94 protein-coding genes and 3 pseudogenes (2 of these 97 cut by a window edge) are annotated in these 115,343 nt (G+C 43.0%); 8 read left to right on the top strand and 89 right to left on the bottom strand.

The genetic code is table 11. The features are described 5' to 3' along the window. From BQ9893_RS01480 to BQ9893_RS01455, 6 genes are all read right to left on the bottom strand, one after another. Positions 1 to 1,762 carry the 5' portion of a V-type ATP synthase subunit I gene (locus tag BQ9893_RS01480; RefSeq protein ID WP_075964416.1) on the bottom strand. 59 nt of this gene lie to the left of the window's left edge, so the window shows 1,762 of its 1,821 coding nt (coding positions 1-1,762); it begins with the start codon at positions 1,760 to 1,762; its stop codon lies beyond the left edge, outside the window. Then, complete coding sequence (locus BQ9893_RS01475) at positions 1,759 to 2,382, bottom strand: V-type ATP synthase subunit D (RefSeq protein WP_075964415.1); 624 nt, start codon at positions 2,380 to 2,382, stop codon at positions 1,759 to 1,761. The genes BQ9893_RS01480 and BQ9893_RS01475 overlap by 4 nt, the downstream gene beginning before the upstream one ends. 13 nt (positions 2,383 to 2,395) lie before the next feature. Next, the gene (locus tag BQ9893_RS01470; protein WP_075964414.1) at positions 2,396 to 3,712 is read right to left on the bottom strand and encodes a V-type ATP synthase subunit B; all 1,317 of its coding nucleotides are present in this window, start codon (positions 3,710 to 3,712) and stop codon (positions 2,396 to 2,398) included. Positions 3,713 to 3,780: 68 nt separating this feature from the next. Further along, on the bottom strand, positions 3,781 to 5,544 hold the full coding sequence (locus BQ9893_RS01465) for a V-type ATP synthase subunit A (RefSeq protein WP_075964413.1): 1,764 nt from the start codon (positions 5,542 to 5,544) through the stop codon (positions 3,781 to 3,783). A gap of 86 nt (positions 5,545 to 5,630) precedes the next feature. Beyond that, positions 5,631 to 6,500 carry a DUF2764 domain-containing protein gene (locus BQ9893_RS01460; RefSeq protein ID WP_075964412.1) on the bottom strand — a complete coding sequence of 290 codons (870 nt, stop codon included), beginning with the start codon at positions 6,498 to 6,500 and terminating at the stop codon, positions 5,631 to 5,633. Position 6,501: 1 nt separating this feature from the next. Then, positions 6,502 to 7,092 (bottom strand): host-nuclease inhibitor Gam family protein, encoded by a 591-nt coding sequence (locus BQ9893_RS01455; protein ID WP_075964411.1) that lies wholly within the window; start codon positions 7,090 to 7,092, stop codon positions 6,502 to 6,504. Positions 7,093 to 7,416: 324 nt separating this feature from the next. Between BQ9893_RS01455 and BQ9893_RS01450 the strand changes: the two genes are divergently transcribed. Further along, a complete protein-coding gene (locus tag BQ9893_RS01450; protein ID WP_075964410.1) occupies positions 7,417 to 8,979 on the top strand; it encodes a cobyric acid synthase in 1,563 nt (520 codons plus the stop codon). A gap of 3 nt (positions 8,980 to 8,982) precedes the next feature. Here BQ9893_RS01450 and BQ9893_RS01445 read toward each other — a convergent pair whose 3' ends face one another. The 14 genes from BQ9893_RS01445 to BQ9893_RS01380 all read right to left on the bottom strand — a co-directional run bounded on the left by BQ9893_RS01445 (position 8,983) and on the right by BQ9893_RS01380 (position 32,058). Next, the gene (locus BQ9893_RS01445) at positions 8,983 to 9,495 is read right to left on the bottom strand and encodes a UpxY family transcription antiterminator (RefSeq protein WP_075964409.1); all 513 of its coding nucleotides are present in this window, start codon (positions 9,493 to 9,495) and stop codon (positions 8,983 to 8,985) included. A gap of 36 nt (positions 9,496 to 9,531) precedes the next feature. Beyond that, positions 9,532 to 11,772: a GH92 family glycosyl hydrolase gene (locus BQ9893_RS01440; RefSeq protein ID WP_394333229.1), complete on the bottom strand. Its 2,241-nt coding sequence runs from the start codon at positions 11,770 to 11,772 to the stop codon at positions 9,532 to 9,534. 63 nt (positions 11,773 to 11,835) lie between these two features. Continuing rightward, positions 11,836 to 14,145, bottom strand: coding sequence for a GH92 family glycosyl hydrolase (locus tag BQ9893_RS01435; RefSeq protein WP_075964407.1), 2,310 nt, complete (start codon positions 14,143 to 14,145; stop codon positions 11,836 to 11,838). Positions 14,146 to 14,250: 105 nt separating this feature from the next. Further along, on the bottom strand, positions 14,251 to 16,524 hold the full coding sequence (locus tag BQ9893_RS01430; RefSeq protein WP_075964406.1) for a GH92 family glycosyl hydrolase: 2,274 nt from the start codon (positions 16,522 to 16,524) through the stop codon (positions 14,251 to 14,253). Positions 16,525 to 16,660: 136 nt separating this feature from the next. Continuing rightward, positions 16,661 to 18,229: a RagB/SusD family nutrient uptake outer membrane protein gene (locus tag BQ9893_RS01425; protein WP_075964405.1), complete on the bottom strand. Its 1,569-nt coding sequence runs from the start codon at positions 18,227 to 18,229 to the stop codon at positions 16,661 to 16,663. Between the two features lie 23 nt (positions 18,230 to 18,252). Next, positions 18,253 to 21,600: a TonB-dependent receptor gene (locus tag BQ9893_RS01420; protein WP_075964404.1), complete on the bottom strand. Its 3,348-nt coding sequence runs from the start codon at positions 21,598 to 21,600 to the stop codon at positions 18,253 to 18,255. Positions 21,601 to 21,777: 177 nt separating this feature from the next. Beyond that, positions 21,778 to 22,755 (bottom strand): FecR family protein, encoded by a 978-nt coding sequence (locus tag BQ9893_RS01415; protein WP_075964403.1) that lies wholly within the window; start codon positions 22,753 to 22,755, stop codon positions 21,778 to 21,780. A 69-nt stretch (positions 22,756 to 22,824) separates the two neighbouring features. Further along, positions 22,825 to 23,382: an RNA polymerase sigma-70 factor gene (locus BQ9893_RS01410; protein ID WP_081415344.1), complete on the bottom strand. Its 558-nt coding sequence runs from the start codon at positions 23,380 to 23,382 to the stop codon at positions 22,825 to 22,827. Positions 23,383 to 24,042: 660 nt separating this feature from the next. Next, positions 24,043 to 25,224 carry a TolC family protein gene (locus BQ9893_RS01405; protein ID WP_075965350.1) on the bottom strand — a complete coding sequence of 394 codons (1,182 nt, stop codon included), beginning with the start codon at positions 25,222 to 25,224 and terminating at the stop codon, positions 24,043 to 24,045. Positions 25,225 to 25,251: 27 nt separating this feature from the next. Beyond that, positions 25,252 to 28,365, bottom strand: a complete 3,114-nt coding sequence (locus BQ9893_RS01400; RefSeq protein ID WP_075964402.1) for an efflux RND transporter permease subunit — start codon at positions 28,363 to 28,365, stop codon at positions 25,252 to 25,254. Between the two features lie 51 nt (positions 28,366 to 28,416). Further along, on the bottom strand, positions 28,417 to 29,640 hold the full coding sequence (locus BQ9893_RS01395) for an efflux RND transporter periplasmic adaptor subunit (protein ID WP_075964401.1): 1,224 nt from the start codon (positions 29,638 to 29,640) through the stop codon (positions 28,417 to 28,419). Positions 29,641 to 29,746: 106 nt separating this feature from the next. After that, complete coding sequence (locus BQ9893_RS01390; protein WP_075964400.1) at positions 29,747 to 30,157, bottom strand: DUF6769 family protein; 411 nt, start codon at positions 30,155 to 30,157, stop codon at positions 29,747 to 29,749. A gap of 316 nt (positions 30,158 to 30,473) precedes the next feature. Further along, on the bottom strand, positions 30,474 to 31,244 hold the full coding sequence (locus BQ9893_RS01385) for a sulfide-dependent adenosine diphosphate thiazole synthase (protein WP_075964399.1): 771 nt from the start codon (positions 31,242 to 31,244) through the stop codon (positions 30,474 to 30,476). A 172-nt stretch (positions 31,245 to 31,416) separates the two neighbouring features. Continuing rightward, positions 31,417 to 32,058, bottom strand: coding sequence for a cytidylate kinase-like family protein (locus BQ9893_RS01380; protein WP_075964398.1), 642 nt, complete (start codon positions 32,056 to 32,058; stop codon positions 31,417 to 31,419). 91 nt (positions 32,059 to 32,149) lie between these two features. Here BQ9893_RS01380 and BQ9893_RS01375 point away from each other — a divergent pair, with 91 nt between their 5' ends. Continuing rightward, positions 32,150 to 32,623 (top strand): GAF domain-containing protein, encoded by a 474-nt coding sequence (locus BQ9893_RS01375; RefSeq protein ID WP_075964397.1) that lies wholly within the window; start codon positions 32,150 to 32,152, stop codon positions 32,621 to 32,623. Between the two features lie 20 nt (positions 32,624 to 32,643). Here the strand turns inward: BQ9893_RS01375 and BQ9893_RS01370 are convergent, their stop codons facing one another. After that, entirely contained in the window at positions 32,644 to 38,184 is a 5,541-nt protein-coding gene (locus tag BQ9893_RS01370; protein ID WP_075964396.1) for an alpha-2-macroglobulin family protein, read from the bottom strand. A gap of 167 nt (positions 38,185 to 38,351) precedes the next feature. Between BQ9893_RS01370 and BQ9893_RS01365 the strand changes: the two genes are divergently transcribed. Beyond that, positions 38,352 to 39,713: an MATE family efflux transporter gene (locus tag BQ9893_RS01365; RefSeq protein ID WP_075964395.1), complete on the top strand. Its 1,362-nt coding sequence runs from the start codon at positions 38,352 to 38,354 to the stop codon at positions 39,711 to 39,713. 5 nt (positions 39,714 to 39,718) lie between these two features. Here the strand turns inward: BQ9893_RS01365 and BQ9893_RS01360 are convergent, their stop codons facing one another. The 39 genes from BQ9893_RS01360 to BQ9893_RS21870 all read right to left on the bottom strand — a co-directional run bounded on the left by BQ9893_RS01360 (position 39,719) and on the right by BQ9893_RS21870 (position 77,988). Next, a complete protein-coding gene (locus BQ9893_RS01360) occupies positions 39,719 to 40,606 on the bottom strand; it encodes an aldo/keto reductase (RefSeq protein ID WP_075964394.1) in 888 nt (295 codons plus the stop codon). Between the two features lie 2 nt (positions 40,607 to 40,608). Beyond that, positions 40,609 to 41,958, bottom strand: coding sequence for a Na+/H+ antiporter NhaA (gene nhaA, locus BQ9893_RS01355; RefSeq protein ID WP_075964393.1), 1,350 nt, complete (start codon positions 41,956 to 41,958; stop codon positions 40,609 to 40,611). Positions 41,959 to 42,135: 177 nt separating this feature from the next. Continuing rightward, positions 42,136 to 42,744 carry an IMPACT family protein gene (locus tag BQ9893_RS01350; RefSeq protein ID WP_075964392.1) on the bottom strand — a complete coding sequence of 203 codons (609 nt, stop codon included), beginning with the start codon at positions 42,742 to 42,744 and terminating at the stop codon, positions 42,136 to 42,138. 3 nt (positions 42,745 to 42,747) lie between these two features. Further along, positions 42,748 to 42,966, bottom strand: coding sequence for a hypothetical protein (locus tag BQ9893_RS01345; protein WP_008148475.1), 219 nt, complete (start codon positions 42,964 to 42,966; stop codon positions 42,748 to 42,750). Positions 42,967 to 42,969: 3 nt separating this feature from the next. Further along, positions 42,970 to 45,816: an excinuclease ABC subunit UvrA gene (gene uvrA / locus BQ9893_RS01340; RefSeq protein ID WP_075964391.1), complete on the bottom strand. Its 2,847-nt coding sequence runs from the start codon at positions 45,814 to 45,816 to the stop codon at positions 42,970 to 42,972. 11 nt (positions 45,817 to 45,827) lie between these two features. Then, positions 45,828 to 46,805, bottom strand: a complete 978-nt coding sequence (locus BQ9893_RS01335; RefSeq protein ID WP_075964390.1) for a lytic transglycosylase domain-containing protein — start codon at positions 46,803 to 46,805, stop codon at positions 45,828 to 45,830. Continuing rightward, on the bottom strand, positions 46,783 to 48,138 hold the full coding sequence (locus tag BQ9893_RS01330) for a T9SS type B sorting domain-containing protein (protein ID WP_075964389.1): 1,356 nt from the start codon (positions 48,136 to 48,138) through the stop codon (positions 46,783 to 46,785). The genes BQ9893_RS01335 and BQ9893_RS01330 overlap by 23 nt, the downstream gene beginning before the upstream one ends. 68 nt (positions 48,139 to 48,206) lie before the next feature. After that, positions 48,207 to 49,043: a D-Ala-D-Ala carboxypeptidase family metallohydrolase gene (locus BQ9893_RS01325; RefSeq protein ID WP_075964388.1), complete on the bottom strand. Its 837-nt coding sequence runs from the start codon at positions 49,041 to 49,043 to the stop codon at positions 48,207 to 48,209. Positions 49,044 to 49,059: 16 nt separating this feature from the next. After that, a complete protein-coding gene (locus BQ9893_RS01320) occupies positions 49,060 to 49,257 on the bottom strand; it encodes a hypothetical protein (protein ID WP_075964387.1) in 198 nt (65 codons plus the stop codon). A 40-nt stretch (positions 49,258 to 49,297) separates the two neighbouring features. Beyond that, positions 49,298 to 49,744: an HU family DNA-binding protein gene (locus BQ9893_RS01315; protein ID WP_075964386.1), complete on the bottom strand. Its 447-nt coding sequence runs from the start codon at positions 49,742 to 49,744 to the stop codon at positions 49,298 to 49,300. A 159-nt stretch (positions 49,745 to 49,903) separates the two neighbouring features. Next, entirely contained in the window at positions 49,904 to 50,368 is a 465-nt protein-coding gene (locus BQ9893_RS01310; protein ID WP_075964385.1) for a hypothetical protein, read from the bottom strand. Positions 50,369 to 50,417: 49 nt separating this feature from the next. Next, the gene (locus BQ9893_RS01305) at positions 50,418 to 51,362 is read right to left on the bottom strand and encodes a beta-barrel domain-containing protein (protein WP_075964384.1); all 945 of its coding nucleotides are present in this window, start codon (positions 51,360 to 51,362) and stop codon (positions 50,418 to 50,420) included. Between the two features lie 17 nt (positions 51,363 to 51,379). Continuing rightward, positions 51,380 to 53,575 (bottom strand): peptidase domain-containing ABC transporter, encoded by a 2,196-nt coding sequence (locus tag BQ9893_RS01300; protein ID WP_075964383.1) that lies wholly within the window; start codon positions 53,573 to 53,575, stop codon positions 51,380 to 51,382. 104 nt (positions 53,576 to 53,679) lie between these two features. After that, complete coding sequence (locus tag BQ9893_RS01295; protein WP_075964382.1) at positions 53,680 to 54,915, bottom strand: 6-bladed beta-propeller; 1,236 nt, start codon at positions 54,913 to 54,915, stop codon at positions 53,680 to 53,682. A gap of 200 nt (positions 54,916 to 55,115) precedes the next feature. Next, positions 55,116 to 55,358 (bottom strand): glycosyltransferase family 2 protein, encoded by a 243-nt coding sequence (locus BQ9893_RS01290; RefSeq protein ID WP_075964381.1) that lies wholly within the window; start codon positions 55,356 to 55,358, stop codon positions 55,116 to 55,118. Positions 55,359 to 56,025: 667 nt separating this feature from the next. Further along, a complete protein-coding gene (locus BQ9893_RS01280) occupies positions 56,026 to 57,282 on the bottom strand; it encodes a 6-bladed beta-propeller (protein WP_167369827.1) in 1,257 nt (418 codons plus the stop codon). Positions 57,283 to 57,328: 46 nt separating this feature from the next. Beyond that, positions 57,329 to 58,483: a 6-bladed beta-propeller gene (locus BQ9893_RS01275; RefSeq protein WP_075964378.1), complete on the bottom strand. Its 1,155-nt coding sequence runs from the start codon at positions 58,481 to 58,483 to the stop codon at positions 57,329 to 57,331. Between the two features lie 157 nt (positions 58,484 to 58,640). Next, positions 58,641 to 59,753 (bottom strand): 6-bladed beta-propeller, encoded by a 1,113-nt coding sequence (locus BQ9893_RS01270; protein ID WP_075964377.1) that lies wholly within the window; start codon positions 59,751 to 59,753, stop codon positions 58,641 to 58,643. A gap of 22 nt (positions 59,754 to 59,775) precedes the next feature. Continuing rightward, positions 59,776 to 59,916 (bottom strand): hypothetical protein, encoded by a 141-nt coding sequence (locus BQ9893_RS21560; RefSeq protein WP_167369826.1) that lies wholly within the window; start codon positions 59,914 to 59,916, stop codon positions 59,776 to 59,778. A 16-nt stretch (positions 59,917 to 59,932) separates the two neighbouring features. Beyond that, entirely contained in the window at positions 59,933 to 60,997 is a 1,065-nt protein-coding gene (locus BQ9893_RS01265; RefSeq protein WP_075964376.1) for a 6-bladed beta-propeller, read from the bottom strand. A 259-nt stretch (positions 60,998 to 61,256) separates the two neighbouring features. Further along, entirely contained in the window at positions 61,257 to 61,634 is a 378-nt protein-coding gene (locus tag BQ9893_RS01260) for a LytR/AlgR family response regulator transcription factor (protein ID WP_075964375.1), read from the bottom strand. Between the two features lie 122 nt (positions 61,635 to 61,756). Next, positions 61,757 to 61,900, bottom strand: coding sequence for a hypothetical protein (locus BQ9893_RS21555; protein WP_167369825.1), 144 nt, complete (start codon positions 61,898 to 61,900; stop codon positions 61,757 to 61,759). A 33-nt stretch (positions 61,901 to 61,933) separates the two neighbouring features. Next, positions 61,934 to 63,241: a 6-bladed beta-propeller gene (locus BQ9893_RS01255; RefSeq protein ID WP_167369824.1), complete on the bottom strand. Its 1,308-nt coding sequence runs from the start codon at positions 63,239 to 63,241 to the stop codon at positions 61,934 to 61,936. Positions 63,242 to 63,322: 81 nt separating this feature from the next. Further along, positions 63,323 to 63,547, bottom strand: a complete 225-nt coding sequence (locus BQ9893_RS01250) for a TIGR04149 family rSAM-modified RiPP (protein ID WP_075964373.1) — start codon at positions 63,545 to 63,547, stop codon at positions 63,323 to 63,325. Between the two features lie 189 nt (positions 63,548 to 63,736). After that, on the bottom strand, positions 63,737 to 65,020 hold the full coding sequence (locus BQ9893_RS01245) for a 6-bladed beta-propeller (protein WP_081415343.1): 1,284 nt from the start codon (positions 65,018 to 65,020) through the stop codon (positions 63,737 to 63,739). A gap of 92 nt (positions 65,021 to 65,112) precedes the next feature. Continuing rightward, positions 65,113 to 65,328 carry a TIGR04149 family rSAM-modified RiPP gene (locus BQ9893_RS01240; protein WP_075964371.1) on the bottom strand — a complete coding sequence of 72 codons (216 nt, stop codon included), beginning with the start codon at positions 65,326 to 65,328 and terminating at the stop codon, positions 65,113 to 65,115. Positions 65,329 to 65,428: 100 nt separating this feature from the next. Continuing rightward, positions 65,429 to 66,649 (bottom strand): glycosyltransferase, encoded by a 1,221-nt coding sequence (locus BQ9893_RS01235; protein WP_167369823.1) that lies wholly within the window; start codon positions 66,647 to 66,649, stop codon positions 65,429 to 65,431. Between the two features lie 14 nt (positions 66,650 to 66,663). Beyond that, a complete protein-coding gene (locus BQ9893_RS01230) occupies positions 66,664 to 67,266 on the bottom strand; it encodes a lanthionine synthetase LanC family protein (RefSeq protein WP_167369822.1) in 603 nt (200 codons plus the stop codon). Positions 67,267 to 67,325: 59 nt separating this feature from the next. Then, entirely contained in the window at positions 67,326 to 67,706 is a 381-nt protein-coding gene (locus BQ9893_RS01225; protein ID WP_081415387.1) for a galactosyltransferase-related protein, read from the bottom strand. A 26-nt stretch (positions 67,707 to 67,732) separates the two neighbouring features. Beyond that, on the bottom strand, positions 67,733 to 68,971 hold the full coding sequence (locus BQ9893_RS01220; RefSeq protein WP_075965349.1) for a TIGR04150 pseudo-rSAM protein: 1,239 nt from the start codon (positions 68,969 to 68,971) through the stop codon (positions 67,733 to 67,735). 13 nt (positions 68,972 to 68,984) lie between these two features. After that, positions 68,985 to 70,352 carry a radical SAM peptide maturase gene (locus BQ9893_RS01215; protein ID WP_075964367.1) on the bottom strand — a complete coding sequence of 456 codons (1,368 nt, stop codon included), beginning with the start codon at positions 70,350 to 70,352 and terminating at the stop codon, positions 68,985 to 68,987. Between the two features lie 5 nt (positions 70,353 to 70,357). Continuing rightward, positions 70,358 to 71,623 carry a 6-bladed beta-propeller gene (locus BQ9893_RS01210; protein WP_075964366.1) on the bottom strand — a complete coding sequence of 422 codons (1,266 nt, stop codon included), beginning with the start codon at positions 71,621 to 71,623 and terminating at the stop codon, positions 70,358 to 70,360. 37 nt (positions 71,624 to 71,660) lie between these two features. Beyond that, on the bottom strand, positions 71,661 to 71,876 hold the full coding sequence (locus BQ9893_RS01205; RefSeq protein ID WP_075964365.1) for a TIGR04149 family rSAM-modified RiPP: 216 nt from the start codon (positions 71,874 to 71,876) through the stop codon (positions 71,661 to 71,663). Positions 71,877 to 72,068: 192 nt separating this feature from the next. Continuing rightward, positions 72,069 to 73,367: a 6-bladed beta-propeller gene (locus BQ9893_RS01200; RefSeq protein ID WP_075964364.1), complete on the bottom strand. Its 1,299-nt coding sequence runs from the start codon at positions 73,365 to 73,367 to the stop codon at positions 72,069 to 72,071. A gap of 88 nt (positions 73,368 to 73,455) precedes the next feature. After that, entirely contained in the window at positions 73,456 to 73,689 is a 234-nt protein-coding gene (locus tag BQ9893_RS01195) for a TIGR04149 family rSAM-modified RiPP (RefSeq protein WP_075964363.1), read from the bottom strand. A gap of 189 nt (positions 73,690 to 73,878) precedes the next feature. Further along, positions 73,879 to 75,195 carry a 6-bladed beta-propeller gene (locus BQ9893_RS01190; RefSeq protein ID WP_139322551.1) on the bottom strand — a complete coding sequence of 439 codons (1,317 nt, stop codon included), beginning with the start codon at positions 75,193 to 75,195 and terminating at the stop codon, positions 73,879 to 73,881. 284 nt (positions 75,196 to 75,479) lie between these two features. Next, the gene (locus tag BQ9893_RS01185; protein ID WP_139322550.1) at positions 75,480 to 75,686 is read right to left on the bottom strand and encodes a hypothetical protein; all 207 of its coding nucleotides are present in this window, start codon (positions 75,684 to 75,686) and stop codon (positions 75,480 to 75,482) included. A gap of 91 nt (positions 75,687 to 75,777) precedes the next feature. Then, on the bottom strand, positions 75,778 to 77,082 hold the full coding sequence (locus BQ9893_RS01180) for a 6-bladed beta-propeller (RefSeq protein WP_075964360.1): 1,305 nt from the start codon (positions 77,080 to 77,082) through the stop codon (positions 75,778 to 75,780). Between the two features lie 360 nt (positions 77,083 to 77,442). Then, positions 77,443 to 77,988, bottom strand: a complete 546-nt coding sequence (locus tag BQ9893_RS21870; RefSeq protein ID WP_208610790.1) for a hypothetical protein — start codon at positions 77,986 to 77,988, stop codon at positions 77,443 to 77,445. A gap of 137 nt (positions 77,989 to 78,125) precedes the next feature. Between BQ9893_RS21870 and tnpB the strand changes: the two genes are divergently transcribed. Both tnpB and BQ9893_RS21955 read left to right on the top strand, forming a co-directional pair. Further along, positions 78,126 to 78,401 carry an IS66 family insertion sequence element accessory protein TnpB gene (gene tnpB, locus BQ9893_RS21960; protein WP_075964358.1) on the top strand — a complete coding sequence of 92 codons (276 nt, stop codon included), beginning with the start codon at positions 78,126 to 78,128 and terminating at the stop codon, positions 78,399 to 78,401. Positions 78,402 to 78,667: 266 nt separating this feature from the next. Beyond that, positions 78,668 to 79,021: pseudogene (locus BQ9893_RS21955) on the top strand (IS66 family transposase); the annotation flags it as partial. Positions 79,022 to 79,074: 53 nt separating this feature from the next. Here the strand turns inward: BQ9893_RS21955 and BQ9893_RS01150 are convergent. Together BQ9893_RS01150 and BQ9893_RS01145 are read right to left on the bottom strand one after the other, a co-directional pair. Then, positions 79,075 to 80,220: a Fic family protein gene (locus BQ9893_RS01150; protein WP_075964356.1), complete on the bottom strand. Its 1,146-nt coding sequence runs from the start codon at positions 80,218 to 80,220 to the stop codon at positions 79,075 to 79,077. A gap of 110 nt (positions 80,221 to 80,330) precedes the next feature. Then, the gene (locus BQ9893_RS01145) at positions 80,331 to 80,588 is read right to left on the bottom strand and encodes a hypothetical protein (protein WP_208610789.1); all 258 of its coding nucleotides are present in this window, start codon (positions 80,586 to 80,588) and stop codon (positions 80,331 to 80,333) included. A gap of 523 nt (positions 80,589 to 81,111) precedes the next feature. On the opposite strand from BQ9893_RS01145, the gene BQ9893_RS01140 reads away from it, so the two are divergent. Next, positions 81,112 to 82,497 (top strand): IS110 family RNA-guided transposase, encoded by a 1,386-nt coding sequence (locus BQ9893_RS01140; RefSeq protein WP_075964355.1) that lies wholly within the window; start codon positions 81,112 to 81,114, stop codon positions 82,495 to 82,497. A gap of 143 nt (positions 82,498 to 82,640) precedes the next feature. On the opposite strand, the gene BQ9893_RS21045 is transcribed toward BQ9893_RS01140, so the two are convergent. The 17 genes and pseudogenes from BQ9893_RS21045 to BQ9893_RS01065 all read right to left on the bottom strand — a co-directional run. After that, positions 82,641 to 83,120 carry a hypothetical protein gene (locus BQ9893_RS21045; RefSeq protein WP_081415340.1) on the bottom strand — a complete coding sequence of 160 codons (480 nt, stop codon included), beginning with the start codon at positions 83,118 to 83,120 and terminating at the stop codon, positions 82,641 to 82,643. Continuing rightward, on the bottom strand, positions 83,120 to 83,836 hold the full coding sequence (locus BQ9893_RS21040) for a 6-bladed beta-propeller (protein ID WP_167369821.1): 717 nt from the start codon (positions 83,834 to 83,836) through the stop codon (positions 83,120 to 83,122). The genes BQ9893_RS21045 and BQ9893_RS21040 overlap by 1 nt, the downstream gene beginning before the upstream one ends. 19 nt (positions 83,837 to 83,855) lie before the next feature. After that, positions 83,856 to 83,996, bottom strand: a pseudogene (locus BQ9893_RS22595) (TIGR04150 pseudo-rSAM protein); the annotation flags it as partial. A gap of 503 nt (positions 83,997 to 84,499) precedes the next feature. Further along, positions 84,500 to 85,813: a glycosyltransferase family 2 protein gene (locus tag BQ9893_RS01130; protein ID WP_075964354.1), complete on the bottom strand. Its 1,314-nt coding sequence runs from the start codon at positions 85,811 to 85,813 to the stop codon at positions 84,500 to 84,502. Next, positions 85,800 to 87,056, bottom strand: coding sequence for a glycosyltransferase family 2 protein (locus BQ9893_RS01125; protein WP_075964353.1), 1,257 nt, complete (start codon positions 87,054 to 87,056; stop codon positions 85,800 to 85,802). Before BQ9893_RS01125 ends, BQ9893_RS01130 begins: the two co-directional genes overlap by 14 nt. Positions 87,057 to 87,063: 7 nt before the next feature. Then, a complete protein-coding gene (locus BQ9893_RS01120) occupies positions 87,064 to 88,290 on the bottom strand; it encodes a TIGR04157 family glycosyltransferase (RefSeq protein WP_075964352.1) in 1,227 nt (408 codons plus the stop codon). Between the two features lie 16 nt (positions 88,291 to 88,306). Then, entirely contained in the window at positions 88,307 to 89,164 is an 858-nt protein-coding gene (locus BQ9893_RS01115) for a glycoside hydrolase family protein (RefSeq protein ID WP_075964351.1), read from the bottom strand. Further along, a complete protein-coding gene (locus tag BQ9893_RS01110) occupies positions 89,165 to 90,346 on the bottom strand; it encodes a 6-bladed beta-propeller (protein WP_081415338.1) in 1,182 nt (393 codons plus the stop codon). 7 nt (positions 90,347 to 90,353) lie between these two features. Next, positions 90,354 to 91,496, bottom strand: a complete 1,143-nt coding sequence (locus tag BQ9893_RS01105; protein WP_075964349.1) for a TIGR04150 pseudo-rSAM protein — start codon at positions 91,494 to 91,496, stop codon at positions 90,354 to 90,356. Positions 91,497 to 91,507: 11 nt separating this feature from the next. Next, positions 91,508 to 92,947 (bottom strand): radical SAM peptide maturase, encoded by a 1,440-nt coding sequence (locus BQ9893_RS01100; protein WP_075964348.1) that lies wholly within the window; start codon positions 92,945 to 92,947, stop codon positions 91,508 to 91,510. 76 nt (positions 92,948 to 93,023) lie between these two features. Then, positions 93,024 to 93,188: a TIGR04149 family rSAM-modified RiPP gene (locus BQ9893_RS01095; RefSeq protein ID WP_081415337.1), complete on the bottom strand. Its 165-nt coding sequence runs from the start codon at positions 93,186 to 93,188 to the stop codon at positions 93,024 to 93,026. 66 nt (positions 93,189 to 93,254) lie between these two features. Beyond that, complete coding sequence (locus BQ9893_RS01090; RefSeq protein ID WP_075964347.1) at positions 93,255 to 93,956, bottom strand: helix-turn-helix transcriptional regulator; 702 nt, start codon at positions 93,954 to 93,956, stop codon at positions 93,255 to 93,257. Positions 93,957 to 93,958: 2 nt separating this feature from the next. Further along, the gene (locus BQ9893_RS01085) at positions 93,959 to 95,194 is read right to left on the bottom strand and encodes a TIGR04157 family glycosyltransferase (RefSeq protein WP_075964346.1); all 1,236 of its coding nucleotides are present in this window, start codon (positions 95,192 to 95,194) and stop codon (positions 93,959 to 93,961) included. Next, a complete protein-coding gene (locus tag BQ9893_RS01080; RefSeq protein ID WP_075964345.1) occupies positions 95,191 to 95,808 on the bottom strand; it encodes a lanthionine synthetase LanC family protein in 618 nt (205 codons plus the stop codon). The genes BQ9893_RS01085 and BQ9893_RS01080 overlap by 4 nt, the downstream gene beginning before the upstream one ends. A 196-nt stretch (positions 95,809 to 96,004) precedes the next feature. Next, positions 96,005 to 96,148 carry a hypothetical protein gene (locus BQ9893_RS21550; RefSeq protein WP_167369820.1) on the bottom strand — a complete coding sequence of 48 codons (144 nt, stop codon included), beginning with the start codon at positions 96,146 to 96,148 and terminating at the stop codon, positions 96,005 to 96,007. 187 nt (positions 96,149 to 96,335) lie between these two features. After that, positions 96,336 to 97,271: a hypothetical protein gene (locus BQ9893_RS01070; RefSeq protein ID WP_139322549.1), complete on the bottom strand. Its 936-nt coding sequence runs from the start codon at positions 97,269 to 97,271 to the stop codon at positions 96,336 to 96,338. Positions 97,272 to 97,481: 210 nt separating this feature from the next. Further along, positions 97,482 to 98,480, bottom strand: a pseudogene (locus tag BQ9893_RS01065) (ATP-binding protein); the annotation flags it as partial. Positions 98,481 to 99,155: 675 nt separating this feature from the next. Here BQ9893_RS01065 and BQ9893_RS01060 point away from each other — a divergent pair. Both BQ9893_RS01060 and BQ9893_RS01055 read left to right on the top strand, forming a co-directional pair. After that, positions 99,156 to 100,961, top strand: coding sequence for a PBP1 and LysM peptidoglycan-binding domain-containing protein (locus tag BQ9893_RS01060; protein ID WP_075964341.1), 1,806 nt, complete (start codon positions 99,156 to 99,158; stop codon positions 100,959 to 100,961). After that, positions 100,958 to 101,620, top strand: coding sequence for a porin family protein (locus tag BQ9893_RS01055; RefSeq protein WP_075964340.1), 663 nt, complete (start codon positions 100,958 to 100,960; stop codon positions 101,618 to 101,620). The genes BQ9893_RS01060 and BQ9893_RS01055 overlap by 4 nt, the downstream gene beginning before the upstream one ends. A gap of 1 nt (position 101,621) precedes the next feature. Here the strand turns inward: BQ9893_RS01055 and BQ9893_RS01050 are convergent, their stop codons facing one another. The 10 genes from BQ9893_RS01050 to BQ9893_RS01005 all read right to left on the bottom strand — a co-directional run. Next, positions 101,622 to 105,443, bottom strand: coding sequence for a hybrid sensor histidine kinase/response regulator transcription factor (locus tag BQ9893_RS01050; protein WP_449406342.1), 3,822 nt, complete (start codon positions 105,441 to 105,443; stop codon positions 101,622 to 101,624). A gap of 407 nt (positions 105,444 to 105,850) precedes the next feature. Further along, positions 105,851 to 106,312, bottom strand: coding sequence for a DUF4293 domain-containing protein (locus BQ9893_RS01045; RefSeq protein WP_075964338.1), 462 nt, complete (start codon positions 106,310 to 106,312; stop codon positions 105,851 to 105,853). Between the two features lie 93 nt (positions 106,313 to 106,405). Continuing rightward, positions 106,406 to 106,738, bottom strand: a complete 333-nt coding sequence (locus BQ9893_RS01040; protein WP_075964337.1) for a DNA-directed RNA polymerase subunit omega — start codon at positions 106,736 to 106,738, stop codon at positions 106,406 to 106,408. Between the two features lie 26 nt (positions 106,739 to 106,764). Continuing rightward, on the bottom strand, positions 106,765 to 107,574 hold the full coding sequence (locus BQ9893_RS01035) for an outer membrane protein assembly factor BamD (protein WP_075964336.1): 810 nt from the start codon (positions 107,572 to 107,574) through the stop codon (positions 106,765 to 106,767). Between the two features lie 66 nt (positions 107,575 to 107,640). Further along, positions 107,641 to 108,066 carry a hypothetical protein gene (locus BQ9893_RS01030; protein WP_005639303.1) on the bottom strand — a complete coding sequence of 142 codons (426 nt, stop codon included), beginning with the start codon at positions 108,064 to 108,066 and terminating at the stop codon, positions 107,641 to 107,643. Positions 108,067 to 108,111: 45 nt separating this feature from the next. Then, positions 108,112 to 109,413: a phenylacetate--CoA ligase family protein gene (locus BQ9893_RS01025; RefSeq protein ID WP_075964335.1), complete on the bottom strand. Its 1,302-nt coding sequence runs from the start codon at positions 109,411 to 109,413 to the stop codon at positions 108,112 to 108,114. 149 nt (positions 109,414 to 109,562) lie between these two features. Beyond that, on the bottom strand, positions 109,563 to 111,779 hold the full coding sequence (locus BQ9893_RS01020; protein ID WP_075964334.1) for a GH92 family glycosyl hydrolase: 2,217 nt from the start codon (positions 111,777 to 111,779) through the stop codon (positions 109,563 to 109,565). Positions 111,780 to 111,932: 153 nt separating this feature from the next. Next, positions 111,933 to 113,558 carry a fimbrillin family protein gene (locus tag BQ9893_RS01015; RefSeq protein WP_244155027.1) on the bottom strand — a complete coding sequence of 542 codons (1,626 nt, stop codon included), beginning with the start codon at positions 113,556 to 113,558 and terminating at the stop codon, positions 111,933 to 111,935. 21 nt (positions 113,559 to 113,579) lie between these two features. After that, positions 113,580 to 115,247 (bottom strand): fimbrillin family protein, encoded by a 1,668-nt coding sequence (locus BQ9893_RS01010; protein ID WP_075964332.1) that lies wholly within the window; start codon positions 115,245 to 115,247, stop codon positions 113,580 to 113,582. A 72-nt stretch (positions 115,248 to 115,319) separates the two neighbouring features. Further along, positions 115,320 to 115,343: the 3' end of a fimbrillin family protein gene (locus tag BQ9893_RS01005; RefSeq protein WP_075964331.1), read on the bottom strand. 1,014 nt of this gene lie beyond the right edge of the window; only the last 24 of its 1,038 coding nucleotides appear in the window; its start codon lies beyond the right edge, outside the window; the stop codon is at positions 115,320 to 115,322.

Genomic DNA, 115,343 nt, shown 5'->3' with positions numbered 1-115,343 from the left:
AATATTCCACGAAAATAAGACGCAACGGGTGAACCAGCGAACTGATCGTACAGAGACCAATGTTGATCGAGTGGCCAACCAGCAGGATCAGCAACATGCAAACCGCACGCAGGACAACATTCATTCCTTCCGTCATGTCGACGGCCAGCGAGTTGAACACGCCCCCCAGAATCGCCCCGGTCAGCCCGATTGCGAACAGACGGATGTAAGAAAGCGTATCTCCCAACAGACCCGAAGCCATATTATAAGTATTCCAAAGTCCTGTACCGAAATTCAGGAAGATGTTCTTTCCCGGAGAATTGTAGAGAAAAGCCACCAGCAAACCGGCTGCCGCAATACCTAAGAATACATTCTTCACCGTGTCGGACAATTGTACGTTCAGCATCGGCAGGCCAAATGTGCAACACAGAGCAATAATGATAAAGACCCAGGCAAACGGGGCAATACCGTATTTTGTTCCTTTTTGCGACATGATCTTCAAAGCGGCAACCGCCTTTCCGAATACGATCTGCACCAAACCGATGATAATCGAGAACGTCATCAGGTTATCACTATTCACAAAGTAATCCTTTACGGAGGCAAACGCCGGTACATCGACCAGAGCGATACCGAAAAACGATCCTGTACAGATTCCGACAATCAGCGCCGCCAGACCGAGATACTGGAACAGGCTCAGATAGGGTTTGAAATCAGCCCCCACCTTGCGCTTCATAATCGTGCAAGCAATGATCACCAGCAAGCCATAGCCACCATCTCCGAAACAAAGTCCGAAAAAGAGCATAAAGAAGGGGGCGAAGAACGGCGTCGGGTCGAACTCGGTGTAGTTCGGCAAGGAAAACATCTTGGTGATCGGTTCGTACAACCGGTTGAACTTATTATTTTTCAGTTTGATCGGAACCCGGTCTCCGTCCTGTATGTCCAATTCCTGAAAATAATAGCCATCTTTTTCAAGGGCGGCCTCCATAGCCTGAGCTTCTTCTGTAGGGACAAATCCTTCCAGCAACATCAACTTATCACCGGCCTCGCGGTCTGTTTGTACCAACGTATGAGAGAGATTGAATTCGTTTTGGATATTCTTTTCCAACTCAATCAATGTATTGTACTGACCGGCGGCAAACTCCTTCAACTGATTGTTCAAGTCCTTGATATTGTCAAGTAATTGTTCTTTCGCGAGATGAAGTTTCGCCAAACTCCGGTCGGGCATTTTCGGACGTTCAGCATCGATGTCAATCGGTGTCCCCGCCTTGGTGATCGTCACGAAATAGGTGACCGACTGGAAATTATTGACCAGAAAAGCGTTGTACTCTTCTCCCCATTTGGGTTCGTATTTGGAAGTCGGGCAACTAAAGAACGTCACGTCGAAGCCCGCTTTTTCCAGCCGTCTGATATTTGCATAACTGAACTCTCCCCAGATATCCATATAAGCGATATCCTTCTCCAACAAAGCTTTTTCCGCTTGCAACCGGGCCTTCTTCTCCTGCATTTCTTCCAGATTGTCCACCAGTTTCAGCCCTTCGGCCTTCGTCAGTTCCCGTGCCGGAGCGAGAGTCGCTCCTTTCACCTGCGAATTCAAGCTCTTACAATAGCGGATTGCTGTTCCCACCTGTTTTCGTTCGGCCAGCAGAGCCTGTAGTTCCGCATTGTCCAAAATCGAGTTCGTTTCCTTCACATGCACAACACCCAATTCGCGGAGAGTCGTGAGGAATGCATCATATTCTCTATGATATACCATGAAGGCATATTTGCTCATCTTTACTATCATACTTCAGCCTCCTCTTTTTCTTCTTTCGCTTTACGCTTTTCCTGATTAGCCCGCATGATCTTTTGTGATGATTTGGAGAGGCTTTCCTCGTCTTCCATAAATCGTTTCACTTTGCGGATCGCATCTTTATACCCCGGAATCTGCACCTTCTCAAAAAGGTTCACCTTCTGAGTAGTTTTCTTCCGCGCATGCTCCAACAACTCCAACTTCATTCCCGAAAACTCGGCTTCGATACCGGTACGCGCCAACTTCTTCAATAGCTCGATACCGTCGGCAAACCAAGCCGGGGCATTGAACAGGCTGTAACGACCGATCTCGAATTGGATCTCGTCCAACACAGGAACCACCACGCCGGCTATTTTTTTGGTGGAAAGAGAAACATCCCGTACCGCAATCAGTTCGGGATTGAACTCGTTCCACAGAGCCACCATGTTTTCATAACTCTGTATTTCCTGTTCAAGCTGAAGTTCCAATTTCGTCACTTCGTCTTTAGTCCGCTTCACTTCGATACGCAAGGCGCTTTCCTTGCTCTTGATCGTTGGCAGGGAACGCTCACGCATCTTCAGTTGCTTTTCCAATTGCTGAAGGGAAGTTTTATTATATTGAAACTTTATTGCCATACTTTTTAAATTGTCAATTCTTTTTCCAATATTTGTCGACCAACGCCTGTTTGATATTCACTTCGGCCGGTTCAAAATACTCGCCGAACAAATCCCATGCCACATCGAGCATTTCGGTCGTATCGAGATTGACGTCGATAGCCAATAGCTTTTCGGAATAGTCTTTTGCGAAAGCCAATGTACGATTGTCGTAGTCTGTCAGGTCGAAACCGTTCTCCATCTTCGTCTTCGCATTGGCGGCATCGGCATACAGACGGACGGCGGCGTTCATCACCTGCGGATGGTCTTCGCGCGTCTTCTTTCCGGTCACCAATTGTTTCAGACGGGACAGGCTTCGGAACGGGTCGACGATCACCTTGCCGACATCGCTATCCTTACGGAGGTACAACTGGCCTTCGGTGATATAGCCCGTATTGTCAGGCACGGCATGCGTAATGTCGCCACCGGACAGAGTCGTCACGGCAATAATCGTAATCGAACCGCCGGCAGGGAACTGAACAGCTTTCTCGTAAATCTTGGCCAAATCGGAATACAAGGAACCCGGCATGGAGTCTTTCGACGGAATCTGGTCCATACGGTTGGAGACTATTGCCAAAGCATCCGCATAGTTGGTCATGTCGGTGAGCAGCACCAACACCTTTTCGTTCTTTTGCACAGCAAAATATTCGGCCGCACACAAGGCCATATCAGGGATCAGGATGCGTTCTACAGAGGGGTCTTCCGTCGTATTGATGAAACTGACGATACGATCCAGTGCACCGGCGTTGCTAAACGTATTCTTAAAAAAGAGATAATCGTCATTCGTCATACCCATGCCACCCAGGATAATCTTATCGGACTGAGCCCGCAAGGCTACCATTGCCATTACCTGGTTGAACGGCTGGTCGGGGTCAGCGAAGAACGGGATCTTCTGCCCGGTCACCAGCGTGTTGTTCAAGTCGATACCGGCAATACCCGTAGCGATCAGTTCGGATGGTTGCTGGCGGCGAACGGGGTTCACGGACGGACCACCAATTTCGACATCTTTACCTTCGGGTACAGGACCGCCATCAATCGGATCACCATACGCGTTGAAGAAACGGCCGGCCAGCTGGTCACCCACCTTCAAGGAAGGAGCCTTTCCCATGAACACGACTTCAGCATTCGTACGGATACCTTCCGTACCGGAAAAGACCTGCAGGGTCACTTCATCGCCGATAATCTTTACCACCTGAGCCAGTTTGCCGTCAACAGAGGCCAACTCGTCATACCCAACCCCCGTTGCTTTCAGCGAACAGGTCGCTTTTGTAATCTGGGTAATCTTTGTATATATTTTTTGAAAAGCCTTCATAAAAAAACTTCGTTTTTTAATTGTCAATTAACAATTAAATGTTTGTATATATTTCCCTTTCTAAATTGTCAATTATCCATTGTCAATTGCTTAGCGATCAGTTCATCGAGCTGGGCGTTAAACGCCTTGAACTGTTCACTCTCATATTCGGAATAGTTCATTTGCTTGAATATGTTGATCATCTTCTTGAAGTATTCCATTACATCGAGGAAGGAGCCGAACTTGAACTCGGTATGGCAAATCTTCACAACCTTGTCCAACATGAACTCCTGACGTGCGAGCGGGGTTACCGCATCGATCGCATCGAACGCATCCTGTTGCAGGATCACGAAGTCGATCAGTTCCGATTTCCAGAAGATCACGTGATATTCCACCGGTACACCATCGTCACCAAGGATGTTGATCTGTTCGGAAATTTCCTTACCGCGCAACATTCGTGTTTTGATCTCGTTCACCTTGTCGATCCATGTCGGAGAGATATGTTCTGCTATATATTCCTGAAATTCGGGATATTCAAGGTATTTAGAGTAACTATCGATCGGGTTCACAGCCGGATAGCGTTTACGGTCGGCACGCTCCTGCTCCAATGCGTAGAAGCAACGAGCCACCTTCTTCGTATTTTCCGTCACAGGCTCTTTAAGGTTACCACCGGCGGGCGATACCGTGCCGATGAAAGTAACGGAACCCGTTTCACCATTATTCAAATGTACATATCCGGCACGTGCATAGAAGTTGGCCACGATTGCGGACAAGTCCATCGGAAACGCGTCCGGTCCGGGAAGTTCTTCCAAACGGTTGGACATTTCACGCAAGGCCTGTGCCCAACGGGAAGTCGAGTCAGCCATCAAAAGCACCTTCAATCCCATACTCCTGTAATACTCAGCGATTGTCATGGCCGTGTAGACAGACGCTTCACGGGCGGCCACGGGCATGTTCGACGTATTGGCGATAATGATGGTACGCTCCATCAACTTACGGCCCGTATGCGGATCGACCAGTTCGGGGAACTCGGTAAAGATTTCCACCACCTCGTTCGCACGTTCACCACAAGCGGCAATGATCACGATATCGGCTTCTGCCTGTTTGGAGATGGCGTGCTGAAGCACGGTCTTTCCGGTTCCGAACGGTCCGGGGATAAACCCTGTACCACCTTCCACAATCGGGTTCACCGTATCGATCGTACGGACCCCCGTTTCGAGCAACTTATAAGGGCGCGGCTTCTCTTTGTAGCAGGTGATGGCGCGTTTTACCGGCCAGCGTTGTATCATCGTCACCTCCACATCTTTGCCGGCTTCGTCCGTCAGGACGGCTATCACCTCATTGATTGTATATTGTCCTGCTTCTTTCAGGCTCTTGATCGTATATTCTCCCTTGAAGGTAAAGGGGACCATGATCTTGTGAGGCTGGAAGTTTTCGTCTACTTCACCCAACCAGGCACCGGCGGCCACCTTGTCGCCCACTTTGGCAAGAGGTTTGAAATCCCACAACTTATCATTGTCCAACGGGAACGTGTATTCTCCGCGTTTGAGGAAAACACCTTCCATCTTGTCGAGGTCGTTCTGCAAACCATCGTAGTTGCGCGACAACATTCCCGGTCCCAACGTTACCTCCAACATATGTCCTTCAAACTCGGCTTCGTCGCCCACGCGCATACCGCGAGTACTCTCAAATACCTGTACAAAAGCATTCTTGCCTATTACCTTAATAACTTCCGCCATCAGCTTCACGCCTCCTACGGAAATGTAACAGATCTCATTTTGGGAAACCGGTCCATCCACCTCTACGGTAACAAGGTTGGAAACGATTCCTTTTACAATTCCTTTCGTAGCCATAATCTGTTTATTTATGATTTATGATGTATGACTTATGATTTGGCATCGACGCATAAATCATAAATCTGAAACCATAAATCCGGATATCATTTTTTATTGTTTCTTTTAAATTCTTCCAAGGCATTATCGCTGCCTTTCTTCATCGCTCCGACGATCTCACGGAAAGTCTTTTCACCGGTCGCCTTATCCAGTGTCACCCAACGTTCGATCATTTCCAGTTTCAGCAGATAGGCGAATACACTCTCTATGTCGAAAGGTTTAAAGAATGTATGTTCTTCGAGCCATTTCCACTTCAAGAGGTCCACTTTCTTCTCGCGAACCATCAAATCCGTTTCTTCGGCAATACGCCCGAGATCGGGCAAATAGTCCACCGTATCTCCCAACCCGAAATCACGGGCGTTGGATGTACGAAGCGCCTGGGCGACTTCATTCTCTCCGACGATATAGCTGGCTTTATCGAAGCCGTGTTTGCGACAGGTGATAGCCGTCAGCATATTGTTGATATTCAAATTCAACTCGAACCAATCGCGAACGAACCTGTTCGGATTTTTCATGGCATACGCATAGTAAAGGGCTGCCAAGCGGTCTTCCCACGGGATTTCGGAATTGTTTTCTTTTCCTTGCGCGTCAAGGTAAGCTCTGAAAAACGCCTTGAAATAAGGAGGTATCCGGTCATTCTTGGGAATTTTTTCTTCTTCCTTCAATGCTTTGTAAAGGGCATCGAACTCTTCGTACGTTATACATCCCCTCTGATCCGAATCACGGTCCGGTTGTTTGAGATGATCAATCAGGTTCTTATTGTCGAATTTGAGGAAGAACAGATCGATCAGCTTCTTATCGGCTTTCGTCAGTATGCCGTCCAATTCCTGTCTGAATTCGCTGATGGAATAGGTCAGTTTACTATCGTCGAGCGCGATATTGGGGAGTCCTGCGATTAAGCAATAATACTTACCCATATCAGAACAGCATTTCTACCAATCCGGGACGAAGGAATTCTTTGAAGAAAGCGACAAACTCGTCTTCTCCGAAACTAACTTTATACGAACCGTCAGCCGGGACGATCGCGAAAGAGGCATCATGACCGCTCACTTTTTCAATTTTCACACCGCCATCCAAGAGACTTTTGGCATTGGCTTCGAAATACCGGGTGAGTGCATCGGCATCGGCCGTCTGGATCGTGATAGCTTCCTTCACCACCCATTCCTTTGCCATTTCTAAAACCATTTTCTGCATAAATGCAGTATCAGAAACGATCGCTTTCACATTGGAGGAGGTGATTTTCCCGGTAATGAGATTTACCACTTCGCTCTTCAGCGCTTCTACAGCTTGGGTGGCAAACAACTTCAATTCGGCTTCCGTATTCTTTTTCAACTCGGCTGCTTGCTTTTCAGCCTGCGCCACAATACGTTTCGCTTCTGCTTCTGCTTCAGTCAAAATAGCCTGTTTCTGAGCATTTGCATCGGCAATGATTCGCCCTGCTTCTTCGTTGCCTTTCTCTACTCCTTCCTTGTAGATCTTGTCGGTCAGTTCCTGAATCTTTGTATCCATTTTTATATTTATTTTTAAGTTGTTCCCATGTAAGTATTAAACGCCTACAAAGTTATTCTTTTTTTGGAATTATCACTTATTTGTCCATGAAATCACTATTGAAAAAAGCGTCATTACAAAATTATAACCATATTCTTTACCTCTATTCGTCAAAAAACAATGAATTTTGTTCCATCCGTACCATAATTATTGAAAATACTATCGCCCGCAAAAAATTTTTAACATTAAAATCTACCCAAAACAGTCTTTTTTTTCGACAGAAATGACAAATTGCATTCTATCTTTGTGCTGCATTTTTGTGTCATCTACATAAATCCAAAATAAATGAACAAACACCTGAAACCGATCATGTTTGTCGGGACTTGTTCCGATGCAGGCAAAAGCGTTATTAATACGGCTTTCTGCCGTATATTCAAACAAGACGGATATCGTCCGGCTCCGTTCAAGGCGCAAAACATGTCGCTCAACTCCTACTCCACGCCCGAAGGTGGAGAAATGGGGCGTGCGCAGGTGGTACAGGCCGAAGCTTGTGGGATCGCTCCGCATACGGATATGAATCCGGTGTTGCTGAAACCAACAAATGACAAAAGCTCTCAGGTCATCTTGAACGGCCGGCCGGTCGGAAACATGTCGGCACGGGATTATTTCGGCATGCAGAACCGAAAAGAGAAATTGTTCGAAGAGGCGGTCGCTGCCTTCCACCGTCTGGAAAGCCGCTATAGCCCGATCGTGCTGGAAGGAGCCGGCAGTATTTCCGAACTGAACCTGCGTGAGCGCGACATCACCAACATGCGAATGGCCAAGCAGGTGGGAGCAGCCACCTTTTTGGTCGCCGACATAGACCGGGGCGGTGTCTTCGGGTCTGTCTACGGGACAATCGCTCTGCTGAAACCGGAAGAAAGAGCGTTGATCAAAGGTATCATTATCAATAAATTCAGAGGAGATGCTTCTCTCTTTGACGAGGGGCGGAAGATAATCGAGGACTTGACCGGTGTGCCGGTCGTAGGCGTGATCCCTTGGTTTCGCGACATCAAGATCGAAGAAGAAGATTCGGTTGCCCTCGATATGAAACACAATGCCTTCCGGGACGGAAAGATCAACGTGGCGATCATCCTGTTAAAGCGGATGTCCAATTTCACCGACTTCGATGTTTTGGACATGGACCCCCGTTTCAATGCTTATTACACGAACAACATCGATGAGATAGAAAAAGCGGATATCATCCTGATCCCCGGATCCAAGAACACACTTTCAGACTTGCAAAGCTTGCGGGCAAACGGCATAGCCGATGCAATTATACGCGCCCGCAAAAACGGGAAAAAGATCATCGGCATCTGTGGTGGGTATCAGATGATGGGGGCACGGATCGAAGACCCGGACGCTATCGAGGGTAACCTGCCCGCCGTTCCCGGGCTGGGCCTGTTGCCGCAATGTACGGTCATCGAACCGGAGAAAGTAACCTGCCAAAGTTCCTTCACATTCCTGCCCTCCACTGGGCGTACGGACGACGTATGGAAAAACGGGGCGCAAAACGCCCTCCATGGCCATTGCCGGGGCTACGAGATACACATGGGCCGGACAACACGGCTTGGCGACGCGCCCGAAAGCCCGGTCTGCATCCTCGATGACGGACGGACGGACGGCTATTACGTGGACAACATGTGTTGGGGCAGCTATATGCACGGGATACTGGACAACCCGGAGGTTTTGGACAACCTGGCCGAAGGTTTTGACAAAGGGAGCAAAGACGCACAACCGTGCACCTCTGCCCCCTTCGACTATGCCGCATTCAAAGAAGAACAATACGATAAGTTGGCGGCTTTGGTCAGAAAGCATGTCGATATGGATTATGTCTATCGGCAACTGCTTTTTGCAATTGACAATTGACAATCATTTCAACCGGTCTACCCTCGCCACCTCGTCCAGCCTGACACAGACGGTAGCTCCCAATTGTTCGAGGTAAAGAAAGAGGTGATTCTTTTTGACCCTCTTCACTTTACCGGAAATATGTTTCATGGCCCCGCAAAGGATTTCGACTTCTTCGCCGGGGCATAAAGCATGTTCGGCGGCCTGATCGAGAAATTCCTGGATAGCATTGATTTCTCTTTGGCGGACAACGGCCGGTTTTCCATTGTAATAGACAATACGAGCCACGCCATACACCCGGGTCAGATTTCTCAACACAGGATCGGTACACCGTACAAACAGATAAGAGCTAAACAACGGCAATTCCACAATCTTGACACGGTCAGACCAAACCCGGGGTGCACGATGGAGCGGAAGCCAGCATTCGATTCCGAGCGCACCCACCCGGTCTCTCACCTGTTTTTCCGCTCTTGGGGCGGTATATAATACATACCAATTTTTTTTATCAGCGTTTATCTTTCGTTTTTTCTCCTCCATAACGTATACAAATATACGACTATTTTTTTATCCGGCTTACTGCTGCTTCGGACCGACCGATGGCGGCGGGTTTCCGACTCCCCATTCCTTATTGGCTTTCGGTCCCATCTTCAGAGACAGAACGCCGCCGGCGGAAATCCGGCTATGGTCAAACCAGGGCCGGTTCAATTCTTCGCCATTCAACGTAACCGATTGCACATATTTATTATCATGGGTTGCACCGTCTGCCACAATCTCAAACACATTACCATTTCCAAGGTCGATCTTCACGTCCGAAAAGACAGGGCTGCCGATATTGTAGGTCGGGGATCCCGGTGTCACCGGATAAAATCCCATCATACTAAACACCACGAAGGCCGACATACCACCACCGTCTTCATCGCCGGGAACACCCATCAGGTCATTACGGAACCATTCATCGAGCAGGACACGGATGCGCTTCTGTGTCTTCCAAGGTTGCCCGGCATAATTATAGAGATACGGGATATGCAGGCTCGGTTCATTTGCCATCGAGAACATGCCGACATTGCCGGTGTGGTCAGGCAGGAACGAATAGAATTGCCATTTGGACATGCCCAAGGGTGTATCGAACATCGAATCGAGGGCAGCCGTAAAGGCTTCGTTTCCACCGATGAGCGAAACCAGGTCGCCGATATTGTGTTGTACATCCCAACGATAGACATAGCCGTTGTTCTCATCATAATAATCACGGGCTCCCAGGCCTCCGGAATACCGGTAGTCCACTCCTTCGATAAAACGGCCGTCCTTGTCCTTCGGATGGAAGAAGCGGGTTTCCGGATTAAAGAGGTTCCGGTAGTTATAAGACCGGGCAAGGAAATATTCCGCATCTTCTTTCTTTCCCAGTTCGGCCGCAATCTGCGAAAGGCACCATTCGTCATAAGCCGTCCCTAAGGTAACGGCGACCGGCTGGCGTTTTTCCCACGGAGAGACGTTCTCTACCGTTTCCTTCTCTCCCGGTTTCAAAGCGGGGATATAGCCATGTTCCTTATAAAACTCATCCAACCATCCGGAAGGAGCCGCCGACCAGGGGATCAGCGTTTTTTCCTCGATACCCTTACGGGCTGCTTCGTAGGCTTTTTCAAGATCGAAACCGCGAACACCTTTCCGCCATGCATCGATAACGGTGGCTACGGCGTGGTTGGAGTTCATTCGACGGGAATCGCCGGTCACTTCGGGAAACGTCGGCATCCAGTTTGTCCCCATCTGCTGGGCCATCAAGAGGTAGGAATTGATAATATCGGTCTCACGCTCCTTATCGATCAGGATACGAAGCGGATGGGTGGCACGATAAGTATCCCAAATCCAGTCGTCGGTATAGAACGAATGGCCACCGTCATCATGTATCTTGCCGTCAAAGGCGCTATAGTATTTACCGTCTTCACTCAGGTTCACCGGGCGTTCATAACAACGGTACAAGGAGGTATAGAAAATAGTCTTGTCGTTTTCGCTTCCTCCGCTCACCTGTATCTTGCCCAAAGCGTCGTTCCATTCGTTGCGTCCGATCCGGGCGATCGCATCCACATCGTAAGAGTTGATCTCACGTTCCAGGTTCTTCCGGGCTTGCTCCGTGCTGATAAAAGAGATTCCATAACGAACGCTGATCTCTTTCTGACCGGAGAAAGCCAATGCCAAAGCTGCATTTTTCCCTTCTACGGACGATTCACCAAACTTCACGGTTCCATCGGACAGGACACCGGATTTCTCCGGCGCCTTGTCTGTTTCGGCATATAAATAGACTTTCGTTTTCTTATCTACATATTGAAAACCGCTGACCGTATTTCCATCACATTTCAACTCTCCGTTACGGCTATTGAACACCAGATAAGCCAGTCCGTCTTTCTCAAATGTAAGGTTGTAAACCGCGCTCTGGTGAGAGGGGGCATAATCGACCTCGATATTCGCATCGTCCAAATAGACCTGATACCGATACGGGACGATTTTTTCCCGATCATAGCTATACCGGATAACCGGTCTCAGCCCTGCCTCGTCGCCTTGATAAGGACTCAGGTTGAAGGCCGAACTGCCTCGATGGCTCGTCACGATGAGAGGCAGGCCTCCCAATCGGTCTCCCGTGAAGTCGCTTCGTTCGGGATAGACACGCAACATGCTGTTTGGCAGGTGGACGGTCGGATAGGTCGGCACCAGCAGATGACTGATGTTCCCCATATAGGGATTGACATATTCAACCGGTTCTTTCGGCAAATCGCCGGCTGCCGGTCGCTTTCCTTTGACACAATACCTGTCGACAATCATCATGATGGCAACTCCGATCATGACGCCCAATAAGATTTTTCCTGTTTTCTTTAGTATCTCCATCGTTTATTTTTTTTGTTTCTCATTCACTGAAAACGAATATGGCAAATCTTCCGGATTCACGCCTCTGTTCATGTTCGGCTTGTCTCCCATCTTGACATCCAGGACACCGCCTTCCAGCAGTTCGAAATGCTCCAGATAGTTTTTGGTGTAATTCTTTCCGTTGAAAGACATGGACTCGATATAGATATTCTTGTCGCTGTTCTCCGGCGCGTTGATAACCAGATTCTTTCCGTTCTCGAAGTGCAGGGTGGCTTTCTTGAACAAAGGTGCGCCCAATACATATTGCGTCGTTCCGGGAGCAACCGGATAGAAGCCGAGTGCGGAGAAGACATACCAGGCGGAAGTCTGCCCGTTATCTTCGTCACCGCAATAGCCGTCCGGTGTCGGGGTGTACATGCGGTTCATCACCTGGCGGAGCCAGTATTGGGCTTTCCAAGGCTCACCGGCATAGTTGTACAGATAGATCATATGTTGGATCGGCTGGTTGCCATGCGCATAGTTCCCCATATTCATAATCTGCATTTCACGTATCTCATGGATAACCTGTCCGTAATAGCTATCGTCAAACACAGGGGGAACGGCAAATACGGAATCCAGCATAGCGACAAATTCCTTTCGTCCGCCCATCAGATCGATCAGGCCTTGCGGATCGTGGAAAACCGACCATGTATAGTGCCAGCTGTTCCCTTCCGTGAAAGCATCTCCCCATTTCAATGGCGAAAAAGGTGCCATGAACTTGCCGTCTTTATTCTTTCCACGCATCAGTTTGGTCTCCTTGTCAAACAGGTTCTTGTAGTTCATCGCACGCTTGGCATACAGGTCCAGTTCTTTCTTTGGACGTCCCAAGTCTTTTGCTATCTGGTAAATACACCAGTCGTTATAGGCATATTCCAACGTACGGGCGGCATTCTCGTTGATCTTTACATCATAAGGCACATAACCCAGCTTGTTGTAATATTCATGTCCGAGGCGACCGGTAGAAGAAACCGTCGGGTGTACATTTTCCGTTCCGTGGATCAAACCTTTGTACAATGTTTCGAGATCGTCCACTTTTATACCCTTGACATAAGCATCCACAAGAACCGAAGCCGAGTTGTTGCCCACCATGCAACCACGATGTCCGGGGCTCGCCCATTCGGGGAAGAAGCCGCTTTCCTTATAGGTATTGATCAGGCCTTCCTGCATCTCCTTCGACATAGTCGGGTACATCAGGTTCAGGAACGGGAACAGGCTACGGAACGTATCCCAAAAACCGGTGTCGGTAAACATATAGCCCGGCAATACTTCCCCATTGTAAGGGCTATAATGTACGATTTTCCCCGACGCGTCTATTTCATAAAATTTGCGAGGAAACAGAAGCGAGCGGTACATACAAGAATAGAACGTCCGATACTGGTCCAGCGTCCCGCCTTCCACCTCGATCTTGCTCAACTCCTTATTCCATACCTCTTTGCCTTTTTGCACCAATGTGTCAAAATTGTCAGTTCCCAGTTCTTTCAGATTGAGCGAAGCTTGTTCGAAACTGATAAACGAAGAGGCTACCTTCGCATGCACTATCTCGCCTTTCGCCGTCTTGAAACCGATAACGGCACCGACATGGTCGGATTGCTGCTCGCGCGCACCTTCCTTCAAAGCCGCATCGGCAAAGGTCGCTTCGTAGGTGAAAGATTTGTCAAACTCGATGACGAAATAGTTCTTGAAATTGTCCGGCACCCCCCCGCTATTCTTTGTCGTATAGCCGATAATCTTGTTTTCTTCGGGAACCACCTTGATGTAGGAACCTTTGTCAAACGCATCCACTACGACATAAGAATGTTCGTTTTCGGGAAAAGTGAAACGAAACATGGCGGCACGGTCCGTCGGTGTCAACTCGGTCTTCACGTCATGTTCCGCCAGATAGACTTCGTAGTAATACGGTTTCGCGATCTCACTCTTGTGGGAAAACCAACTGGCGCGTTTATCCTGATCGAATTCAGGAGAACCGACAACCGGCATGATCGCAAACTGGCCGTAATCATTGATCCAGGGGCTCGGTTGGTGGGTTTGTTTGAAACCGCGTATCTTATTCGCGGTATAGGTATACCCCCATCCGTCACCCATCTTTCCGGTCTGCGGAGTCCAGAAATTCATACCCCAGGGACGTGCTATGGCCGGATAAGTGTTACCGGCCGATAGTTCATACGTCGATTGCGTCCCCATTAAAGGATTAACATACTCTACCGGATCAAAAGCCCCGTCCGCCGCAACGGCCGGCCTCCCCAAGCAGGTCAGCATAGCTACAAGGGCAAAACCCCATATACTTTTTTTCTTCATTTATGCTTCTCTTTTATATTTGGATGCTAAAGATAAGTTTTTCTTTGCACTCTCTGCAACTTTTCTTCTTAAAAACCATCAAAACCTAACTAAAAGCATAAAAGGCTATTCGGCAGAGACCGGACGACTTTCCGGAGCCGCGCCGAATTGTTTGTTAGGAGTGTTGCCCATAACGAAAGTCAGCGTTCCACCCTTCATCACGTCTTCATACAATATATAGGACTTGTCGTAAGGCTGCCCGTTCAATGTCACAGACTGGATATAGATATTCTCTTCGTTGTTGTTTTGGGCAACGACATCGAACGTCTTGCCACCCGGCAAACGGATCGAAGCTTTTTCAAACAAGGGGCTTCCGAAGACCAACACGCCGTTCGACGGGTTCACCTGGTAGAAACCTAAAGCAGACATGATATGCCAGGCTGACATCTGCCCGCAATCTTCGTTACCGATAATTCCATCGGGCTGGTCGGTATAGAACTCTTTTTGAATGTAGCGCACCTTCTCGGCCGTCTTCCATTGTTCGCCGGCATACGGATAAAGGTAGGCAATGTGGTGGCTCGGTTCGTTGCCGTGGGCATATTGCCCAATCAAACCGCTGATATCACTTGAAGCGCCTTCGCCCATATCGCCTTCGACACAGAACAAGGAATCCAACTTAGCCGTAAAAGCAGCATCGCCTCCCATGATCCCGATCAGACCTTCCGGATGCTGAGGCACGAAGAAAGTGTATTGCCAGCCTGTTCCTTCCGTAAAATCGCCTACCCCGTGGACGGAACGGAACGGGTCATACGGCGTACGCCAGCTTCCGTCTTCCATTTTCGGACGAACGAAATGAATGTCCGTGTCAAAATACTGGGCATAATATTTTCCTCTCTTCAGATAAGTTTCATAAGCATCGTCCTTACCCATCTTTTTCGCCATCAGAGCGATACCCCAGTCATCGACGGCATATTCCATCGCGATGGAGGTTGCTTCATGCACTTTGTCGCACGGGATAAAGCCTTTTTCCAATACATAAGGCACTGCTTTCTGGTTCTTGTTTGTTGCCGTTCCGACCATAGCCCGGAAAGCACGCTCGGCGTCGAAACCGCCGAAACCTTTGAGGTAAGCATCCGCAACGACCGGCACGGAACTATAGCCCGGCATGCAATCGGTTTCTCCACCGAGCAAATGCCAGATCGGCAACTTACCCTGTTGGTCGTAAATACTCAGGAACGAGTTTACGATGTCGTCTACTTTCTCAGGCGCGATGATAGTATAGAGCGGGTTCAATGTGCGGTAGGTATCCCACAAAGAGAAGGTGGAATAGTTTGTCCAATCATTGTCCTTATATATCTGATCGTCCTGCCCACGAAACTCGCCATTCACATCGCAATACAGAGTCGGAGCAATAAAAGCATGGTAAAGAGCGGTATAGAAAACTTTTCTGTCTTTTTCGTCCGCCCCGTCTATTGCTACACAGGCCAACTGGTCGTTCCATTTCTCTTTGGCGGCTTGGCGCACCTGGGCAAAATCCCAATGCGGCAACTCGGTTTGCATGTTCAGCCCGGCATTCGGACAACCGACGGAAGAGATCGCCACCTTGGCCATTACGTTCTCGGGATTGTCCAGGAAAGAGACAACGCCTTTCACGTTTTCGGCGGTCAGCTCGTCGGCTCCGGCCGGTTCGTCACCTTTGAAAACTTGCACAGAGGCAATCGGCTGGTCAAACTTCATTACGAAAAAGACCTTGTGCTGGGGGCTCCATCCGTGGGAGAAACGATAACCTTCTATTGTATATTCATCGACTTTCTTCAGATACGTGTCGTACGATTTGTCTCCGTTCCCTTCTTTCAGGTCGATCAGCAAATGAGCGGCTTGATTTTTCGGAAACGTATAGTGGTGCATGGCGACACGCTCGGTAGAGGTCAACTCCACTTTCACGCCATTGTCCATCAAAAGGGAGTAGTAGCCTGGGGCGACCGATTCGTTCTCGTGCTTGTAATAAGAGGCGCATGAGCCTTCGATATTGTCCTGTTCGCCACGTGCCGTGCGGACTTCTCCGACAAACGGCATCACCAGGATATCGCCCAGGTCGGCACATCCCGTACCACTCAGGTGGGTATGGCTGAACCCGATAATCACGCTATCCGAATAATGATAGCCGGAACACCAGTCCCATCCTTTATGAATGTTCTGCGGCCCGACCTGCACGGCGCCGAAAGGCACATTGGCTCCGACAAAGACATGTCCGTGTTCGCCTGACCCGATATACGGATCAACATAAGCAGTATAGTCCGTGGCTGCTACTTGTTGCTTCTTTTCCGGTGCTTGGCAAGAAAAGACGAGAGAGGTAAGGCATATCATACCCACCATCGCTCCTTGTTTACTTAGTTTCATTGCTTTAATTTTTTTATTTCTGGATTTGTTTTCAATATGATCGGGGTTATCCCCCATTTATTAATACCAAAAAACAGAGGCCACTCGTGAACGAACGACCTCTGTTTATATAAAGGAGTAACTGATTTTAAGTCAATTAATTCAGCTGATATCCGTCGTTCTGCGTCAAATTCGGATTGCGTTGCATTTCGTTCAACGAGATCGGCCACAGAAGGTCAGATGACTTGAATGTCGCACCGGAAGCATTTTGGGCTCCTACCAAATCGACATATGTCACACGCCCTTTCTCTGTCGTGGAAATCACCGGGAACTTCTTCGTACGCAGACAATCGTCCCAAATCTTAAATTCCAATGGGAACTCACGCAGACGTTCAGTCCAGCATTCTTCAATAAAGGCTTGCTGGCTCAAGGCCTGCAAATCGGTAGCAATAGCCTCGGCAGACTTGCCTTCCATGTTGGCACGGGCTTTTATCTGTGCCAAATAACCGGCAGCCTCGGCCGTCACACCTTGAGATTGTGCAATCGACTCGGCCGCATCCAACAATGCTTCTGCATAGCGATACAAATCCTTGTCTTTGGTCGAACGTCCCGTATTCAACAATGCATCTTCATCATACCAGAACCAGCATCCTGCCTGTTCGGAAGACCATGTCTTGCCTGTATTCGGATTCGTATAATTCCAATGGAAAAATTGGTTAGGCTGGATACGCAAATCGTTGGATTCATATACATTCAAGAATCGGTCTATCGGGCCATATACACGTTCGAAAATAGAATAAGTGCCAAATACAGCCGTAGCGGAAGAGTTAAAAGCATACGTAGGCCACCAACCGCCATTACTGATGGCATCATCAAACTCATACGCCCAAATCGATTCGTCCAAACCATCTGTCGAACGGATTTTATTATAAGCGCTGTTCATGCTCAGATCACCGTTTGCCGTCAATGAATGAGGAGAATCGATAACCGTTTTCACCGTTGAAGCTGCTTCAGCATACTTTCCTTCCTGCATATAGACGGAAGTCAAAGCCATAGCTGCCACATACTTCGTAACACGATTTCCATTATTATAGAACGTAGTTGCAGGCAGGGCATTTACCGCATCTTTCAAATCTGATTCGATTAACGCATAAACCTGTTCTGTCGAAGTACGCTCCAAATATAGATTGTCCATAGATTCATAAGGCTCCGTAGGCATCGGTACGGGTCCGAAAATTTTCACCAGATTGAAATAATTGAATGCACGGAAAAATTTAGCTTCCGCCATCAACTGGTTTGCTACAGATTCAGACATGGAAACTTCCGGTATGTGTTTGATAGCCCCATTGGCGACATTAATGGCCTTATAGCAATCATCCCATACACCATCCATCGTTGATGATACCGTCATCGTGTTTTGCTGGCGGGTCAATTCTCGTGAATACTTACACACCAATTCTTGTCCTTCGTAACTATTCGTAAAGTAGCCTGTCAAATTTCCTGTTACAGAAGCAAAAGGTCCGATATAAGCACTACCTGCACCTGTTAACTTAGTAGAAGCACCTGTACGATACAGATAATTCACATTTGCCAACACTTGAGCTTCCGTTTTATAAAATGCTCCACTTGTCAATGAAGACTTAGGCTCCTCATCCAAAAAGTCCGAACATGCACTAAACCCTATTAAAGAGGCGCATGTAACAACCATTGTCAATATTCTTTTCATCGTTAGAATTCTCCTTTAATTAATTAAAATGTTACGTTAACGCCAAAAGTAAACGTTCTTGCTCTCGGATAAGAGAAGAATGTCATATTCTGCCCGAACTTATTGCTATCACCCTGTGAGGTTGATTCCGGATCATATCCGTTGAAATCCTTCGAAGTTATCAAGAACAGGTTATTTGCACTCGCATACAGACGCAAAGCAGACAAACCGATCGATTTAATCGCTTTCGGAGTGAATGTGTAACCAAGTTGCAACAGATTGCAACGTAAATAAGAGCCATCGGCAATCCACTGGGAATCAACGGTCGTATCCTGTCCGGCATGACCTGAGTTGCACAAATAAATAGCTTGTTGCATGGTGTTCGGATTCGTCCCGTTATAAGCGTCATACAGGATATTGCTCAAACCGTTCGTGATTCCAAAACGGTCGTAAGTTGAATGGTAGAACTGTTGCATGGTTTCAACTCCCCAAACAAATTGCAAGTCCATTGTCAAATCAAAATTCTTATAATTGAACGTATTTACCCAGCTACCTGTCCAGTCCGGCATACCTTTACCCAAGATTTCCTTCTTTTCCGTACGTTTTGCACGACCGATCTGGTCCAACGTGCATTCTTCGTTCTCATAGTCTTCTTCGGTATAAACGCCTAATCTTCTATATCCATAGAATGAAGACATATTTTCGCCGACACGCAAGATACTTTCAGAACCGCCTACCCAGCTGTTCATCTCGATATCTTCATCGTTGTCTCCTAAATGAAGGATCTTATTTTTGTTATAGTTCAAATTGATTGTGGAATTCCAACTAAAATCCTGGCTTTGGATCGGACGGAAGTTGATCATCAAATCCAAACCGGAGTTACGTACGGAACCGATATTCTTATAAACGGTTGAATAACCGGTTGAATGAGGCAACGGACAATCAAGAAGCAAATCGGTCGTTTTCTTGTTATAATATGCTATATCGAAATTCAAACGACTTTGGAACAAACCTAATTCGACACCGACATCGAACTGGCCGGTCTTTTCCCATTTCAGGTCAGGATTGGCCATTGAGTTGACATAGGCATATGGCGCACGCACACCATTCAGCAACAAAGTTCCGGATGAGACTTGTGCCAACGATTTATAAACATCGATTTCAGAGTTACCGGTCAAACCGTAACTTGTATGCAATTTCAAATTGCTGATCGTGTTGTTATCTGCCAAAAAGTCTTCCTGCGAAATATTCCAAGCTAAGCCGGCTGATGGGAAAACGGCATATTTGTTGTTCTCTCCGAACTTGGAAGAACCATCGACACGTCCTGTCAGGGTTGCGGAATAACGATCTTTATACGTATAAGCGAAACGTAAGAAATAAGAGTTCATTGCCCAACGTGTGTAAGAAGACTCAGGAGAATCAGGAGTCGTACCTACCGACATATTGTTATCTTCAAAGAAGTCGTCCGAAAAACCGGTCGTACGGCTCTTATTCCATTTCTGAGTGCGTTCTTGCCAAGACAAACCGACCATAGCATTGATACGATGATCTCCAAACACTTTATTATAGGTCAGATAAGTTTCTTCCTGCCAATACAGGGTATTCCAGTTCTGGTATTCAGCCCATCCGTTCGGCATGGAGATGTTGTTCAAATCAATAGAAGAATAGCCACGATAGGTCCTGTTATGGCTATCAATACCCAACTGAGTCTTTAAATCCAGTCCTTCAGCCAAATGGAACGTAAATGCGGCATTCCCGAAAATCTGAGTATTGTAACGCATACGTTTCTGCATATCCAAGATCATGACAGGATTAGACATTCCTTCGAAACCCAATACATCTCCGATAGAAGATGAAGCCGAAGTCGTATAATTGCCGTTTTTATCCCGGACAGGCATCCATGGCACCATTTCGATCATGGTACGGCGTGCTTCCTGCCCGCCACCATCTTCCGGAGTATAACGTCCCCATGTATGGTTCACCAATACATTGACAGATGTGGACAACCAAGAAGTCGGATTTGCATCGTAGGCCAATTTCGCATTGATACGTTTATTATATGTATTATTGACGATACCTTGCTGGTCCGTATAGTTCAGGAATGCTCCCATGGAAGAACTTTTCCCTGCTTGCTGAATATTGATCTGATGGTTGTGGGAAATAGCGGTACGAGTTGCTTCGTCTTGCCAGTTTGTATCATATAGCGGATTGCCGCTTGCATCGAAATAATCGGCATCGTTAAACCAGTCGGCACGATTCAAAGACCAATTCTTTCCCTGCCATTTGTTTTCGTTTTCAAGCCCCTGCATGAAAGCGTCACACCACTCTTGAGCCGTAAGTACATCCATCTTGCGGGCAATATGGCTTGCGCTGACCGAACCTTGATAACTAACGGAAGTGCCTTCTCCGTCTTTCTTGCCACGTTTCGTCGTCACCATGATAACGCCATTGGCACCACGTGCACCATAGATAGCAGCGGCTGAAGCATCTTTCAATACTTCCATCGATTCGATGTCATTCGGATTGACCAATTCGAAATTCTCCATAACCACACCATCCACTACATACAATGGATTCGAAGAAGCATTGATCGTAGCCAAACCACGGATCACGACACGATTGGCATATGCTCCCGGCTGGCTGGAATTGGAAAAGATGTTTACACCGGAAACCTTACCGCGCAAATTATCCAATGCACTGAAATTCTGGCTCTTTAGCAATTCTTCACCTTTAGCCACACTGATAGAACCTGTTACGTCTGATTTGCGCATCGTACCATAACCGACCACCACGACTTCGTCCAAAGCCTGCGAATCTTCAAGCAAAGTAACGTTTATCTCCGATTGAGATCCGACCGGTACTTCTTTTGTCAGATAACCGATATAGGATATTTGCAAGGTTGCCCCAGCCGGAACACCCGAAAGAGAATACTTTCCGTCCATATCGGTTATCGTCCCGTTGGTGGTACCTTTTACAATCACATTGGCTCCGGCAACCGGGCCCAATTCATCCGTAACAACCCCAGTAATTGTTTTTCCATCTTGGGCAACAACTGGACTCGCATTTTTTGTCAGAACGATATAATCGTTCTCAAAAGCATACTTTACATTCGAATCACCGAATGCTTCACTCAAATACTGAGCGACCGTCTTAGATCCCGCTTTGACGGATACGGCGTCGTTCGTATTTACCTCATTTTTACTGTAAACAAACAGATAATCTGTTTGCTTTTCTACTTGATCGATAAATTCTCCGATTGTTAAATTCTTTCCGCTGATATTGACTCGTGCATTTTGCGAACTTGTTTCTGTCGCAAATGAAGAGAATACACAAAGGAAAAGAAAGAATACTGAAATTCTCATGGCATTTAGAATTTTCGGTTCTTTTTTCATAACTTTGCTTCGTTTACTTGTTAATACTTAATTTGTTGGAATTTTGTGTTAGCTCTCAAGTCGGCAGGTGCGGGAACATCTGTCGGCTTTTCTTATTTTTTCTTTCTTCTAAATCATAGGCTACGATACTAAATTAAAGATTAAACATGTTTTTTTATTATCTCTTTTATAAGAGTTTCAACGTATGGTAATGCAATTTCTATCCTCATCCTTCACAAACGAAAAAGAATAGACCTTTTGCAAAATCTGGAGTACACTCTCCACCCCGTCTCGCTGGCGGAATTTGCCACTAAATCTATACCGATCCAGTTGCTTGTTTTTTTGCACTATCGTTACATCATAATATAGCTCAAGCTTTTTAATGATATCACTAAAAGAGGCATCGTCAAAAGCATAGACTCCTTCTTTCCACAACATAAAATCAGAATTATCGAAATAGCTCTTCACCAACTTGCCGTTTGACAAGAAAACACATTCGTGTGGCGAAATCGTCAATGCGTTGCTATCGCTATCACCTTGATAAACTTTTACGGAACCTTCAACCAACGAAGTGTTGAATTCGTCATGTTCTTTATAGGCAAAGACATTAAACTTAGTGCCTAACACCTCTATATTCGCTTTTTCCGTAGAGACGACAAAAGGCGCTTTCTCATTCCGCTCCACTTCAAAAAAAGCCTCTCCGTCCAGTTCCACTTTTCGTTCATTCTTTTCGAAACGATTCGGATAGCGCAAGGTCGAACGGGCATTCAGCCAAACGGTCGTTCCATCATGCAACTTCACTAATGCACGTTGTCCGGGAGGAGTGGTAAATTCTTCATACATAATCACGGGTTCCTCAACTACGAACCGATTTATCCGATTAGAGATCATCCAAGTGGAAAAAACAGCAACACAAATCGTTGCTACATATCCTAAAATATGCTTATAGGGGATTGCGAATGATTTTTCTTTGCGAGCTTGCTTAAATTCGAGAAGTTTACCGACAGCAACTGATTCGTCCTTTTCTGCCGGAATCCACGATGTCAAAGCACAAAGGTTCTGAACTGACAAAAACTCCTTTTTCAGTTCTGCATCTGTTTCCATAGCGGAAAACAACTGCTTTTTCTCCTTAGCAGTTATTTCCCCATAAAAATATTTTGTTATTAGTTCATGCATTCCTCACACTTTTGTAAGGAAGAGCGATTATCTTCTCATTTACCACCAAAAAACAATCGCAAATAAATATTATTTAACACAAATCAGAAATAATAACAGGGGCAAGTAGTCCTTCAATTCAATACGAAGTTTCTTTAAGGCTATGGACATCTGGTTCTCTACCGTATTCATTGAGATGTCTAATTCATCGGCAATTTCCCGATATTTCATTCCTTCTATACGGCTCTTTAAAAATATTTCACGACATCGTTCGGGCAACTTGTCGATAGCTTTGGTTACGGCTTGCTCGATATCTTCTTCTGATGTAAAAGTATAGTTCAATTGTTCAAGGGCCGACAGCTTAAAAGTCAGTTCTTGTCTGTATTCCTCTGCCACCACTTTATGACGAAGATAATCGAGACTCCGGTTCTTCACAAGCGAAAAAAGATAGGAAACCAAACTGACCTGTATATCCAAGACTTCCCGCTTCTCCCATAAAAGAAGAAACACGTCTTGAACAACATTCTCAGCATCCTCATCAAACAATACATATTCTTTGGCAAAACGAAGCATACGGGAATAATATGTGACATATATCCTGTCAAAATTATTCAACATACATCCTTTGTTAGAAATAGGTTTGTTCATCCACTTATATATATTACTTTAACATTCTTTAAACAGCAGAGTTCTGTAAGAACTTAGGAGTTTCGTCGCCAACAAAGATATAAAAGATTTATTCATGTTACGAAATTTCCATTCAAATAATCCTTTTACCGATGTTTTAATCACAACATTCTACAAAACAAACAATTAACACATTCGCAATTAATAATCCGCCACCATGTCTTATTTCACAACAAACGTTATCTGCATTTATATACATAGTCTATATGTCCGTTTTTATTCTTTATTCAGGAACGCAAAATGATACCCATCCAGGAAAGGATTTGTAAATCCTCTAATTTTCAACTTTCCCATTCAAATATCCATAGTTCTTACAGAACTATGTCATCATAAGTTCCTATATAACAACAACAATCACAATACACAACAATCACTCCATTCATATATCGAAACACTGAGTTTGGCAGGTGGACCGGATTCCGGTCTGTAAGGTGGACGGGGGCATGTATAAAGCCCTGCATGGAGGATAAAAAAAATTTCTCTCTGGTGAAAATAAATTTTCACCGGCATGAAAATTTATTTTCACCACAAAGAAATATCTGAAACAAAAAGGAGGTGTCAATATTCCCTCGATCCCACGTCAAGCGTAGGGACAAGGAATTTTTGACACCTCTCCTACTTTTATAACTTGAATTTATACAATTGAGCCATCACTTTCTGGTATTCATTCTGCAATTGCATATGATTCTGCATACTTTGGTAAAGCGTGGTGACATCTACAAAATATTCGATCATCGAGATTTGTCCTGCTTGGATCGCCTTGTTCAACAACGCCAGGTTATTCTGGCTTTTCAACACTTCGCTATACTCGTCGATGGAGGTCTTCAGGGCCACCGATTGGTTATAAAGCCGGAGCAAATCGCTTTCGATCGTCGCCGTCGCGCTTTCCAGTTGCAAATCGGTATAAAGGCTCTGCGCTTTCGCCTGTTTTACATGGTTGCGATTGGAGAAAAGAGGAATGCTGATCCCCACCAAAAAACCATTGAAACGTTCGCCTCCGGTAGCCGTATTCAGACGATAGCCCAATTCGAAGCCGGGCAGATTCAATGATTTGCTCACACTCAACTGGCGCAGGGCCGCCGCCTTTTCACTCTGTAAAGAGAGTAACTGGCGATTGGCCGGGATCGCTTCCTGCTTCAAGTCGACAAAAGACAACGGGTTTTCTACCGGGAGATAGGCCGTATCGGTAAAATTAATCTCGATACCGCCGTTAAGCATCGCCAACTCATGCAACTTGGCCATGCGGGCAGCTTCGTTCATGCGGGCTTCGTTCTTTGCATTGAGCAGTTCGAGGTTGATCTTGTTTACTTCGAGTACATTGGCATCGCCATTCTGCAAACGTGTCTCATAAAGGGCAGATAGCTGCTCGGCATTCTGCCGGCGGATGTCCAAAAGGTTCTTCTGCTGGTTCAGCAAGACCAAATCGAGACAAACTTCTTTGGCCTGCAACAAAATCTGCTGGCGGATTTCCGCACTTTGCCGGTCGAAACCCTCTCCTTTTGCTTTCGACAATTTATTCTTCTGCACATAGACCGTAGGGAAATCGAAAGACTGGGAAGCCACCAACTCACCTTGTATTCCCATCCCTTCCTTATTTCCATACTGATGCGTATAGGAAACGGACGGGTCCGGCAGGTTGTTGTCCAATTTGGCTTCCAACTTCTGAGCCGTCACCATCTGGCGGTTTGCCTGCAATTCCTTGTTGTTGGCTTCTACGCTCCGGAGCACTTCCTCGATAGACGTTTGCGCCCCGGCGGCCATTGCTGAAGAAACCAATGCTATTGTTAATATGAATCGTTTCATTTGCATATTTCTTTATTGTTTAAATCATCATTTCTCTTTATTCATCAATAAATAAACAATCGGGATGATGAAGCCGTTCAGGAAAGTGGATGTCAACAACCCGCCCAAGATGACGGTTGCCATCGGGCTTTGTATCTCGTTGCCGGGCAAATCGCCATTCAGTGCAAGCGGGATCAATGCGAGAGCCGAACTGAGGGCCGTCATCAGGATCGGGTTCAAACGGTCCATAGAACCTTGCAGGACTGCTTGCTGAAGCGGCATATTCTCTACGGTCTGCAGATGCGTATAGTGGCTGATCAGCAACATGCCGTTACGGGTGGCGATACCGAACAGGGAGATAAAACCGATAATCGCCGGAATACTTATCTCGCCGGAAGTCAACCTCAAGATGAACACGCCTCCGATCAACGCCAACGGCAGGTTTAACAAAATAACCCCACTCTCCTTCGCATTCTTAAACTCATTATAGAGCAACAGGAAGATCACCAACAAAGACATCAACGAAGTTAGCAACAACGTACGGCTGGCTGCCTGTTCGCTCTCGAACTGTCCGCCATATTCGATATGATAGCCTTCGGGCAACCGGATGGATGTATCCACTTTTTGCTGTATCTCATTGACAACGCCACGGAGGTCGCGCTCGGAAACGTTGCCACTGATCACGATCTTGCGTTGTACATTTTCGCGGTTGATCGTGTTCGGACCTGTCACGGAACGGATATCCGCCACATAGCTCAACGGGACTTTCTTACCGCCCGCATCGATCATCAGATTACGGATGTCCTCCATTGTGGCGCGGCTTTCGTCCGAAGTCTTCACCGTCAGGTCGAATGTCTTGCCGTCGTCATACACCTGGCTGACCGCTTCGCCGCCCAGCATGACATTGACATACTCTTCAAACTCCGGCAACGAAATGCCATACTGGGCCATCAGCTCGCGTTTGGGCGTGATGGTAAGTTGCGGACGTTCGATCTGCTGTTCCACTTTCAAATCCACCAGACCGGGGATTCCCTGAATGGCTTCCTTGATTTGGTTGCCGACCGTAAACATCAAGTTCAGGTCCGTACCGAACAGCTTGATTGCGATATTCGCTTCCGTACCGGAAAGCATGGCGTCGATACGGTGAGAGATCGGTTGTCCGATTTCGATATTGGCGCCACTGATGGTAGACAATTTCTTACGGACATCATTCATTACGGCATCGCGGCTACGGTCTTTCAGGGCAAACGGAGCTTCGATTTCCGACACGTTCACCCCTAAAGCATGCTCGTCAAGCTCGGCACGTCCGGTCTTACGGGCAACCGTCTGGATTTCGGGGACCTGCATCAGCAATTCTTCCGCCCGTCGTCCCATCTCGTCCGATTCTTCGAGGGAGATACCCGGTAGAGAACTGACATTGATCGTAAACGAACCTTCGTTGAACGACGGCAGGAAGCTGCGCCCCAACGTAAAGAATGTTCCCAAGGCGACAAAGAACAGACCGATCGTGCATCCCAACACCATTTTCTTATGAGCCAATGCTCCATTCAAGGCTTTGCCATATAACTCTTTCAATTTACGGGCCACCCACGCTTCCTTCTCCACTTTCTTATCCGTAGACTTCTGGTTCAGCAGATAGCTGCACAACACCGGAGTCAGTGTCAACGCAACGACCGTAGAGGCAAACAATGCAACAATAAAGGCGATACCCAGCGGCACCAACATACGTCCTTCCATCCCATGCAGGAAGAAAAGGGGCACGAAGCTGACCACGATAATCAATGTCGAATTCAGAATCGGCATACGTACTTCGCGAGAGGCTTCAAACACGACTTCCAGGATGGAAAGTTGCCGGTCGGGCGGCAACAAACGATTCTCCCGTATTCGTTTATACACATTCTCAACATCGACAATCGCATCATCGACCAGCGAACCGATCGCAATCGCCATACCTCCCAAACTCATGGTATTGATGGTCAATCCCATATAATGCAACGTCAGTATGGAAACCAACAAGGATAGAGGCAAGGCTACCAACGAAATCACCGTCGTACGGATATTCATCAGGAACAGGAACAAGACAATAACAACGAAGAAACTTCCTTCGAACAAACTGTCCTTTACATTATTAATAGAGCTATCGATAAAGCGGCTCTGACGGAATATGTCGGTTGAGACATGCACATCGGCAGGCAGGTTCTTCTGCAAGTCTGCCACAATCGCATCCAGCTTTTCCGTCAAGTCGATCGTGCTGGTGTTGGGCTGCTTGGTGACCGTGATCAACACGGCGGGTTTTGCCCGTTCGGACGCTGTTCCGAGCTTCGGGCTTTTGCTTCCGACCTTCACCGTTGCGATATTTTCCAACAGGACGGGAAAATCCCCGACAATCTTGACGACTCCCTTTCCGATCTCTTCTGCATTCGCGGTCGAAAGGACACCGCGGATGATGTATTCGTTATCATATTCATAAAGGACACCGCCATTGGCATTCCTGTTCATATTACGGGTAACAGCCAGTACTTCATCAAGGCTGACACCGTAATGTTTCATACGGGCGGGATCGAGCAATATCTGGTATTCCTTGATATCGCCACCGATCACGGCAACCTGTGCCACACCTCCCGTCGATAGTAACCGTGGACGGATGGTCCAGTCGGCAATCGTGCGCAGGTCCATTTGGGTTGTTGGAGTGGCTTGCGAATCGTCCTTACTTGTTTCATCGACCGTAAGCCCGATAATCATCATTTCTCCCAAAATGGAAGACTGCGGGCCCAGCGTCGGCTTCCCGACATTCTCCGGCAGGCTTTCACTGACGACCGCCAATTTTTCGGAAACGATCTGACGAGCCCGGTAAATATCCGTGCCCCAATCGAACTCAACCCACACGACGGAAAAACCTGTCGTAGAAGACGAACGGACACGGCGCACATCCATCGCACCGTTCACAGCCGTTTCTACCGGAAAAGTCACCAGACGCTCCACCTCTTCAGGAGCCATACCATTCGCTTCCGTCATAATGACAACGGTCGGCGCATTCAAATCCGGAAATACATCCACATCCATATGGAAAGCAGTATACATTCCGGCAATCATCAGAAGCAGGGAACAGATCAATACAACCAACCTGTTATGCAACGAGTAATATATTATTTTATTCAGCATAATCTTTTTGCGTAAATAATAGTCAATTGCCTATTGTCAATTGTCAATTCATTAATGGTTATGTGTATGTGCAGGTATTGCATTAGAAGCAGAAGCCAACTTGATCTGGTAAGCACCGGCCGTCACGACTTCGTCGCCGGCTTTCAAGCCGCTCAAGATCTGGACCTCAGAACCATTGTCGGCTCCTAATGTCACAGGGACTTTCTTATAGGCCTCTTCATGCTCGCGGACAAAGACGGAGTAGACTCCTTGTTCTTCGATAAGGGCGGAGACAGGAACGCTGATCACATTCTGCATCGGAGCGGTAAGCAGATAGATTTCGACAAACGAACCGGGGATTATGGCTCCTTTGTTATCAAACTCGAATGTAACCGGGACATAAAACGAGTTGGCATCGGAGGCCTTTCCATAAGAGAGCAAACGTCCGCGCAGCTCGGATAGTTTATAAGTCACGTTATCGTACGACGTACGGAAATTAGCGGACTGGACAGAAGGCAAATAGTTGTAATATTTCTCTGAAACTTCCGCACGCAATACCAGGCGGCTATTCTGCGAGATTGTTGCCAACGGCTGGCCGACCGTCACATAATCGCCCTCTTTCACTTGCAGGTTCTTCAGATAACCGTTCATCGGCGAAACGACAGACACACCATTAGCCGTCTGTTTTCCGGCCACCGCTTCCCAAGCCACCTTCGCATTCTCATAGTTCAGACGAGCCTGTTCGAAATCTTTGGCCGAAACGATCTTATCGCCAATCAAGGCTTCCATACGTTCATATTCTTTCTTTGCATTCTCGTATGCATATTTAGCTTTAGCCGCTACATTCCCGTCAGACAAACCGCTCGAAGCAAGACTCAATATAGCCTGCCCTTTACGAACAGCCGTCCCGTCGACAAACGACAGGTTGCCGAATGTCACCACTCCGGGAACCGTAGCCACCACAGTCGATTCCTCTCCCTGTGCAGCCATCACCCGCCCGCTCGTCTTGATCACATCGGTAAAAGTGCCCGGCTCCACTTTATGCGTTTGCAACCCGACGGCTTCCGCCAATGCTTTCTTGAAAGAAATCTCACCGGCATGTCCTCCTCCGGCTTCTTCATGTTCGTGATCATGATCGTGGCCTTCATGTTCATGGTCGTGGCCTTCGTGATCATGGTCATGTCCTTCTTCGTGTTCATGAGCTTCATGTTCATGCTCTCCATGTGTCGCAGTATTACCATTGCAACCTGCCAGAATGTAGGCGAAAACCACCCACAATAAATATATCTTTTTCATTATGATTTATGAATTTTGATTTATGATTTATGAATAAAAAGGAAAGAAGGTTTGTGATTTATGATTTATGATTTATGTGTAGGTGATATAAATCATAAATTATAAATCATAAATCAAATTCGTACGGAGGCGCACGAAGCCCTGACGCAGAAGCGATCCACGTATCATGCAAGGACTCGATGTAGTAGGTCCGGTCTTTTTCGAACAAGAGCTTATAAAAGGCCGGAACAGGAGGGTTTATATAATCAAACAATACAAGCAAAGGGAAAAGGTACTGGTTCACGTTTCCATCTGTCACATGCGAAAAGACGGAAGTGTAGAGTGCGACGTTATGTCCGTTGCAACCGCAATCATGCGATTCAGAACTTCCATGCCCGCCATGGGCTGCCTCGGCTGAAAGCGATTTATAGCATGGCAACCCGTTACTATGGTGATGGTGCGGTATGACAACCGACATAAGCACCACGATACTGACGAGCAGCATTACATACTGATATATTTTCTTTTTAGCTCTCATACTTCTGACTACAAAAATAAGAAGTTTTTAATTACTACGCAATTATACCTTCCAAATAACAAGAAAACCACATCAGAATTTGTCAGATAAACCCGCATTTCGGAAAGCGGCAATCATCTGTTTCCAAAACACCGGTGATTCGGTTTTAAAACACCTATGTTTTGACTTTAAAACACCTATGTTTTGATGAAGCAGGAACAATAGGGCACACACAAATTAGGGCGGCATCTCAAAAAGAGCTTACACCCCTTTTGAAACACCGCCCTAAAATACCTGAAAAAGATGTCTGGACATCTTCCCGTATCGGGAGCAAGTCCTATTTATCCAGTTTAGCACAAATAAGTTCGGCCGCCTTCTTGCCGCTCATCAGCATACCGCCGAAGATCGGTCCCATACGGAAACTTCCACTCACACCGTTGGCCGCCATACCGGAGACGAACAGTCCCGGATAGATTTCTTTCGTATTTTCTACGGTTGTAGATTCACCCAGTTCGACATTAAGCGAACGTTCGCCGATCACGCCTCCGGTCGGAGTATTCAGCTTGATATCATTCTTGCGAGCCACCACGCGGGCAATTTCACAATCATGGCCTGTCCCCTCCAGAACAGCCTTGGACATGATCGTCAGCGGGTCCACATGCATGCCTTCGCGGATCACCGGAGCCCAGTTCACAACCACACCGGCTACGGCATCGTTATGGAACACCACGTCTTCTACGGAATAGCAGTTGAAAATAGTCGCACCGGCTTTTGTCGCGTTATATATCAAAGCCGAAGTCGTGTGTACTGAATCCATAATGTAAGTACCGTTTCCGGCATCCTTATAACTTACACCCAACTCGCGTACGATCGGCATAGCTTCTTCCTGAACCACGATATCGTTAAACATCATGGCGCCGCCCCACATACCTCCACCGGGAGCCAGCTTGCGGTCGAACAATGCCACCTTCTTTCCGGCCTTAGCCAGATAATAAGCAGCGACAATACCGGAAGGACCCCCTCCGACAATAGCGACATCAATAGACAAATTACTCTTTAACTTTGCAAAGTAAGAGTCAATAATTCCTGTTGAAACAATCTGTTCCATTACAAAATAATAATTAGAGTTTAAACATCGGGAAGCACATAGAGGTAACGCTTCCCTTTATTTAGTAATTCTACCTTTTCCCTTCACGGCGTTATCCGGCAGGTTCAATGGGTATAATCTCAGCCTGTATAGTAAGGCACCCCTATGATAAGTCGGTTGCAAAGATAATAAATTATCCGAAATGTGGCGGACGCTTGTTCATTTTCCGTTCCACAAAATTCTTCATGAACGCAACTGTTTCATCTATCCCCAGCACCGAGACATCTATCGAGAAGTTGTAAGTAGATGCAACTCCCCATTCCTTATTCGTATAATAATTGTAGTAGGCGGCACGCGACTTGTCTGTCTTCACCATCAATTCCTCCGCCTCTTCGACCGTCAGGCCTTGACTTTCGATGATCCGTTGAATGCGGTTCTCTTTGTTGTTGTGGATAAAGAAACTCAGGCAGTCGGGATCATCACGCAAGATATAATCAGCACACCGTCCGACAATCACACAAGAATTTTTTTCTGCCAGATTACGGATCGTATCGCTCTGATACAGAAACAAACGGTCGTTAGACAACACATCCGCATACGGCGGAAACAACCCCATATACGAATAGCCCATCGTAAAGGCATAAGCCAAACCACTGGAAGCCTTCTCGTCAGCTTTCTCAAAAAATTCCTCGCTCAATCCGCTTTCTTTCGCGGCAAGCGCCATCAGTTCCTTGTCATAATAACCGATGCCCAACTCTTTTGCCAGCTTCTGCCCTATCTCACGGCCACCGCTACCGAACTGCCGGCCGATGGCCAATATGATTTTATTATCCATGTCTATCAATATTTTTGGTATCAAGACAAAGGTAAATAAAATTTATTTAGAATAAAAAGGTTATTTTTGTTCTCTCATAAAACATAAGAATATGGCGGAAAATTTAATAATCAACGGAGGGAACAAACAAGAAATGTATGAGACATTGCTCCCTCAACTGCTATCGCTGACAACGGGAGAAACAGATACAGTAGCCAACATGGCGAATGTCGCCGCAGCCCTGAAACAGACATTCGATTTCTTCTGGGTCGGTTTTTACCGGGTAAAAGAGGAGATGCTCGTGCTCGCCCCGTTCCAAGGCCCTCTTGCCTGCACACGCATCCGGTATGGAAAAGGTGTATGCGGGACTGCATGGAAAGAAGCACGGACAATCGTTGTCCCGGATGTGGAGCAGTTTCCGGGACACATTGCCTGTAGCTCCGACTCGCGGTCGGAGATCGTCGTACCGGTAGTCAGAGGTGGAAAAGTGGTTGCCGTACTGGACATCGATAGCGACAAACTGAATGAGTTTGATGAGGTAGACGCAGAGTATTTGGAAAAACTCTGTGCCTCCTTACCGATTTAACAAGGCAACCACACCCAAATTCACTCGACCGTTACTATCTTACCCGCCGTATTCGCCCGGATCAGACGGTCGTACATTGCCTCGCAATAGACCGGAGGCAAGTAGAAACGGCCGGGGTAGACGGCACAGAGGTTAATGCGGACCGTCACCTGTTTTCCGGCAGGCAGATAATCAATGTAACTGTAGGCGCGATCATCGCGGATATCCTGGTAGTTGATGCCCGCCACCCGGTTGTCGGCCGTGCCACCCGTGGTGAGGAAGCGCGTGTTCAGTATCTCCCAGCCTGCCGGGAAAATCTCGGTCAGCACCAAGTGGCTATAATCACGCGCAGACGGGTTCGCAATGGTCACCACGGCCGTGAAGTTCGTACCCTGTTGCAAGGCGGAAGCATTCACCGGAAGGCCGTTCTGATCCATATAGCTGACAGCAAGTGTCAGACCGTTCGCATAGGCATCTTCTTTGCCCTCGGCAGGGATTCCTTCGGTCACGAGACGGGCAAACAAAGTAGAATTGCCGGTGTTTCTCAGCTCCAAAGAGACGGAAGAGGCCGCCTTATCGAGCAAAGTTTCCGTCCAGATGTTTCGAGTGGTGGAAACTTTTTCCGTCTTGCCTCCTAAGGTATAGGAAAAGTCCATCGAACCGGACACCTTGTATTTCTCCATATAACTGGAAAGAGCCACCAAGCTGAACGCCGTGGATTGCGTGCTCAGCCAATCGTCGGAAGCGAGTGTCTTGGAGATTTCATTCGCCAAGAGAGCTGCTTCCTTGCCGTTGTCGAGCAAGCAGAGCGTCATCAGACGGATCGAGTTGTCACGCAGGTCGCTGCCGAACGTCTGGTCGTATTCGGAATAAGCGGTTGTCAAAGCCGTTGTCTTTTCGATCAACTCCTTCGAGACATCCGGACGGCCGGCCAAAGCGTAAGCGCCCGCCAACAGATAGCGGCTCATAGGCGTGAGCGTCTTACTCTCTTTCAGGCGATTCATGGCGCCAACCTCAGATGCTTGCCCTAAAGCAAGGACAAACAGACGGTATGCCTGAGTCATCTCTTCGGATTCGGCAAAAGAAGAAGTTGCCGGCTTCCAGTTACGGGCGATACGGATCAAATCGTTCAACACATTTCGCTTCATTGCCTCAGACACGAGATATCCCTTCTTTTCTGCTTCGAGCAGGAAGTGGGTGGCATAAACAGTACCCCAGGCATTGCTACTCGTACCACCGGGCCAGTAGGAGAAAGAACCGTCTACCGTCTGGTAGGAGCGCAGGCGGCGGATCACTTCTTTCACATCCGCTTCGGCCGATTGTTCTTGTTCGCGGGTCAACGAAGCGAACTCACTTAAGTATAGTTGCGGGAATCCTTTCGAGGTGATTTGTTCGACACATCCATGTGGATAGCCCAACAGATAGGACAACCGTGTGGAGAGATTGACGGGCTGGACATCCGACATTTCGAGCACAAGGGAGTTCGTGCCGTCCGTTCCGGGCAGGTCGACCGTTCCTTTCCAACTCTTTCCGGCTTCGAGCGTCACAGGCGTCACCTTGACTTGCGGACGGCGCACGGAACGAATTTCGATATCGGTTTCATACACAGACTTTTCTCCTCCACCGGTAGCCGTGATCTTCACGTGTCCGACTCCTGGGGTATCTTTCACACGGATACGGAACTGCGCCAATTTGTCGCTGACCGTTTCAAAATGCAACGTACGGCTCGCCTCGCCGATCACCTCCATATTATCGGAACAAGCAATCGTGACCTGAACGTTTCCGACCTCTTTCTCAGTAGCAAAGACAGTAGCCGGGACCACCATTTCCTCTTCTATGCCGATGACGCGTGGAAGCGTGCCGAGCAACATGACTGGCTTGCGCACGAGCACACTCTTCTCCGTGTTGCCATAAGCCTCTCCGTTTCCTGTAACAACCATGACACGGACACGGCCGTTATAGTTCGGCATCATATAAGTATGCTGTCGTTTTTCTCCCTTTTTCAGTAAGAACGGACCGGCAAACTGTACGACCGGCTTGAAACGGTTCACGATTGCTTTCGGGCCTTTGTTCAAGGCATCGTCGCCACCGATACTGAACAGTTGCTCGATGCGGCCGCCATACGCGCCGACCACATAGTTGTATAAATCCCAGGTATTGACCCCCAAAGCCTCTCGAGCATTAAACGCCTGCCAAGGATCGGGCGTGCGAAAACGGGTCAGGTCAAGTAACCCTTCGTCGACAATCGCCAGCGTATAGGCCATCTCGCGACCGTTCTTTTCGGAAACCGTCACGTGGTAAGGAGCTTCAGGCTTGACCTCGTCCGCCATACGGATAACCGGAGCCAAATGGCTTTCGGGAGAAGTTACCGTGAAAGGAACGACACCGTACATGCGGATCGGCAGATCGTTCTTCGTGATTCCGTGCGGTTGCAACAACGTTATATAGAGGTACGCATTCGGCTGCATATCGGGGGTGACGTCTATCTTGACCGTGGTCTGCCGGTCCTCACACATGTGCTCGGTAGTCGAGAGGACACGCGTGCCGTTCTCGATGCTGACAATCGCACGGCTTCCCTTTACGGAAGGGAAGGTGACGACAATCTGTTCTCCCGGCGCATAGGTGTCTTTGTCGGTCTTGAAGGTAAGCATATTGGCGGATGAAGAGCCGTCGGCATCGCGCCGCCCTTCGCTGTAAGGCCAGTCGAAATAGTTCATCACGCCGGTGGAGTGCTTGCTATCCTTGTCTTTCACCGAGATGAAATAGGTCCCCCAATCGGCATCGGCATACTTCAGATTGAAAGAGGCCGTGCCATTCGCTCCCGTACGGACGGTAAAGGTTTTCACCGGCTTGTTGTATGAGTTGGATACGTAGTTCGCCAAGCTGCCGTTGTCGGAGTTCCACCACCAATACCAATAAACTTTATAGACCTTCACTTCGAGTTCGGTATCGGTTACCGGCTGTCCGAGGTAATTGACGGAGGCCACTTCATATTTATATTCGGTTCCGGTCTTCAACGGCTCCCCACCATCTTGCTGGGGCGACCTGATACCGACGTAGCGCCGGTAGGGTGAATAGAACGCTCGGTTGGCATCGATGCTGAAATCTCCGGATTCCTCATATACACGGGTAACGAAGTTCGCCAACAACATGCCGGGAGCCGAGGCTCCTATCTCGAAACGTGCCTTGATGATGGCATTGCCGGCGGCATCGGTCGTACCGGAAATCACTTTGCTTTCTTCACTGTTGAAAATTTTCGACGGATCATCGAAATAAAAATTCTTATAACCGGCAAAGGTTGTCGGGGTCGATATGAAGGTTCCTTGAATGTCGTATTTCAGGTTACGGGCGGTCGCACCTTGCAGCCATTCCACATGCATAGTGGCGTCAAGCGGTTCACCCCGAAGTAATTTTTTTTCAGGCATAGTCAGGGATATCTTCAAACGATTCGGTTTGATCGTTTCGATACGGAGGCGCTTCGTAAAAGTGGCACCGCCGACATTCACGTTGACATTCCAGGCTCCTGTCGGGGCATCGGGTTCGGTCGGCATGTCGAAGGCATAGAGTCCTAATTCACCTTTTGTCTGAGTCTTGCGCAAATAAAGCTGGCCGAGCGGGTTGTAGAGTTCCATGATGACCGGGTGGTTTGCAGGAAGCATCCGGCTGCGGTCGTTCAGCATAAAACCGAGATGCAATGTGTCTCCCGGACGCCACACGCCACGGTCACCGTAGATAAACCCCTTGATGCCTTTCTGCACGACTTCGCCGGAGACATCGAACGAACTTAACGACAAGGCCGAACCGTCGTCCACACGAAGGTACGAGCGTTGCTGTCCGAAAGAAGCAGTCAAGTAGAACGGTTTGCTGTCTTTCAGAGAGAAACGCACTTGTCCTTTGTCGTCCGTCACGCCGGAAGCCAATTCCTGACGCTGGTAGTTGTAGGCAGCGACTTTGACACCTTTCTCCGGATTGGTATTCAGAATGTTATGCACAAGGACAGTCATTTCGTTATCTTCACCGGCCATCGCCAACAGGCCGAGATTGGTGGCAAGGACATTCTTGCCGACGGTCGTGTTATAGTAGTAGCTGTTCGAACAGGGATCGTTGCGCTCGCTGTATTTATAGTCTGACCAGTCGAAGTCGCCATTATAGTAGTAGTAACCGCCTCCATCGAACCGACAGCTCTCTTCCTTGAACTTGATCTCGTCATCAGCAAGCAGTTGTTCTTTGCTTTTCTTCACGAAAGCTTCACAAGGATAGGCGGACAGATCCCGGTTGAACGACAATTCCACCCGATAGATGGCACCGGGTTCGGGATCGACCAGCTCTTTCAAATCGATTGCGTAGGTATTCCAACGGCTTAGATCCGAAGCGGCGTCTTCATCGAGGAAGATTGTTTTACGAGCAATCAGGCGGCCGACACGCATCAGGTCGCCCGTTCCGTCAAGGTCGTTTATCTGGAGGAATTGCCCGATGTTCTGTTCGAATATCTTGATGACACGCACTATCACGCCACGCAGGTAGACAGCCTGGAAGGGGATCGTCAGCTGTGTGGACTGCGGAATGATCACACCGTCACCAATAAAACGGGCTTCCGGTTTTTCATCGCTGACAACGATTTGGCGAACAACGCTCTCTTTCAGGTTCAGTCCGTTTTTACTTCTGATATTCTGGCTCAAATGAACGTTCAAGGCTCCTTTGCTACCGGCATCGGGATAAAGGCGAAGCTTATTGCCCTCGACATTGGTCGCTTCCGATTTGTTGCCGTCGATCCAGGCAAGCCCCTGCATATTCTGTGCCGCATCGAGCAGTTTCGTAAAAGAGACCTCGACGTAGCGCTCCGGCTCTGCAACATATTTGACATCGTATACTGCAAAATCATTCAGATCGGGGATATTGACGGATAACAGTTCTTCCTCCGGAACATTTAGTTTGTTCGGGGCGACGGACAGCTTAAAGGAACGTGCCGCCTCCGTCCCGGCTTGTATGTTCTGGATGGAGGCTTCGTGCCTCTTCCCGTCGGGGGTATGCTGCCAGGTGACATCCGCTTTTTCAGAAAAACGGACAAGAGATTCTACGGTTTCGGGGGTTTCTCTGTCCGGTGTGAACAACGAACAGACAATGTCATAACCGTTTTCATTCTTTTGGTTGATATCGACGGATTGCAAGTTGGCACGCAACAGCAAAGATTGCGTTGAGAACCTGAAAGTAAAATATTTGTCCTTTCGCTCCGTGTCGAACCACTCCGATAGGTCAGCCTTTACCTCATAACGGGTATTGCGCTCGAAACTTTTGGCGGGCTTGAAAACGATCGTCCGGTTGTTCTCGAAAGCGAACTCTCCGGCTGTTTCGGGTTTGATCCTAACTAAGTTGCGAAGCTGGTCAGGCTTCATCTTGTCGGTCGCTATTTCCTGATTGAAAATCAGATATACGGGTGTATATCTTGAAATCGTACCGGAGGTAAACGCCTCCACATAAGGACTGAAAGGCTGTTCCTCGGACTCGCCTTTACTTTTCCCCTCACATCTGCTGAATAAGAACAAAAGACAGCAGGCACAGATATAATACAGATATTTCGCCATATTTTCTGAAATTAACAGTTACACGTTAGATAAACAGACTTCCTGCAAATATAAGTTTTTTATATACATTATCATTCTCGCTTTTTTACCATTTTTTTGCCCAATAGTATTTTTAACCGAACTTAAAGGACTACTTTTGCAAACCAAAATAAAAAGTTATTTGAGGTATGCAGAGAGATCGTATTGATTTTGGTAGTATGAACATTCCGGTTCTATTCCGCAAAATCTTTTTCCCGACATTATTAGGAATGGTTTGTATGGCGTGCATCACGATCGCCGACGGTATATTCGTAGGACGTGGCGTGGGGAGTGACGCATTAGCTGCCGTCAATATCGTCGCTCCGATTTTTATGATAACGACAGGGATCGGGTTGCTTTTCGGGGTAGGTTCGTCAGTCGTGGCCTCCGTCCACCTGTCGCAAAGGAAGGTCAAGGCCGCAAACATCAATATCACACAGGCGTTGCTGGTGTCCCTTCTGTTGATGGTAGCAGGAATATCTTTGGTGATGCTATTCAACAAACAGACGGCCTATATGCTGGGAAGCTCCGACCAGTTGTTGCCGCTTGTACTGGAGTATATGAAATGGATCGTACCGTTCTCCATATTCAGTATGCTTGCCAATATTGGGATGTTTATGATCAGGTTGGACGGTTCGCCGAAATTTGCAATGTTGTGCAACGTTATTCCGGCATTGATAAATGTCGTACTCGACTATATTTTCGTCTTCCCGATGCAGATGGGGTTGACCGGGGCTGCACTGGCAACCGCGTTAGCAGAGGTGGCAGGCGGATTGATGGTCTTGGTCTACTTGCTCGGTTTCTCCAGGACGTTACATTTATACAAGTTGAAAATGAGCCTGAAAAGCCTGCGCCTGACCTGTCGGAACACGGGATATATGATTCGTTTGGGAGCTTCGGCGATGTTGGGAGAATTGGCAATCGCCTGCATGATGCTAGTCGGCAACTATGCTTTTATCCGGATGCTGAAAGAAGATGGCGTGGCGGCATACAGCGTAGCTTGCTACTGCCTGCCTATTGTATTCATGATCGCGAACGCGATCGCCCAGTCGGCCCAGCCGATCATCAGCTATAACTATGGTGCGGGAAATGCAGCACGGGTACATGCGACGTTCCGGCTTTCGTTGAAAACAGCATTTATCTCCGGACTGATGGCTTTTGCCGTGATGTATCTGTTTTGTCCTTATATCGTAGCGATGTTTCTGGAGCCCGGTTGCCCGGCTTACGAGATTGCGACGAATGGAATCCCCTACTTCGCCTCCGGATTTATTTGCTTTGCCTTGAATATTACATGGATCGGGTACTACCAGAGTATCGAATTGGCAAAGAAAGCAATGTTTTTTATGCTCTTGAGAGGGATCATCCTGATGAGTATCTGTTTCCTCGCTCTTCCTCACCTGCTGGGAGAAAAGGGGTTATGGTTGGCTGTTCCGTGTGCCGAACTGATCATCTTTATCTCATTGACGATAGATTACCAGTACCGGCACAAGGCATGCAGAACAGTGAAATAAAGCAACTATCCTTTGGCATTCCGCATCACCCGCTCTATCGCATCATCCATCTGCACGATGGACTCCAGGCCGAGTGTCATGCAATGCAGATTACTTTCGGTGACAGCAAAACGGATGGAACGTTCACGTTCGGCATCGGAAACATGTTTGCCTTCACCGAAAATTTTCATTCCGATAACACCTTTGCCTTTCTTGCGGGCCTTACCTAAAAGTTCGTTTACGGCTTCAGGCGTGCCGTCCATATGGCTCTGGAACGGATTCAGGCGAGCAAGGATAACATCACACCAAGGGTTGTTGACAGCCTCGACCATCGCATCCCAGTTATGGCAAGAGACACCGACAGCTTTCACAATGCCGTCCTGCTTGGCTTTTGCCAGGCCGTCCATATAAAACTTACGGGTTTCCGCCCAGTCGCCTTTCGTCATGCAGTGCAGCAGGAGGATATCGAAATAGTCCGTTCCGGCTTCCCGCCTGAAACGGTCGAGAGTTGTTTCTACCGCTTCGCGCTTTTCCGACCCTTCCTCGTAAGTCCACATCTTCGTCATCAGCGTGAGTTTCTCGCGGGGTAGCTCTTTCAAGGCTTTTCCGACAAACGGCTGCGAACCGTACATATCGGCCATGTCAAAGAAGCGGATACCTCGTTCATAACCGTGACGGGCCATTTTTACAAAGTTATCCATTCCGATCCGGGTCTGGTTGGATTGATAGTTCCAACCTTTCGTTCCGGTTCCCATAGCAATGCGGGAAACTTTCAACCCCGTCTTTCCCAGTTTCACCCTGTCGACCGATACATCCGAAGAAACAGTCACCTGTATATCGGCAAGCCCCGTACGGGCTAAAGATAAACCGGCTATTCCGGCTACTCCTGTCTGAATAAATTTGCGTCTGTCCATCTCTATATTTTTTCAGGTAATACTTTTTTTAATATCAAATAGCCACACAAACCGGAAATGAACGAACCGGCAAATACACCCAGTTTCGCCTGGTTCAACAATTCCGCTCCAATATCGGGCATTCCTGCAAAAGAAAGGTTTGCGATAAAGAGGGCAACCGTAAAACCGATCCCCCCCAACATCGACACCCCGAAAAGGTTCCGCTTGCTCACTCCTTCCGGCATCGTGGCAAGACGCAAACGAACAAAAACATAAGTAAACAGGAATATACCCAACGACTTTCCGACAAACAGACCGAGGAATACAGCCAACGGGATTCCCGGTAACGAACCGATCCCGATATCTCCGAAAGTTACGCCGGCATTAACGAAAGCGAAAAGTGGCAAGATCAGATAATTGACTAACGGATGGAGTTTGTCGGCGATGCTCTGTAACGGGCTGATCGTTTTATCCGCCAATGAATGGATATTATTGAGGACCTGTATCTGTGTCGGCGAGAGAACCGCAGCCTGCCTGGAATGACGTACTTCGGTGTAATCCAGCATATCCAGATAACCTGTCATTTCGCAAGTGAAATCATCTAACTTGACAACCGGACGAGCCGGAACTGTGAATGCGACCAGTACCCCCGCTATCGTCGGATGAATACCCGATTCAAGAAACAACATCCACACGAAGAAACCGATTATATAATAGAAGACAATGTTATTCACCTTCATCTTTCCCCCCACATACAGCAATATCAACAAGGCAAGTGAGATCAGAAGAGGCTCGAACGCAATCTCACCACTATAGAACAAGGCGATAATGATAATGCCGCCAATATCGTCCACCACCGCCAATGCTGTCAAGAAGATACGCATGCTGAGTGGTACCCGTTTCCCCAACAGCCCTAAAACAGCCAGCGCAAAGGCGATATCGGTCGCCATCGGAATAGCCACACCTCGCACATCGGGCGCAGAGGGGCAAACCAGGAAATAAAACAATACCGGAACGATCATTCCACCGCAAGCCGCAATAATCGGGAGCAACGCTTTCCGTACCGAACTCAACTCCCCGATCAGAATCTCCTGTTTGATCTCCAATCCGATCACAAAAAAGAAAACCGCCATCAAAGCATCATTCACAAAGGCCAACATCGGCATCGCTTCGCCATGATGCATAAACGGAGTGAAATTGCCTATCTTCAAATCGATCGGATGAGACAGGATGTTGTGATAAGACTCTGCCCAGGGGGAATTGGCGAATAGCATGGCAAGAATCGTAGCCATGAACAATAAGATACTCGCGTTCGGTTTCTGCATAGCGAAACGACGCAACGGCTTAAGGATAACGTTAATGGTTCTATCCATAGATATTAAATATTTACAGGGAACGATCCGCAGACCGCATCCCTTTGAGTTCTTCCTAACAACTATCAGCCTACCTGCCTGCAGACTCCAGTTCGTAAGTGCTGCGGGTCAGTTTTTCAACCCACACGACAAATATACCAGTTAAAATTAAATTAAACACTATGGTGAGCACAGAAATCATAATTCGTTTTTGGGAATACAGGCACTTTCCACCTTCAATAAACGCGCTTTCAGACGTTCAACCTCTCCTTTGCGAATGCGAAGTGTCATTTCGCAATCCATTTCAAATTTTTGAGAGACGATCACCGGATTCTCTTCCTTGACAATGCGCATGATTCCGTTCAGATAAGGATATTCGAATGCAATGGTGATATCCTCATCAACAGTACGCTCTTCTATCTCGGCAGCAGCTATCGCTTCGGCGGCGGCTGTCCGGTAAGCGACAATCAAGCCGCTCGTTCCCAATTCGATTCCGCCGAAATAGCGGACCACGACGATCAGGATATCCGTCAGTCCGTTCGAGTTGATCTGTCCCAGGATCGGTTTTCCCGCAGTAGACGAGGGTTCACCGTCATCGTTCGCACGGAAAGTGAGGCGTTCGGGTCCTAACATATAGGCCCAGCAGACGTGGCGGGCGTCGTAATACTGTTTACGGTATTTGTCCAGTTGCTCTTTCACCTCTTCCACCGTACGCACGGGGATCGCATACGAGATAAAGCGGCTGCGCTTCTCCGTATAGTACCCTTCGGCTACCTGCTTTATGGTTTTGTAACTGTCGTCCGCCATCTTTTAATCCGGTATATGGGTTTCCTGTTCTTCCCGGAAAGCCCGGAAATCTTTCATTATCTCTTCTATCTCTTCAATAAAGTAAGGATCTTTCACATGCTTCTTCACCTCCTCATAATAGGTTTCAATGGCCTTCAACGCACATAAATCCTGTCCGCGCAGCAAGAAGTAAGGTTCTTCCTTCTCCACGCATTGTTTAATCATCTGAATAGGATTCTTCATTTCTTATCGCTTTTTTAATTCGTCTTTCAAAAATGGAGCCGTATAGCTCTTTGTTTTCGCTTTTACCATTTCTTCGGGAGTTCCGGTGAAAAGGATCTGCCCACCGTTACGTCCGCCTTCGGGGCCCATATCGATCAGATAGTCGGCACATTTGATGACATCGAGGTTGTGTTCGATGACGATGATCGTATTTCCCTTATCCACCAGCTTGTTCAGGACACCCAGCAAAACCCGTATATCTTCGAAATGAAGACCTGTCGTCGGCTCGTCCAATACATAAAGCGTCTTGCCCGTATCCTTCTTTGCCAGTTCGGTCGCCAGTTTGACACGCTGGCTCTCCCCCCCGGAAAGAGTCGTAGAGGGTTGCCCCAACTTGATATAACCCAGGCCGACATCCTGTAAGACTTTCACTTTCGACAGGATCGACGGGATATTCTCGAAAAACTCCACCGCCATGTTGATTGTCATATCCAAAACGTCCGCAATGGATTTCCCGCGAAAGCGGACTTCCAACGTTTCCCGGTTGTACCGCTTGCCATGACATTCTTCACAGGGGACCAATACATCCGGCAGGAAATTCATCTCAATCGTCTTGTATCCGTTCCCCTTGCACGTCTCGCAACGTCCGCCGGAGACATTGAACGAAAAACGTCCGGGTTTGTAACCGCGCACTTTCGATTCAGGCAGATCCACAAACAGGTTACGGATATCCGAAAAGACTCCGGTATAAGTAGCCGGATTGCTTCTCGGCGAACGCCCGATCGGTGACTGGTCTACATTGACTATCTTATCGACATTGTCTATCCCTTCTATCGACTTGTAAGGCAACGGATCTTCCAAGGAACGATAGAAATGCTGGCTGAGAATCGGTTGCAAGGTCCGGTTGATCAAAGAAGACTTTCCGCTGCCGGACACACCCGTGACACAGATCAACGTGCCCAACGGGAATGCCACATCCACATTCCGCAGATTATTCCCGCTCGCCCCTTTTATCGTGATGAACTGTCCGTTCCCTTTCCGCCGCTCTTTCGGAACGGCAATTTCCGTCTTCCCATTCAGATAGGCCGAAGTAAGCGTGTCGGCTTTCAACATCTCTTCGGGAGTTCCGGCAAAAACCACTTCTCCTCCCAGACGGCCGGCCTTCGGTCCCATATCGACCACATAGTCCGCATTCAACATCATGTCCTTGTCATGCTCGACCACGACAACAGAGTTACCCGTATCGCGCAATTCCTTCAACGAGTTGATCAGACGGACGTTATCCCGTTGGTGCAACCCGATACTCGGCTCATCCAGGATATAAAGCACATTGACCAGCTGGCTGCCGATCTGGGTCGCCAAACGGATACGCTGGCTCTCACCTCCCGATAACGTCGCCGAGGCACGGTTCAAAGCAAGGTAATCCAGCCCGACATCCAACAGGAATTTCAGACGTGAACGGATCTCCTTCAGTATTTCGACAGCTATTTGCCGCTGTTTGGGATTCAACCGGTCTTCAATGCCATCCAGCCACTCATACAATTCGGAAATATCCATTGCCGAAAGTTCAGCGATATTCTTTCCGGCAATCTTATAGTGCAGCGCCTCCTTGTTCAACCGTTGCCCGTTACATTCCGGACAGGTAGCCATCCGAATAAACTGTCCCGCCCATTTCTGTGCAGAAGCGGAAGCCTCGCTCTCCTGCTGCATCAGGATATATTTGGCAACTCCTTCATACGACAGGAAATAATTGGAAGTACCCAGCGACTCGTTTTTAATTTGCAGACGTTCGTCCGTCCCGTTCATAATCTCATCGATCGCTTCTTCGGGGATGTCTTTGATCGGGGTTTTCAGCGTTACGCCATATTTCTCACAAATAGCTTCGATCTGCCAGAATATCAGGGAATTTTTATATTTCCCCAACGCCACGATACCGCCACTGTAGATACTGAGCGACGCATCGGGTACGATCTTGTTCATGTCCAACAAATTGACCTGCCCCAATCCTTTACATTTCGGGCAAGCCCCCTGCGGAGAGTTGAACGAGAAATTATGGGGAGCCGGTTCGCTGTAAGACAACCCCGTCACCGGATCCATCAGCCGGCGGCTGAAATGGCGCACTTCGTTCGTCTCGGCATCCAGCACGAGTACCAGACCGTCACCCTGCTTCATAGCGACGCGCAAGCTTTCTTTCAAACGGCGTTCGTCCGATTCCGAAACAACCAGCTTATCGATCACAACCTCTATGCTGTGCATCTTATACCGGTCGAGCTTCATGCCATGAAATATCTCCTTCATCTCACCGTCCACCCGGACATTCAGATATCCTTTCTTCCGCATCTGTTCGAAAAGTTCCTTGTAATGTCCCTTGCGGTTACGGACGAGCGGAGCAAGCAGATAGGTTCTTTTTCCTTTATACTGGTTCATTATCAACTCCAACGTCTGCTCTTCGGTGTATTTCACCATCTTCTCGCCACTCAGGTACGAATAAGCCTCTCCAGCCCTTGCATAAAGCAGACGGAAAAAGTCATAAATCTCGGTAGTCGTCCCCACCGTGGATCTTGGATTCTTGTTCGTTGTCTTCTGCTCGATCGAGATAACAGGGCTCAAGCCGGTGATCTTATCCACATCCGGACGCTCCATATTTCCCAAAAAATTACGCGCATAAGCGGAGAAAGTCTCCACATAACGGCGTTGCCCTTCCGCAAAAATCGTATCGAAAGCCAAAGACGATTTACCACTACCGCTCATACCGGTAATCACGGATAGCTTGTTACGAGGTATGTCGACATCTATATTCTTCAAATTATGGACACGGGCACCTAAAACGGAAATGCGACCGCCTTCCAATGCATTCTTATCCTTCATCATTTTCAGTTTTCTTATTTCACCACCCAGGCCGGATTATGCACATAGGTGTTAGGCGTTTTATAATACATGTCAGATTCTTTCGGTATCCGGATCGTATATGTTTTTCCCCCCGTCAGCAATTTACGATCGCGTAACCAGGGATTAAAACGCTTCAGATCGGCATAGGTGATGCCATTCTTCTTGGCAAAATCGGACAATTCCTGAATATCCGTCGAGACGGAAACTCTCTCGCACTCGATCGGTTTATACAAATCCTGCGCCCTCAACACGAAGCCATATTTATAGGGAGCTTCAAATATCTGCTTGATAGCCATGATCCGATAGACATAGCGCGTAGTCTCCTCCACCAGCCAGAGATCGAACGAATTGTCCGCATCCTGCTTGACAAGCTCTCCCGATATACGTCCCATACCGGCATTATAGGAAGATGCGACCATTGCCCAATCCCCATATTTTTCATAGGCTGCTTTCAGATAACGGCAGGCAGCCTCAGTTGCCTTTGCCACGTCGCAACGCTCGTCAACCGTAGGTGTTATCGTCAACCCGTACTGACGTGCCGTACCTTCCAACAATTGCCAGGTCCCTACTGCCCGCGCAGGCGATGAGACACGCGGATCAAGATGGCTCTCGATTACCGCCAGATACTTGAAGTCGTCCGGAATACCATTGGCTTTCAGGATCGGTTCGATTATCGGGAAATAGCGGTTTGCCCGCTTGATCAGCAGCATGGAGGTAGAATGGAAATAGGTAAAACTACTCAATTCCCGGTCAAAACCCTCATGCATATTATAACGTGTCAAATCGATATCCTTTCCGCAAAAAGAGGCGGAAGAAGGTATATCCGGCGACATGGTCACCGATGAAACGACCGGACGTTGGTCTTTCACTTTCTCCGAATCACTCGAACCGATGGAAAGGCAGGCAGTCAGACACACAGCGCTTCCCACCACAAAACCGGCAATATTGTTACTGCTCAATAATTTCATCATCAATTTTCTTGGGTCTAAGAATATTTATAGAACCTTTTTTATTATATTTAATACCATCCGATCCCACCGCATCTATCACATAAAAATAGACACCGGGAGCAACATATTTTCCACCTTTTTTACCATCCCATCCTTCAGCCGGATTCGTAGAATGATACATCTGCACCCCCCATCGGTTGAATATCCAGCACTTATAGGTCACAAGCGATTTGTAGGCGACGCGAAACTCATCATTGATGCCGGGCGTCGTTCCGGGCGAGAAAGCGTTCGGGATCTGCAGCTCCGATTCGGCAACCTTGATTTCAATCGAATTGGAAACCGCCTCGCATTCTCCCGTCGCGTTGCTGACAGTCGCAACCGCCGTATAATCGCCCTTCTCCGTAAATGTATAATCGACCTCCTCATCCCTGTATTCCACCAGCGGATTCTCGGCTCCGTTTTCCTGATCGCTCCTATATATCTTCCAAGTATACAGTGTTGCTACCGGATCATTGGCATACGCCCGGAATGTGACCGTTACCGGAGCGGAAAGATATTCTCCGTCTCCGGCTGTCATATTCTCCGCATTATCCATCATGAACGTCGTATCGACATGCACTTCGACAGCCACCGCCTGATAGGTCTCCGAAGTGATCGATTTCTCCAACCCGAAATGTTTCGCAAACTGATCGCCGGAAAGCGTGACCTCCGTATCGCACAACGGGATTGTATTGGCATCGTTTATTTTTACCGAATAAGGACCTTCCGTCAATGTTCTTTGCACATTCTTCGGTGAAAAATACTTGTTTTCTTCAGACCATTCCAATGTTTGATAAGCGACATCGAATTCCCGCTTCACTGCCAGCCGGCTTCCCGACGGAGTATAATAATACATGGCCGGGACAGCCGGAGAACCTTCCAGCCAAAATCCGTCACAATTTCCTTTGACTGTAACACTCTCGACATTAAAAGCATATTTGCTATAATCGATGATCCACACATACCAACCATTCAAACCGGAAGCCGGATCCTCCACATAATATCCGGTTCCATCCTCTATATTCCGGATAACAGATGTCATCCCGTTCTGTTCACACGAAACCGGTTGCCGGTCCAATGCCTTTTGCTTATACCTGTACCATTGATGATTGGCAGACGAAGACGTATAGCTAATCTCCACATTATCCATCCCATACACCAGATAGACTCGTATGCGATTCCCCTGGTTTTCCAACAAATAAGGAACCCCGTTTCCTCCTGTCACCGTATATTGCTGTGCCTGAATGGCCAACACCACAAACAAGAAACAAATCAATCCGCCCAATTTCCTAATTTCCGTTCTTAGCATATACATAACTTAATTAGCTTACAAAATTACTATTTTATACGGATTTATACGGAGAGAAATACCTTTTTATTGCATTATCCGGACTTCAATCTTTTATAAAGAAAGAAACTCAAGACGAATAAAAAAACAATCACAAAGAAAAAACAGCCCGGTGAACGGGTTATCCGGCGGGTCTCCGTCCGGCTAAGTGTTTCCTCCTTATGACGGCCGGTATAGTCCGTTTGCCGGTATGCCACGATCTCCCCGGTATCGGCAAGCTGCCGGCTGCGATCCATTTGAAATGTCGTGACAGATTCCGTATATTGCTTTCCCGTACTGTCAGGAGCGAAATAAACAATCCGTTGCAAATTCCAGGCAACCGTATCGGTCAGGCGGATATCCTTTTTCAACATCCCTATCTTCCTGTCAGACAAACGGACACTCTCCAAACTGGCTGCCGATTCCAGCCGATGGTTCTGCCTGCTCAGCCCACATCCTGACAACAGGAATACCAGTACCAAAAGACGTAAAAGCACCTGCATTCTGTTTTTACCGGTTTTCTTTAACGACAAATGGAGGAAATTCCGTTTCCGGTAAAAGATCGCCTGGTCAAACTCAAGCTCCGACAGCCGTAAGACAGCCAATAGTTCCGCCACATCAGGGACATAACAATCGGCAGCCTCCCCTTTCGTATGCTGGCTGCCGGGTACACCTCCCACCAACCGGTTGACCTCCTCGCTACGATACCCGCTTGTCACCCCGACCGGCTTGCCATATAACTTCCGCAACGGCTCCAACAACCCCGTAACCAGATATTTCAACGCCGCAAGAGCCTCTTCTCCCGGTATATTCCCAATTCCTTTTTCTATCGCAGTCCTGCTATAACACATCTCTTCCAATCTGAAATGTTCACTTAATTTCTCGTCTCTCATTTTTCTCTTCACTTTTTTAATTCTTGATTCTCAATTTATAAGAGTAGTCCACCCCAAAAAGCGCCCCCGCAAACGTGCTGATCTCCCCAAAAGCTACCAACACACTGTTATCCACCTCTCCCCTCGGATCGATCCAGAATCCGCAAAAGAGAAGAACAATCCCGCTCATTGTGAGCAGGACTGCCATTGTCAGCTGAACCGTCAATCTCTTCATGATTTATGATTTGAGATTTATGATTTACCGATTGTCAATTCTAAAGTTCCCCCGGTCTTTCTTCCTCTCCCTCATCGGGAGTCGATCCGGAGGCCTCCGTCACGATTCGTTCGAAATTTGTAAGGCTTTTCATGGTGCGCAATGCCTTACCCGGTAGGAAACGTACACGGGGCTCACGGATCAACCCTGTATTAAAATTATCGGAACCGACAACACCCTGCGAACCGAAATTCAGACGAAAAGTTCCCAATTCACCCACATTCACACGGCGTCCGTTACGCAAATGACGTGCCATAACAACATTCAGACGGTCCAATACAGCCTTTACACCGGCACTACCGGCAACAGTGCTGTCACCTACTTCTTCGATCAGTTCTTCAAACGTCACCAAGTCACCACTGACCATCTGTGCATACACCTTTTCAGGATTTTCTTCCTGATCCTTGCCTAAATTTCTTTTCTGAACCAATTTGTACTTCAGAGCCATAATCTTTAATTTTTAAATGATTAATAATTTGTTTTTGATCACATTGCAAAGATAGAGTACCCGCAAACCGTTAAAAAAGCAGTGAGACGGATGTATAAATGATGATTTACAGGTATGTGACCTGGATGGCATGATCATACAAAATAAACCATCGTTCTATCACTCCATCTCACTGCTTTTCTCCATCAGATCGGCAAAATCAAACGAATCCATCCGGGCATACCGGATTTTGTCGGACAAATACTTGACAGACAAACCTATATCAAAAACGAGTAAAAGAGAAAAAGAAATTTCCGTATACGATGATTTATGATTTTTATACGGATCTACCAACAAATTAAGCACCTTCAAGAACAGATTTAACTCGTCCATCTCATACAAAAACTCACCGAGCACCGTCTTTTGCCGGATATAATCAACAAACGGCTGACGGTTTTTCTTGATCAAGCGTATTAAAAACAAGCGGTAAGACAGCGTCAGATCCATCCAACCCGACAGGGCAAGCCCGAACGTACGGTCAAAAAAAATGCCCCTTTCCTCAAGAGGCATACACTTCAATAACTCATGATACAAACGGACGGTAGGTTTTGCGCCGCCGAACAACGCAACCAATTCTTCTTTCATATACAATTTCCGGAGGGGGAAAATTGTTCCCTCGCGCCCGGAAAACCACTTACATTCCTTCCCGCAAGATCTTTTTCAGTGGTTGGAAGAGACGCTCTATCAGACGTAATTCTTCTGTTACGATTCCGGCCGTGGCTTTCATTTCCTGCATCACAGGAAGACAGATTCCGTAATTGGTGGTCAGTCCGCCGGGGAAGGCAATCTCCACCCTGTAATTGTCTTCCAACGGGACCATCGAGACCGACGACACACGCCCCTCCACGATACCGAACTCTTGATCCGGGAAATTACTGAAACGGACGATCACACGCTGTCCTTTCCGTACCTTTCCCGAACTCGCGACCGGCATCGATGCCAGCCCGATCCATTCGCCGGGATCTTCCGGCACGATCCGCGCAAACAGGTCGCCACCCTGCACATACAGGTTCGGGTATCCCTGCCGCAACAACTGTACACGCCCCGACGCCGAGGCCTCGATGCAATAATCCATCTCCCAACGTCTCACCGCTGCCAGCAACTGCCCCAACATAGCCCGGAAATCCCGCGATGCCGGATCTTTCGACGCCAAAGCCGTATAGGCAGACTGGATATCCCCCAGCCGCCAGACATCCTGCAGCAGGTAATAGCCCAGCCGCTCCGGTTCCCCGGCATAACGCGCCAACAGCTTCTTCAACCGAAACACATCTTCCGTCACCGCCGTGTTCTCTACCACCGCCAACGGCAAACCCTCTTTCACCTCCTGCCCGTCGGCAACATACAGGTTGCTCACCCTGCCCGATGTGCGTGCCACAACTTCCGTCACCGGATTACGGCTTGTCAACGTCATCTCCGCCTCCACCACATCCGGATAACGGAAGAAAAAACTCCCCACGACAAGCATGAGCACCACGGCAAACAACACCGTGATTCCCCACCTTACGATCCGCGACGGCACATGCCCCATCACTTCCTGCACCGCTTCACTGCGAAGCTCTATGTCTTTTCCCGTTTCCATATATGCATCAGCCTCTTTTAATTGCCCAACTCCAATTGGTTCTTTACTAATTCGTAGTATATCCCGCGTCGGGCCGTCAGCACTTCGTGCGTCCCCTCCTCGGCTACGCGACCTTTATCCAAGACGACGATGTTGTCCGCATCCTTGACCGTGCTCAACCGGTGCGCCACCACGACCACCGTGCGGCCCCGGTAAAACCGGTGCAGATGTTCCATAATCTCTTTCTCGTTATTGGCATCCAAAGCATTTGTCGCTTCATCCAGGAAGATAAACTCCGGATCCTTGTACACCGCACGGGCGATCAGGATACGCTGCCTCTGCCCCTGGCTCACGCCGTTCCCTTCCATGCCGATCTTCGTGTTGTAGCCCAATGGCAGCGAGTCGATGAACTCCCGGATATTTGCTACCGTAACAGCATGCAGCAGACGATCCTTGTCGATCGATTCAGCCCCCACCGCTATGTTACGCGCGATCGTGTCCGAAAAGATGAAACCATCCTGCATCACGCAACCCGTATGCGCACGCCACACATGCGGGTTCAAATCCTTCAGTAAGACGTTTCCCACCCGGATTGCCCCTTTGTTCGGTTCATAAAAGCCAAGCAGCAACTTGACAAGCGTCGTCTTCCCGCTGCCGCTCGCCCCCACCACAGCTGTCACCTTGTGCTGCGGGATCGCGAGGCTGACATGTTCCAACACATAATCCCGATCCGCCCCGTCATAGCTGAAACACACATCCTCCACCCGGAGCGTCCGTTCTTCCGGGATTCTGTTCGTTTTCAATGCAAGCGTCTGTTCCTCATCCTCCTTCTGGTGGATCTCGCCGAGCCGCTCCAGACTGATCTTCGCATCCTGAAACGAACGGGCGAAGCCGATGAACTGCTCGATCGGAGCCGTCAACTGCCCTACGATATACGTCAGCGACATCATCATACCCAACGTCATTTCACCCGAAACTACAGCACGGGCCGCCAAAAAGGAGATCAGTATATTGGTCATCTGATTAAAAAACACCGACCCAAGCTGTTGGTATTGTTGCAAGGCCAAGCCCTTGATACTTATCTTGAACAGTTTCACCTGGATGCGCTCCCACTCCCACCGTTTCTCCGTCTCGCAGTTGTTCAGCTTGATCTCTTGCATGCCCGTCACCAACTGGAAAAGGTTGCTCTGTTCACCCGCAGCCTGTGCGAACCTTTTTATATCCAGTTCGCGCCGATACTTCATAAAGGCCAATATCCACGCCACATACAACCCGTTGCCGACCAGAAACAAACCCAATATCGTCAGGTCATAATACGCCAGCACAAACCCGAACACGATAAAATTGACAAACGAAAAAAGCGTCGAGATGGACGAACCCGTCATGAACGTCTCGATACGGTTATGGTCACCGATGCGCTGCATAATGTCCCCCACCATTTTCGTATCGAAGAAATGCAAAGGCAACCGCATCAGCTTGGCAAGAAAATCGGAGATCAACGCGATATTGATCCGGGTATTGATATGCAACAAAATCCAGCTACGGATAAAATCCACGGAAAGTTTGGCCACAAAGATCACCAGCTGCGCAACCAATATCAAGGTTATAAAACTCAAATTACCATCCCGGATACCCGTATCCACCATGCTCTGCGTCAGGAACGGCAGGATCAGTTGCAGGATGCTCGCCGTCAGCATTCCTAATACCAGCTGAAACAGTTCACGCCGGTAAGGAGTCAGATAACGGAAGAAAAAAGCCAAGCCTTTCCCTGCCCGTGTATCCTCCTCCTCGCGATCGTAAAAGTCAGGTCCCGGTTCGAAGAGCAATGCCGCTCCCGTATCTTTTCCCTCCGTCACGGTGCTACACCAGCAACGTGCCAACTCTGATTCCTCATAGACCAGTTTTTGGGTAGCCGGATCGGCGATATAATATTTTCCGTTCTTTACCTTATATAATACGACGAAATGGTTCTGGTTCCAGTGCAAAACGCAAGGCAAAGGCACTTCCGTCCTGAGCTGCTCCAACGTAATCTTCACCCCCATCGTCCGGAACCCGATCCGCTCGGCAGCATCACTGATACCCAACATCGACACCCCTTCGCGCGTGATGAATGCCTGTTCCCGAAGATACTGGATAGAATAGCTCCGCCCGTAATATTTCGCTATCATACGGAGGCACGAAGGACCGCAATCAGCGGATTCGAGTTGGTGATAATGGGGGAAAAGGTCTATCATACATTCTTTATATAGCACACAAAATTATTGCTGGTATTTTTTTAGATAAATTAAAATTCGACGTATCATAGATTTCATACAACAATGAATGATCCATCGTTTTCCTATTTCAATTGAACTATCATCAACACCGGATTGTCGTCCGGAATCAGTTTTTCCGCCAATGCCTTTAGTTCCGGTGAAGGGTTTGGCAAGGTTTCGTATATCTCTAAAAATTTGTCTGCAGAAAACCAAGTGACCATCTCTTCATCAGGAGATATATATATTGGCCAAAAACAAGGACCGCCGTCCAAGTCGTTGCGAAAGCCTAAATATTTATGTTTGACAGGCTGGTTTAGCAGAGTAAGTTTTCCGGTGCTTTTGTTGAATAATCCAAATACATCAACGTTGACCAATGTACGTTTTTGTTGCATCCCCGGACTTGTGGATGTTATTTCATATTCATATTTTTCGGGTGCATTTTGTCCGCATTGAAAATTCAGGAATAAATACTTGGACGATTCCTTTATAGCATACGGAAATACATAATTCGTTCGGTCATAATCTGTTCTATAAGACTCCATCCATTCCATTGGAGCCTTGTATGGTCCCATGTCAAAAATGTAAGCAACTTCCGGTTCTAATTTTTTATTGATCGTAAAGATCGTGTCATCCCAACTGCGCCAAAGTCGGATTTGATCTTTGAAGCGGTAATATTTACCATCAGAAGAACCCCATCCTCTTTCATTTTTTATCCGTCCTAAATGATTCGGATATAACATGGTTGTTTTACCTTCCATATTGAATAGTAAGGCCTTGTAATGACGATGCAAGGAAGAGGTTAATGTGGATAGATAGATGGAATCATTTATTTGAACACTTTCCCAAATCGTCATTTTGTCCGGGCATTCCGGCATTCGGATATGTTTTGTCATGTTACCGTTTGTGTCATACTCCATACATTTTGTATTAACGTCCATGAAAATAGTATTTGTATTTGGACGTACGTCCACCGATCTAATTAACGTATATTCATCAGGACCTGGCCCTTTTTTCCCGATTTGTCTGATATATTTCCCATGCTTGTCATAAAGGAAGCATTGGCTTGTTGCTCCGCGCCGGTAATCTTGTACAAGAAACATTTCGCCCAACTTATAGATACTACTGATACCTGCAATTAAAGTAGTGTCATTCGTTTCCAAAGGAATATACCTGACAGACTTGGCACAGTTGCTCAAGTTCAAAATTTCACCTGTCCCGATGACCTCGGCAACAGGGATGATTCGTTTGTCGCTATTCTCTTTTTGAGAAGTACAAGAAATGAATAACGAGAGTATGATTATTGCGATGTATTTTGTCATTATTATATAAGTTTATTCCTTTAATAAAAAGGATGTGCCATTTGGGTTGATATCTATACTACTATGGTACACCCATTTCATTCAATTAACACACGTTTTTACCCTTCTTTTCCGTCATAGCCACCCAAGATCATCTTCTGTTCTTCTTTTGTCAATTCCACATCTCTGCATCCATTACGATTACCGCAATATATTTTCCCTTAGCAAACGGCATCCCTGGTTTCTGGCGGGATAGTAGCCTTCGTTCTTTTTATTGAACAGCTATTGAATGCGAGGATCGGTATAGGAGCGGAGAATTTCAGGTGTACGATCTGTCGAACATCATCTATAATAAAAAATTCCAAGTCCTCAAACGCCTGGTTGAGGATGCTGTTTATGGCTTCTTCAACATATTTTTCAACATTGTAAGTCGGCATCACGACAGAAACTAAAGGAAGTTTCATAACAAATAAGATTTAGTTAACAATCATCTTTTTACAAAGGTAAAGCTTAAGAATTAAAGTTCCAAGAAAAAAGAATAAAACTTTTTCATTTTCATTGGTAAACTATATACTATTCTTTTAGCGTCTGATGGTTCAAAGGCTTCTTCTACATTATCCTCCTACATAAGCGTTACATTTTTCAATATCACAATACTGGGATCATCATACGAAAGCAAAATTTCCAAAGAAGCATCCGTAGATGCACGTCCACCACAATCAATTCAAAATCCCGAAATGATTGGCTACAAACTGTTATCGCATTTTTTCATCCTTGCTATCACCAATATCGGGTTATCGTCAAATTTCACATCTTGCAAGTTTTCAGGAATATCGATCGTTCCTTCATGCTCTTCCACAAAGTCCAGCCACTCAGAAGCCCTCCAATAACCGGCAACATTCCGACACCTTCATCAAAACTTCCAGCCCGATACGTAAACAACAATTTGTGGTCATACTCCATTAAACGGTTTAAACTACAATAATCAAGAATTCTAAATTCCGGGGAATCCATTTTTTCGTATGGAAAACTTTGCTCATTAAAATGAAAAACATAACGTATCTGCAGGCCGGTGTCTTTCGCTGTATAGATCGTATCCATTATAATTCCACAATAAAAACAAAAAAATACTTATTTAACAATCACAGCTACCGGATTACTTTCGTCCGGCAGATCAGACAAGAGTTGCCGGACTTGATTATCTTTTTTAGAAGGATTCTCCTCGATCCATTCTTTTACTTCGGCTATATCCAATAATCCGGCCAATTCACCTTCGGCAGTTGCTGTCTGGAAAGACTTGACGAAAAGCCCGTTTTCCGGATCGCCTATCTTTCCTTTCGCCATGACCTTGACCTGTCCATTTTCTTTATCATAAATTCCCCAGTACGTTTCGTCTTTGCCCAATCCTTTATAGTTGATCTCATAATAATTGGTTTGGAAAACAAAAAACAGGACTTTGTCACCTTCCAGCACATAGTTGAAAGCAATCTTATCCTCGTTCCCTTCCGGGTGATATCGCTCTTCGTAAGACCAATGCCTGCTCCCCAAGTCAAATACATATCGAGGTTCCAGCGACTGATCGGATACGCAATAAAGGGTATCATTGAAATTCTCTTTTAAATAGATCTGATCATCGAATGCCCATAAACAAGGTTCCTTGGCATAATCAAAAACAACTTTGTCGTTTTTCAAATATAAAATCAAACAATGGGGAGACGCAGGATTATTCCCATATCCTCCTAAAATGATCGGAGTCTTGGTCAGTTCAAAAGGTATCGTATCCTCCTGATTCGCAATTTCCGTATGCAGTTTCCCTGTCGGAATGTTATAGGAGAATATTTTGTCTTCATTCTTTTTGAACAGTGTCTTTTGATAAAAATACAAATCATCTCCGTTCCCTACCACAGACAATCCTTGCAACCTCGGCAATCCTTCCGGCAGATGGATAGATTCCAAGGGACTTCCGTCTGCGTCAAAACGCAAAATCCGCTGACCTTCCGTTTGAACATAGATGATGCCTGACACGTCATCCGTCCAAAAGACCGGGAAACCGTCTTGTAACAGATACTCATCCGCTCCTTGCCCGATCTTCCCGACACATCGGATGAATTTCCCCGTCTTACGATCGAACATTTTTACCGGTTGTTCACGGGATCCTACAAGCAGCTTATCTTTCAATATCCGGATATAAGCCCTATCTCCTATCAGCGACTCATCTGTCGTCTCCAACGGCACATAATCAATATGACTGCCGACGTCCTTTACCGAAATTTCTCCAGGTTGTTCAAATGCCAGCCCTAAAGGAATGATTTCCACCCCCTGTTCTTGCTTTATATTTGAACAAGCACAACTGATTACTGTCAATGCGATAAATACTATTTTCTTCATGGTTCTTAACTTGAGATCAAACATTCCATATATTCATTCTTTTATGTTATTTTTTCATCCTTGCTACTACCAATATCGGATTATCGTCAAATTTCACACCTCGCAAGTTTTCAGGAACATCGATTGTCCCTTCATGCTCTTCCACAAAGTCCAGCCACTCAGAAGCCTCCCAACAGCCGGCAACATTCCCCTCTTCATCCATATAACGGGGATAAAAAGGAGGATAACTCTCGTCCCGGAAATGAATCGCCTGATCTTCTTTTGAACATAGGATTGTCGTCTTCTTGCCTTTATCATAAAAGCCGACACCTTCACCAAAACTTCCAGCTCGATACGTAAACAACAATTTGTTGTCATACTCCATAAAACGTCTCAACGTCGTATAATCAAGAATGCTAAAATCCTGTGAATCCATATTTTCATATGGAAACCCTTTTTTATTGAAATGAAAAGCATAACGGGCTTGCAAATAAGTATCTTTTATCGTGTAGATCGTATCCATCACAATACCACTATAAAAACACAATTTTTTTTTATAACGATAGAAAATTCCAGGCACATAAATAAATTCATTCTGATTTTTCTTTGGATACAATAAATGGTTGGGATATAAATGTACTGCCTCACCGTTTCGATTAAAAACTGCGATTTTGTATTTTATATCACCTGTAATATTATTAATATAACCCATATATAATGAATCATTCAAGCGATAAGGATTGTCCACTCCACCGGCTATTTTTAGATTTGTAAAATAAGGTTTCTTCACTCGTTCTTCCACTTTGTTCGTCTCAATATTGATTCCAATCCAAGTGTTTCCTCTATTAGCATACATCAGGTTCTTCTCTTTACAGAAAGTTCCCCCAACAAGAATATACTCATCTGGTCCCTGTCCTTTTTTACCTACGTTATGAATGAAACGCCCCTCTTTTCGGCTAAACAAACAAGCTCCGACAAAATCATTCTTCATCAATACATTGCCGTCCGTAATCCCTGCAATCCACGGATAATCCTGCAATAAACAATCCGGAGTCGTCTCCAACGGAATGACTTCTATCTTATCAAAAAGCTCATCCATATAAATACGTTTTTTTTCGGCCGCATAGAAATCAATCTCCACGGGCAAATTGTCGCCCGCATCCTTTTCTGAATTACCACATGAACAAAAGGCTATTAATAATATAAGAAAATGCCATTTCATACTATTTTATTTTAGAGAGATGCCAGACATCTTTTCCGCTATAAAACAAAGGAGCAAACATCTGACACCCCATATTTAAATTATACAATAAGAAAAACAAGAAGTATTTTTTCGACAATCACAGCCACCGGATTACTTTCGTCCGGCAGTATTGAAACTATGATTTTATATGAATAATCCGTATAATAGGATTACTATCAAAATCAACATTGATATTGATTGGCATTTTGGACTTCTTCTTTTTCCAATCCAACCATTTTTCAGCTGGTACAACATCTATCAATTCAGTATCAGCAGCCATAACCGGATGTATCTCTCCTAAAAAATCCAGATCATCTATAAAACCGGAATTATGTTTTCGCGAACTTTGCAAACAACCCGTTTTTTTATTATATATACATTGATATATCTCTTTAGGGACAAAAGGACCATTCACTTGGCAATCATAAATCATATAATTTTTCGTTTCTACAAAATATGACATATATATCTGATTTTCCGAAAAAGCAGGTTGGGATTGATATCTTTTTTGATCTTCATTCCAAGCAAAAACGACATGTGGAATCAGATTATAATTCTTCAACAAAAATATCGTATCATTTCCTTGGTACTGCTTGAAATAGGTATCCCCACCATATTCATAATAAACACCATGAAAAAACGGTTTGTCACGGCCAACATGATCATAAATTACATAATTCGGAAATTCTTTCAATACTTTTCCTGCCGAATTAAACGCCACAAGCTTCGTATCTATTTTACCGGTTATATTATTAACATATCCTATAAAAAGAGAATCTCGATAAGGCCAAGGATTACTGATAAAATTATACTTATGATAGATCGAAACAGGCTTTCTTATTTTACACATACTCTTCTTTGTCTTGATATGAATCCCCTCCCAATATTTATCATTATTAATATAAAGTATATCATTTCTCAAACCACACTGATCCTCACATTTGAATACAAACTCACCCGGAGCCTGCCCCCTTCTTGTTATCTGATGTATATATCGTCCTGTTTTCCGATCAAACAAATAGGCTGCCTCAAACATCGATACCGCAACTATGTATTTATCCGTAACATAATAACGCGACGATGGACGTAACAAACATTCCGATGTTGTCTCCAACGAAACATATTCTATCTTCGAAGCAAAAGAGCTCAAAAGTATAGCACTTTCTTTCGCCTTTCGATTATCTACGATAAATACGGACTGCGAATACAAGTTAAATGCCATGAAAAGAAAAAACACGGTTATTTTCATGATTCTTTTACTTTTTGTCTAATTACAAGAGTGGCTTTTGCGCAAAACGGGCATAATGGCAGAGGGCGATAACGATTCCCATCTTTCCATGATACAGCCCGATGTCCGAAGTAAAACTCGATGCCATGACCAAATGGTTGATTATACGTTCAGTTATATCCATAATGTATTTTTTAATGTCAATCTTTCAATTTCAATATCATCACCACCGGATTGTCGTCTTCCTGCAAATCCAATAACTGCGGATCCAACTCTTTCTTACTTTCCGGATGTTTTTTTATATAATCAACAATATCTGCGGGCTGCAAAAAAAAGATCAATTCTCCCTGGCAGTTCATATCATAAAAATTCGACTTTTCATACAACTTTTGATCAGATGATTTCTTAAAGGCAAAATCCACATATGAGGTTTTCGCCTTTTTATCGTAGACAACAACATGTCCTTCTTTTTCTTTCCATAAATAATACTTTGAAACGACAAAACGGTCCGTCTCACCACAGACAATAGGCTTTATACGCTCCAAATGCTGATAATTGATATGCGGTATCAAAGCATCTTCCGTTACCTGAAATACACTGTCGGTTTCTATTTCCTGAAAATAAATATTCGAACCGTATTCATAAAATATACCAGGATTAGCTTTATACTCATTCTTATTTTCCCTTTCAAATCGTTGGTATTGAGGAAATACTTTTTTCACAACACCTTCTTTATCAAACAACATCAATTTTTCGGGAGTATTTCCCGCATTATTCAGATACCCCAAATATATGCCGGATTTATACAAATAAGGATTCTGAATGCCGCCTTTATGCGGTGATTTGATCACCTGTTTCATTTTGCCTGTCCGGATGTCATATCCTTTCCAATGAGTCCATTCATGCGTATAAAGCAATTGCTCCTTATCACAAAACCCATGAAATGACCAAAAACCGGCATATTCACCAGGACCTTGTCCAAGATGACCGATTTCACGAATGAAATGCCCCGTTTTTCGATCAAAGGCAAAAGCTTTGCCAAAAAACTGAGTGACAATAATATACTCACCTGATGCATAAACATTCATGCTTTTTCCTATCAAGCAATCCAATGTCGTTTCCAAAGGAATATATTCAATACGTACCAATAAATCTTTCGCCTTGATTTTTTCTTCCGGAAATGATACTTTTATTTGCATTCTGCCTTGTGCCCTAAGACACAAAGTTGAAATAACCAAACTACATATAAGAATAACACGTAACATAGTCAGACTGAAATATATGGGTTATCAGATAGGATTTCTCCTAATCGTTTCATAATATTAAATTTTACAGGTTACTAATACCTTCGGCTCAACACCAATGGATAACGAATGCAATTTATGAATAAAAGAGGAAATTTCAAAACATTGCCGTCCGTAATTCCTGTAATCCACATGCACCGAACATGCCTCTTGAAAAATACAGGGAAATGTTTCCGGCCAGATGGAGTACCTATTTATACCCCAAACATATCTGGCAAAGCTAAAATTCACCCTTCTTTTCAGAAGAGTTCAACAGGAAAAAATATTTCCGAACCAAACTTACCGTTCTAATACTCACCACATACTCTAAGCCATTTTGCATCGAAAGAGTATATACATCCCCATTTTTAACAACTGACTGAACTTTTTTTATATTGACAATGGTTTTCCTATTGATCCGTACAAATAATCTTTCATTCAAATTCTTTTGAACATCAAGCAAGCTCTTCTTCATGACAATTTTTTTTGACCCATCCAACAAGAATCTGATATAAGGCTTGTCACTTTCAATGGAAATAATGTCATCATATTCCACTCTCCAGATATTATTTTTATTGGAATACTTAAAAAAGGTTCCTTCAAATGTCAGTTCTTCCATAATATAATTTTAATCAATGATTACTTATACTTGTTCTTTTGCTTTCAGGTAAACCTCCATTATCTTCTCCCCCTCGGAAAGAGGCAGATCCGAGGAGGATATCATCCATCCTCAAAGATACATTATTTCTTGCTCACATTGTAATTATCCTTCAAATTGTTATGAAAAAATTTCACCCACTCTGCTTCTTCCGATCCCCAACCATAAAAATATTCATTCTCGCCACCATATTGCATATATACATTCGATTGATTAAAAATGCTCATTGCCTAATTTTATTACTTGTTTTTTCATGATATTTATTTTAACGTTGCAATCAATAGTATTGGATTATCATCTTCTCTTATATTTTCCAGTACCCTCAGATATTCTTTTATCAAATTTTGATCTTTCACCACTTCTTTCCCAATTTCCTCTGTCTTTATCTCCTTCATTTGCTCAGGGAATAAAACAGAAACCCAATACTTACCAGTACTTCTATAGTTTATAGAAAAAGAGCCTCCACAAAAATCATTCTTAAATGATAATGAATACTTTATCAATTTTCGCACAAAACTCGGCGATCCCGGTATATTCCAACGATCTATGGTTGCTACATCTTTATAAATACATTGTTTTCCATTTTCTTTTTCATACTTCAGGATATATAAATGGTTTGATTTAAACAAATAGAAATAAATATATTTCTGAGTGTCGAGAAAATCCAATAACAAAATATGATCAAAAAAGCTATCGTCTTTTATCCATTGATGCGATTCTTCAAATGTTGGCTTATCTCCCATTCTCAATATAAAAAGAGGGGTGAAGCATTCATTTTCAAGATCAAATCTATAAATTGTATCACCAGCATAAAAGCTCATCATAAATTGTTTATCATAGACACTTATAGATGGATTCTTTTCCGTCCAGAAATTTTTCCATCCATAGGAAAGTTGGCGATTCTCCCAAATCTCCTTTGTTCGTGTTAATAGTTCTGGATTATATAGATACTTTTTAATCTGATAGTTATCATCAAACAATGCAAATGTAAAATACTTTTCTCTTTCATGAATAACAGGTAACAGATCAATCAAAAATAACTTATCATTTACTAACAATACATACGGATTAGTCCCTGATATAACATCTGAAAAACGTTTTAATGAGTCATTAATAAATTCACCTTCAAAATTAAATTTAAAGATTTTACTGTACACATAATCATAAAAATAAATATATTTTTTATCGTCATCTACTTCAATATTATAAAAACCTTGATATTCACCTGGCCCTTGTCCTTTTCTTCCAATTTTGTTTAAAAAACGGCCCTCATGATCAAAACGAGAAATACCAGATTTATAATCACATACAAATATATCTTTCTCTGTCACTTTTATATCAAAAATATTACTAATCAAAGTGTTATTTGTCAACTCTAAAAACACAATATCCAACTTATCTACTGATTCACTAAGAAAATATTCGTCACATGCATGCATATTTTGCAATCTTGTCAAATCAAGTGTTATAATCTCCTGCTGTATAACATCTTCTTTAGTTTTAGACTTATCGCCTGCACAACAAAAAAGAAGAAGAAAGGCACAAAAAATAGTCAAATTTACTCTCATATCACTATATTGATTGATAAAAAAATAGTCAGAGATGCCATATAATGGCATCTCTGACTCCTTATAAATCCACTTTATAAATTATCCTCTTACTCCAAACTGAGCACCACCACCAGGAGAATACAGCCCACTTGCACCACCACTATTATTAGCTCCGCCATTATCTATGGTAGAAGAGCCTTCCTGATCTGCATAATGACAACCACAAAGACAACAATTTGCACCACCGATCAAACGGTTTAACTCTCTCTTACCCAACTCTGCTTTATTCAATTGAGTAATTTTTAATCGACCAATTGCTTTCATATATTTTAAATATTAAATGTCAACAATAATGATTTAGAAACTATTCCTGAAATTTTATCGTTTCCTTAAAATTAACTATTCGTATTTTATACCACAAATCAATCAATAGCAAATGTCTCGAACGTTCCCATTTGATATCCCGAACGTATCTGCAAAGATAAAATTCATCCCATATGTAGTATTTCATATTCATTTTAAAGTTGCAATCAATAATATTGGATTATCTTCTTCTTTTACATCCATTAACATCTTAATATAATCATCCCTACTTGTCTTCATTTTAACATTTTCATTTCTTATATCTTCTATATTATAATACTTCAACAAATCCGATGGATATATAATATCACACCAATATTTATTTGTTTTATAATCAACTTTAAATTCTCCACCTATCAAGTCGTTATGTAACTCAAACATATACTTAAATCGCCTATGTATAAAAGCCGGATTTTTCATTTCAATAATCTGACTTTTACTATTCAATGATTGCAATTCACCATCCTTCTTCCCGTACTTAACAGTATACAGGTTTTTCGATTTACCAAGAACAAAATAAAAGAAGTCTTTTGTGTCATAAAAATCATACAACCATAGATAAGAAAAAAATTCTACTTTTTTCAACCATTCATGAGACATTTCAAAAGAGGGCCTCTCGCCTAAATCCAATATATAACATGGAGAAAAGGAGTTTTTAATATATTGATAAATAGTATCACCACCATAATAAATCATTCTAAAATCATCATTATAAAAATCAATATGAGTTTTTGTTTGTTCTGTCCATTGATCTCTCACCAAACTATTTCCAGAACCGGCTCTTTCTCTTATTTCATTCTCATAAAACCTGAAAGAGGGATTAAAAAACTTCTTTACTACACTTAAGGAGGTATCCACTAAAGCTAAAGTCCACAATTCTTTATTAGGAAAAAGTATTGGCAATTGATTATTTAGGAAGAATTTTTCACCTGTAAATAAGATCCTACCATTAGGACTAAAAAATAAATCCTCGAACAAGGTATTTGGTATTGTTTTTATGTATTTACCATCATAATCAAAAACTTTAAGACCTCTTGTTGTCAATAAATATACTAATGAAAGTTTTTCATTTACGATCATTTGAGGAATGGATAAATATTCACTTGGTCCTTGCCCTTTCCGACCAATTCTATTCAAAAATATACCTTCTTTTGAGAATCTTAGAATACCATTTTTATAATCAACAATAAAAATATCATTATTAGTTATAAAAACATTTTCTATATCTCCAAGCAAAGATTGCTCTGTTAACTCCAACTTAACAATATCAATATTTTCCGATACATCACTAAGATTTAAAACAGAGACAGAATTCTTTATACCATTAATCAAATCTATATTTTTCAAAATCAAATCTTTTGAAGAAATATCTTTTTCTTTAGATAGATTTATACATGATACAAAAAAAGATAAAAATAACATATAATATTTCATACTTTAAATATAAAAAATAGCCAAAGAGGCATGTCATCTATGTTCTAATATACAGATTTAGCCACCCTGACCATTTTTAGTCAATCCTAATATCAAGCGTATACTCCCCCTACGAGTCCACTCCAACCAGGACTCACCAAACCATGCTCACCACCACTTGTATTTGCGCCATGATTATCTGTAGTAGAAGACGGGCCTCCACAACCACAAATACAGCATTTCGTACCACCGACCAAACGGTTCTGTTCTCTCTTACCCAACTCAGCCTTGCTTAATTGTGTAATTTTTAACTTTCTGATGTTTTTCATAATCTTTTATCATTTCCGTAAAGTTAACTATCTGTATTTTACGCAACAAACAAATTGACAGCAAATGCCCCGAACGTACCCATTTGATATCCCGAACGTATCAGATAACCTCGAATAACATCAAATATAAGTTTTTTACCTTATCCATCAAAGAGTTTTTATATTGACACGTAACATCAATATTTTCCTTTCCTCTTTCATCAAGAGAATGCAACAATGATAGCGTTGCCATTACCAATTCATCCTTAAAACTATCGGCTTGATTTACATTTCCAATATGAGCAACCCGTACATATTCTTGTTTTTGAAACATACAGCGTACTCCAAACCCATCCGAGGCTACAACCGGCAACCGATGAGCGATCATCTCCAATCCTACATAACTACACTGTTCCGTATAAGAGGGCAAAAGCCCTATATCGACAATCTGGTACCATTTATCCACCTCTTCCGGAGAAAGCGCACCTGTAAAATGAATTTTAGACAATACCGGGTAACAACTTTTTCGGACAAAATCCCAATTACCGGTAGAACCAACCACTGCCAAACGGCACATCGGATAAACTTTCACAATTTCTTTGAAAGCTTCGAGACAAACCATAAAGCCTTTTTGTTCCGTCATACGACCAACATAAAGCAATATCTTCTCATCATCCGGCAACATCATCTCTTTCCGAAAAACCATCTTCTGCTTCTCTGACCACAAAACTGTTCGTTCAAACAAAGCATTCGGAATCAGCCGTAATTTATCCCGCCCTACGAAATAAGATGTTTCCAACAAACGATACGTATCTTCAGACAAACAGACAACCCGATCTGCATACCGACACATTTCAACCTCTTCCCGATAAGTTTCCAACAGATAGGCGTATCGTTCAACCACATATTTCCGATCCTTTTGTTTCAAAATTCGAATATACCGGTCAACATCCCCAAATAAATGTAACGTCCAAGCCATATCATGGATCACATAAATTTGTTTGGACAAAGGATGCGATGTACGAATCATCTTCATCAATAGGGAGCACGGGCTATAATTAATCAAAAAAATATTATCCGGAGAATCCGGAATATACAACCGGAGGAATTTATCGATGATCCGGGAATGATCTTGAATCGATTTAGTTTGAAACGGAGGTAAATGAAAATGGCGGATTCCATCTATTTCTTCTATGTCGAAAACATCCTTCTCGGAATTAAAGACCAACATTCCAATCGTAATATCTGCACCGGACAAACAAGCTATCAACTGCCGGATATAAGTACTGATCCCGTTACCGGAAGAGGTTTCATAATCGTTCGTTATATACAAATGTTTCATAATCATTATATTTGTTATTTCAACAAAAAACCGGCAAGCCCATCTTTCAGCCCCAAAGATGCTGAAACATAAGTTTCTTCTGTCAAAAGGGTAGAACTCAAAAAAGGAGAGACAGACACCGGATACCGATTATAAAACGCATCCAAATCATCCATATCAAAAACAGTATTTACATGGTGTAAATTTTCCCGATATCGCCTATCGAATGGCAACGGATTCTTTTGAGAAACCGCTCCCTGCATTCTGGCCGAGACATAATAAAATAGTCCCTCCAATCCCGTATCTAAACGCTGGTCATCCAAACGACACAAATCCGTTTGCATAATAATCCGGTCCATTTCTTCACAGACTTCATTTCCATCACCACTTATAAAACGGTTCTGCAACAAGTATTCGATTCCCCAGCCAATCCCGCTCAACCCGGATTCAAAACTGATGGACAGTTCTGCATCGATAAGTGCCCAGATATCATCCAAAAGTTCTTCCGCTATATCGGTGTATACATCACAACCGGTAGATCGGCCATATTCGAAAAAGAACAGAGCGATTCCCATCTTCCCGTGAAACAGTCCCAAATCATTAATGAAGGGACTTTTCAGGATTAGGTGATGAACCATTCTTTGTTCAAAACTAAAAGTTTTCATTATCTCCATTCTCATTTCTCCTGATATTATTTTTATCGGGTTTGAATATATTTTTGCAATTCACTACGAGTCATGCTGCATACATTCAAAAATTCCTGACGATTCTCCAATTCAATGTCGGCACTTCCATACCAAGAATTTTCCTTGCGAGGATGATATAAATGGAATAACGGCCCACTTGCCCGATAAACAGGCAATCCCAATATCTCCATCCGCTTCACCCGCTCCGCATCTTCCGGTCCCCAACCATAGAAATGTTCGTTTTCTCCACCTGACTGCAGATGCACCTTTCGACTGACTAAAAATGCTCCGCCTACAGAATAAGAAAGATCTGCTTCCTCAACAATCGATTGATTTTGTTTTTTATAACGATTGATAAATGCTATTTGAGACTTTAGCTGGATTTCATTCATATATCCGAATTTACCATTTAACAATTTTATTCTTTTACCAAGCAGAAGTTTTCTTTTCCCGTCACCAATTCATGATTAGAGATGGAAGGACATAAAAATTTATTCGCACAACCACTGCATGGCTGCTTATCCCGTAAACGAAACCACGCAGTCGAATGCACTAATTCTTCAAAAACAAATTTCTTCAATGAATCCTGCGGATAGACACCTATAGGCTTACAATTCACATTTGCATAGACTTCACCGGAAGGAACGATCGTTAATTTACCAAAGAAATTTTCATTCAAAGTCTGCCGTCTGAAAATCGCCTTACGGCTAATCGGTTCAACAAGGATATCATCCAACGAACAAAATACATTTTCTTTGAAGAATGAAATATTTTCACCGGTATAAAAAGGTTTCATCTCGATTTGGACAGAAGATGGAAAATTCAATGCCTCCACTTCCTGAACACCCGCATTCGAAGAAACAATGAATTGCCAAATAACAGGATAAGAAGAAAACAAACCCATTTGGCATTCTACTGCTTCTTTGTCAAAACCAGAATGGACAGAAATAACCAATTCTGAATTTTCCCCTTCCAGCCAGTCCTTACAAGTTTCTGTCAGATGATCAAAATAAAGATAGTATGACTTTTTGAATTTACAACCGGACAGTGTTGGGTATATATCATGAAAACAGTCACTTCTCAACAAATTCCCTCCTAATATATTGACTTTATTGACACCACTTGTATTCATATCCAACAAAAGAGACAAATAATCAGCAACAGTCAAACCTCTTTTTTCGAAACAAGCACAATGAAGCGTTTGCTTAAAATAATCTTGGCAGCCGAAACAGCCATCTCTACACGATCCGGGAAGAAATAAAGATACTTCATTCAGATTTTCCAAAATCCGTTCACCAAGAAAAGTAAGATCTTCTTCCAGAGCCTTCCGTATATTGGTATTCAAAAACAACATAGGTTTGAATAAAAAAGGTTTAGATATATCAGATTCTGTCTCTACAATATCTCCGGAAAAACTATTCCTCACTTGTAATGCAAAATTATAAAAGATGGGATCCAAAGCCTGTTCCTCCTTTAAAACCAGGCAATATCCATTGCTGGCTTTTCTTAACGAAGCCAATATCTCCGACACCAACGGAGTTTCAGGAGCATGCAAATAAGCAGAATTTAAAGTATTATAAACCACAAATTGACCTTCTTCTCCCAAAATAAAAGTGTAAGGTTCCAGATAAAACCAATATTTCTTTGTGTTTTCCATGTTCTCTATATTTTTAATCAACAGCAATATTACTCATTACAAACTCATACAAATCCGGATGTTCTTCTGCGTAAGAAAGATAACGGGCAAAATAATCAGCCGACCTGTTCTTCCCCATATAACCCGGACAAACCAACTTTCCGTCTTTTTCTTCCAGCAAAAACATACACTGCCCACAAGCCTTTTGCAAGAAACAAGTCTTGCAATTTTTTATCACCTTCTCATACAGATCGTGATAATAAGCTCCAACCCTTTCATAGTCCAAATCAAGGATTCCATCTTTCAAAGTCCCCAGAACATGATTCTGCCCCATCTTTTCACAAGGGAGAATTTTTCCATTTACGGTAAGGAATATTTTACGCTCGAACGGACGACAGGTTCCGGTTGGGATATAAGTCGTACTATCTTCCGAATCAAACAAATCAATATAAGAATTATAGTAGTTTCCGGTAAAATCCCGAACAAATGTATGAAAAAAAGTAGATGCAGAATCTTCCATTCGATTCTCTTCTTGCGACTTAAAAATATCAGACGCTTTATCAAAACTATCATATCGACTATTGAACATACGTTTAAGTTCCTCTTTCCCTTTTTCGCTCACCCCATTTGTATTCAATTCCGCAACCCGAGGCGTTTTACCGAATTCCTGCTTAATAAAAGCAAACACATCTTCTACAGAATTTCGATCATGTAGTACAGCATTAAAATTGACATTCTTATCGAAAAAGTCCGGATAAGTCGATTGCATAAGTTTTATATTGGTAAATACTTTAGAATAAGAACCCTTTCCCTGTTTATCTACCCGATAACCAGAGTTATACTCATTGCCATCCAAGCTAAAGAGAAGCTTGAAACTCTTTTCTACCAAGAAATCCATATATCTGTCCAATAAGACACCATTTGTTGTCATATTGTATGAGAAGCTAACGTTCACATCCTGCAAGGATTCTAAATAAGCGATAGTCTCTTTTATCAAACGCATATTCATCAAAGGTTCACCGCCATAAAATCCTACAGTAATATTTTTATTATAGGAAGTATTATACTCCGACCTCCACAAATCGCTAAGATGATCAATCAATAATTTCACATTAGCAAATTGTTGTAATTTTGCTTCTCTTTTGTCATAATTAGCATACAAATCGCCATAACCACAATATTTACATTGCAGATTACACGTATCTGTTACTTCAATCAAAAGTTGACGCAAGTTTGCCAAATTCATTTTTATTGCCTCAGAAGAATAATCTGTCTTAAAAGTTATCCCATCTTCAACAAAAAAATCATCCTTTCGCCCATTTTTGTAGAGCATAAACATCTTATGACTATTAGAATAAAGATAAGAATGCTTATTGTCTAATTTTATTACTTCATTTTTCATAATACTTATTTTAAAGTTGCAATCAATAGAACAGAATTCCCCTCTTCTTGTAAATCATTAGGGGCAAAACCATATTTAGAAACCTCATTATTAAACACTTCTACAGGAACCTCACATACATAATATCCACAAGATTTATATTGCACGATAAACTTTGTATTCGAGAAAAAATCATTTACAAATTCAAATTGCGGATTTTTAATCCTCCGATATCGAAAATCTGCCAAATTCGCTTCACGGAATTGAACAAAATCTTTTACAAAAGAAACATTTCCATTTTGTTTATCATACCTAAGATTATATTTATTCTCATCTACGCACACAGACAAATATAAATAGTCTTTTGTATCACAAAAATCATACAACCAGAAATATCTCCAAAAATCATCTGACTTAATCCATTCATGAGAAACCCTAAATGCGGGCCTTTTCCCCATATACAAATTATAGATAGGCTCCAATTCAGCAGAAGAATCTACATATTTAAATATTGTATCTACCCCCCAATAACTCAATGTAAAACAATCATTCTGAAAATCGACAAGTAAATCCCCATCAGTCCAATAATTTTCATGTTTATCATATTTTGTTCCATGACTTATAATTTCGTCCTCCATACCAACATACGATGGATTATAAAACTTTTTATCGACTTTAAATTGACTATCGACTAACGCCAAAGACCATAAATCCTTTTTGGATTGAACTGGAATACGATCGTTCAAGAACACCAGATTATTATGTATAAAGAAACGTGGTTCTAACGTATTAAATAAATCAAAAGGTAGTGTTTCATCTATATGTTTAATAAATTGACCGTCAAAATTATAAATCATCATCCCCACATTTGTATATAAGTAGATTTCTTCTTTATCAAGGACAATATCCATATAAAACAGATGAATATATTCTCCAGGTCCCTGCCCTACCTTTCCTATCGAATTGATAAAATACCCTTTCCGGTCAAACCTGAATATTTTACCGGATTTTATATCATGAACAAAAATATTATTATCAGAAACTCGCACATCTTTAATAGAAGAAATCATTGAATGCTCTGTAAATTCCAAAGGCACAATATCCACAGATTCAGCCAATTCACTTAATAGGAATTGTTTACATTGTTTTTGAGCATTTTTTAACGTACCAACAACATCAATACATTTCTCCACATTTTCAGATAAATCTAAAGTAGCATCAGTTCTTCGATCTGCACTTCGACACGAAAAAATAACACAAACAAATAGTACAAAGGACAAAAAAGGTTTCATAAATATATCTATTTAAGTATTACAGCACCTCTATAATTTAGCCATAGGAGCCGGAACCGCCACCTATTCCTGGACGAGTAATCAAACCACTGGCACCTCCTATATAATTGGCACCAGAATTGTCAAACGAACTTGATGGTCCTAAACATCCACATATACAACAATTCTCACCACCAACTAAATGGTTCTGCTCTCTTTTACTCAATTCGACTTTATTCAATTGAGTAATTTTTAATCGACCAATTGCTTTCATACGCTTTAAATATTAAATGTCAACAATAATGATTTAGAAACTATTCCTGAAATTTTATCGTTTCCTTAAAATTAACTATTCGTATTTTATACCACAAATAAATCAATAGCCAATGTCCCGAACGCACCCATTTGATATCCCGAACGTATCAGAAAATTTCAAAGCCATCTTATTGATATCATACACATATAATCATTTTAATGTTGCGATCACCACTATTTGTTCATCCTCACTCAATTGTCCCAACAGTTTCAAGAGTTTATTTTTACAATCTGGAATTTTAACAGTCTCCTTTTTCAAATCTTCTACATCTATATACTTATCAATATCTTCAGAATCCATCCAATCGATCACATATTTTCCATTCTCCGACTTGTAATCGACATGAAAAAGACCACCACCTGAAAGGTCATTCTTAAAAAATAATTTGCGCTTGTCCAATATACGATGGATGATACCGGGAGCTGGCCTCCTCTCGTTTACCTTATTGTCGAATACGTAATACTGTATACCACCTGTTTTCAAATCATATCGGGCGATATAAGAATCTTCCCTCCTTCCTAAAAACAAATAAAGATAATCTTTCGATACCAAAAAATCATGTTTCCACAAAAAATCAAAGAAACGAATATCTTGTTTTCCCCAACTATAGGCCATTTCAAATGTTGGTTTTTCTTCAAAAGACAAAATATAATCAGGAACAAAAGTCCGGCTTGCCACATCATACTTATAAATCGTATCACCGGCAAAATAACACATCTTAAAACTGCCATCATAGAAATCCACCGTAGCATATTCACTTTCAGACAAACATGGCTCATTCAAAAGAACCCCTATCTGTGTCTCTATTCTATCTTTATGCTCTAACACCGTTGGATTATAATATTTTTCTTCTATATTAAAGGTTCTATCAGCCAAAGACCATGTCCAAAGATCAGTTGCCGGATAGGTTAATGGGAAACGATTATTCACAAACCAAAATCCTTGCCATAAGAAAAATCGAGGATTGGCCATATAAAACCATCCTTTCGGATTTGTATCAGAAACAACTCTTTTAAATAATCCGTCATATCCATAGACTTTCATTCCCCCTTGTCCGCTTAACAAGAATATTTCCTTGTGCTCTTCATCTAAAATGCTAAGCATTATTGAGGTATATTCTTCCGGTCCTTGCCCTTTTTGGCCTATCTTAGACAAGAACTTCCCATTACGGGTATACAAAAATACCCCCTCGACATCATGGACTAAAATGTGACGTTCCGAAATTTTCACATCCATTATATTACGAAGTAAAGACTTATCCGTGATCTCTAACCGGACAAAATCAACCGTTGAAGCTATTTCGCTCAAAAGATATTCAGATTTATAAACTGACTTAGGTTTCGATGGAATCTTGATTTCAGCAACCATTTCGTTTACGCATTCTTCTCTCTTGTCTTTTTCACTACAAGCTAACAATAGTAAGAAACAAATAAGATATACAATTTCCATAACTTTCAGATAAAAAATTGTCAATGGAATATTTGTTTATAATAACAGCCCTTCCATTGACAATCTTAGGTTTATTTGTCATTAAATATTATGTAAAGGAACCTGTTGCATTGCCAGAAGTTCCACCACCAGGAGAATAGAGCCCACTTGCACCACCTGAGTTATTAGCACCTTTATTGTCCGATGTAGAAGAACCTCCATTATCTTCATAATGGCATCCACAAAGACAACAACGTTCACCACCGACCAAACGGTTTAACTCTCTCTTACCCAACTCAGCTTTACTCAATTGAGTAATTTTTAATCGACCAATTGCTTTCATATGCTTTAAATATTATATATCAACAATAATGATTTAGAAACTATTCCTAAAATTTTATCGTTTCCTTAAAATTAACTATTCGTATTTTATACCACAAATAAATGAACAGCCAATGTCCCGAACGTTCCCATTTGATATCCCGAACGTATCAGCAAAGCTAAAATTCATTCTATCTATAGTATTTCATGGTCATTTTAAAGTTACAATCAATAGTATCGGATTATCCTCTTCTTTCATCATATCCAGTTTCTTGATAAATTCCCTTTTCAAATCCTCACTCTTAACTCTCCCATTTTTGATTTCTACCATAAGATCTTCTATTTTTGATGGCTCAATCACTGAAACCCAATATTTATCAGAAGGTGTAAATCGAACATAAAAATCACCACCACATAAATCGTTCTTTAAAGTTAAGCGACGGAAATCATAAGACCGAAGAATAAATCCGGGTGAACCGGGTAATGATTTTTCCCGCAAAACAGCTTGTTTTTCTTTAATAAAAGTCTCCCCACTCTTTTTGGAATAACGGATATTGTAAAGTTTGTCACCTCGTGTACAAACAAAATAAAAATTCTCCTGAGTTTCATATATATTATACAAACAAATATACTTAAAGAATGACAGATCTTTAATAAATTGATGCGAAGTTTCAAAAGCCGGCTTATTCCCCATATTCAAAATATATTTAGGCTTAAGTTCTTTTTCTATCTTATCATACAAATAGACAGTATCTTCTTGATAAAAACAAACGTGCATATTCTTTTTATATATACTAATGAAAGGGCCAGACTCTTCCCAAAAGTTCTTCCATCCATAAGACAAAGAACGATTCTCCCAAATATCCTTTTCTCGTCCTTTGAAAGATGGATTATAAAATTCTTTTTTGATATTAAAGGAACTATCCAACAAAGCAACAGTCCAATAATTTTTACGAAAATCATCAAATACTGCGATAGGATCTACTGCAAATTTTTCATCATTAAAGAATAAGAGTGTCCCCAATGTTCCAACAAATAATTTAGGAGTTAAGATTGTTTGCAAAAACTGTCCTTGAAAATCATAGACATGAATTCTTTTTGTTGCAGAACTTTCTTTTCCTGCTTCAGATATCAATACCTTATCCCGGTCTACGATCAGTTGGTTCACATATAGATATTCACCAGGACCTTGTCCACGTTTTCCTATTTTGTTAAGAAAAGTGCCATCATGAGAAAATCTAAATATCCCATTTTTTAAGTCCCATATAAAAATCTCCTTATCTGTTATAAATACATCCACTATAGTACTTAACAAGGACTGTCCTGTTGTCTCTAAAGGAACAATATCAATTTTATCCGTTTCGCCACTAAGATAAAGTTCCACTTTTTCTTCTTTTAATACGTCTGGTATACTGATACGAACGATACTGTCTTCTTCAACCAAAGATTCAGTTTTATTTTTACCATCATGGCTACTGCATGAAACGACAAGGCTAACAAATAGTATTTCGATAAATTGTATTTTCATCAGATTGATTATAAAAAGCACTTTTCATGATTACATTTTTTATCATTTCCGTAAAGTTAACTATCTGTATTTTACGTAACAAACAATTTGACAGCAAATGCCCCGAACGTATCCATTTGATATTCCGAACGTATCAGAAAATCTCAAGCAACATCAGATATAAGTTTTTTACCTTATCCATCAAAGAATTTTTATATTGACACGTAACATCAATATTTTCCTTTCCTCTTTCATCAAGAGAGTACAACAATGAGAGCGTTGCCATTACCAATTCATCCTTAAAACTATCCCAACCTTACATAACTACACTGTTCCGTATAAGAGGACAAAAGCTCTATATCGGCAATCTGGTACCATTTATCCACCTCTTCCGGAGAAAGCGCACCTGTAAAATGAATTTTAGACAATATCGGGTAACAATTTTTTCGGACAAAATCCCAATTACCGGTAGAACCAACCACTGCCAAACGGCACATCGGATAAACTTTCACAATTTCTTTGAAAGCGATTGATTTTATTTTTTATACCGATTGATAAATGCTATTTGAGACTTTAGCTGGATTTCATTCATATAATATAAGACTATTTTAGTTTAACGACCAACAATATTGGATTATCATCCTCTTTCAAAGAAGACAGTATTGATAATAATTTTTCTTTCTTATTTAGCATCAGAACATCTTCTTCTTTTATTTTGTCCATACATTCTAATAATTCCTCTGCTGAATAAACTTTAACCCATTCTTTCTCGGTTTTAAATTCCGGATAAAAAACAGGTCCTCCAGATAAATTATTTATAAATCCGGGGGGATTAACTACTCTAAAATAAGTACCATTGATACCTCCACTTCTAATTTCACCTTCATTTTTAATCGCACATGCCGACTCTTCTTCTTTGTCATATCTTACTAAAAAGCAAGCATTCTCTTTTTCCACCGAAAGAAATATATATTTTGAAGTTTCAAACATATCATCAACTCTCAAATACCGGCATTCTTCAAAAGACTTAACTGCTTTACGCTCTTTTTCTATATCATGAGAGTAATTTGTGTACAGAATATATTCATGATTTAACTTTTGACTTAAAAAATCATACTTGAATATAGTATCATTCCCCTCAAATACGAAATTCATATCATCTTGATAAAAACTATAAACAGGACTTCTCTCCGTCCAAAATTTTAAATTAAAATCATCTTCCCAACCGAAAGTATTCCCGTTAATCAGATTTATATATGCTAAATCCACGCTATTATAGAAAGAGGATAGTACATTTGCCGCCGTATCTTGCATCTGCAACAACCAAATATCTTTACCACCATCCATCAAAGGTAACATCCTCCTAAAAATATGCAACCCTTGTTTATAATCATAAAAATCACTTTCGCTACCAAGCATACTATAACCTTTTTCTGCCACAGTTATACTTCCGAGATAAGCTCCAGAATATGTATAAGATTTTATCTTATTTTCTGAACAGAAACCGGAAGCCACATATACCCGTTTCAATTCAGGATCAAGACTTATTCCAAAACAATGCAAATAATCTTCCGGTCCTACCCCAGAACGTCCGACAGCATTCAGTAACCTGCCATTCCGATTATAACGGAGAATAACAGAAAGATCAGCGGTCAAAAATAAATCATCTCCATCAATGCAAATTTTCCGGATATTGTTAAAGACATATCTTTCATCAAACTCCAACGGAATAATATCTATATCACTTGCCACATCACTAAGTAAAAATGTATCACAACCATCATCAATAGCTTTATCCACATTGATGATATTATTTGAGACAATCACTTTTGACTGTTCACTATTAGATCTACATCCTGCACTAACAATAAACGAAATAAAATATAATATTACATCACATATTTTCATTCATATATTCTTAATAATAAACAATAAAAGGCACGATGAAATCTGATATAAGATAAATCATCGTACCCTTTTTTATTCAATGCATATAATGACAATTTAGAGTATCACCAATTTGCATAAGATTGATATCAATAATATTTAAGATTCACAACTCAAAGATAACAAATGTAATATTTACAAAGTAAACATACCAACCGCAAATATCCCGAACGTAGTCATTTTATATCCCGAACGTATCAGTAAATCTCAAATAACATCATATATAAGTTTTTTGCCTTATCCGGCAAATAGGTAATACTATCGGCAATTTGTTGCAGATCTTTTTCTATTTGAACAAGGTTATTTGCTGACATAATGGTATTATTTTTTGCACTTCATTAGCAAGATGACCGCATTGTCCTCTTCTGTCATTTTAGAGGCAATTTCTTTTAATTCTCCTTGTAAGTACCCTTTCTTGTTGTCTCTGATTAAATCAAAGGCATCAAGTGATTCCACTGAAACGATCTCATCGTTGATGTTCTTTCCCTTTAAGCTTAAATATTTCTGATATTTGTAATCCCTATTATAAAGTGTATAATGGAAAACTGCTTTCTGCTGTTTGTCGTAAACCAAATCTTGTTCTTTTCCATTGTGTGCTTTTTCATACGTCCGCATAAAATCATATTTGTCAGTAATAATTTCAGAATAAAGAAATATTTCAGGGGTCATTGAATGATCACCCCCTAATTGTAATGAACAGATCCGAATTTGAAGAATTAGAATTACAGGTTCAACAAAGCGACCTGCCATTGAAGTTGTACCTGCAACAGATAGGTGTAAGTTATAACCTATCACTACTGGCGTAAAAAATGTGCTGCCGAGAACGACAGTCGCAAACATGAGCTGGCTCCCATCAGCTTCAAGCAACCAACTGCGGAATTGACCTTGGAAGAACAGGTACCGCAGGGTGTATCCTTACTTTTTCCCAACGGACTCCGTGCCCACTTCGGGAGCGGATCCGAGAAATTGTTGATAGAACTGAACCCATAGTCTCGAAGGTGGCCATGTTTAGCTTGAACGATACGATGCGCTACTTTCTGTGTCCCGGCAGAACAGATATGCGCAAGGGTATCAGTTCGCTGTGCGGACTGGTGCATGAGAAGATGAGGAGCGAAGTGAAGAATGGAGACGTGTTCATTTTTGTCGGGTCCAGCCGCAAACTCATAAAACTGCTTCATGCGGAAGACGGTGGCATGGTGATGTACGTCAAACGGCTGGAGGCAGGTCGCTTCAAACTACCGGAATACGATCCTGAATCAAACAGCTATCCCATGGAATGACGTGACCTGGTAATCTTTGCGGATGAATTTGCCGGCCTGCAGCGAAAGGCTGAAGAAAAGCGTGATGAAGCGGTGGAAAAGACAGAAAAGGAATCCGCCGGGGGAAAAAGCCGGAAACGGCAGAACCGAAAAATGATAGAAGACCTACCTATACTTGAAACCGAGGTGATTAAGCCGGATGGCGTGGACCTTTCCCTGTACCGCAGAATAGGCGAAGAGGTAACCCGTGTTGTCAAACACAAACCGGGAATGCTCTATGTCGATGCCTGGAAGACGGACACCTGTTATGGGACAACAACCTGGCGGAAAATGTCATCCGTTCCATCACGCTGGAACGAAAGAATTACCTCTTCTGCGGCAACCACGAGGCGGCCGTCAACATGTCTGTAATCTGTTCCCTGCTGGCTACCTGCAAGGCACATGATGTAAATCCGAGGGATTACCAGAATGACATCATTGCACGAATGCCTTATCATAAGAAGGCTACCAATGAGGAACTACTGAACCTGCTTCCGCACAAATGGAAGTTGCAACATCCGGAAAGCGTGTTAACCAGACAAACTGCAGCAGAATCCGGTAATCGACCCCAATCGCAACATATAGGCTCAACAAAACGATAGCAACTGCAACTATTAGGTTCATAGTGACAGTTGCTATTGTCGCTGAGAAAGGTTCAACACCTGTAGTTCTTCAAATGCTTACACATTTTCTTGATTTCGTTATATAAAGCCAGCCCTTTTGCCGTAAGCAGGTATTTTTGTCTCGGGTGATTGGGCTTGTCTGGATATAGCACCTTGAGAAAACCGGCTTCGGAAGCGGGGCTTATATAATTCTCCAAAAATGTCGGACGATGTTTCAGACCGACTTTCTCCATCAATGCTTTTAACGATAATTGTTCGTTTGACAAAGCTAATAACAAAGCGCGAACTTGTTCGGTTACTTGTACGGTAGGTTGTTCGGTACTTGTACGGTCGATTTGCTGTACTTGTTCTGCCCTCAATTCTTCCGGAGCATTAACCACCATATATCGATTCCGTAATTCATTCTTTTCACCCAACAGAAGATTACGAAAGAACTGCTCCAAATATTCGGAATTACGCATGATGCCTTTTTGCACGTTTTGGTAGTTGGCACGTACCAGCGCATTACGGAAATACCACGAATGATTGGCGAACAGGTCGTTTGTTACGTCAAAGCCCATAGAACGCAGATAGAGAATTGTGAACACGGCAGTCGTTCGGGTATTTCCCTCACCAAACGGATGGATTTGCCACAATCCCGATACGAACTTGGCTATGTGGCTCACTAATCCATTCCTGTCCACTTTTGAATAGTCGAACTGGCGTTCTTGTTCCAAGTCGTATTCGATCGCTTTGCGGAGATCTGGAGCGGAAACATACAGCACCGTATCACCGCACAGTACCCATTCCGTTTTGGTAATGTTGTAATCGCGGATTTGCCCCGCAAATTTGAAAACTCCGTCAAAAATCCGACGATGAATCGATGTCAGTCCGACAAGTGTAAAAGCAAAAGTTTTCTCGGTAAGAAGTCGACGGATGTTGGTCGATGCCATATCCGCTTCGTGGATTTCTGCATCTTCGGGCGTATGTGCTATTTTCGATTGATAATAGCTACGAATAAGCTGTTCGGCTTCGTCAATTGTAATCTCGCCCTCAATATCTTTACGTGCGGTCTCAATCAAGTAGTCGGAAGGCTTCAAGCCATCGACGGCCTGCAACCCTATTGCGGTCTGCCATGCGTAACCCTTCTCCCGCTTCTGCGGCTCACCTTGGCGTATGTATTCGTTGAAGTCCATCATACATGTATATTATTTACTGCTCAGTTGTATCAAACATTTTTGCAAGTGAATGATATTCTGCTTTTTCGAATAAATTTATTTCACCATTCGTTCCCATCCGAATAACATCGTTACATGTTTTTAATCGTGCTAACATTGGCATGATAATTCCTATATTTCGCAGAACCAAACATATCTATCGTAGTAGTATTCTCAGAGAAGAGAGCCACATCATTTCCGATAAAATCAGATATGCCCTCGTCCGCTTCACCGGCCGTTACAAAAGGCAACTCTCCTGGGATTCGGTCTGCACTCTTCAGGCGTTTACCTCCTGCACCTCCATTTTTAGAGAAGTAGTCTTCAAGAGCTTTGTCAATCTCTTCATTCAAAGACTCTTGCTCGAGTTTATAATCCAATTTATAGGATTCGAGCCAGCTATTTGCTAAATCTGTAATATTGGGCTCAACGGATTGTATATTCTTTTTTGTTGCAAATATATAAAATATTATGCAACAAAAAAATGCTAAGGAAATATTTTTAGAGAGGATGATAATAAAATTCTATGCTGCTATTCCATTATGATATCATGAAAGGAAATCGTTTTTTCTTCTTTTCAACAAAAATGCGATTATATATAGCAGCGAAAAGAGTAAAGCCAAGCCTTTGTCTTGATTGAAATCAGAGTGGAACACAGAACGTTTCCGCCGCCTATGGCGGCAGAAACGTTTTTAGTTACCTTTGCTGTAGGCATAAGAAGCAAGCCGTTTTTTTCTTGGGTTTTCAATCCCACAAAAGAGTATGGCTCCTTGTCCTGCGAATCGAAGATTGGTCGTCAGAGGCCGTATAGAAGAATGCTCATCGACAGGACATGGCTTATGCCATTTATCCATCAACAAGAGTAACGATATTACCATGGCAAAGAAAGCAAAAAAAGTCAAGAGCGCCAAAGGTGCGGAACTTCGGATAGTCAATCCCGATGCGGCTGGGATAGACATCGCGGACGGTATCATGCAGGTCTGCATCCCTGCTGACCGCTCCAAGGACAACAACCGTGCGTTCGGAGCATATACATCCGACCTACATGCCATCTCGGCATGGCTTAGGGAATGTGGCATAAAGACAGTCGCAATGGAATCCACCGGGGTGTACTGGATACCGCTGTTCTGTCGTCTTCAGGAGGACGGGCTGGATGTCGTATTGACCAACGCAAGGGATGTGAAGAACATAACGGAGAGGAAAACCGACGAGTCGGATGCCGAATGGCTGATGTTGCTGCACCAGTACGGGTTGCTCAAGGCAAGTTTCCAACCGCACAACGACGCCAAACGGATGAGGACACTTACCCGTCATCGTGACACCCTCTCCCGTGAAGCCTCAAGCATGGTCCTGCGTATGCAGAAAGCCATGCAGCAGATGAATATAAAACTTACGCTTGTCCTGTCTGACATCACGGGAAAATCCGGCATACGTATCATCGAGGCCATTCTTGCAGGTGAACGTGACCCCAAGAAACTTGCGGAATTGGCTGACATCCAGTGCAAAACCCCGAAAGAGGAAATAGCCAAGGCACTTGAGGGCAACTGGGAAGAAGACCTCATGTTTGTCCTCAGACAAAACTATGATACTTTCAAACATTATTGTACCCAACTTGGCGAGTGCGATGCAGAACTGGAGAAACTCATGGAAAACTACCGTGCGGAGGTTGCCAAAGTGGAAGATACTTCATATAGCCCGGCAAAAAAACGCCGCGATTATAAAAAGACCAGGCATACCGTGAGCTTCGACGTGGAAAGGAAAGCATACGAAATGTGGGGAGTAAACGTTTTTGAGATACCGGGCATAAGCCACCTGACCGCACTTGAACTGATGAGTGAACTGGGGCACGACTTTACCCGGAAGTTCCCGTCTTCCAAACAGTTCTGCTGTTGGTGCAACATCTCACCGAACACCAAGATATCAGGAGGAAAAAGAATATCAAGCCACGTGCCACACCGTCGGAACAATGTCGGGTTGATTTTTAGAAGTATCGCTTCTTCGCTCGCCAATGCGAAGAACCAATTGGGGAACTTCTACCGCAGAATACGTTCACGGGCCGGAGGTAAAGCCGCAGTCATTGCCACTGCCCACAAGGTAGCCGAGATATTCTTTGCCATGGTTGCAAACCAAACAACTTATAATCCGGAAAGAGTAGGTATAGACGAGAAAGTATTACTCGAAAAACGGATTACAAGATACAAACGTGAATTAGAACGAATTACAGGCACACATATAGAAATTGGCAATGCATGTGTTCCATAGAAGAAAATATGCAGTAACGTTGTCTTCTCTTTTGGCTGCAATAATTCATCAATATGCCCCTAAACAATATATTTTCAGTGCGGAATCAATAGTTGGGAAAAATGGCTTGAGAAACACTATTACATTGATATGCAAATGATATCTTATTGTTGAATGTTGCATCTATTCCTTCTTTTATGCTTATAAAACATCAATACAGGATTAGACTCATCGTCCAATGTTGCGGAGATTTCTTTCAGTCGTCCTTCTTTCAGCCACCCCTTTTGATAGGCGACAACCAATTCATGAGCCGGAATGATATGACAAGAAGCAATATCTTGATTCAACGGGATATAATTCATCTGTACATCTTCCTTTATAGTATAATCCCCGTTATATACAATGCTACGATGTGTTTCATTCACTTGTCTATCATAGACTAAATTAATACGAGGAAAACCTTCTTTTGTTCCAAAATTATATGTTTTTGTCACAATCTCCATAAAATAATACCGATCTGTTACAATGCTTAAAAACAAAAATTTCTCTGGGTCCATAGTCTGAATAGAAGGATTCCTTATAATAAGGGGCTTTTTCTGAAGTTCTTTTGATAAAACATACAGAGTGTCACATGAAGGTTCCATTAATATCCATTGTTTCTGATAAGGAACAAATGGATAATCTGTTTGAGCCCATGCGCCATATACCATCCCATTTTTATCACGCGGAGTAAGCACTGTTGTAACTCTTTTTTTTCAAATGGCATTTTTATTTCTTGATATTGTCCATCTTGCTTGGAAACAAGAAGCATTGCTTGCTTTGGCTCTGTTTCTACATCAGGAATCAAGTCATCGTAACAAATCAAGTAATCTTCATTAAAATTCCTCATCATACGATATTTGGCATTCTCTTTCGCTTTAAAACTCCGTTTATAATTTCCATCTAAATCATAAACTACAATTTTACGTCCCCAATCATTCACAAACAATTCACTACGCTTTTCATCCAAAACAACTTCAAGCAAAAGAACATATTCTTCACCGCCTTGTCCTCTTCGGTTAAATTTCTTAACAGCTCTGCCCTGCCGGTCAAATATAAAAATATCACCTGTATGCTTAAAGTTTCTTACAATGATATATTTCTTTCCTACATCTTGGACAAACCCCTCACACAAAAAATCAGCATTCGTTTCTAATAGAATATATTCCACATCCATAAAATTCTGTAGAATCAATTCTTTAAACGAATAATTTTTATCCACATTAATCAATGCGAACTCACTAGAAGATTGTATTTTTTCTTCACAACTTATACACAAAAAAAACAGAGTAATAGAAATGAGAATTAATATTTTTTTCATTATGTATAAATTTGCTTGATTATTTAACATGACAAAGATTTAAACGCCCGATTTTCAATTCATAATCAGACGGAGGGGGACAAAGCCATTGATAAAGACAATTCCGACAAGGTTCAGCATTACGAATACGAAACCACGACAATCCCTCATCTAACTCCTTTTGTACAATTTCATAATGCCCCTATATAAATATGCTTCATGGTTTCACTGTTTTTTTATAAGCAAAAGTATACGAAACTTATTACAGAGAAATGGACATTTTCCAAAAGTTACATATCGTTTCTCAAACCGTTTTATTAAGCATAACTCAATAATTATAAACATCTTAGGAACATCCTACTAGTGTCTTACAAAAAAAATCTGCTTTAAACAGAAGGACACTATCTGTTAAAATTCTTCTATATACGCATTAAAACCTCCCTTATCCCATTTTTCTTTACCAAATTTAATACTAAGCCGACGCTTTCGCTTGGCCAAAGCTCATTACTTGCCACCAGCAAGACACAGGAGATCAATTCTTAGGAATAGCTGAAGATATCATTGCCAAACTCCCGTACTACTTTGGAAAAAGGTCCGGCAAAAACCTTCGCGATCATGCGAAGACACGAAGAAGTGCAGTCAGCGGATTCGAGTTGGAGGTAGGAGGAGATAGTTTTATCATACTTATAAATTAACTTTTATAGGCTGTTCCGTTTTACTTACAAACACATTCTCAAAAAGTACGATAGAACCCACTTGTAATAAACGATAAAGCAAATCATTCTCTGCTAAATTTCCAATAGATTCATCATAATATTTTACTCGATGTAAAACATCCCGTCTGACAATGACAGTTGGCAAAAACAAATTTTCACCATCCAAAGTCGCCCCTACAGCAACAACCTCTTGTTCCTCTTCCATAAATTCATATTGCGATTGCAATCGATCCGGAAAAGAAACATATCCCGACTCCATCATACAAATATATTTCCCTTTGGCCACGCCACAGCCGATATTCAGCAAAACATATTTCGAAAGTTCTTCCTTTGTCTCAACCCAACGAATTCTTTTATCTTCCCCATTTAAAGATATGCCCCTCTTATCCGTACAAACAAGAATCAATTCAAAATCTACCCAAGTTTGTTGCAATATACTTTGTATGGCCATACCTGCATCTTTTTCTATCACAGCCATAACTACCGAAATTGCACATGAACGGTCCTCCCATTGTTCTACGCCTTTCTTCTCTAATCGCAAATGCCATCCAATATTTCTGAATCGTTCGACAACATCAATCCTTTCTTTGTTAAACAATGGTTTCAAATGCAAAGCATGTTCATCCGCCGAATAATATCGTTTCACATTTCCGGATTCAACAGGCACAATTTGCCGAGGAACATAAGTCGGGATATTGCCCAATAGTTTACACATAGCAGAAAAATGAATGTCCTCACCGTTGTTCCGATACAACGGAGTTTTCGATAGAAAGTAAGAAATCCATTCTTTCTTAAAAAACCAAGCATTATTCCCAAAATCGACTTCTGTATCTTCCAAACAAAAACTATGTTGAAATTGATATCCGTCTCCAACAAATATTTTCGTTTGACACGCATCCGACGACAATAATCTACCATGAGGACTAATAATCGCATTTAAACGTTTACAGGTACTTAACGCATTCTCTATAAACATTTCTCCCGGTATCATATCATCATCTATAATAAAGATATAAGGAGTTTCCACTTGAATAACAGATTCAAAACGCCCAAATACGCCAGGATTATTTTCCCAACAAGAGTAACAAACCCTATCCTTGTATTTATCTACAATCACACTAACATCAACATGATGCTGGCTCTGCTGGATCCATATATGTGAAGGGACAACCGTTTGTCCCAATAAAGCCTGCAATTGTTCTTCCAGATGGTTACGTTTCCAAACGGTAAGAATCGCAGTAATGACATCCAATGTATACTCTTCTACTCTATTCTTTTCCATTTGCAGCTAATATATAAGCAGTTTTTTCTTTGCATGTATTTGACTGATGAAACTGTTCTATTTCAAAAAGGACTTCTCTATCCAGTGCCTGTCCCTTTTCTATTTTACTAATCAGACAATCCAGTAAGAAATCCAGATTTTTGCAGAAAATACCCTTTTGTGCTTCTTGCCTCAACAGGCATCTACGGGATATACGAAGTCGCAAATAATATAACCATCCATACCAGTCAAAATCTTCCCTATCCACTAAAAAACAAAGTTCACCAAATAATAGACCATCTATCTCTTCAAAAATCACATCTTCATTGCCTTTTATAAAACTATTCTGCAACAGATAGATCAAACCACAAGTAATCCCCAACAAACCACAATCCAATCGAGCCGGAATTACAGCTGACAAAACAGAAAAAACCTGATCCAGCAACTCATCTGCCTTTTGTTCATACCGTACATCACCAGAATATAAAGCATACGTATAATAAGCAATCGCTTGTCCAATGGAAGGAACTGCCACTTCCGCCCTTCCCACTAAAGACTGATTCACTCTTTTATAACGATTAATAAAATCCATTTGATACTTCTGGCGTATTTCATCCGCAAAAAACTGTTGCTTCTCTTTGTGCAAAACTGATATTTGAAAAGGATGATAACGATATCCGACTAAAGGGTCTGCTAAACATTCAACCTTCCCTGCCGCAACCAATCGACAAACCAAATCATAATCAGCCGAATAATAATATCGTTCGTTATAACCATTTAAATTCAACAAAATTTCTCTTCGGATCATCAAAGAAGAGTGTACAAAACAATTATTATTCAATAAAGCTAACTGAATTTCCTGATAAGAAGACACCCCATTCCTCAAAACTCCCCCAGGCAACGATATACATCCCGATCCCACCGCCAAAACACCCGAATGTTCTTCCAAATAAGCCACCTGCTTTTCCAACCGATCCGGCATGGCAATATCATCGGCGTCCATAACAGCTATATATTTTCCTTGTGCCAGTTGCATTCCTCTGTTTCGGGAAACATAATTACCTACGTTGCAGCTATTACGTTCAAATATAATCTGCCGATCCTTATAACTCTGAACTACCGCATCTGTTCCATCTTCCGATGCATCATCAATAACAATCAATTCAAAATCAGAAAAGGATTGCTGGAATATACTATTGATTGCCGATTCAATAAATTTTGCCATATTATAAACAGGCATAATAACAGAAACCAATACAGCCATAGTTTAATTACAATGATTGATAAAATTGAATCATCTTTTGACCAAATATTTCCGAAGTATACATCTGCTCATATCTTTTACGGCCATTCTCTCCTAATTTACGTGCTTCTTTTGGATGGGATAATATATACAAAATCTTCTCAGCTAACAACTTTGTATCAATTTCAACCCTGTCAGAATACCTTATAAGTGGAATTTTCAAAGCACAATTTTCATCCACGACCTCATTTAAACCGGATGTCGCAGTAGCAACAATAGGTAACTTATGCATCATCATTTCAACCGGTACATATCCAAAAGGTTCGAATAAAGAAGGCACCACACCTACGTCAGCAATTCGATACAATTCATATAACTCCTTCTTATCCAACAAACCGGTGAATGTTATTTTCGTACAAATATCCTGAATTTCTTGGAAAAACAAATCATAATTACCACTACCAGCTATAATTAAACGGCAATCTAATTCTATTTTCAAGACTTCACGAAAAGCTCTGATCAAATAACTTACCCCCTTAATTTCATCAACACGCCCGGCAAAAAGGACTATTTTTTCATTACTCCTCAAATTCCATTTCTTTCGTAAAAACAGATCACTTACTGCAATATTGGAAGCTTCAGCCAAGCCATTCGATATCATAGATATTCTTGTTGTATCAAGATCATAATCCCGACTTAGAACATCCTGCATATACTCTGATAAGCAAATTATATGATCAACTTTCGAATAATATAATTTTTCTTCTTCAAAAGATCTTTTCAGTTTTTCCTCAAAACTGTCCGATAATTTTTCTGCCAAAATATCTCGTAAACGCTGCAAGTTATCAAAAACAACAACCCCCCAATCAGAAAAATGTACAACTGAAATAACTTTACAATTATCAAATACTTTCTTTAACTCCTCAACAAGACATATATTTTGATGATAATTCAAATGGAATATCATTTTTTTTCTATCTTGTATGTGCAATTGAAGCAAATATACAACATTGCGAAAATATAAAGCCCGTTGTTTTTCTATATCAAAAGTTCGTTGTTCTTGTATCGGTGAAGGGAAATGCCAATAATCGATACCATTCATTTCTTCTCTATAAACCTGAAGAACTTCAGAGAACAAATTTATCACACAAATTTTTATGCCTTTTGTTTGCAATGCTCCAGTCAATTCACTTATATAGGTTCCAACACCATATACAGCACCTCGTCGAGTTTCATTAAAAATATAGAGATTCATCTTTGAACAATTTTCTTTATAAGAGTTGCATCCATACAACATTAGTCAAATCAAGTACCGTCAATCGCAACAAACCTTCGCCAGCCAAACCATTAAGCAATCCCATGTTGATCGATTTTCCTACATCCAAATCCTGAATTTGTTTAAATGTTAATTCTAATTTACCCGATGTGATGACATTACTATAACGATTATATTGCCATACATGTGCAACATCTCCTACCACAGAATGACTCAAACGTAGAAAACGTTTTTCAATATCGACAAATGAAGCAGACCATTTTTTATACATCCACGAAAGCTTTAAACTATAAGTAAAACCAAATATTTTTTGCAAATCGTACAAAAAACAATATACATCCCAAATGTTTTCTTCAGGAATATCCATACATGAATCTTCTATTTGCATAATTATACTGTGCAAACTTTCTCGAGATCTTTTTGAAGCATCTTGATAACACAACCTTGCCATCCAATATCGTCCATATCCTGTCAATCCGTCATACATACTGAAATCAAAACAAGGATCATACATCACTGCACGATACATTCTTTCATCAAAATCTTCACAAACATCCTCTTTCGTTAACAAAAATTTGTTACGAATCAAATAATCGAAACCAACGCCAATACCCGCTATCCCACTTTCATAATCAGCCGGACTATTTATGTGTATTTGCTCTTGTATTGCGCCAAGTATATCCATCGCATAATCGGCAAATAACATATTATTGGTAAACCTCGCATAGTGAAAAAAGAAAATCGCAATTCCCATTTTACCATGTACCAAGCCAGGACACTCTGTTAATGTTCCATTCAAAACAAGCATGTCTGATATCTGTTGCAAATGATATCTTATTGTTGAATGTTGCATCTATTCCTTCTTTTTATGCTTATAAAACATCAATACAGGATTAGACTCATCGTCCAATGTTGCGGAGATTTCTTTCAGTCGTCCTTCTTTCAGCCACCCCTTTTGATAGGCGACAACCAATTCATGAGCCGGAATGATATGACAAGAAGCAATATCTTGATTCAACGGGATATAATTCATCTGTACATCTTCCTTTATAGTATAATCCCCGTTATATACAATGCTGCGATAGATTTTATTCTCCTCCTTATCGTAAACTAAATTAGTGGATGGATAGCCCTTTTTATCGGCAAAATCATATTCTCTTTTGACCGTTTCCATAAAATAGTAACGGTCTGTAATGATACTCAAGAATAAGAAAACTTCAGGGGTCATGTTTTGAATTGAAGGCTCTCGTACAATAAACGGTTTTTTAACAAGGTCAGGAGAAAGCGTATATAATGTATCGCAAGAGGGTTCCATCAATATCCATTTTCCTTTATATGGAACTAAAGGAAAATCCGTTTGAGGTGTTATTCCCCAAGTGACCCCTGGTTGGAAAGTTTTGGATATGACGGCTGTTATAATCGGCTTTTCAAATGGAATATGGATTGTTTTTTGACTACCGTCTTGTTTGGAGACAAGCAGGAAGTTTTGTCCGTTTGTTTCGCCGTCGTTGCTGACATTTCCATCATAACAAATCAGATAATTCTGATCGAAATTTCTAATCGATTTGTATTTGCCGTTTTCCCGTACCTTGAAATAACGCTTATAGTTACCTTCCTTGTCGTATATCATTATTTTTCTTCCCAAATCGCTGACAAACAAATCATCGGTTTCTTCATCATAGAGAGCTTCTAAAAGCAAAACATATTCTTCTCCCCCTTGCCCGACCCGGTTGATTTTTTTTACAGCTCTCCCTTGCCGGTCAAAAATGAAAATATCACCGGTCCGCGAAAAATTCCGAACAATGATACAATTTTCAGTAACATCTTGTACAAAACCTTGGCAGAGGAACTCGTCTGTCGTCTCCAACGGCACATATTCCACATCCATAAAATCCTGCAAAACTAACTCTTTTAAGGGATAATTTTTGGTAACATCAACCAAAAGAAAGCTACTATCAAATTGTGGATTGTCACTACAACTCACAAAAAATAGAACAAATAAAATCACATATTTCATTTTAACACTCATAGTCATATTCACATTATTTAATAAAACAAAGATTTGAACGTCCTATTTGTATTTCACAATCAGAAGGAGATGGACACAGCCATTGATAAAGACAATTATGACAAGGGGCTTCATTTCTAATACGAAACCAAGATTTTCCTTCATCCAATTCTTTTTGTACTATCTCATAAATACTATCTCTATATATATTTCCCAATATAGGATGATTTACATTAGCATAAGCATCACCATTGGGCATAATATGTATTTTACCGAAATCGTATACATTAATCGATTGATTCGAAAAAATGTCTTTCACAGAAATCTTCGTTGATAGAATATCTTCTTTGCTTAGATAAACATACTTTTCAAAAAATAGTATGTTTTCACCTGTATAAATTGGATTGATACAACAATTTTGTATTCCGTATTGAGAAATAATTTCCTCTGCCTTATTGCATTCTTCTATTGATGTAACATTAAAAATATATTCAAATGATAATAACTGTTGAGACAGGTATAAAACAGATGTATTAAACAACTTAACATCAACAAAATTATCAACTAATATTCTATAATAGAAATTTCTTTTATATACAGGATTTAGCAATACAAATTCCTCCAATGAACAAATAATATTTTTTGGAGCAGAAGAAGCATTTAAAAAGTCCCACAAAAAATCCAATTTTGGAACAGAATCAAAATTGCCAATAATATTAATTATTAAATTTTCAGGCAAAGATTGTAAAAACAAAACTAAATATTCAATATCTACATTCTTATTCAAATGGATATAAATATCAGTAAGATTGTTTAAAATATTTTTATACGGAGTTATACTATGTTTCTTATAAAGTTCAACTGTATTATTGCTTATATAATTAAATATAGGCATAACTTGAACAGGCTTCCATTTTGATAAATTTACAGCTATAAGATCACCCATATATTTTTTACGCACCTCTGAAATAAATTCCTTTAGATCACCCTTTTGAGAACACTCATTCGATAATTTAACGACACCACAATTTTCTTTGATTCGTATCTTTTGTAACAATAATGCTACTTCTATACTATCCGACTCTATAACTGCGCCATCCAATGTGTTATACAACAGCGATTTGCCATTAACAACATTAAAATACACATACGGTTCAATTGTAAACCAATAATCCATATATTTTCTATTTATAATATTACGTGATTTTCAACTATCTTAAAAAAATCCAATGGATACTTTTCAAGAAAAGAAAGAACACGATACAATTTATACATTAACCCCTTATCATTACAAAAGTGCTCACATACAAAATCTTTTTTATCTACTTGATCCAACATTTTTAGTTGTAACATACAATTATTGCAAAACCTATTTAAAAAACAATGCTGACATATTTTTTGAACATGATGGTAATAATGTTTATATCGAACTGTTATTTCTGGAATATTCAAAACAACATCTTCTCTAATCTCCCCTATAGTATATTTATAATTAACTCGTTCACAGGGTAACAATTTACCATGAGTAGTCAATAATATTTTCTTTTGCCCTGGTAAACAGGTTGATGTTGGCAAAATTTTTTCAGTTTCATAAAGCAAAGATGTTATATTTGAAACATAATAATTCAAAGAATAATATTTTAAAAAATCTATCAATTCCTTAAATACCGAAAATTCCTCATGCACAGTTGGAAGCAATTCTGATTCTTCTTTTTGAAAATCTATTTCACTTTCCAACTTATTACGATACATTTTTTGAGCAACAACTTCATTTTTTTTATTCAAATCAACCATAACTAAAGGTGCTATTCTAGATACTTTATGATATCTTTCGTAAACAAACTCCTGTATTTCTTTAACAGAATTACGATCATGTAAAACAGCATTAAATCGAACATACTTTTCAAAATAAACAGGATATAAGTATTGCATTCTATCAACATTTTCAATCACTCTATCAAATGAATTATTTCCATCTTTTCGAACGGACCGATAACTATGATTCTTTCTATTTCCATCTAAACTAATCAGTATTCTAAATCTATTTTTCACAAAAAAATCCATATACTTATGGAGAAGCAATGCATTTGTTGTTATATTATACTCAACTTCAATATATTTTTCTTTTTTTAACTGATCAACAAAATCTACTATTTGCAGAATAAACTTCCCATTAAACAATGGTTCTCCCCCATAAAACCCAATAAGCAATTTCTGTTTTTTACTTTCAGGTCTATTATTAAAAACAAACCTCAATAGTTTCTTTGCAAAATCAATATCAATATTTTTATGATTTCTTTCATCAAACCCTTCATATAATTCACCAAAAGAACAATAAGTACAATTCAAATTACAAAAATCTGTTGTTTCGAAAGTAATTTGCGGGGTGTGGATTAAACTATCTCTTATCATTGATTCTGTAATTTCTCCAAACTTCACAGATTCCCCTTCTTTAAAGAAACCACAATTTTTTAAATAGCCATATTTACCTCTATAATATGAATCCACTTCTCCCGTCTCCTCAGCAGCTATTTTCAAATCAGGATGAACCAGCATTGATAAGCGAGACCGAATATCATAAAGATATGTATTTTGATTCTCAGATGTGTGGAAAATTGATTTTGCCATAAATACAATAATTTTAAATTGGATTAAATTGAAATCGGCAATTGCAAGAATAATCTTTCAATTGCCGATTTTAAGATTAATAGCCATAATTATTTTGATAGTTCTGACCATCAGAAAAACCATCAAAGCCACATCCACATCCGCCACTACAAGAGCAGCCGCCCTTAACAGCATTCATTTCACGGCGTTTTAGCTCATTCTTTTTCAGCTGCTTCAATTTTAATTTACCTACTTCTTTCATATCTCTAACGATTTGTTGATTACAAAAGTCGAACTATTTTTCTACCTGCACAATAGCCTACTTGGACTAATCTTCATTCTTACCACTATATCTTTGAGAAAAATCCAGATTACATGCATATTCAATAGCTGCTTGCATAGAATGCACATTCAACTTTAAGAACAATGATTTTATCTGATTGCGTATAGTATTCTCACTTCTACATAAATCATTCGCTATTCCTTTTGAACTTTTACCTTGTTTAGAAAGCATAAGTATGATTATTTCACGTTCAGTAAGTGGTTCCATAACCTTTGATACCCAACGATTTGTTTTAAAATCATATTCACTAAAATATTTGCAATCTTTATTCTGTACCCGTAAATTACCTGTATCTTTAATTGTCGTATGTTTGATGAAACATATCAGATAACGCAAGACATCATTTTCATACATATACTTTATTCTCTGATATACCATTTGAACCAATGGACGCGAAACAAAAGAACACTTGCATTGCATGCGAAAGGTACAAGAAAAATAGTTTATTTCATTTCTCTCATCCCCAACCATCTCAAGATACTGTAAGATGATCCTAAACATTGCCTTCCATAAAGATAAATCATTCACATAAATAGACTTAGAAAGAAAATCCCTTTCTAACCCTGACAATAAAAAACCATTAGTATTGGTATAACAAATTTTCTTTTGTAACAAGTCTACTACATAAAAATTTTCTGTAATTACAGATGATAGCCAATCTAAATATTGAACAGATTCTTGTTTCATAATCAATCGGAAAGTATTAGATTTATATATTTTTTTTGCATATCATGTACTGAATAGTTTTCTTCATAAGAAAGACGCGAAGATTTTCTCATTTTCTTTCGTTTCCATGAAGGACTTTCCAGTACTTTTTCAATAAGCAAAGCTAACTTCCTTCTTGTTTCATCACTATTGCTTTCCATATTAAAGGTATAACCAAAGTTTTCATTCGGCATCATCTCCTTTAATCCTGTTGTTGTTGAGATAATCATAGGTAACCCAAACATCATCATCTCAATCGCGACATAACTACATTGTTCGTGCATAGAAGGCATAACACCAATGTCTGCTATCTGATAAAAATCATATACTTGTTCTTTGTTTAAACGTCCGGTAAAAGTAATTTTACTCCAAACGGTTCCACATTTATCCAAACAAGATGAAAAATCACCATCTCCTATTATCACCAATCGATAATTTTCATGCTCTTGTAACAAATCATGAAACGCCTGTACCAACATATCTGCTCCTTTAATCGCATCCAAACGTCCTACAAACAAAATAATCTTTTCTTTAAAGGAAAAATGCAGACGTTTTTTAAGTTCGCTTCGTATTTGATTAGCTAACACCTGCTTTTCATCTTTCAATCCATTATATATCAACATTAGTTTATCCGGAGACAAACCATACTCTTCTTTTAATAATGTATAGGTAAATTTAGAAAGACAAATTACTTTATTGACCATCTGATAATATTTTTTTTCCCTTACATACGAATCATATATTCCATGCTCTACAAGTGATAGTTTTTTAACTTCAGCATGAATAATTCGCTTAAAACAAGGGAGATTTCCGTTTAAACTATAACACCAACGTTGAAAATGTACAGTAAAATAAAAGCGACTATTAGGCAACCATTGTTTTATATAGGGTATCAAATCAAGATGTGTCATATGGCTAAATAAAAAAATATATTTATCATCTTTTGCACAATTGCAATTCAAGCGCATAAGATAACAAATATTCCGTTTATGAATATGAGACTTATCTTCAGTTGAAAAGTATGGTTCAGGGATATAATATTCAATATATCCCTGGATTTCCCTTATTTCAAAATACTCGACATCTGCACTCACACGAACTACTGACAATAATAGTTCAGAGACTTTTGACAGGCAAACTATCATTTGTTGGACATAAGTACCTATTCCATATGTAGAAGCCCTACTGCTTTCATCAAAAAGATACACATGCTTTTTCATTTCGCCATTAATTTAAATCCATACCCCGCATATCCTTCATACAAACCAAACGATTTTCTTGTTATTCTCTTAATAGAAGAATAAGTGTATAAACTCACAATAGAACACAGATCAAATCCTATATTTAATCTTTCATCAGCAACCAACTTTTGTAAATCCGATATAAAATCAGTATAAAAACATGATTTTTCATATTGAACTGATAATCGATTTGTAAGATAAGTAACAATTCCAGCCAGACCCCGCTCTAAGGATAAATCTATAATTTTCAATAAATTAACCTCCAATATCTTCTTATCAATATCTTCCAATATATCATCTGGACTTCCAACTATAAAGTTATTTTTTAGCAGATATAGTATTCCCCATCCAATACCAGACAACCCATTTTCAAAATCTATCCCGATATTATCATGGACCTCTTCAAATATTTCATCCAACAACTCTCCAGCAAACTCTTCATAAACAGGATTCCCTGTGTATTGGGCATAGTTGTAGAAAAACAGTACAATCCCCATTTTTCCGTGATACAGACTCAAATCCATCAAAAAACTTGAATTAATTATCAAATGATTAGCTATTTGGTGTAATACTATGTTTTTATTTTTATCCATTCCCCTAATTATTTTCTATTAAAACTTTACCATACATTAAAAAGCACTTATTAGCTGTTCTTCCATATCTATCGGTGTTGGATTCCAATCCATTCGCCCCACATCCTGTAATGTATGGATTTTCACACTAACTTTATCGCTTCCTCGTTTTTTATTAAGCATAGCATATATATCATAAACAGTCTGTGATTTCAATTCAGTCGGAAGAGTGAAGCCGGCAAAATGTCGTTCTCCCATCCGGATCAGTCGATCGTTCTTCCAATCGATCTCCAAACTGGCTGGTCAAAACCAACCGGCATGTATCTCCCGGATCCAATGCCCCTATATAAATAAGCTTCATGGTTTCACTGTTTTTTTATAAGCAAAAGTATACGAAACTTATTACTGAGAAATGGACATTTTCCAAAAGTTACATATCGTTTCTCAAACCGTTTTATTAAGCATAACTCAATAACTATAAACATTTTAGACACATCCGGCTTAGCATCTTATAAAAAAATCTGATTTAAACAGAAGGACACCATCTGTTAAAATTCTTCTATATACGCATTAAAACCTCCCTTATCCCATTTTTCTTTACCAAATTTAATGCTAAGCCGACGCTTTCGCTTGGCCAAAGCATCGACTTGTATATCAAAAATGGAAGAAATTTCTTCATTCGTAAACATCAGCTTGGTCAAACAACATAGTTTCAAATCTTCAGGTTTCAATTGAGGGAAAGAGGCTGACAGCCGATCCATAATTTTTTTGTGCTGCAAGTTGGCTATCAGGAAAAGTTCAGCCCACTCATCATCTTGAAGAGGGGACAGCTCTTTCTTTATTTTGGTCAGCAAAGCAAATGAAACCTCCTGAGGTAAATCAGGAATTTTATCCATGTTCAATTTTACAATATTTTCTCGTAACAAATGAATCGTTTGTTCAAAATCCAGACTTTTCTTTTCTAATCTTTTATTTTCATGAATCAACTGGAAACGAATCTCTTCCATCTGGCGGATACAAGCAGAATTTTCTACTAATTGACCAGACAGAAAAGCAATTTCAGACAGATTTTCAGTCTGTTTGTCTGAATTTATCTTCAACTTTTGTTGTAAATCCTCGACCTGTGCATTCAACTTTGATATAAGTTGTATCTTATTTTTTACTTGTAGATTGAATCTTTTTATTATCACTAAAACAACAAGACTGAAAACAGCAACCAATCCGATTATACAGCTACCACCCCAATAACATTTTTTTAATTTCAACTGCAAATTTTCTTTTTGCAATTTCTCATGAGCATACTTGGTTTCTACCAAGAGTTTTTCCGGAAAGCGGACGGATTCCAACAAGATCAACGAACTGTCCGGATGATCCGACATAAGCGCTTCCGCCTCCTGCAAAAGAGGGCGAACATGAGAATGATGCCGGCAAGCGATCTGGCCTAAAATCAATAATAGAAAGATTGAGGATATGAGTTTTTTCATCGTATTGCATTTATCAAATTACAAATGCAATATTACCAATATACTTTGATATTCACTAATTATTCACCCAGTATTTTCAACAATCACACATTCCGCTTGTTCACCCCTCCTTTATATAGAATCAACACGATCCTGAAGTTCATACAAAAGATAAAAATAGCAGGGGCTTATTGCTCATAAAAACAGATTTTGAAGAGTTCACACCGATTATAATAATCCGGCTATTCCCTTTTCAATCTCTAAATTAGGAAACCCTAATTGGCTAATCCGAAAACAAGGATCATATCCCTTGATTGTCAGATAGCCGTTCTGATAAAAAGCAGAAAACAAATCGGAATCAAACGATTCCACACCACCAAACATTTCAACATCAAATTCTTCATGCGCCAAACGGTCAAGATCGTAATGGTTGCGTTTAAGAAGTTCTACTAAATAGGAGGGCGTACCCGTCGCAAACCAATAACTGCCAAATTCCCGATTCTTAAAGGTATGAAGCAGACTGAACGGATTATAGATCCCCGCCGTATCAGGTGCAAAATGATAACCATCATAATACCGGCGGAGTTTGTCACATAATTCCGGTTCTGTTAGACCCAATGATCGTGAAAACTCCGGCAACTCATCTCCTAAATTGTCTTGCAGTTCCTGTTCACTGATTCCACATAGTTCGTTATAGTTCCGGCGGAATGATATATCTTCCAGATTATTCAGGTCACTGAACACACTCACTTTGCTGAACTTGGTCACACCCGTCAGCATCGCAAAACGGATATAACCGTCAGCGCTTTTCAACGCCCCATAAAAAGATTTCAGTAAACTGCGATAGGCTTCCTGCAATTCCGGCCTTCCGATCGCCTGTAACATTGGCTTATCATATTCATCGATCAAGATGACAACGCGCTGCCCCATCTTCCGGCTTGTGCGTTTTATGATTCCTTCAAAGCGGGTCGCCAAAGATTTTTCAGCAGGTTCCACACCACAATCCTTCTCCCATTCGGTCAACGCAATATTCAATTTTTCCTTCAAACTGTCTACCGAATTATACTCTTGAGTGTTCAAATCAAGATGCAGAACCGGATATTGTTTCCAATCTTTCTCCAGCTGCTCGATAGCCAATCCGGCAAAGAGTTCTTTCTTTCCCTCGAAATAGGCTTCCAATGTAGATAGCAACAAGCTCTTTCCGAAACGACGCGGACGACTGAGGAAAAACACTTATGAAACAAAGATACGTTTTTTTATGGATATCAGAAATGTTTGGGTGGGGATTATATCATTTTTTACAATAACTATCTTTGGGGGATTTTCAAGAGAAAATAATTGTAGATCCAATCTGTCTTTTATCTATCTATATGGCCTTTTTTCTGACACCACGGACCAATCTTCCGCCTGGTTCGTCTAATTTGTGTTGCATCTGTCAATCGAATCCTCCAGATTCCTTGCATTCCGGAAAAGCTAAACTCCCGGAGAATCGAATATTTGAGAAAACAAGACGGGGATACGGGAATATGGCAAAGTGAACAAGGCTCTTTTCCGGAATTCCGGCAGCAGATTCCTATGACGACCGTCTTCATCGCCCTGACGACCGTCTTCGTTACCGTGAGCTGCCGAGTTCACTCTGTATAAACATTGACTTCACGGCGACGAAGACGGTCGTCGCGGGAATTTGCTGCGCAACTCACGGCAAGAGGTTCCCAAAACTACTTTTTTCGTCACTGCAACAATTGTCCGGAAGACACCTAACAAAGGGATCTATGGCCGTTTTAAAGCCGTTTTTTACAATAAGCCCACCAGCGGGGATGCCTGATAAAGCACTTTAGAGACTTATCTATTATTACTCTCGTTTTTTGTTCGTATCTTTGCCAGTAAAATAATCCAAATCTGCAAATGAATAAGATTAACATATTCGTACTGACGTTCTTTCTGAGTCTGGCCGGTGTATCTGCCTATGCACAAAACAACCGATCACAAGTGGTTATTACAAGCGGACAAGACAATAATGTGTTTTTTCATACGATAGAGAGAGGACAAACCGTTTACGCAATCGCTACCATGTATGGGGTTACGCCCGATGATATTTACCGGCTGAATCCGGAGAGCAAAGAGGGAATCAAAGCAGGCGCCACCCTCAAAATTCCGCAGCGCGACATGGTTGGAAGTACAATGAAGAAACAGGATGAAAATTATATATTCCATACCATACAGCCCAAAGAGACACTGTATTCTTTATCCGTCCGGTATACAGTTCCCGCTACCGCCATCGTAAAAGCGAACCCCGGATTGTCGACTTCCACCTTTACAATCGGCAGGACAATCCGTATTCCGGCGACGCAAGTGGAAGATTTGCCGGTTACGGAGGTCAAGACTGTTACCAAAGAAATTGAATATACTATCCAGAAAAAAGAGACCATGTATCGTATATGCCGGAAATTCAACATTTCCAGCTATGAACTGATCAAGCTGAACCCGAAACTGAAAGAAGGGGTAAAGGCCGGTATGGTTATTAAAATACCTGTGCAAACCGAAGAGAATATGACGACCGGACCGGCAACTGCCACGCTTTCGGAAAGGGATGCAAACGCGTTATTATCGAGACCGAAGAACATCGAGCGCGTCAACAGTGTCAAAGTGACCCTTCTATTGCCGTTCATGACGAACGAAGCTGTTCCCTCTGCTGAAACACAGCGTTTCATCGAATATTACGAAGGCTTGTTGCTGGCAGTGGACAGTCTTAAAAACACTGGTTGCTCTGTCGATCTGTCGGTTTATGACACGGGAAACGGGACGAAGAAGCTGAAGGAGATTCTGAAAGAGGACGCGTTGAAAGAAGCCAACCTCATTATCGGAGCCGTACAGAATGACCAGATCGGCCCGGTTGCGGAATTTGCACAGAAGAATAACATCAAATATGTGATTCCTTTTACCTCGAAAAACGATGATGTGCTGTCGAACGCCTACGTTTACCAGGTAAATACGCCTCACTCCTACCTGTATGCCAAGGCGGCTCAAGGCGGATGCGACCTGTTTGCGGAAGACAACATAATCCTGCTGAATATCAGGGATGGCAAGGATAAAACCGAATTTATCAAAACATTCAAAGCCGAGATGAAACAGCGGAATATGCCGTTCAGCGAAATCAACTACAACGGCGAGACCCTGACAACCGATATCGAAGCGCTTCTCAAAACCGACAAACGGAATGTCATCGTGCCGACATCGGGTACGCTGGATGCCTTGAACAAGATCAAATCTCCGTTGCGCATGCTGGCGGAAACAAAGCCCGAATGCGGACTGACTTTGTTCGGCTATCCCGAATGGCAGACGTACACGCGTGAATGCCTGGAAGATTTCCATGCACTGAACACGTATATATACAGCAACTTCTACGCAGACAACCTTTCGAAAGAGGTGGCAGACTTCTATACCAAATATAAAAACTGGTACAGCAAGAACTTGATCAACATATTCCCCAAATATGGTATTTTAGGATTCGACACCGGCATGTTCTTTATCGGAGCAATCAACAAATACGGTTCCAACTTCGAAAATAATCTGGATAAGATTCATTACCGGGGCGTACAGACCGGATTCGATTTCCATCGCGTAAACAATTGGGGAGGCTTCATCAACACGAACATCTTTATTGTTCATTACCAGAGTGATTTCAATGTAACACGAAATGAAGTAAGATGATCAGGAAAGTTATTGCAACAGCTATTATAGGCCTTGTCGCCCTGAACGGCCTCCAGGCGCAGGATAAGTTCAAACGGGAATTGTCTTTGGGAGCTTCCTTCGGTACGACTTTTTCCCAAGTCAGCTTTGCCCAGACGAAAGTGCAGCAGAAAATGAAAATGGGCTACACGGGCGGACTTACGCTCCGGTGGATCACGGAAAAGAATCTCGGATTGCAGGCCGAACTGAATTTCATCCAACATGGATGGGATGAAAAGTTTGAGGATCAGCCACAGTATAAATACAGCCGGACGATCAACTATTTCGAACTTCCGATCTTGACACATATCTATTTCGGCAGTAAGCGTTTCAGGGCGTTTGTCAATTTGGGGCCTAAAATAGGCTATGCTTTCGGCGAAAAGACTGACGAGAATCTGAACGGGGCCAAGCCGAACACCGAAAACGAACAGCACGATATGCCCGTCGAAAAGAAATTCGACTGGGGACTATGTGGCGGCCCGGGTATCGAACTCCGTACGGGAATCGGCTCTTTCCTGCTGGAAGGCCGTTACTACTATGCCCTTGGCGACATCTTCAACAGCCGTAAAGAAGACTACTTTTCCAAATCGTCTTCACAGGTGATCTCGGCCAAGCTCACGTACATGATTCCGGCGTTTTAAATCATAAGTCCTGCCTGTATTGTGAAGGTGTCACGCCGTATATCTGTTTAAAGACCGTGCTGAAATAGCGTTGATGGGAGAAACCGGCTTTCTCCGATACTTCCTGTATACTCAAATCCTTGTCGGCAAGGAGGCGAACGGCCTCGGCCATTCTGAACTTGTTGATATAATCGCCGATGCTGATGCCGGCAAGCTGTTTCAGTTTATTGTAAAGCGAAGCACGGCTCATGGCCATTTGTGCAGCGACAAACTGCACATCCATGTCGGGATTGGCCAGGTTGCTGACAATCAAGTTGTTCAACTTGTGTATAAATTGTTCGTCTGCATTGCTGATCGTATCGGTTTTAGGCGAAACGACCTGTCCGGTTTCCTTATAACGGTTTCGGATGATCTCACGACTCTTAAGCTGGTTGCGCAGGACTGCAAGCAGGAAAGCCAGGTCGAACGGTTTCGAGACGTACATATCGGCTCCTAACTTATATCCCTGTACGGTACTTTCGCTATCGGTACGCGCTGTCAACAGGATAACCGGGATATGGCTGATCTCCACATTGCTCTTTATACGGCGGCACAACTCGAAACCGTTCATATAGGGCATCATTACATCACTGACAACCACATCGGGAAGCTTCGCCTGAATCATTTCAAGCGCCTGCCGGCCATCTCCCGCGACATAAACTTCTTTGAAATATCCGTTCAATTCATCTTTCAGGTAATTACGCAATTCCGGTTCATCTTCTACCACCATAACCGTATATCCGGCAACCGGATAGTCATCGGCATCGGGCATCTCGGTATCGGAAGCCTGAAGCAACTGGGACATATAGGGCCTTGCTTCAACAGAAACGGAGGTATTCTCCAGAGGCAGTTCGAAAAAGAAAGTCGCTCCCCGCCCTTCATTTGCTTGCGCACCAATATTTCCTCCGTGCATTTCAACCAGCATCCGGGCATACGACAATCCGATGCCGCTTCCCTTCCGATCATGGTTGCCTTGATAGAAACGGGTGAACAGACGGTCGATTTCTACATGATCCAACCCGATGCCCTCATCCGAAAGGGATATGCGGACATAGTCCGGTTTACGTCGCGTAGACAAGACAACGACAGTATTCGGTTCGCTGAACTTCAATGCATTCATCAACAGGTTGGACAAGACGATCTCACACTTGGAAACATCGAAAGGCACTTCTCCCAACGATTCGTCAAAATCATAAACCAACCGGATATCCCGGACCTGAAATTCAAGCTCAAAATCTCCGGAGACTTCCCGCAGCCAGTCATTGACAGGCTGCCTGGTCAGGCTCAATGATTCGCCTCCGACCTCCATCTTGCGGATATCCAGTACCATATTAATGCTATCTTTGATCCGGCGCGTCTGCCTGAAAATGCCGGTCAACAAATGCAACAACCTATCGTCCTTCACCTCGCCCGACGCGAGCAACCGTTTCAATGGAGCGTATATCAGAGTGAGAGGCGTACGAAGTTCATGACTGATATTGATCAGGAAACGAACCCGGTCTTCATACGTCTTCCGCTCATGTTCCTTGATCGCCCAGACCATTTTACGCTCCTTTTTCAATACCACCAGCCAGGCTGTCAGAGCAGAGCCTCCCAAGATCAGCAAGATCAGCAGAACTAAGAATCCTGTCGTCTTCCACCAGGGAGGTGTAACCGTTATTGTCAGCAACTGAACCGGAGTGCTCCAGTCACCATTCCTTTTATTGCAGGATACCCAAATATGATACTCACCGACAGAAAGGGCATGGAAAGAGATCGTATGGCCGGAGCGTTCGATCGTCTCATTCAGGCTGCCTTTTATGTAATAGCGAAACAGTTTCTTCCGCATCAAATCGTTTTCCTTCACGATGATCCGGGTATTCAATGATGTATAATTCCACGGAATCGACAACCTGTTGCCATCTCTTATCACATCAGTACCGACAGAAACGCCGTCGAGCTCCACATCCAGCAAATTGATCGAAGGATCGGCCTCCTCCGGGAAAGGCACATTGTTCCGTATGTAGACCAAACCGTTCACTCCGGCCATGTACAGATCGCCCGAAGTTGTCAGCAAAGGCGGTTTGAACAAATACTCGTTGGCATAAACACCGTCCGACTCTCCAAAAACGACCATTTTATCCTCTTCGGGAATGTAAGCATACAACCCGTTATGCGTTCCGATCCAAAGCCTTCCCTGCCTGTCAAAACCCAACGAATTTGTACCGGCAAAGCGGTTCTCCTCGATAGCCGAAGTCTGCTTTGTCACCGGGTCATACCTGTACAGGCCGGAAGATGTTCCCAACCAGAAACAGCCCGCCTTATCCCGACACGCTGCTCCGATCGTCCCGATAGAATCGGGCGGAGTATAGAAGACACGTATGGAACGGTCTTTATGGTCCAGTGCCAACAGGTTGGAAAAACTGCGCAGATACGTGACTATCTCGCCTCCGGGCACTTCCATAAGAGCGGATAGCACCACCCCTTTTTCTTCACATCTTATTACCTCCAAACGCCCAGTCTGCTGGTCGTACAAATAGACGCTATCGGAATAAATATAAAAATGTTCTTCATCCGGACGGTTCAAATGTACAGCCAGTCCGAAACGGAACAGACGACGGGATTTTTCGGCATCGGCAACTACATATTCCCGAAGTTCTCCGGTCTTCTTATGAAACCTGTATAATCCCTGGCTGAATATCGAAAGCAACAGCTCGTCTTCATCATATTCAACGATCGAAACCACCTTTTTATCGAATGTCGCAGGATAATGCCGGAACTGGCCGGTTTGTGGATCAAACCGGTTGATACCGTTACCGTCAGTGCCAAACCACAAAATATGATCACGGTCTTCATACAGGCTCGTCACGGTCCTATAACTCAGGCCTCCTGTAGAAGCAGGGGGCACATCTCCATATGTGTAGAGATAGATTTCTTTCATCCCGATCAATCCTCCTCGGATACTGCCTGCCCACATGTTTTTCTCCTGATCATTGTAAAGGCAGCCAAAAGAATTGACCGGCAACGAATTATTGTCTCCGGGAACATAAGCGATCACACGGACGGTCCGCTTCTCCGGATCATAGATATTAATTCCTCCTCCATCTGTTGCCAACCACAGTTCACCTTCTCTTTCCTTTATATCCAACACGACATCGTTATTCAACAGATTTCCCGTATTCAGATGACATCGTTCCCTTCCTTCGCGTGTATATCCATACACCCCGTCCGCATATGCCGAAAGCCAGATATCTCCGGAAGAAGCCAGACATACGCTCGTGACTTCTTTTATCGGAATAAAAGGAATCCGCTCCAGTTTACCCGTTGCAAGATGATACCACCAAAGTCCGTTACGACGGCAAACAAGCAATACGACCTGTTTTTGTTTATCGTACATATAGGCATGTGTGAAGATGGAGGTCACCCTTTCCGGCCCATTTACCGATAAAAACGTAATCCGGTTATCAACATAAGAATACCGGAAAGCTGTTCCCGCACCAAAGAACAGGACTCCATTATCCGTTACCACCGAGCTGTACACATGCAAAGGCAAACCGGCAAACGTGATACGCACGAACCTGTCCTTGCCGCGATCATACCGGGCCAGTCCTCTATCGGTTCCGATCCAAATATTATGATTGGGGTCTTCTGTCAAGAAAAGAATGTCGTTTCCGGGAATAGAAAAGGGATTATCCTTGTCGTTGTTATAAGACATGATCCTCTCACGATCGAAACGGTTCAACCCAAAACTTGTTCCTATCCAAATGACACCCTGATGGTCACTCAACACACAATTGACCGTCGATTGCGAAAGGCCGTCTTTCAAGGATATTTGTTTAAAATAGTAATTAGGGGATTCTGCTTGTGTAGAAGATATACATAAGAATAGGCTAAATAATATGACAAGCAGCTTTTTCATGTAGCAAATATACGAAAAAAGATAATTCCTGAACAATCTTAGACGATATCAAACATAGAAATCAAGGCTTACATATACTTTTGCACTGTAAACAAGCAAAGAATGGGCAGCAGGCTCCTCCCAAAACAAAAACGCCGCCTTTCTTCCCATAAATCCGGTGCTTAACCAAAGGATTTGTTTTGCATCAGGAATATGAAGAGTTCATCAATACTAACAGAGGTAATATAGTCTTTAGGCTATCAGATTTAGGCCAAAAAAAGAGGGTGTCCCAGTGATGAGACATCCTCTTCTTTTATGTGTATATTCCAAAAATATTATCTCAAGCGATCCAAAGAACGCACCAATGCTTCGTCCGCCCCGATATTGCGTATAGCCAAATAATCCAGAATCAGGCTAACCAACGGAAAAGAAAAGGCGATCTTCAGGCTTAATGAGAAAATCTCTTTTTGATTGCCCAGATTCCAGTAAAAGAAAGCAAAGAGGCCGTAGAAGCCTAACATCAAAATCGCATTAAATACACAGAGGCGTATTTGAAGGATTCTTTTCTTGAACAGGAATATTGTCAGAAGCGCCAGCAAAGAGATTACGATTGCCAATGCGAACAACCCCCATGTCGGATAAATAAGCTCCGGCTGGGTTGCCATCGTACTGATGCCGGTCGCATCAAAAATAAACAACTGGTCGCCCGACTGCAATACGGCAAGCGGCAAAAACAAAATGGCAATCGTCAATGCCACTATAATAAGCAAATAAACAGTTTGTATTCTCTGTAACATGATAAAAAAAATTGACAATTAACAATAGGCTATTGACCATTATCAGATGAGACTCATCTAATTGTCAATTGTCTATTATCAATTGTCAATCAATTAAAGGTTATTTTTTTCCTTAGCAGGGTTCTTATAATACACCTTACCTTCTTCATACTCCTTAGCTGCGATCAAAGTCGGTTTCGGGAGCTTTTCATAGTAACGTGAAATCTCGATCTGTTCTCTGTTTTCAAAAACTTCTTCCAGATTATCATTATAGGAAGCAAATTCCTGTAGTTTCTTTTCCAGATCCTGTTTCATCTCTACAGCGATCTGATTAGCACGTTTACCAATGATTGCAACGGTTTCATACACATTACCCGTATCAGCCGACAGTTTCATCATGTCGCGGGTAATCGTATTCGACGGAGCGTTAGTCTTTCTGTAATCCATACTTACTTTATTGATTAGTTGTTTCGTTAATACGTATTTGTTATTCGCTTGCTGGCATAGTCGTAGAACTTCTGAACCTGTTTTACGTACTTGCCTTCGGGATACTCGTTCATGTAGTTGTAATATTCATCCACAACTTCACGGTAACGTCCTTGCAACTTTTCTTCCACACTCACGATAGCCAGTTCATATTTGGCACGGATGGTATAGAACATGAACTCTTCCCTGTACTTTGAATAGGGATAGTTCTTTAGTGCGTTTTGAGCGGTAATCACACATGAAAGATAGTTGTTTCCCATATAGGTACCTAAGTTGAAATACAACCGGACTGCCAACAGCTCCTTATAAGCGAGCTTTTCCTGCAATTCGAACATGATGTTCTGGGCTTCTTTTGCCCGTTCGCTTTGCGGATAATACTCCAAATATAATTGCAACTGGTTAATAGCTTCATACGTTTGTGTCTGGTCCAACCGGGGATCCGGAGAATCCAGATACAAGCCATAACCCGAATAATAACGAGCCAACTCGGTGTATTCGCCTTTCGGGTAAGTCGTATAATAGGTATTAAAGTATTGCGAAGCAGTCTGATAGTCTTTTTGGCCGTAATAGCTTTGCGCCAGCAGATACAAAGATTCTTCAGCTTGAGCGGAACCTTTGAATATAGGCACCAGTTCATCCAGTAAAGTGGCAGACTTCGAATATTGTTTTGCATTGAAATACTTCTTTGCATACGAATATTTCAGTTCGTAGTCTGTACTTTTCAGTATCTTGTTATACTCCCCGCAGGAAGATAACAGAACTGTAATCATCATCAATAAAAATACAACCTTTTTCATTCACATACTTTTAGCGCGCAAAGTTAAAGTTTTCCGACAAATAAACGAAGCGCTTAACGTTAATATTTACAACTTATATAAGTCACTGGCCGCAATAAGTTCCAGTTTATTGGCTTTCAAAACTTCTGCACACTTCTCCACATTGTCGGGACGAATGATCACATTGGCCGCCTCACCCTGAGAAAAAGCATACATATATTCAATAAAGATTCCGGCCGAAGTAATGATATCCATTGCTTTAGCCAATGCGCCCGGCTGATTGGGACAATGCAGGCAAACGACATCGGCTACGCTCACGGCATATAAACGATCACGCAAGACCTTGATGGCTGTATCCGTATCCGACACGATCAAACGCAAGATACCGAAGTCCGAGTTTTCTGCTACTGTAAAAGCGGACATGTTCACGCCGGCTTCACCCAATATTTTTGCTACTTCCGTAAAACGGCCTTTCTTATTCTCCAGAAAGATTGATAACTGTTTAATTAACATGGGGGATGAATTTTTATTTATGAATTATTATTTGTGACTTCTCTCCTATTCCAATTTACGATTATCGATCACATGTTTGGCTTTGCCCATACTCCGCTCGATGCTGCGCGGTTCGACAATCTTTATATCGGGTTGCAAACCGATTACGCTCTGCATACGGTTTGCGATTTTCTTCTTCAGAGCGATCATCTTGTTCATTTCGTCCGAATAAAATTCCTGACGCACTTCCACCTGAATCTGGAATGTATCCGTATTGTTCACGCGGTCGACCACAATCAGATAGTGCGGTTCGAATTCAGGCAATTCAAGAATCACCGATTCCACCTGCGACGGGAACACGTTCACTCCGCGTATAATCAACATATCGTCGCTACGCCCGAGAATACGCCCCATACGAACGGCCGTACGTCCGCACTCGCATTTGTCATAGATCAAATGTGTCAGGTCACGCGTACGGTAGCGGATCATCGGCATTCCTTCTTTTGTCAATGTCGTGAAAACCAGTTCTCCCTGTTGTCCGGGTTCTACAGGCTCCAATGTAACCGGGTCTACAATTTCAGGGAAGAAATGGTCTTCCCACAAATGCGTACCGTTCTGGCATTCGCACTCGCCTCCGACTCCAGGACCGCAGATTTCCGTCAGCCCATATATATCATATGCTTTAATGTTCAACTTGCTTTCCAGCTCTTTACGCATGTTTTCCGTCCAGGGTTCAGCACCGAAAACACCGACACGCAACTTGAATTCTTCCAACGGAATGCCGGATGAGTGAATCGTTTCTGCCAAATACAACGCATAAGAAGGAGTACAAGCCAACCCTTTGGCTCCGAAATCATGCATCAACTGAATCTGTTTCTGCGTGTTGCCACTACTCATCGGGATCACCGTTCCGCCGATATTCTCGACTCCGGCATGCGCTCCCAAACCTCCGGTGAACAGGCCGTAACCATACGAAACCTGTACGGAATCGTTTTTTGTCAAACCATAAGCAGTCAGACATCGTGCCACAACTTCAGCCCAGATAGACAGGTCTTTCCGGGTATAGCCGACAACAATAGGCTTTCCCGTCGTACCGGAAGAAGCGTGCAACCGGACAATCTCCGACATCGGCACGGCCATCAGCCCGAAAGGATAATTATCCCGCAAGTCCTGTTTAACAGTGAACGGAAGCTTCACTATATCGTCAATAGAATGGATGTCTTCCGGGGTAATCCCCATTTCCTGCATTTTTTTACGGTAAAAAGGAGAATTATGATAAGCGTGTTCAACAACCCGTCTTAAACGGATACTCTGTAATTTCCGCATTTCCTCGCGGCTCATACATTCGATAGTTTCGTTCCAAATCATGGTACCAGTTCGTTATCTTTTAATGTTAGTAGTCTAAATTAATTGCAAAGTAATAACTTTTTTGCAAAGAAACCATCTTTTTAGTTCTCCTTTTACACTCATCTTGTCTTTTTGCTTCGTGGCGACCTCCATGTATGACAATCACACAATTATTTATACCAGACCGGTCCCGGTTGATTTCCCATTTCAAATTCCAATGTGTCGCCATTCATAATTTGCTCATGGGTAATATAGCTCTTGTCATACGGCCGGCCGTTCAACTTCACAGACTGTATATATATGTTCTCACGGCTTACGTCCGGAGCCAGAACCGTGAAGGCCTTGCCATTTGCCAGATGCATCTTCACTTCCGGGAATATCGGAGTTCCGATCTCATACTTGCCGCTGATCGGATCGACCGGATAGAAGCCCATCGAACTGAACACGAACCAGGCCGACATCTGTCCGCAATCCTCATTGCCGCAGATTCCATCCGGAGCATTCAAATACAGGTTATGCAGAACCTCTGCCACATATTTCTGCGTCTTCCAAGGTTGCCCTACTTTGTTATACAAATAAATCACATGATGGCTCGGTTCGTTGCCATGAGCATATTGCCCGATCATACCGGTACTGAAAATCGGCAGGTCTTCTTCTGATTTCGGAACATAGGTGAACATGCTGTCCAGTTTCTCCGCAAAGCGTTCTTTGCTTCCGACCAGGCCGATCAGGCCGTCCAGGTCCTGAGGAACAGACCAGAAATATTGCCAACCGTTGCTTTCGCAAATATCTTCGGTATAATCGTCCGGGCTGAAATTAGCGGCAAAATTACCTTTCTCGTCACGTGGCTGCATAAAAGATGTAGCCGGATTGTAAACATTCCGGTAGTTCTGGGCCCGTTTATAGAATTCATCGGCAATTTCTTTCTTGCCCATCTTCTCCGCCATGGTTGCAATGCAATAATCATCATAGGCATACTCCAGAGTCTTGGATAGCGACCAGTTCTCCCATTTTTTCGGATCGCTGTTGGCCGGGACATATCCTAACTTCTTGTAATCGCCGATTCCCCGGTAATCGTCACGGTTGGCCGTGGCAACACAAGCCTCAAGCGCTTTTTCCGGATCAAAATTGCCGATACCTTTCAGATAAGCGTCTACTATTACAGGAACGGCATGGTAACCGATCATCATATTGGTTTCCCAACCATACAAATTCCATAACGGCAAAGCTCCATTCTGTTCATAAAATTTCAAGAATCCTTTGATCATATCGTTTGCACGTTCCGGTTCGGTATAGGTAAACAGCGGATGGGAAGCGCGATAGGTATCCCATAGCGAGAAAGTGGAATAGTTCGTCCATCCGTCCGCATTATGGAGCTGCCGGTCCGGGCCGTAATAGGCGCCGTCCACATCACTGTAGATAGTCGGAGCGAGCATGGAATGGTACAAGGCTGTGTAGAACTTCACCAGGTCATCGGTATCCGGACTCTTCACCTCTATCTTGGAAAGCTGCTTATTCCAATTCTTGGCAGCTTGCGCCTGATAATAATCGAAATCGTCTTTCGAAGCCTCCGCACGCAAATTCCTGCCGGCTCCTTCCATACTGGTTCCGGATATACCGGTCGTCACCAGGATCTCTTCATCTTTTTCCGTATTGAAATCGAAACGGGCGATATAGGCCGTTCCGATCCGGCCGCGATCTTTCGTTACGATGGCAGTCGTGTCCATCTGATAAGCCACGAAAGGTTTCGAGAAACGGGTTTCAAAATAGACATGCTGCAAAGGAGACCAGCCTTGCGAGAAACGATACCCCCGGATCGTCACCGAATCGACTACCTCTATACGCGAATCCAACGTGAAATCCCAGTTCATCGCCTTTTTGAGATTCAGAAAGACGGAAGCCTCCGCTTTGGGGAACGTATAACGCTGGATACCGCAACGTTCGGTCGCCGTCAACTCTACATTAATATTATAATCTTGCAGTAATACACGGTAATAGCCTGCCGAAGCCGCTTCATCGTTATGCGAGAAAGTAGAATAGATACCTAAGGGAGCTGGCGCTTCCTTATAGGGGCGTGTCACCGGCATGAAAGAGATATCGTACAAATCGCCTGCACCTGTTCCGGACAAATGAGTATGGCTGAAACCGGCGATAGTCGTGTCAGGATAAAAATAGCCGGAAATACGATCCCAACCGGGAAGCCCGTTGTCAGGGCTCAACTGAACCATCCCGAAAGGGACCTGCGCTCCCGGATAGGTATTACCGGTAAAGTCCGTTCCGATAAAAGGATTCACATACTGTGTATAATCCTCTGTCTCCTGTTGTTTTTCAGGCGTGCAGGCTATTAAAGCCAGCGAAGAGACCACCCATAAGAATTTGTGCTTCATGCTTACATAATTTAGTTTTGACAAATATAGCAAAACTCGCCCACATACGGATGGATTTCGGGGGAATAATGTATTATCTTTACATCTGATATGACCTCCCACGCCTCCCATAGAACAACAGCTTTTGGAAACAGTCATCAGCATACCGATTTCTCAGAAAGCAAGGACGGGACGCACATCGATGTTGCTGGTATTTTTTTGGGTCCGAATGCAATTCACACTTTTATAAAAGAACCATTCCCGTGCAGCGCTGTAGTTCCATTCCGACGACGACCAAAACGAGTTAATGCCATCTTTGAATGTATCCTTGTCCTCATCGGCGATATTCTTCATCCATCCATTCAAAGCGGCGGGAACGTTTCCTTGTTCCAGCCATGCGAAATCACTGGTGTCCGGCGAGTTCTGCTGATCTTTATCCGCCAAAGCCGGACAGCCGCCCAAGTTTCGCAGGATGTCCCACAACTGACCCGAAGAAGGAAGGTACCAGCCGGTAGTAGTCGCAGGGATCGGGCAGGTCGTGTTGTAGCCGTCGGCAGCCTTGAACGCGGGATTGCTGTCGAAGTTGCCGCGATTGGTACGGATAAGTTCGCAATTGCCGTAACCGCTGATGTCTATGTAGTTCTGTGCCTTTGTCACGCAATTCGTCAATCCTTCGTCTATGTCAAAAGAACCCCACTTTTGGCCTGTCGCGGCGTTCTTCACGGACATGACAAGACCGTGGACATTGCCGCCCAACTTATCTTTTTCTGCCTGACCGATGCGGCTCGGGTCGGTTTGGAAAACGATGCCTACTACATTGGCTGCCCGGACTTCGGGGGCTTCGGCATATTTCGGCATCAGGTTGCCGTCGGCGAGGAAGAAATCACCGACCTGCAAAATGTAGTTTCTTATGGTTTCCACTGCGCCGTCCACCTTGTATCTCTTGTATTCCCCTACGACATGATGGGACGCGGACGTGGTGATGGTAAACTCCCTGTTCCCCTCGTCATAACTTCCCCAGATAGCAGGCATGGACGGGGGCACCAAGTAGCGGTATGTACCATCGGCCATGCGCAGCGGCTTAGCAGAGCCGGTGAACGTGGTGGCAGAGGGCACGGTGTAGTCGGGAATCCGGGCATCGGTAAACTTGTAAACGGTCTTCGGCATTTCGATGACGACCAAGGGAAACTCGTGGGCCATGACGAAATCGAGCCGAAGTTTACCATTTTCCAATGTGGGTGTGCAAGAGGCTGTCATCAGGTCGGAAGCAGCGTAATCCGCATACGAGCTTTGGTCGTACTTCACCGGCCAATTTGATTTAAGCGCATAGAAGAAAGGGTATTGGGGATCAACTTGAATTGTGTTTAACAGTTTGCTTATGTCTACTATGTTGTCCAAATCCGCTCTATAAGGGTAGTAGAGGTAGCATTCCTCGTCCGACAGTCCTCCGGCAAGTGTCGTACCGGCCTCGGGCTTCCATGTGAGCTTGCCCGTGGAGGCATCCCTCTCGGCGGTCAGTTTCACGTTGGAATAAATCATCTTCTTATCCTCGTATAAGCCGCGGGTCATGAAGAGTCCGCAGGCATCGCCCTCGGTGAACTCGGTGGTATAGCCGTTCTCCACGGCGCGGGTGGTGCTACCGTCCACTGCCAATGTATATCCCCCGTCGGTCACGGAGATGGTGAATTGCCGCGCCTTGTCTTGTGCGACAGGGAACTCATCCTGCGTGCAGGATGTAGCAAGCAGCAGGAGCAATGCTACTTGCAAGAGTGGGTATATGTTTTGTATCTTCATATTCATGTTCTTAATGGATTAAACAGATTAGAATGCAAGGACGGGACGAACATAGAGCTGGAAATTAACATTACCCCATCGGCAGCTTATCCATCCATCATCAGAATTTGCTACCCAATACCGCATTGTGTTGCCCTTGAACTTCGAAGACGACCAAAACTGATGGTAATAGGAGAATTTGTCCCAACCGTCGATACCCCACATCCATTTATTCAAAGCGTCGGGAACATTTCCTTGGTTCGACCAGAAGAATTCATTGATGTCTGACGAGGTTTGCTGATATCCATCCGCCAAAGCCGGACAACCGCCCAGATTCTGCAGTATGTCCCACCACTGGCCAGAGGAAGGAAGATACCAGCCGGTCGTGGTCGTGGGGACAGGGCAAGTCGTGTTGTAACCATCAACAGCCTGTAATGCGGGATACTTGTCGAAGTTGCCCTCTAAACTACGGATAGATTCACAATTGCCGTATCCGCTAATGTCCGAATAATTATCGGATTTGGATACGCAGTCATTCAACAAATCCAAGTACCGCGATTCGTTGCTCCATATGACTTTCTCTGCTGCGTTTGCGTTTTTAACGGCCATAACCAGTCCATGCGCCTTGTTTTCACCGCCCAACTTCTCCTTTTCCTTTTTACCGATACGGCTCTTGTCCGTCTGAAAAACAATGCCGACGACTGTCTTGCCACGTAAAGGGACGGGTTTATAATAGTCTATATGCATACTGCCGTCAGCATAGATTTTGCGCAATCCGCCGTCGCTCCACGTACCGTCGGAGTAGAAGTAGTCACCGATTTTAAGTTCATCCGCCGTGAATCTTTGCTTTACCCTTTTGGAGGTGACGTTCTCCTCGCCATTTGCAACCCACGTGCCACTGGTCACCGTCTGCACGTCTATCCCGTTTGCTTTCACGGTGATAGTGTAGGCATACCGCCTGCCACCGAAAAAGTCAAATTTGCCGGCAGCTTCTGTGTCGGGAGCGTAGGTAAAGGCGTTGCCGCCTATGCTTATTCGGACGAGCGGCTTGCCCGTCATATTCTGCGGCGGCACCAACGCCTCGTATTTCTTCGTTGCGACATCGTAATAGGGCTTTATCTCGCCGTCCGATTGGTCACCAGGTGCAACCAAGCCGCAGGTTGAGTGCGTTACCGGGTCTCCGAAAATGGTGACGGTTGCACCTTCCAATTCCTCATCTGTAATGCCTTCGCCAGCCTTGAGAATTACTTCGATTTTCGCCATGCGGTGGATGAAACGGAGATTTACGGCTTGGTCATAACGTCCCATGGCACTGGCGTACAGGACATCGAAAGCGGCGTACCCACCACTTTGGTCGGAAATATCCGTTTCTCCCATTTCCAGGTTCAGAGTCCATGCACTGACGCGGGCTTCATCGGTGTTCTTCCAGTAGAAAGTATTATCGGTATCTTTCGGGCTTGCATTGCCCGATGCGTCCATCACGTATGTTTTATTGCCAAACACGCCTTCCAGTGACACTCTAATCTCCTCGCCGCCCGTCCACGTGTCCTTGCCTCCGGCGCGGGTCTGCGGATGTGCCACCTCCGCCGTCAGTTGCAGTGGGTACTTGCCGTCGAACAGGAGTCCGTCCTGCTGCAAAGCATCGTCTTGCGAGCAACCGGCAAGAAGCAGTGCCAGCCCTGACAGCCATGTTATTATCAATGATTTGTCCATCATATTGTTTTTATTTATTCGTTTATTTGTGCCGCCGTGTTTACGCCTGACGCACGGCAGCGGCTTTCAGACACATTACATCTTCGCATCACCCGAATG

Origin of the sequence: Parabacteroides massiliensis (assembly GCF_900155425.1) — a bacterium.
Classification (GTDB): Bacteria; Bacteroidota; Bacteroidia; order Bacteroidales; family Tannerellaceae; genus Parabacteroides; species Parabacteroides massiliensis.
The sequence above is the reverse complement of the archived record's forward strand: the minus strand, read 5'-3'. Positions and strand labels throughout refer to the sequence as shown.

Excerpts from the sequence above, each read along its gene's own strand:
- BQ9893_RS01310 (WP_075964385.1), bottom strand. The coding sequence starts at position 50,368 with ATGAAAGAAGAATTGGTTGCGTTGTTCGGCGGCGCAAAACCTACCGTC.
- BQ9893_RS01315 (WP_075964386.1), bottom strand. The coding sequence starts at position 49,744 with ATGGCTCTGAAGTACAAATTGGTTCAGAAAAGAAATTTAGGCAAGGAT.
- BQ9893_RS01085 (WP_075964346.1), bottom strand. The coding sequence starts at position 95,194 with ATGAAAAAGCATGTGTATCTTTTTGATGAAAGCAGTAGGGCTTCTACA.
- BQ9893_RS01045 (WP_075964338.1), bottom strand. The coding sequence starts at position 106,312 with ATGTTACAGAGAATACAAACTGTTTATTTGCTTATTATAGTGGCATTG.
- BQ9893_RS01450 (WP_075964410.1), top strand. The coding sequence starts at position 7,417 with ATGAACAAACACCTGAAACCGATCATGTTTGTCGGGACTTGTTCCGAT.
- BQ9893_RS01455 (WP_075964411.1), bottom strand. The coding sequence starts at position 7,092 with ATGGATACAAAGATTCAGGAACTGACCGACAAGATCTACAAGGAAGGA.
- BQ9893_RS01430 (WP_075964406.1), bottom strand. The coding sequence starts at position 16,524 with ATGAAACTAAGTAAACAAGGAGCGATGGTGGGTATGATATGCCTTACC.
- BQ9893_RS01420 (WP_075964404.1), bottom strand. The coding sequence starts at position 21,600 with ATGAAAAAAGAACCGAAAATTCTAAATGCCATGAGAATTTCAGTATTC.
- BQ9893_RS01475 (WP_075964415.1), bottom strand. The coding sequence starts at position 2,382 with ATGGCAATAAAGTTTCAATATAATAAAACTTCCCTTCAGCAATTGGAA.
- BQ9893_RS01380 (WP_075964398.1), bottom strand. The coding sequence starts at position 32,058 with ATGGATAATAAAATCATATTGGCCATCGGCCGGCAGTTCGGTAGCGGT.
- BQ9893_RS01370 (WP_075964396.1), bottom strand. The coding sequence starts at position 38,184 with ATGGCGAAATATCTGTATTATATCTGTGCCTGCTGTCTTTTGTTCTTA.
- BQ9893_RS01470 (WP_075964414.1), bottom strand. The coding sequence starts at position 3,712 with ATGAAGGCTTTTCAAAAAATATATACAAAGATTACCCAGATTACAAAA.
- BQ9893_RS01465 (WP_075964413.1), bottom strand. The coding sequence starts at position 5,544 with ATGGCTACGAAAGGAATTGTAAAAGGAATCGTTTCCAACCTTGTTACC.
- BQ9893_RS01400 (WP_075964402.1), bottom strand. The coding sequence starts at position 28,365 with ATGCTGAATAAAATAATATATTACTCGTTGCATAACAGGTTGGTTGTA.
- BQ9893_RS01210 (WP_075964366.1), bottom strand. The coding sequence starts at position 71,623 with ATGAAACCTTTTTTGTCCTTTGTACTATTTGTTTGTGTTATTTTTTCG.
- BQ9893_RS01230 (WP_167369822.1), bottom strand. The coding sequence starts at position 67,266 with ATGGTTCATCACCTAATCCTGAAAAGTCCCTTCATTAATGATTTGGGA.
- BQ9893_RS01105 (WP_075964349.1), bottom strand. The coding sequence starts at position 91,496 with ATGGATTATTGGTTTACAATTGAACCGTATGTGTATTTTAATGTTGTT.
- BQ9893_RS01325 (WP_075964388.1), bottom strand. The coding sequence starts at position 49,043 with ATGAGAGACGAGAAATTAAGTGAACATTTCAGATTGGAAGAGATGTGT.
- BQ9893_RS21040 (WP_167369821.1), bottom strand. The coding sequence starts at position 83,836 with ATGAAAAAAATATTAATTCTCATTTCTATTACTCTGTTTTTTTTGTGT.
- BQ9893_RS01390 (WP_075964400.1), bottom strand. The coding sequence starts at position 30,157 with ATGAGAGCTAAAAAGAAAATATATCAGTATGTAATGCTGCTCGTCAGT.
- BQ9893_RS01280 (WP_167369827.1), bottom strand. The coding sequence starts at position 57,282 with ATGAAGAAAATAGTATTTATCGCATTGACAGTAATCAGTTGTGCTTGT.
- BQ9893_RS01255 (WP_167369824.1), bottom strand. The coding sequence starts at position 63,241 with ATGAGAGTAAATTTGACTATTTTTTGTGCCTTTCTTCTTCTTTTTTGT.
- BQ9893_RS01245 (WP_081415343.1), bottom strand. The coding sequence starts at position 65,020 with ATGAAATATTATATGTTATTTTTATCTTTTTTTGTATCATGTATAAAT.
- BQ9893_RS01080 (WP_075964345.1), bottom strand. The coding sequence starts at position 95,808 with ATGGATAAAAATAAAAACATAGTATTACACCAAATAGCTAATCATTTG.
- BQ9893_RS01070 (WP_139322549.1), bottom strand. The coding sequence starts at position 97,271 with ATGAAAAAACTCATATCCTCAATCTTTCTATTATTGATTTTAGGCCAG.
- BQ9893_RS01405 (WP_075965350.1), bottom strand. The coding sequence starts at position 25,224 with ATGAAACGATTCATATTAACAATAGCATTGGTTTCTTCAGCAATGGCC.
- BQ9893_RS01345 (WP_008148475.1), bottom strand. The coding sequence starts at position 42,966 with ATGAAGAATCCTATTCAGATGATTAAACAATGCGTGGAGAAGGAAGAA.
- BQ9893_RS21045 (WP_081415340.1), bottom strand. The coding sequence starts at position 83,120 with ATGGAACCTTCATGTGACACTCTGTATGTTTTATCAAAAGAACTTCAG.
- BQ9893_RS01435 (WP_075964407.1), bottom strand. The coding sequence starts at position 14,145 with ATGAAGAAAAAAAGTATATGGGGTTTTGCCCTTGTAGCTATGCTGACC.
- BQ9893_RS01055 (WP_075964340.1), top strand. The coding sequence starts at position 100,958 with ATGATCAGGAAAGTTATTGCAACAGCTATTATAGGCCTTGTCGCCCTG.
- BQ9893_RS01240 (WP_075964371.1), bottom strand. The coding sequence starts at position 65,328 with ATGAAAAACATCAGAAAGTTAAAAATTACACAATTAAGCAAGGCTGAG.
- BQ9893_RS01215 (WP_075964367.1), bottom strand. The coding sequence starts at position 70,352 with ATGAAAAATGAAGTAATAAAATTAGACAATAAGCATTCTTATCTTTAT.
- BQ9893_RS01200 (WP_075964364.1), bottom strand. The coding sequence starts at position 73,367 with ATGGAAATTGTATATCTTATTTGTTTCTTACTATTGTTAGCTTGTAGT.
- tnpB (WP_075964358.1), top strand. The coding sequence starts at position 78,126 with ATGTTTAGCTTGAACGATACGATGCGCTACTTTCTGTGTCCCGGCAGA.
- BQ9893_RS01320 (WP_075964387.1), bottom strand. The coding sequence starts at position 49,257 with ATGAAGAGATTGACGGTTCAGCTGACAATGGCAGTCCTGCTCACAATG.
- BQ9893_RS01010 (WP_075964332.1), bottom strand. The coding sequence starts at position 115,247 with ATGATGGACAAATCATTGATAATAACATGGCTGTCAGGGCTGGCACTG.
- BQ9893_RS01025 (WP_075964335.1), bottom strand. The coding sequence starts at position 109,413 with ATGATTTGGAACGAAACTATCGAATGTATGAGCCGCGAGGAAATGCGG.
- nhaA (WP_075964393.1), bottom strand. The coding sequence starts at position 41,958 with ATGGATAGAACCATTAACGTTATCCTTAAGCCGTTGCGTCGTTTCGCT.
- BQ9893_RS01150 (WP_075964356.1), bottom strand. The coding sequence starts at position 80,220 with ATGATGGACTTCAACGAATACATACGCCAAGGTGAGCCGCAGAAGCGG.
- BQ9893_RS01180 (WP_075964360.1), bottom strand. The coding sequence starts at position 77,082 with ATGAAAATATGTGATGTAATATTATATTTTATTTCGTTTATTGTTAGT.
- BQ9893_RS01060 (WP_075964341.1), top strand. The coding sequence starts at position 99,156 with ATGAATAAGATTAACATATTCGTACTGACGTTCTTTCTGAGTCTGGCC.
- BQ9893_RS01300 (WP_075964383.1), bottom strand. The coding sequence starts at position 53,575 with ATGATAGACCTTTTCCCCCATTATCACCAACTCGAATCCGCTGATTGC.
- BQ9893_RS01260 (WP_075964375.1), bottom strand. The coding sequence starts at position 61,634 with ATGGAAGAACTGACATTTGAAGGAACCTTTTTTAAGTATTCCAATAAA.
- BQ9893_RS01335 (WP_075964390.1), bottom strand. The coding sequence starts at position 46,805 with ATGATGAAATTATTGAGCAGTAACAATATTGCCGGTTTTGTGGTGGGA.
- BQ9893_RS01040 (WP_075964337.1), bottom strand. The coding sequence starts at position 106,738 with ATGGATTACAGAAAGACTAACGCTCCGTCGAATACGATTACCCGCGAC.
- BQ9893_RS21550 (WP_167369820.1), bottom strand. The coding sequence starts at position 96,148 with ATGAAGCTTATTTATATAGGGGCATTGGATCCGGGAGATACATGCCGG.
- BQ9893_RS01350 (WP_075964392.1), bottom strand. The coding sequence starts at position 42,744 with ATGGCGGACGACAGTTACAAAACCATAAAGCAGGTAGCCGAAGGGTAC.
- BQ9893_RS01125 (WP_075964353.1), bottom strand. The coding sequence starts at position 87,056 with ATGGCTGTATTGGTTTCTGTTATTATGCCTGTTTATAATATGGCAAAA.
- BQ9893_RS01015 (WP_244155027.1), bottom strand. The coding sequence starts at position 113,558 with ATGAATATGAAGATACAAAACATATACCCACTCTTGCAAGTAGCATTG.
- BQ9893_RS01415 (WP_075964403.1), bottom strand. The coding sequence starts at position 22,755 with ATGCATGAACTAATAACAAAATATTTTTATGGGGAAATAACTGCTAAG.
- BQ9893_RS01365 (WP_075964395.1), top strand. The coding sequence starts at position 38,352 with ATGCAGAGAGATCGTATTGATTTTGGTAGTATGAACATTCCGGTTCTA.
- BQ9893_RS01095 (WP_081415337.1), bottom strand. The coding sequence starts at position 93,188 with ATGAAAGAAGTAGGTAAATTAAAATTGAAGCAGCTGAAAAAGAATGAG.
- BQ9893_RS01030 (WP_005639303.1), bottom strand. The coding sequence starts at position 108,066 with ATGTTAATTAAACAGTTATCAATCTTTCTGGAGAATAAGAAAGGCCGT.
- BQ9893_RS01410 (WP_081415344.1), bottom strand. The coding sequence starts at position 23,382 with ATGAACAAACCTATTTCTAACAAAGGATGTATGTTGAATAATTTTGAC.
- BQ9893_RS21555 (WP_167369825.1), bottom strand. The coding sequence starts at position 61,900 with ATGAGCATTTTTAATCAATCGAATGTATATATGCAATATGGTGGCGAG.
- BQ9893_RS01265 (WP_075964376.1), bottom strand. The coding sequence starts at position 60,997 with ATGTTACGTGTTATTCTTATATGTAGTTTGGTTATTTCAACTTTGTGT.
- BQ9893_RS01140 (WP_075964355.1), top strand. The coding sequence starts at position 81,112 with ATGGCAAAGAAAGCAAAAAAAGTCAAGAGCGCCAAAGGTGCGGAACTT.
- BQ9893_RS01425 (WP_075964405.1), bottom strand. The coding sequence starts at position 18,229 with ATGAAAAGAATATTGACAATGGTTGTTACATGCGCCTCTTTAATAGGG.
- BQ9893_RS01360 (WP_075964394.1), bottom strand. The coding sequence starts at position 40,606 with ATGGACAGACGCAAATTTATTCAGACAGGAGTAGCCGGAATAGCCGGT.
- BQ9893_RS01035 (WP_075964336.1), bottom strand. The coding sequence starts at position 107,574 with ATGAAAAAGGTTGTATTTTTATTGATGATGATTACAGTTCTGTTATCT.
- BQ9893_RS01440 (WP_394333229.1), bottom strand. The coding sequence starts at position 11,772 with ATGATGATTGTCGACAGGTATTGTGTCAAAGGAAAGCGACCGGCAGCC.
- BQ9893_RS01225 (WP_081415387.1), bottom strand. The coding sequence starts at position 67,706 with ATGAATGAAATCCAGCTAAAGTCTCAAATAGCATTTATCAATCGTTAT.
- BQ9893_RS01250 (WP_075964373.1), bottom strand. The coding sequence starts at position 63,547 with ATGAAAGCAATTGGTCGATTAAAAATTACTCAATTGAATAAAGCAGAG.
- BQ9893_RS01290 (WP_075964381.1), bottom strand. The coding sequence starts at position 55,358 with ATGAAACTTCCTTTAGTTTCTGTCGTGATGCCGACTTACAATGTTGAA.
- BQ9893_RS01220 (WP_075965349.1), bottom strand. The coding sequence starts at position 68,971 with ATGGAAAACACAAAGAAATATTGGTTTTATCTGGAACCTTACACTTTT.
- BQ9893_RS01375 (WP_075964397.1), top strand. The coding sequence starts at position 32,150 with ATGGCGGAAAATTTAATAATCAACGGAGGGAACAAACAAGAAATGTAT.
- BQ9893_RS01100 (WP_075964348.1), bottom strand. The coding sequence starts at position 92,947 with ATGGCAAAATCAATTTTCCACACATCTGAGAATCAAAATACATATCTT.
- BQ9893_RS01330 (WP_075964389.1), bottom strand. The coding sequence starts at position 48,138 with ATGTATATGCTAAGAACGGAAATTAGGAAATTGGGCGGATTGATTTGT.
- BQ9893_RS01195 (WP_075964363.1), bottom strand. The coding sequence starts at position 73,689 with ATGAAAGCAATTGGTCGATTAAAAATTACTCAATTGAGTAAAGCTGAG.
- BQ9893_RS01130 (WP_075964354.1), bottom strand. The coding sequence starts at position 85,813 with ATGGAAAAGAATAGAGTAGAAGAGTATACATTGGATGTCATTACTGCG.
- BQ9893_RS01275 (WP_075964378.1), bottom strand. The coding sequence starts at position 58,483 with ATGAAATGGCATTTTCTTATATTATTAATAGCCTTTTGTTCATGTGGT.
- BQ9893_RS01395 (WP_075964401.1), bottom strand. The coding sequence starts at position 29,640 with ATGAAAAAGATATATTTATTGTGGGTGGTTTTCGCCTACATTCTGGCA.
- BQ9893_RS01115 (WP_075964351.1), bottom strand. The coding sequence starts at position 89,164 with ATGCAACATTCAACAATAAGATATCATTTGCAACAGATATCAGACATG.
- BQ9893_RS01270 (WP_075964377.1), bottom strand. The coding sequence starts at position 59,753 with ATGAAAATAACCGTGTTTTTTCTTTTCATGGCATTTAACTTGTATTCG.
- BQ9893_RS01205 (WP_075964365.1), bottom strand. The coding sequence starts at position 71,876 with ATGAAAGCAATTGGTCGATTAAAAATTACTCAATTGAATAAAGTCGAA.
- uvrA (WP_075964391.1), bottom strand. The coding sequence starts at position 45,816 with ATGATGAAGGATAAGAATGCATTGGAAGGCGGTCGCATTTCCGTTTTA.
- BQ9893_RS01445 (WP_075964409.1), bottom strand. The coding sequence starts at position 9,495 with ATGGAGGAGAAAAAACGAAAGATAAACGCTGATAAAAAAAATTGGTAT.
- BQ9893_RS01385 (WP_075964399.1), bottom strand. The coding sequence starts at position 31,244 with ATGGAACAGATTGTTTCAACAGGAATTATTGACTCTTACTTTGCAAAG.
- BQ9893_RS01120 (WP_075964352.1), bottom strand. The coding sequence starts at position 88,290 with ATGAATCTCTATATTTTTAATGAAACTCGACGAGGTGCTGTATATGGT.
- BQ9893_RS01190 (WP_139322551.1), bottom strand. The coding sequence starts at position 75,195 with ATGAAAATACAATTTATCGAAATACTATTTGTTAGCCTTGTCGTTTCA.
- BQ9893_RS01090 (WP_075964347.1), bottom strand. The coding sequence starts at position 93,956 with ATGAAACAAGAATCTGTTCAATATTTAGATTGGCTATCATCTGTAATT.
- BQ9893_RS01305 (WP_075964384.1), bottom strand. The coding sequence starts at position 51,362 with ATGGAAACGGGAAAAGACATAGAGCTTCGCAGTGAAGCGGTGCAGGAA.
- BQ9893_RS01295 (WP_075964382.1), bottom strand. The coding sequence starts at position 54,915 with ATGACAAAATACATCGCAATAATCATACTCTCGTTATTCATTTCTTGT.
- BQ9893_RS21560 (WP_167369826.1), bottom strand. The coding sequence starts at position 59,916 with ATGGATATAACTGAACGTATAATCAACCATTTGGTCATGGCATCGAGT.
- BQ9893_RS01460 (WP_075964412.1), bottom strand. The coding sequence starts at position 6,500 with ATGGGTAAGTATTATTGCTTAATCGCAGGACTCCCCAATATCGCGCTC.
- BQ9893_RS01235 (WP_167369823.1), bottom strand. The coding sequence starts at position 66,649 with ATGAAACATTTGTATATAACGAACGATTATGAAACCTCTTCCGGTAAC.
- BQ9893_RS01020 (WP_075964334.1), bottom strand. The coding sequence starts at position 111,779 with ATGAAGCACAAATTCTTATGGGTGGTCTCTTCGCTGGCTTTAATAGCC.
- BQ9893_RS01110 (WP_081415338.1), bottom strand. The coding sequence starts at position 90,346 with ATGACTATGAGTGTTAAAATGAAATATGTGATTTTATTTGTTCTATTT.